This is a genomic window from Vibrio sp. KMM 9700 (genome assembly GCF_058545285.1).
This window is the reverse complement of record NZ_CM178589.1, coordinates 230,687-346,029: the sequence shown is the minus strand read 5'-3', so window position 1 is coordinate 346,029 and position 115,343 is coordinate 230,687. Positions and strand designations below refer to the sequence as shown.

General features: G+C 41.3%; 104 protein-coding genes, 3 tRNA genes, 2 pseudogenes and 1 riboswitch (2 of these 110 running past the window's edge). Of the genes and pseudogenes, 69 read left to right on the top strand and 40 right to left on the bottom strand.

Going from position 1 to position 115,343, the window contains the following annotated elements:
- Nucleotides 1-44, top strand: the 3' portion of a protein-coding gene (gene rplT / locus AC2VOY_RS01540) for a 50S ribosomal protein L20 (protein WP_491831888.1). The gene continues 310 nt to the left of window position 1, outside the view; the window shows 44 of its 354 coding nt (coding positions 311-354); its start codon lies off the left edge, out of view; it ends in the stop codon at nt 42-44.
- 85 nt (nt 45-129) lie between these two features.
- On the opposite strand, the gene AC2VOY_RS01535 is transcribed toward rplT, so the two are convergent.
- Nucleotides 130-1,092, bottom strand: coding sequence for an integron integrase (locus AC2VOY_RS01535; protein ID WP_491831887.1), 963 nt, complete (start codon nt 1,090-1,092; stop codon nt 130-132).
- Between the two features lie 229 nt (nt 1,093-1,321).
- Between AC2VOY_RS01535 and AC2VOY_RS01530 the strand changes: the two genes are divergently transcribed.
- The 4 genes from AC2VOY_RS01530 (at nt 1,322) to AC2VOY_RS01515 (ending at nt 4,325) form a co-directional block, all read left to right on the top strand.
- On the top strand, nt 1,322-1,894 hold the full coding sequence (locus tag AC2VOY_RS01530; protein WP_491831886.1) for a hypothetical protein: 573 nt from the start codon (nt 1,322-1,324) through the stop codon (nt 1,892-1,894).
- A gap of 150 nt (nt 1,895-2,044) precedes the next feature.
- Nucleotides 2,045-2,512: an HNH endonuclease gene (locus tag AC2VOY_RS01525; protein ID WP_491831885.1), complete on the top strand. Its 468-nt coding sequence runs from the start codon at nt 2,045-2,047 to the stop codon at nt 2,510-2,512.
- Nucleotides 2,513-2,589: 77 nt separating this feature from the next.
- Complete coding sequence (locus AC2VOY_RS01520) at nt 2,590-3,099, top strand: hypothetical protein (RefSeq protein WP_491831884.1); 510 nt, start codon at nt 2,590-2,592, stop codon at nt 3,097-3,099.
- Between the two features lie 143 nt (nt 3,100-3,242).
- Nucleotides 3,243-4,325, top strand: a complete 1,083-nt coding sequence (locus AC2VOY_RS01515) for a hypothetical protein (RefSeq protein ID WP_491831873.1) — start codon at nt 3,243-3,245, stop codon at nt 4,323-4,325.
- Nucleotides 4,326-4,438: 113 nt separating this feature from the next.
- Here the strand turns inward: AC2VOY_RS01515 and AC2VOY_RS01510 are convergent, their stop codons facing one another.
- Nucleotides 4,439-4,933 (bottom strand): GNAT family N-acetyltransferase, encoded by a 495-nt coding sequence (locus AC2VOY_RS01510; RefSeq protein ID WP_491831883.1) that lies wholly within the window; start codon nt 4,931-4,933, stop codon nt 4,439-4,441.
- Complete coding sequence (locus tag AC2VOY_RS01505; RefSeq protein ID WP_491831882.1) at nt 4,930-5,205, bottom strand: type II toxin-antitoxin system TacA family antitoxin; 276 nt, start codon at nt 5,203-5,205, stop codon at nt 4,930-4,932. The genes AC2VOY_RS01510 and AC2VOY_RS01505 overlap by 4 nt, the downstream gene beginning before the upstream one ends.
- A 232-nt stretch (nt 5,206-5,437) precedes the next feature.
- Between AC2VOY_RS01505 and AC2VOY_RS01500 the strand changes: the two genes are divergently transcribed.
- From AC2VOY_RS01500 to AC2VOY_RS01435, 14 genes are all read left to right on the top strand, one after another.
- Nucleotides 5,438-6,142 carry a hypothetical protein gene (locus tag AC2VOY_RS01500; protein ID WP_491831881.1) on the top strand — a complete coding sequence of 235 codons (705 nt, stop codon included), beginning with the start codon at nt 5,438-5,440 and terminating at the stop codon, nt 6,140-6,142.
- 857 nt (nt 6,143-6,999) lie between these two features.
- The gene (locus tag AC2VOY_RS01495; protein ID WP_491831880.1) at nt 7,000-8,046 is read left to right on the top strand and encodes a hypothetical protein; all 1,047 of its coding nucleotides are present in this window, start codon (nt 7,000-7,002) and stop codon (nt 8,044-8,046) included.
- A gap of 134 nt (nt 8,047-8,180) precedes the next feature.
- The gene (locus AC2VOY_RS01490; protein ID WP_491831879.1) at nt 8,181-9,278 is read left to right on the top strand and encodes a hypothetical protein; all 1,098 of its coding nucleotides are present in this window, start codon (nt 8,181-8,183) and stop codon (nt 9,276-9,278) included.
- A 158-nt stretch (nt 9,279-9,436) separates the two neighbouring features.
- Nucleotides 9,437-10,000, top strand: a complete 564-nt coding sequence (locus AC2VOY_RS01485) for a sugar O-acetyltransferase (RefSeq protein ID WP_491831878.1) — start codon at nt 9,437-9,439, stop codon at nt 9,998-10,000.
- Nucleotides 10,001-10,203: 203 nt separating this feature from the next.
- A complete protein-coding gene (locus tag AC2VOY_RS01480) occupies nt 10,204-10,980 on the top strand; it encodes a DUF2971 domain-containing protein (protein WP_491831877.1) in 777 nt (258 codons plus the stop codon).
- Between the two features lie 142 nt (nt 10,981-11,122).
- Nucleotides 11,123-11,632, top strand: a complete 510-nt coding sequence (locus AC2VOY_RS01475; RefSeq protein ID WP_491831876.1) for a hypothetical protein — start codon at nt 11,123-11,125, stop codon at nt 11,630-11,632.
- Nucleotides 11,629-11,751 (top strand): hypothetical protein, encoded by a 123-nt coding sequence (locus AC2VOY_RS01470; RefSeq protein WP_491831875.1) that lies wholly within the window; start codon nt 11,629-11,631, stop codon nt 11,749-11,751. Before AC2VOY_RS01475 ends, AC2VOY_RS01470 begins: the two co-directional genes overlap by 4 nt.
- Nucleotides 11,752-11,891: 140 nt before the next feature.
- Nucleotides 11,892-12,281: a hypothetical protein gene (locus tag AC2VOY_RS01465; RefSeq protein ID WP_491831874.1), complete on the top strand. Its 390-nt coding sequence runs from the start codon at nt 11,892-11,894 to the stop codon at nt 12,279-12,281.
- Nucleotides 12,282-13,145: 864 nt separating this feature from the next.
- On the top strand, nt 13,146-14,228 hold the full coding sequence (locus AC2VOY_RS01460; protein WP_491831873.1) for a hypothetical protein: 1,083 nt from the start codon (nt 13,146-13,148) through the stop codon (nt 14,226-14,228).
- A 162-nt stretch (nt 14,229-14,390) separates the two neighbouring features.
- Nucleotides 14,391-15,158, top strand: a complete 768-nt coding sequence (locus AC2VOY_RS01455) for a DUF2971 domain-containing protein (protein ID WP_491831872.1) — start codon at nt 14,391-14,393, stop codon at nt 15,156-15,158.
- Between the two features lie 296 nt (nt 15,159-15,454).
- Nucleotides 15,455-15,742 carry a hypothetical protein gene (locus AC2VOY_RS01450; protein WP_491831871.1) on the top strand — a complete coding sequence of 96 codons (288 nt, stop codon included), beginning with the start codon at nt 15,455-15,457 and terminating at the stop codon, nt 15,740-15,742.
- A gap of 383 nt (nt 15,743-16,125) precedes the next feature.
- The gene (locus tag AC2VOY_RS01445) at nt 16,126-16,944 is read left to right on the top strand and encodes a HipA family kinase (protein ID WP_491831869.1); all 819 of its coding nucleotides are present in this window, start codon (nt 16,126-16,128) and stop codon (nt 16,942-16,944) included.
- Nucleotides 16,945-17,808 (top strand): hypothetical protein, encoded by an 864-nt coding sequence (locus tag AC2VOY_RS01440; RefSeq protein WP_491831868.1) that lies wholly within the window; start codon nt 16,945-16,947, stop codon nt 17,806-17,808.
- Between the two features lie 150 nt (nt 17,809-17,958).
- Complete coding sequence (locus AC2VOY_RS01435) at nt 17,959-18,624, top strand: cold-shock protein (RefSeq protein ID WP_491831866.1); 666 nt, start codon at nt 17,959-17,961, stop codon at nt 18,622-18,624.
- A gap of 22 nt (nt 18,625-18,646) precedes the next feature.
- Here the strand turns inward: AC2VOY_RS01435 and AC2VOY_RS01430 are convergent.
- Nucleotides 18,647-19,322 (bottom strand): annotated as a pseudogene (locus AC2VOY_RS01430) (transposase).
- A gap of 336 nt (nt 19,323-19,658) precedes the next feature.
- Here AC2VOY_RS01430 and AC2VOY_RS01425 point away from each other — a divergent pair.
- From AC2VOY_RS01425 to AC2VOY_RS01355, 15 genes and pseudogenes are all read left to right on the top strand, one after another.
- The gene (locus AC2VOY_RS01425; RefSeq protein WP_491831864.1) at nt 19,659-20,297 is read left to right on the top strand and encodes a hypothetical protein; all 639 of its coding nucleotides are present in this window, start codon (nt 19,659-19,661) and stop codon (nt 20,295-20,297) included.
- A 558-nt stretch (nt 20,298-20,855) separates the two neighbouring features.
- Nucleotides 20,856-21,329 (top strand): GNAT family N-acetyltransferase, encoded by a 474-nt coding sequence (locus tag AC2VOY_RS01420; RefSeq protein WP_491832969.1) that lies wholly within the window; start codon nt 20,856-20,858, stop codon nt 21,327-21,329.
- Nucleotides 21,330-21,609: 280 nt separating this feature from the next.
- The gene (locus AC2VOY_RS01415; protein ID WP_491832967.1) at nt 21,610-22,137 is read left to right on the top strand and encodes a LysE family transporter; all 528 of its coding nucleotides are present in this window, start codon (nt 21,610-21,612) and stop codon (nt 22,135-22,137) included.
- Nucleotides 22,138-22,294: 157 nt separating this feature from the next.
- Nucleotides 22,295-22,672: a VOC family protein gene (locus AC2VOY_RS01410; RefSeq protein ID WP_491831863.1), complete on the top strand. Its 378-nt coding sequence runs from the start codon at nt 22,295-22,297 to the stop codon at nt 22,670-22,672.
- A 104-nt stretch (nt 22,673-22,776) separates the two neighbouring features.
- A complete protein-coding gene (locus AC2VOY_RS01405) occupies nt 22,777-23,256 on the top strand; it encodes an HAD family hydrolase (protein ID WP_491831862.1) in 480 nt (159 codons plus the stop codon).
- 9 nt (nt 23,257-23,265) lie between these two features.
- Nucleotides 23,266-23,370: pseudogene (locus AC2VOY_RS01400) on the top strand (aspartate racemase); the annotation flags it as partial.
- 90 nt (nt 23,371-23,460) lie between these two features.
- Entirely contained in the window at nt 23,461-24,465 is a 1,005-nt protein-coding gene (locus AC2VOY_RS01395; protein ID WP_491831861.1) for a S66 family peptidase, read from the top strand.
- Nucleotides 24,466-24,499: 34 nt separating this feature from the next.
- A complete protein-coding gene (locus AC2VOY_RS01390) occupies nt 24,500-25,105 on the top strand; it encodes a glutathione S-transferase family protein (protein ID WP_491831860.1) in 606 nt (201 codons plus the stop codon).
- A 56-nt stretch (nt 25,106-25,161) separates the two neighbouring features.
- Entirely contained in the window at nt 25,162-25,767 is a 606-nt protein-coding gene (locus AC2VOY_RS01385) for a flavin reductase family protein (protein ID WP_491831858.1), read from the top strand.
- A gap of 19 nt (nt 25,768-25,786) precedes the next feature.
- Complete coding sequence (locus AC2VOY_RS01380; RefSeq protein ID WP_491831857.1) at nt 25,787-26,161, top strand: MazG nucleotide pyrophosphohydrolase domain-containing protein; 375 nt, start codon at nt 25,787-25,789, stop codon at nt 26,159-26,161.
- Between the two features lie 15 nt (nt 26,162-26,176).
- Nucleotides 26,177-26,596, top strand: coding sequence for a GFA family protein (locus tag AC2VOY_RS01375; RefSeq protein ID WP_491831856.1), 420 nt, complete (start codon nt 26,177-26,179; stop codon nt 26,594-26,596).
- A 105-nt stretch (nt 26,597-26,701) separates the two neighbouring features.
- The gene (locus AC2VOY_RS01370) at nt 26,702-26,839 is read left to right on the top strand and encodes a hypothetical protein (protein ID WP_491831855.1); all 138 of its coding nucleotides are present in this window, start codon (nt 26,702-26,704) and stop codon (nt 26,837-26,839) included.
- On the top strand, nt 26,832-27,662 hold the full coding sequence (locus AC2VOY_RS01365) for an HAD-IIB family hydrolase (RefSeq protein ID WP_491831853.1): 831 nt from the start codon (nt 26,832-26,834) through the stop codon (nt 27,660-27,662). The genes AC2VOY_RS01370 and AC2VOY_RS01365 overlap by 8 nt, the downstream gene beginning before the upstream one ends.
- A 78-nt stretch (nt 27,663-27,740) precedes the next feature.
- On the top strand, nt 27,741-28,967 hold the full coding sequence (locus AC2VOY_RS01360; RefSeq protein WP_491831852.1) for a glycosyltransferase family protein: 1,227 nt from the start codon (nt 27,741-27,743) through the stop codon (nt 28,965-28,967).
- Between the two features lie 2 nt (nt 28,968-28,969).
- Nucleotides 28,970-30,727 (top strand): alpha-amylase family glycosyl hydrolase, encoded by a 1,758-nt coding sequence (locus AC2VOY_RS01355; protein ID WP_491831851.1) that lies wholly within the window; start codon nt 28,970-28,972, stop codon nt 30,725-30,727.
- 197 nt (nt 30,728-30,924) lie between these two features.
- Here the strand turns inward: AC2VOY_RS01355 and AC2VOY_RS01350 are convergent, their stop codons facing one another.
- A complete protein-coding gene (locus tag AC2VOY_RS01350; RefSeq protein ID WP_491831850.1) occupies nt 30,925-31,305 on the bottom strand; it encodes a MarR family transcriptional regulator in 381 nt (126 codons plus the stop codon).
- Nucleotides 31,306-31,532: 227 nt separating this feature from the next.
- Here AC2VOY_RS01350 and AC2VOY_RS01345 point away from each other — a divergent pair, with 227 nt between their 5' ends.
- Nucleotides 31,533-32,195 (top strand): DUF2982 domain-containing protein, encoded by a 663-nt coding sequence (locus AC2VOY_RS01345; protein ID WP_491831849.1) that lies wholly within the window; start codon nt 31,533-31,535, stop codon nt 32,193-32,195.
- Nucleotides 32,196-32,267: 72 nt separating this feature from the next.
- On the opposite strand, the gene AC2VOY_RS01340 is transcribed toward AC2VOY_RS01345, so the two are convergent.
- Entirely contained in the window at nt 32,268-32,936 is a 669-nt protein-coding gene (locus tag AC2VOY_RS01340; RefSeq protein ID WP_491831848.1) for an MBL fold metallo-hydrolase, read from the bottom strand.
- A gap of 20 nt (nt 32,937-32,956) precedes the next feature.
- Nucleotides 32,957-33,535, bottom strand: coding sequence for a UPF0149 family protein (locus AC2VOY_RS01335; protein ID WP_491831847.1), 579 nt, complete (start codon nt 33,533-33,535; stop codon nt 32,957-32,959).
- A 214-nt stretch (nt 33,536-33,749) separates the two neighbouring features.
- On the opposite strand from AC2VOY_RS01335, the gene AC2VOY_RS01330 reads away from it, so the two are divergent.
- Both AC2VOY_RS01330 and AC2VOY_RS01325 read left to right on the top strand, forming a co-directional pair.
- Nucleotides 33,750-33,837 (top strand) — tRNA-Ser (locus AC2VOY_RS01330).
- 377 nt (nt 33,838-34,214) lie between these two features.
- Entirely contained in the window at nt 34,215-35,786 is a 1,572-nt protein-coding gene (locus tag AC2VOY_RS01325; RefSeq protein WP_491831846.1) for a BCCT family transporter, read from the top strand.
- A gap of 131 nt (nt 35,787-35,917) precedes the next feature.
- On the opposite strand, the gene AC2VOY_RS01320 is transcribed toward AC2VOY_RS01325, so the two are convergent.
- The 7 genes from AC2VOY_RS01320 to AC2VOY_RS01290 form a co-directional block, all read right to left on the bottom strand.
- Nucleotides 35,918-36,640, bottom strand: a complete 723-nt coding sequence (locus AC2VOY_RS01320) for a 3'-5' exonuclease (protein WP_491831845.1) — start codon at nt 36,638-36,640, stop codon at nt 35,918-35,920.
- 17 nt (nt 36,641-36,657) lie between these two features.
- Nucleotides 36,658-38,586 (bottom strand): DUF294 nucleotidyltransferase-like domain-containing protein, encoded by a 1,929-nt coding sequence (locus tag AC2VOY_RS01315; protein WP_491831844.1) that lies wholly within the window; start codon nt 38,584-38,586, stop codon nt 36,658-36,660.
- A 99-nt stretch (nt 38,587-38,685) separates the two neighbouring features.
- Nucleotides 38,686-39,912 (bottom strand): bifunctional alpha/beta hydrolase/OsmC family protein, encoded by a 1,227-nt coding sequence (locus AC2VOY_RS01310; protein ID WP_491831842.1) that lies wholly within the window; start codon nt 39,910-39,912, stop codon nt 38,686-38,688.
- 80 nt (nt 39,913-39,992) lie between these two features.
- Nucleotides 39,993-42,200, bottom strand: coding sequence for a dihydrolipoyl dehydrogenase family protein (locus AC2VOY_RS01305; protein WP_491831841.1), 2,208 nt, complete (start codon nt 42,198-42,200; stop codon nt 39,993-39,995).
- A 434-nt stretch (nt 42,201-42,634) separates the two neighbouring features.
- Nucleotides 42,635-43,825, bottom strand: a complete 1,191-nt coding sequence (locus AC2VOY_RS01300) for an amino acid aminotransferase (RefSeq protein WP_491831840.1) — start codon at nt 43,823-43,825, stop codon at nt 42,635-42,637.
- 323 nt (nt 43,826-44,148) lie between these two features.
- On the bottom strand, nt 44,149-46,560 hold the full coding sequence (locus AC2VOY_RS01295) for a VolA/Pla-1 family phospholipase (RefSeq protein ID WP_491831839.1): 2,412 nt from the start codon (nt 46,558-46,560) through the stop codon (nt 44,149-44,151).
- Between the two features lie 234 nt (nt 46,561-46,794).
- A complete protein-coding gene (locus tag AC2VOY_RS01290; RefSeq protein ID WP_491831838.1) occupies nt 46,795-48,078 on the bottom strand; it encodes an outer membrane protein transport protein in 1,284 nt (427 codons plus the stop codon).
- A gap of 502 nt (nt 48,079-48,580) precedes the next feature.
- Between AC2VOY_RS01290 and rsuA the strand changes: the two genes are divergently transcribed.
- The 9 genes from rsuA (at nt 48,581) to fabV (ending at nt 60,934) form a co-directional block, all read left to right on the top strand.
- Nucleotides 48,581-49,279, top strand: coding sequence for a 16S rRNA pseudouridine(516) synthase RsuA (gene rsuA, locus AC2VOY_RS01285; RefSeq protein ID WP_491831837.1), 699 nt, complete (start codon nt 48,581-48,583; stop codon nt 49,277-49,279).
- 27 nt (nt 49,280-49,306) lie between these two features.
- The gene (locus AC2VOY_RS01280; protein ID WP_491831835.1) at nt 49,307-50,497 is read left to right on the top strand and encodes a Bcr/CflA family multidrug efflux MFS transporter; all 1,191 of its coding nucleotides are present in this window, start codon (nt 49,307-49,309) and stop codon (nt 50,495-50,497) included.
- A 6-nt stretch (nt 50,498-50,503) separates the two neighbouring features.
- Entirely contained in the window at nt 50,504-51,157 is a 654-nt protein-coding gene (locus tag AC2VOY_RS01275) for a DUF2913 family protein (RefSeq protein ID WP_491831834.1), read from the top strand.
- 130 nt (nt 51,158-51,287) lie between these two features.
- On the top strand, nt 51,288-51,959 hold the full coding sequence (locus AC2VOY_RS01270; protein WP_491831833.1) for an ABC transporter ATP-binding protein: 672 nt from the start codon (nt 51,288-51,290) through the stop codon (nt 51,957-51,959).
- Entirely contained in the window at nt 51,940-54,393 is a 2,454-nt protein-coding gene (locus AC2VOY_RS01265; protein WP_491831831.1) for an ABC transporter permease, read from the top strand. Before AC2VOY_RS01270 ends, AC2VOY_RS01265 begins: the two co-directional genes overlap by 20 nt.
- Before the next feature lie 2 nt (nt 54,394-54,395).
- The gene (locus AC2VOY_RS01260) at nt 54,396-55,490 is read left to right on the top strand and encodes a lipocalin-like domain-containing protein (protein WP_491831830.1); all 1,095 of its coding nucleotides are present in this window, start codon (nt 54,396-54,398) and stop codon (nt 55,488-55,490) included.
- Nucleotides 55,491-55,601: 111 nt separating this feature from the next.
- Nucleotides 55,602-56,798, top strand: a complete 1,197-nt coding sequence (gene nhaA, locus AC2VOY_RS01255; RefSeq protein WP_491831829.1) for a Na+/H+ antiporter NhaA — start codon at nt 55,602-55,604, stop codon at nt 56,796-56,798.
- Between the two features lie 437 nt (nt 56,799-57,235).
- The gene (locus AC2VOY_RS01250; protein WP_491831828.1) at nt 57,236-59,512 is read left to right on the top strand and encodes an acyl-CoA dehydrogenase; all 2,277 of its coding nucleotides are present in this window, start codon (nt 57,236-57,238) and stop codon (nt 59,510-59,512) included.
- 219 nt (nt 59,513-59,731) lie between these two features.
- Nucleotides 59,732-60,934, top strand: coding sequence for an enoyl-ACP reductase FabV (fabV, locus tag AC2VOY_RS01245; RefSeq protein WP_491831827.1), 1,203 nt, complete (start codon nt 59,732-59,734; stop codon nt 60,932-60,934).
- Between the two features lie 84 nt (nt 60,935-61,018).
- Here the strand turns inward: fabV and AC2VOY_RS01240 are convergent, their stop codons facing one another.
- The 4 genes from AC2VOY_RS01240 to AC2VOY_RS01225 all read right to left on the bottom strand — a co-directional run bounded on the left by AC2VOY_RS01240 (nt 61,019) and on the right by AC2VOY_RS01225 (nt 65,034).
- Entirely contained in the window at nt 61,019-61,684 is a 666-nt protein-coding gene (locus tag AC2VOY_RS01240) for an SDR family oxidoreductase (protein WP_491831826.1), read from the bottom strand.
- A 74-nt stretch (nt 61,685-61,758) separates the two neighbouring features.
- The gene (locus tag AC2VOY_RS01235) at nt 61,759-63,441 is read right to left on the bottom strand and encodes an aspartate:alanine antiporter (protein ID WP_491831825.1); all 1,683 of its coding nucleotides are present in this window, start codon (nt 63,439-63,441) and stop codon (nt 61,759-61,761) included.
- A gap of 253 nt (nt 63,442-63,694) precedes the next feature.
- A complete protein-coding gene (locus AC2VOY_RS01230; protein ID WP_491831824.1) occupies nt 63,695-63,958 on the bottom strand; it encodes a GrxA family glutaredoxin in 264 nt (87 codons plus the stop codon).
- Nucleotides 63,959-64,155: 197 nt separating this feature from the next.
- The gene (locus AC2VOY_RS01225; protein WP_491831823.1) at nt 64,156-65,034 is read right to left on the bottom strand and encodes a MurR/RpiR family transcriptional regulator; all 879 of its coding nucleotides are present in this window, start codon (nt 65,032-65,034) and stop codon (nt 64,156-64,158) included.
- Nucleotides 65,035-65,523: 489 nt separating this feature from the next.
- Here AC2VOY_RS01225 and AC2VOY_RS01220 point away from each other — a divergent pair, with 489 nt between their 5' ends.
- A complete protein-coding gene (locus AC2VOY_RS01220; RefSeq protein WP_491831822.1) occupies nt 65,524-67,005 on the top strand; it encodes an FMN-binding glutamate synthase family protein in 1,482 nt (493 codons plus the stop codon).
- Between the two features lie 138 nt (nt 67,006-67,143).
- Here the strand turns inward: AC2VOY_RS01220 and pstB are convergent, their stop codons facing one another.
- The 5 genes from pstB to AC2VOY_RS01195 form a co-directional block, all read right to left on the bottom strand.
- Nucleotides 67,144-67,962, bottom strand: a complete 819-nt coding sequence (gene pstB, locus AC2VOY_RS01215) for a phosphate ABC transporter ATP-binding protein PstB (protein WP_491832965.1) — start codon at nt 67,960-67,962, stop codon at nt 67,144-67,146.
- 59 nt (nt 67,963-68,021) lie between these two features.
- Nucleotides 68,022-68,891, bottom strand: coding sequence for a phosphate ABC transporter permease PstA (gene pstA, locus AC2VOY_RS01210; protein ID WP_491831821.1), 870 nt, complete (start codon nt 68,889-68,891; stop codon nt 68,022-68,024).
- Nucleotides 68,888-69,805, bottom strand: coding sequence for a phosphate ABC transporter permease subunit PstC (gene pstC / locus AC2VOY_RS01205; RefSeq protein WP_491832963.1), 918 nt, complete (start codon nt 69,803-69,805; stop codon nt 68,888-68,890). Before pstC ends, pstA begins: the two co-directional genes overlap by 4 nt.
- A gap of 118 nt (nt 69,806-69,923) precedes the next feature.
- On the bottom strand, nt 69,924-70,964 hold the full coding sequence (gene pstS, locus AC2VOY_RS01200) for a phosphate ABC transporter substrate-binding protein PstS (RefSeq protein ID WP_491831820.1): 1,041 nt from the start codon (nt 70,962-70,964) through the stop codon (nt 69,924-69,926).
- Between the two features lie 138 nt (nt 70,965-71,102).
- Nucleotides 71,103-71,900: a sterol desaturase family protein gene (locus AC2VOY_RS01195; RefSeq protein WP_491831818.1), complete on the bottom strand. Its 798-nt coding sequence runs from the start codon at nt 71,898-71,900 to the stop codon at nt 71,103-71,105.
- Nucleotides 71,901-71,929: 29 nt separating this feature from the next.
- Between AC2VOY_RS01195 and AC2VOY_RS01190 the strand changes: the two genes are divergently transcribed.
- The gene (locus AC2VOY_RS01190) at nt 71,930-72,412 is read left to right on the top strand and encodes a DUF3465 domain-containing protein (RefSeq protein WP_491831817.1); all 483 of its coding nucleotides are present in this window, start codon (nt 71,930-71,932) and stop codon (nt 72,410-72,412) included.
- Between the two features lie 18 nt (nt 72,413-72,430).
- Here the strand turns inward: AC2VOY_RS01190 and AC2VOY_RS01185 are convergent, their stop codons facing one another.
- On the bottom strand, nt 72,431-73,321 hold the full coding sequence (locus AC2VOY_RS01185) for a DMT family transporter (RefSeq protein ID WP_491831816.1): 891 nt from the start codon (nt 73,319-73,321) through the stop codon (nt 72,431-72,433).
- A gap of 137 nt (nt 73,322-73,458) precedes the next feature.
- A complete protein-coding gene (locus AC2VOY_RS01180; protein WP_491831815.1) occupies nt 73,459-74,757 on the bottom strand; it encodes a dicarboxylate/amino acid:cation symporter in 1,299 nt (432 codons plus the stop codon).
- A 496-nt stretch (nt 74,758-75,253) separates the two neighbouring features.
- Between AC2VOY_RS01180 and AC2VOY_RS01175 the strand changes: the two genes are divergently transcribed.
- The 10 genes from AC2VOY_RS01175 (at nt 75,254) to AC2VOY_RS01130 (ending at nt 85,285) form a co-directional block, all read left to right on the top strand.
- Nucleotides 75,254-75,330 (top strand) — tRNA-Val (locus AC2VOY_RS01175).
- 25 nt (nt 75,331-75,355) lie between these two features.
- Nucleotides 75,356-75,432: transfer RNA gene (locus tag AC2VOY_RS01170), tRNA-Val, on the top strand.
- A 251-nt stretch (nt 75,433-75,683) separates the two neighbouring features.
- Complete coding sequence (locus AC2VOY_RS01165; RefSeq protein ID WP_491831814.1) at nt 75,684-76,856, top strand: PcfJ domain-containing protein; 1,173 nt, start codon at nt 75,684-75,686, stop codon at nt 76,854-76,856.
- Between the two features lie 85 nt (nt 76,857-76,941).
- Nucleotides 76,942-77,319: a VOC family protein gene (locus tag AC2VOY_RS01160; RefSeq protein WP_491831813.1), complete on the top strand. Its 378-nt coding sequence runs from the start codon at nt 76,942-76,944 to the stop codon at nt 77,317-77,319.
- A 202-nt stretch (nt 77,320-77,521) separates the two neighbouring features.
- Nucleotides 77,522-78,133 (top strand): MarC family protein, encoded by a 612-nt coding sequence (locus AC2VOY_RS01155; protein WP_491831812.1) that lies wholly within the window; start codon nt 77,522-77,524, stop codon nt 78,131-78,133.
- Between the two features lie 235 nt (nt 78,134-78,368).
- Nucleotides 78,369-79,349: a phenylalanine--tRNA ligase subunit alpha gene (pheS, locus tag AC2VOY_RS01150; protein WP_491831811.1), complete on the top strand. Its 981-nt coding sequence runs from the start codon at nt 78,369-78,371 to the stop codon at nt 79,347-79,349.
- 16 nt (nt 79,350-79,365) lie between these two features.
- Nucleotides 79,366-81,753 carry a phenylalanine--tRNA ligase subunit beta gene (gene pheT / locus AC2VOY_RS01145; protein WP_491831810.1) on the top strand — a complete coding sequence of 796 codons (2,388 nt, stop codon included), beginning with the start codon at nt 79,366-79,368 and terminating at the stop codon, nt 81,751-81,753.
- 235 nt (nt 81,754-81,988) lie between these two features.
- Complete coding sequence (locus AC2VOY_RS01140; RefSeq protein WP_491831808.1) at nt 81,989-83,623, top strand: peptide ABC transporter substrate-binding protein; 1,635 nt, start codon at nt 81,989-81,991, stop codon at nt 83,621-83,623.
- 417 nt (nt 83,624-84,040) lie between these two features.
- Entirely contained in the window at nt 84,041-84,337 is a 297-nt protein-coding gene (locus AC2VOY_RS01135) for an integration host factor subunit alpha (protein WP_491831807.1), read from the top strand.
- A 303-nt stretch (nt 84,338-84,640) separates the two neighbouring features.
- Nucleotides 84,641-85,285 carry a thiopurine S-methyltransferase gene (locus tag AC2VOY_RS01130; protein WP_491831805.1) on the top strand — a complete coding sequence of 215 codons (645 nt, stop codon included), beginning with the start codon at nt 84,641-84,643 and terminating at the stop codon, nt 85,283-85,285.
- Between the two features lie 32 nt (nt 85,286-85,317).
- On the opposite strand, the gene cdd is transcribed toward AC2VOY_RS01130, so the two are convergent.
- Nucleotides 85,318-86,241: a cytidine deaminase gene (gene cdd, locus AC2VOY_RS01125; RefSeq protein ID WP_491831804.1), complete on the bottom strand. Its 924-nt coding sequence runs from the start codon at nt 86,239-86,241 to the stop codon at nt 85,318-85,320.
- A 323-nt stretch (nt 86,242-86,564) separates the two neighbouring features.
- Here cdd and AC2VOY_RS01120 point away from each other — a divergent pair, with 323 nt between their 5' ends.
- The 4 genes from AC2VOY_RS01120 to AC2VOY_RS01105 all read left to right on the top strand — a co-directional run bounded on the left by AC2VOY_RS01120 (nt 86,565) and on the right by AC2VOY_RS01105 (nt 89,679).
- Entirely contained in the window at nt 86,565-87,419 is an 855-nt protein-coding gene (locus tag AC2VOY_RS01120; protein WP_491832961.1) for a transporter substrate-binding domain-containing protein, read from the top strand.
- An 80-nt stretch (nt 87,420-87,499) separates the two neighbouring features.
- Complete coding sequence (locus AC2VOY_RS01115) at nt 87,500-88,141, top strand: amino acid ABC transporter permease (RefSeq protein WP_491831802.1); 642 nt, start codon at nt 87,500-87,502, stop codon at nt 88,139-88,141.
- A gap of 10 nt (nt 88,142-88,151) precedes the next feature.
- The gene (locus tag AC2VOY_RS01110) at nt 88,152-88,817 is read left to right on the top strand and encodes an amino acid ABC transporter permease (protein WP_491831801.1); all 666 of its coding nucleotides are present in this window, start codon (nt 88,152-88,154) and stop codon (nt 88,815-88,817) included.
- Between the two features lie 64 nt (nt 88,818-88,881).
- The gene (locus AC2VOY_RS01105; protein ID WP_491832959.1) at nt 88,882-89,679 is read left to right on the top strand and encodes an amino acid ABC transporter ATP-binding protein; all 798 of its coding nucleotides are present in this window, start codon (nt 88,882-88,884) and stop codon (nt 89,677-89,679) included.
- A 110-nt stretch (nt 89,680-89,789) separates the two neighbouring features.
- On the opposite strand, the gene AC2VOY_RS01100 is transcribed toward AC2VOY_RS01105, so the two are convergent.
- The 4 genes from AC2VOY_RS01100 to AC2VOY_RS01085 all read right to left on the bottom strand — a co-directional run bounded on the left by AC2VOY_RS01100 (nt 89,790) and on the right by AC2VOY_RS01085 (nt 92,890).
- Nucleotides 89,790-90,476, bottom strand: a complete 687-nt coding sequence (locus AC2VOY_RS01100; protein WP_491831800.1) for a CidB/LrgB family autolysis modulator — start codon at nt 90,474-90,476, stop codon at nt 89,790-89,792.
- Between the two features lies 1 nt (nt 90,477).
- The gene (locus AC2VOY_RS01095; protein ID WP_491831799.1) at nt 90,478-90,837 is read right to left on the bottom strand and encodes a CidA/LrgA family protein; all 360 of its coding nucleotides are present in this window, start codon (nt 90,835-90,837) and stop codon (nt 90,478-90,480) included.
- Nucleotides 90,838-90,970: 133 nt separating this feature from the next.
- Nucleotides 90,971-92,392: an exodeoxyribonuclease I gene (gene sbcB, locus AC2VOY_RS01090; protein WP_491831798.1), complete on the bottom strand. Its 1,422-nt coding sequence runs from the start codon at nt 92,390-92,392 to the stop codon at nt 90,971-90,973.
- A gap of 51 nt (nt 92,393-92,443) precedes the next feature.
- Entirely contained in the window at nt 92,444-92,890 is a 447-nt protein-coding gene (locus AC2VOY_RS01085; RefSeq protein WP_491831797.1) for a tellurite resistance TerB family protein, read from the bottom strand.
- A gap of 208 nt (nt 92,891-93,098) precedes the next feature.
- Between AC2VOY_RS01085 and hrpA the strand changes: the two genes are divergently transcribed.
- Together hrpA and AC2VOY_RS01075 are read left to right on the top strand one after the other, a co-directional pair.
- On the top strand, nt 93,099-97,013 hold the full coding sequence (hrpA, locus tag AC2VOY_RS01080) for an ATP-dependent RNA helicase HrpA (protein ID WP_491832957.1): 3,915 nt from the start codon (nt 93,099-93,101) through the stop codon (nt 97,011-97,013).
- A gap of 219 nt (nt 97,014-97,232) precedes the next feature.
- Nucleotides 97,233-97,706 (top strand): outer membrane beta-barrel protein, encoded by a 474-nt coding sequence (locus tag AC2VOY_RS01075; protein WP_491832955.1) that lies wholly within the window; start codon nt 97,233-97,235, stop codon nt 97,704-97,706.
- A 103-nt stretch (nt 97,707-97,809) separates the two neighbouring features.
- Here AC2VOY_RS01075 and AC2VOY_RS01070 read toward each other — a convergent pair whose 3' ends face one another.
- Nucleotides 97,810-99,273: an anion permease gene (locus tag AC2VOY_RS01070; protein WP_491831796.1), complete on the bottom strand. Its 1,464-nt coding sequence runs from the start codon at nt 99,271-99,273 to the stop codon at nt 97,810-97,812.
- Nucleotides 99,274-99,378: 105 nt separating this feature from the next.
- Nucleotides 99,379-100,473, bottom strand: coding sequence for an alkene reductase (locus tag AC2VOY_RS01065; protein ID WP_491831795.1), 1,095 nt, complete (start codon nt 100,471-100,473; stop codon nt 99,379-99,381).
- A gap of 214 nt (nt 100,474-100,687) precedes the next feature.
- On the opposite strand from AC2VOY_RS01065, the gene AC2VOY_RS01060 reads away from it, so the two are divergent.
- A complete protein-coding gene (locus AC2VOY_RS01060) occupies nt 100,688-102,097 on the top strand; it encodes an amidohydrolase (RefSeq protein WP_491831793.1) in 1,410 nt (469 codons plus the stop codon).
- 67 nt (nt 102,098-102,164) lie between these two features.
- On the opposite strand, the gene AC2VOY_RS01055 is transcribed toward AC2VOY_RS01060, so the two are convergent.
- Together AC2VOY_RS01055 and AC2VOY_RS01050 are read right to left on the bottom strand one after the other, a co-directional pair.
- Nucleotides 102,165-103,649: a carboxypeptidase M32 gene (locus AC2VOY_RS01055; RefSeq protein WP_491831792.1), complete on the bottom strand. Its 1,485-nt coding sequence runs from the start codon at nt 103,647-103,649 to the stop codon at nt 102,165-102,167.
- Between the two features lie 42 nt (nt 103,650-103,691).
- Nucleotides 103,692-104,345, bottom strand: a complete 654-nt coding sequence (locus tag AC2VOY_RS01050; RefSeq protein WP_491831790.1) for a hypothetical protein — start codon at nt 104,343-104,345, stop codon at nt 103,692-103,694.
- Between the two features lie 113 nt (nt 104,346-104,458).
- Between AC2VOY_RS01050 and AC2VOY_RS01045 the strand changes: the two genes are divergently transcribed.
- Entirely contained in the window at nt 104,459-105,097 is a 639-nt protein-coding gene (locus tag AC2VOY_RS01045) for a LysE family translocator (RefSeq protein WP_491831789.1), read from the top strand.
- Nucleotides 105,098-105,209: 112 nt separating this feature from the next.
- On the opposite strand, the gene AC2VOY_RS01040 is transcribed toward AC2VOY_RS01045, so the two are convergent.
- A complete protein-coding gene (locus AC2VOY_RS01040) occupies nt 105,210-106,586 on the bottom strand; it encodes an alanine/glycine:cation symporter family protein (protein ID WP_491831787.1) in 1,377 nt (458 codons plus the stop codon).
- A 136-nt stretch (nt 106,587-106,722) separates the two neighbouring features.
- Nucleotides 106,723-106,856, bottom strand: a riboswitch (glycine riboswitch).
- Between the two features lie 448 nt (nt 106,857-107,304).
- Between AC2VOY_RS01040 and AC2VOY_RS01035 the strand changes: the two genes are divergently transcribed.
- Nucleotides 107,305-107,961, top strand: a complete 657-nt coding sequence (locus AC2VOY_RS01035; protein ID WP_491831786.1) for a hypothetical protein — start codon at nt 107,305-107,307, stop codon at nt 107,959-107,961.
- An 86-nt stretch (nt 107,962-108,047) separates the two neighbouring features.
- Here AC2VOY_RS01035 and yiaY read toward each other — a convergent pair whose 3' ends face one another.
- The 3 genes from yiaY to AC2VOY_RS01020 form a co-directional block, all read right to left on the bottom strand.
- Complete coding sequence (yiaY, locus tag AC2VOY_RS01030) at nt 108,048-109,193, bottom strand: L-threonine dehydrogenase (protein ID WP_491831785.1); 1,146 nt, start codon at nt 109,191-109,193, stop codon at nt 108,048-108,050.
- A 333-nt stretch (nt 109,194-109,526) separates the two neighbouring features.
- Complete coding sequence (locus tag AC2VOY_RS01025; RefSeq protein ID WP_491831784.1) at nt 109,527-110,009, bottom strand: YajQ family cyclic di-GMP-binding protein; 483 nt, start codon at nt 110,007-110,009, stop codon at nt 109,527-109,529.
- Between the two features lie 73 nt (nt 110,010-110,082).
- Nucleotides 110,083-111,135: a 3-deoxy-7-phosphoheptulonate synthase gene (locus AC2VOY_RS01020; RefSeq protein ID WP_491831783.1), complete on the bottom strand. Its 1,053-nt coding sequence runs from the start codon at nt 111,133-111,135 to the stop codon at nt 110,083-110,085.
- Nucleotides 111,136-111,498: 363 nt separating this feature from the next.
- Here AC2VOY_RS01020 and AC2VOY_RS01015 point away from each other — a divergent pair, with 363 nt between their 5' ends.
- Nucleotides 111,499-111,984, top strand: coding sequence for a DUF4442 domain-containing protein (locus AC2VOY_RS01015; RefSeq protein ID WP_491831782.1), 486 nt, complete (start codon nt 111,499-111,501; stop codon nt 111,982-111,984).
- Between the two features lie 36 nt (nt 111,985-112,020).
- Nucleotides 112,021-112,854 (top strand): CvfB family protein, encoded by an 834-nt coding sequence (locus AC2VOY_RS01010; RefSeq protein ID WP_491831781.1) that lies wholly within the window; start codon nt 112,021-112,023, stop codon nt 112,852-112,854.
- Between the two features lie 438 nt (nt 112,855-113,292).
- On the opposite strand, the gene rsmF is transcribed toward AC2VOY_RS01010, so the two are convergent.
- Both rsmF and AC2VOY_RS01000 read right to left on the bottom strand, forming a co-directional pair.
- Nucleotides 113,293-114,759 carry a 16S rRNA (cytosine(1407)-C(5))-methyltransferase RsmF gene (gene rsmF / locus AC2VOY_RS01005; protein WP_491831780.1) on the bottom strand — a complete coding sequence of 489 codons (1,467 nt, stop codon included), beginning with the start codon at nt 114,757-114,759 and terminating at the stop codon, nt 113,293-113,295.
- A gap of 162 nt (nt 114,760-114,921) precedes the next feature.
- Nucleotides 114,922-115,343 carry the final stretch of an MlaD family protein gene (locus tag AC2VOY_RS01000; RefSeq protein WP_491831779.1) on the bottom strand. The gene runs 2,230 nt beyond the window's last position, so the window shows 422 of its 2,652 coding nt (coding positions 2,231-2,652); the start codon falls outside the window, past its right edge; its stop codon occupies nt 114,922-114,924.

Sequence of the window (115,343 nt, the reverse complement as noted above, 5' to 3'; positions counted from 1 at the left end):
TTGCATTCGCTGCACTAGTTGAAAAAGCAAAAGCTGCACTTTAATTTAGACTGTCTTTTGACAAATTAAATAAAGCAAAGCATTAAGAAAAGAGGAGGGCAATTGCTCTCCTTTTTTTATACCTTAAATTTAGAGTCGAGATAATGGACTCAAAACACCATTTGCACCACGCTCCAATACATGCGTATATATCTGAGTCGTTTTCACATCCGTATGCCCCAGTTGTTCTTGAACGGTTCGAATATCAGCCCCGGATTCTAATAAATGCGTCGCAAATGAATGGCGTAAGGTATGACAGGTCACTCGCTTATTGAGATTAGCCTTTTCGGCTGCGAGTCGCACTGCACGCTGCAAAGAAGTCTCATGAATATGATGACGGGAAATACGATCAGTATTTTCGACTGTAAATACTTTGTGTGATGCAAACAAATAATGCCAATTAAGTTCATAGGGTGCTTTGGGATATTTAAGATGAAGCGCTGTTGGCAAGTAAACACCATTATAATTTTTCTGCTTCATATCCATCGTATAATATTTACGAGCTATTTCTTTTTGGATTTTTATTAATGGGTAAAGCTCCTTTGCTAATGTCACCACTCTATTTTTATTCCCCTTACCTCGCCATACTTTAATCACGCCATAGTGCATATCAATATCTTGCAATCGAAGCTGAACACATTCCATTAACCTCAGTCCAGATCCATACATTAATTTAATCGGTAATTCATAGCAGGGCTTAATATGCGTAAATAGCTGCAAGATTTCTTCTTGTGTGAGCACAACCGGCAGAGCACGTTCACGATCAGACTTTTTAAACTTCATCGTTAATGACAAAGGCTTATTCAAAATCTCTCGATATAAGAAACTTAATGCGTTCAGCGCTAAGATCTGAGTTTTGACTGCCACTTTCTTCTCTAAAGCTAAGTACGTTAAATAAGCTTCAACTTCCGCCTCAGCCATATCCTTTGGATGACGTTTGTTATGATAAATGATAAAAGACGTGATCCAGTGGATATAAGCATTGATTGTTCGTGGTGAATAATATCGACTAGTCATCAACTGATGAATTGAGTGTAAGAAAGCTGACTTCATCCTGGCCCCCATTTGGTAGTTAACTTGCAATAAGTGTGACTAACAGCTTTCATTTATTCGAGCTTTGCGCTGCTTATTTCGCATTAGATCTTAAAAGTGAGAATTTTGAGGTGGTTAGTCGAAACATATACAGGAAAATAGAGTACAAATTTTGTGCATATTGGGTGAATGGGGTGCAGATTATGTGGTATATTGCGGTATAAAGAGCGTTATAGCGCAGGAGGCTTCTATGACTAAACAAGAGTTTGAACCCTTATTCAAATCGGATAGTGATTGGCATAATAATGCTTGCCTGAACTTTCATCCAGACATGTCACATGGTTATATTAACGGATATAAATTAGCTGCAGATTCGTTGGTGCTACAGGTAAATAATACAGGTAGAGACCAAGATTATTTGGTTTATCCGATAGTGTTTTTATATAGGCAGCATATTGAGTTACTCCTTAAAAAAATTGTTAGTAACGGTAGGCAACTTTTAGGTCAAGAAAGCAGTTACCCAAAGCATCACAAAATCGATGAGCTTTGGAAAATTGTTAAAGGGATTTTGCGTAAAGTCTATGAACCTAACATTGATAAGAAGTTTGCCCGAGTAGAACATGTTGTTAATGAATTGGCTCAAGCTGACCCTGATTCAATGAGCTTTAGGTATTCAACTGATAGAAGTGGCAAGGTGACAATTGACGGGATCTATTACATAAACCTTCGTCATCTTGGGCAAATGATCAATGATATTAGCAGAGACTTAGATTTAGCTGATTCCGTTATAATGCACGATCTCGAAGCTAGAAGTAATATGTAATCGCAGTGAACAGCGCTATAACAAACTGCTCAAGGGGATTCGCAAGTTTGGCATTTGCGGTTTGCATTAAATTCAGTGATTATGGTGTTATGCGGTGAGTGGGTTTATTGCTCACCCCTTAGCAGGGCGTTATGCAATAAGGAAGAATAAATGTTTGAATGTTATTTAACAGGAAAAAAGATAAGAGAGACTAAACATAGTGAAGGTGAAAAAGGTTCTTTAGAGCATATTATACCTAATTCACTTGGTGGGCAGATCAAATCCGAAAAAATTTTAACAGATGAAGCAAATCGATTCTTAAATGAAGATATAGATAAAAGTTTTAATAAAATTTTCAAAACTTGGGTATCTAGATTAGATGTAAAAAGAGACAGGAGAAAAACTCAATCTTTTTCTGCATTTAATAGTGAAAAGGGCATTGAATTTATTTATAGAAATGGTAGGTTTTTTCCAAAAAAACCATATTTTGATAATGAAGAAAAAGTGATATATGCTGATTCACTCAAAACAGGTAATAACTATAAAAAACACTTAATAAAACAAGGGTGTATTGATAAAGATGATAATGTTAAAATTTATGATGATTTAGGGGGGGGTTTAATGCTCCGTTTGAACTAAATAACAAGATTTTCAAAAGAGGGTTAGCTAAAATAGCAGCTGGATATGCGGCAAAGCTTGGTGTTAGTAGAGAAAATATGAAGTGTATTATTGATGCAAGAAATAATAAAATACATGATAATATAGCTATATGTAATTTCTTGCCAACAGTTAAAATAGAAGGCTTCTTTGAAGAAAATAAATATAGAAGTCCACATTATCCAATCCATAGTCTAGTACTTTGTGCAAATAAAGAATTGAAGTTTATTTATTGCTATATTGAGTTGTTTAGTGCCTTTCAGTTTTATGTTCTAATTGATTATGAATATGAGGGAGAGAATATATATGAATCATATATATATGATATTATGGCGGGGAAAGAAATAGAATATCATGAATACGCAAACTCTATTCCTGAAGCAGAGGATATTTTTTATAAACTTCCTCCGTACAGATTAATAAGTGATGATACTTTTCTCAGTTTATCTAATGCCTCAAAAGAAGACATTAAATTTTATTGTCATAGAAATTTTTACACTTTACAATCATATACAAATATGTATTTTTTAAAGAAAAAAACTGAAGATTTAGGCTTAAATATTGCATAACAAAGCATTTAAGATGGACTCACAACGCTCGGCATTTTTGGTTCAATTTGAGTTTAGTGATTACGGTGTTATTTTAAGTTAAGTGGTGTTGTTCGCCACTTAATGCGGCGTTAGGCATTATACGTAGTAAGTGAATAGTAATAATGAAAAATAAAGTGATAGAAAGGTTAACAATTAGCCGGGCAACATTGCTAGAAGTTGTAGTGGCTGCATTTTTATTAGGAATTTGCGCTAGCTTATCAGCTTCGATAATTTACGACTCTTTGAAAAGTAAACCTTACTTTTTACTGCTATTGATAATTGCTCTATCAGTTGTTTGTATGTTGTTTTTGTTTAAAAAACTTTGGTCTGCTCGAAAAGCAAGTATAGATATAGATGGCTTTCTAATTTACTCAGACAAGAGTAATAGCATAGTAAGTGTACCCAGATACGACTTGTCTGAAGAGGTATGTGATTATTTAAGTAGTGCATTCAGTGAAAATGAAGCTCTCAAGCGTCAATGGGACAGTCAACCTATCGCTAATTTATATAAGCGAGACGTAGATAGACCGTATAAAGCATCAATGTCTCTAATACAGGAAGCCATCGAATACTACGTACTTGAATCCTTATCTACTCACCTTACTGATTATTTCAATAAAGAGAAGTACGATGATTCTGAGCTAAAATATTTCCAAAGAAATGATGTTCCCTCAGTTTTATTCACAAATCGGTTCATGGAGCTTTTTTCTTCGCCCATGGAGAATCGTCTGTCCTTCATGGATGGGGAAGGTGTAAGTGAAGGGACTGTTGTTATGTCTGTGGGGAAAAACGGCGAGCGTTATTCAAGATTTGATCTTGTTTTACCTAAAGATGCAAAAATTTTTAGGGATAACGACAGTGTTGTTATTGAAACGTCTAAGTTCAAACTAAAGTTAAGTGCTAGTTTTGACGGTTATGGGTATGTAACTCCCGTTGCTTTTGAAAAACATTACCTAGGAATGGAGTCATTTAGAGATAGTCTTGCATTTAAGGTTGGCTTCCGTGCCGAGGTGGATTTCAAGTGGTTATCAACAGTGAGTCCAACTAAGTGGGATTACCATGAATGGTTGGACGGCTTTTTCGAATCAATTGAAAAAGAAATGTCAGCAGATAAGTTTTTCGAAAAGATAAGCTGGGAGACCGCATCAACAATGATTCAGTGCAAGCAAATTATGCCTAACAAACAATTTAAGAGTGATTCGTAACGCTTGGCATTTTTGCTATGTGTTAATTCGTGTGTTTAAGGTGTGTTACTGTAACATTGGTGTTGCGTTACTCACACCTTAATTGGGCGTTAGTTTGCAAGGGAAAATTTCAGCTACCCGAAACTTGCCCTTATATCAGCAATGGTAATGAATAGTTTATTTTCAGCATCTTGAAAGGATTGAAATCCATATCGTTCATAAAAGTACTTTGCACCATCTTTCGCGTCAACAATAACGATAGGAAATCCAACGCTATCACTAGCGGTCAGCAGTTTTTTGAGTGCATCAATTAGTAACCACTCGCCAAATCCTTGACCCTTGTAGCGTTCATCAATTGCTAAGCGTGCAATCAAGCCTCCAGAAGTAGAGGAGTGATGTTTTCGCTGTAATTTATTGGGCAATGCTCTTATATCAATTGGCGTCATTGTTAAAGTATAGAAACCAATGATTTGCGAGTTATTGTTTTTATCCTCTAAAACAAACGTTCTGGTGTTATCTTTTTTAGCTTGCTGGCTAGCCATAACTTTCAGATAATTGTTTAGTGGTTCGATGCCGCAATTAAATTGGTTTCTGTTGTGCTTAGCTTTATCTAGAAGTACAGTATTCATTCTTGTGTTTTGCTCTCATATTTTTTGAAAGCATCGCTCAATTTTGAGTTCGGCGCAGCAGGGCGGTCAAGTGCTTCCATGAGCAACATTGCATCTTTTTGACTAAGCTTAAGTGCTTGCTCTCGCTCAATCACTTGTTGTGCTTTTTCAATAGCTGCACTTAAAACAAATGAATTAATGCTCGACATGCCAGCAAGTGCAGCGGCTTTTGTTAGCAGGTCTTGCGTATCAATATCTACTCTAGCAGTGATGCGCGGTAAAGTAGTCGCCATAATAATCTCCTAAGGTGTCAAAGTGTCACATTGGTATTATGGACTCAAAATGTGGAATAATCAAATGTTGTGTCATTTTGGCACGCAAACTAACAAACGCTTCAAAACGGATTCGCCCCGTGGCATTTGTGGTTTCAGTAAGTTAGGTGATTAAGATATTAGCTTCAGCTTAGGTGTCGGGGCTCACCGTTTAAGCGGGCGTTATGTAATTTAATAAATTAAAGGAAACTATATGACTTTAAAGCCTAAGGAGCAATTTGATGCCAATATCATAAAAAAATATTATGAAGGGTTTATCACAGAAGGAGAAGATCCACCAGATATTTATCTGGATACGGGATTAAAATCTATAGCAATAGAAATTACAGAGTTGAATATAAATGTTCAGGATAATCGTAAGTCTATAAATATGGGGTATGAAGCTTTAGTTAGGCGATTACTTGTACCTAATTACAAGCTTTATAAAATTACGATTTATCATGCAAATATTAGACTTAATAAAACATTGCGAAAAAATATCTTATATTTTATAAATTCTCTAAAAATGAATGGTAGCACTTGTGTTTCTGGAGTTTTTGTAAAGGTTATTATCGAAGATCAGAATGATAAAGAAGGAAGGTCAGTATGTTTTTGCCAGCCTCTTGACCGTTGCAGTAGAGATGTTGAAACAATTACTAATAATATTGAATTGTTTAAAGTTGATGATGTGTTTAAAAGTATTTTATTCAAATCGATTAATAACAAGATAAACAAGTGTAAAAATATACAAGGTGAAGTTTGGCTCTCTCTCCATGACAGTTATACCTGTAAAATTGGTTTAAGTGATTCTGAATTAAATAATTTATATTGTGAATCCATGAAAGATGTTGAATTTGGTATATTTAGCAAAATATTAATTATTTATAATAATGACAAGTTGCTAGAATTTAAAAAATAATTACATAACAAACGCTTCAAATCGGATTCGCCCCGTTGCAGTTGTGGTTTCAAAAAGTTAAGTGATTAGGGCACAAGCGGACGCTTAGGTGTCGGGGCTCACCGTTTAAGCGGGCGTTATGTGCGTTTGTACGGTGTTCAAAGGTAGCATTTTCCAACTTCTGCATTACTCAGATCTTCCGCCTGAAACATTTCCTCTGGCTTCACAATTAAAGCAGAAAGCGCAATTAGGTTTCGTGTTTGCGTTTCTTACAAGTCCACCGCTTCTGCTTTAATATTCATCATGTTATACGCATGCTGATGCCTTATTTGCTGTTAAAATAACGGCTGTCACGAACTTTCGAGTCGCTGAGACTTCCACCTACAAATTTCCAGATTTCTTGGCTTATGTGCGCTTTACCGCAGAAACCGTTAAAAGTGGCACTTTTGGTCTTTTTGTGGTGATCGCTTTGAGAAAAAAGCGGGCTTTTTGCCGTATAATTCGTTGTAAATACAGCATGAAGCATTTTAATTCTTGGAGCATTAATCAATTTCAGAAACTTGCGAATGATTTATTTGTTCCGCATGAGGCGGCTGGCTGAGTGCCATTGTGCCAGTCCCATTTGGCTAGGGCGGCTAAAGTAGTTTTGCTGATCCAACGTAAACTTTAAATTCGGTGGTTGGGTTTATATGTTGTCAAACGAAAGCGAAGCGTCTTATTATGGTGGCGTGATCGTTTTGCACATAACAAGCGCTTCAAAACGGATTCGCCCCGTTGCAGCAGAGATTTCAGTAAGTTAGGTGATTTAAGTGATAGCCTCGGCTTCGGTGTTGGGGCTCACCGTTTAAGCGGGCGTTAAGTATTTTTATAAGGATTCAGTGAAAGTGGATGTATTTAAAGCATTGGCTAGCTGTAGTTCAACTGGAATGAACAATTACAGCGATCAATATATGGACTCAGTTAGGGAAATAGCATTTTTATCAACTAACCCACGATTACTGACCTCACATATTAAAGCGAAAGAGTATGCAGACGCAGAGTCAATGCTGCGCTTCTCGTTGATATTCAACGATCTCTCCCAGTTTACTTGGGCTGGCGGACGAGAGATAGCGATAGTAATGTTGCAACCCGAATGGTTCGAGAGGCAGTTTGGTGCTAAAGGAGCACTTGTTAATGTCAGTGCTGAAAGGCTTGCTCAACTTGGACTTGATGAACATAACTCTCAAATAATGCCTGGTTTTGTTTTCCCCCATGGAAAACAAGCCGATAAGATTCTTGCTGACTTAAGACCATTTATCGAAAAAGGGAAGTTATTAATACAGCCAGATCGAGCTCTTTTTCATACTAAAGAAGGCTCTAATACTTGGGAATCAATTAATGTTTCTCAGTACTCGACTTTAGATACTTGGCGAATTGAGGAAGAGGCTGTAAGCAGGCCAATACCTATTTGCTTTGAAAGCAATGATCATATTGATCAAGCATCTATGTTTGACATAACTATTCCATATCTTGAAGGTGTCAATTTTCTGGATCTAGCGAAAATACTTGATGATGAAGGAGACCTTATATCTGGCCTCAGAGTGTCAATCAAAGAAGCATTAAGTGAATGTGGTGACGGCGTAGATCCCAGAGTGGTCGCAAAGGATGTCATTGACCCAAAAGTAGATGCATTAAATCGTAAATTCAGGTCGATAAATAATACACATTCATTTCGGGTTGCTGGCGCAGGGGTAGGTACTGTTGCGTTAGCGTACACAGCAGTTTCTACAGGGGGGTTATCTTCAGCTTTGGCAACTGTATGTGGTAGCGGAGGACTTGGCTTACTTGGTAAAGAATACTCAGCGTATAGAGAAAAAGTTAACGAGCTAAAGAATGACCCTTATTATTTTCTGTGGCGCTGTAAAAAGGTCAAAAAAAATACTTAACAAACTGCTCAAGGGGATTCGCAAGTTTGCCATTTGTGGTTTGCATTAAATTCAGTGATTATAGTGTTATGCGATGAGTGGGTTTGCTGCTCACCCCTTAGCAGGGCGTTAGGTTTTTAGAGGTAAAAGGTAAATTGAGCAAAAATAACAAGTTTTGTATCTTTTGTGGTCAAAAACCATCAAATAAGAACAAAGAACACATTTTACCTAAGTGGCTACTTTCAATGACCGGAGATCCAAATTGTGAGGTATCTCTTGGGCGTAATTGGAATTCAAAAGAGCTCGAAGTTCGTAAGTACAACTTCTCTTCTTACACGTTTCCTGCGTGTAAATCGTGTAACGACCAATATGGAGTTATGGAGCGTGAAGTTAAACCTATTATTCAAAGAATAGAAGCTGGTTTTCCTATTAACTTATCAGAAACGGACTTACTTTTAGACTGGTTCGATAAAGTTCGGACGGGGCTATGGCTGGCATCATTTTACCTGAATAAAAACTGGAGGGGCATAGAGCCGTCTTTCTACATAAATCAAAGAGTAGGACAAAAAGACCGTTGCCTTTTCCTCTATAAAAGTGCTGATCCCATTCCGGGTTTAACCATTCTTGGTGTTGATACTCCGTTATTTGATTCTATGCCATCGGTGTTTGGTCTTCGTATAGAGGGGATGTTCTTTATTAGCATATCTACAGATATGTTACTTCATAAGGCGTTCGGCTTACCTGTAATTAAGAATAAGACTGCTGTTGTGGGTAAAGACGGTCACTTCATAAATTTTGAACGCGGGTCAGAACGAATTATAGAGCCTGACCTAATGACGAAGTATTTTCCTCCAACTTCGACAGGTGTATACCAACCAATAATGCGTGTAGAGGTTCGTGCGCCTGAGAGTAGTGATAACGAGTTTTCTAGTGAATATTGCAGGAAGTTGTTTAGCCATGAACAGTATAAAGGTCCTGCCTTTCTTTCTTCACAATTCGAGTCATTTTCTGAATTTAGCCCTAACTATCAACGGTTTTTCTCTCCAAATAGAGTGCTTAGTAATAATTACCTATCCGCTGAATTATCATGTTGTATTGCTGATCTCCAAAGGGATCTTTACAACGAACATGTAACTTTTGATGGTATTGAGGGGGATGACCTAAAATTTTATGAACAACAAAAACGCAGCATGTTGGCTCTTCATAATGTGATCATTGATACATTTAAGCAGCAAGCAATGGAATATTTGTAGAACAAACCTAACAAACAATTTAAGAGTGATTCAGCACGCTTGGCATTTTTGGTCTGGGTTAAGTTCAGTGTTTACAGTGTTCAAATTGAGTGTCGTTGTAGCGTGCTTCACACCTTAATTGGGCGTTATGAGTAAATTGGTATTGGGAGCCAAGTTTAATGTCAGAAAAAGAAAAAATGTTAGCAGGCAAGCTTTATGACCCAAGTGATGAAGAGTTATCAAAGCTAAGATTAAATGCCAGATTATTAACTGAAGAGTTGAATACAACCTCTATTGAGTTTCAACAAAAGCGTGTTGAAATAATTAAGCGCTTGTTCGGCACAGTAGGTGACAATATTCACATTGAATCTTCTTTTAATTGTGACTATGGCTCTAATATTCATGTTGGTGATAATTTCTATGCCAATTTCGGCTGCGTGATTTTGGATGTTTCGGAAGTAAAGTTCGGTAAGAACTGCTTACTAGCACCTCAAGTTGGAATTTATACAGCGACACATCCTTTAGACCCAATCGAAAGGAACAGTGGTTTAGAGTTAGCAAAGGCAATAACCATTGGTGACAATTGCTGGATAGGTGGTCATGCGGTTATCAACCCTGGTGTGACCCTTGGGAACAATGTGGTGGTAGCCTCTGGTGCAGTGGTAACGAAGAGTTTTGGAGACAATGTCGTAATTGGTGGTAATCCAGCGAAAGTGTTAAAAGAAATCAGCATTAAGCCATAGTTTACTCATAACAAACTGCTCAAGGGGATTCGCAAGTTTAGCATTTGCGGTTTGCATTAAATTTAGTGATTATGGTGCTATGCGGTGAGTTGGTTTGCTGCTCACCCCTTAGCAGGGCGTTAGCTTACAAGTGAAAATATCAACCGAGTAGTAATAATACTATGATGCTTTATAAATATATGTCTTTTAACTCCGCAGTCCTCATGCTTAAGAATCTTTCACTCGGTTTCACTAACTTAGAAGACCTTAATGATCCATTTGAGGGCACAAATTTTGGTTTTTCTGATACAGGTAGTATCTCACCACGTAATGCTGTTCGAGCTTTCAAAGGGCATTTTTCACGAAAATATGCTGTTTCATCCTTGACTAGAAATCCTCTCAATTCTCTAATGTGGTCACACTACGGTGATAGTCATAGAGGGGTTGTCATTGGTATTGATGCAGAAAAATGTGGGCTTACTTCAAATGAAGAATTTGTAATCCCAGCTCAATTTGGTGAGATTATCTATGTCAGTACCAAAAATAAAGACTTAAATGGCGTGCCATCTCAAAAGCACTTAGATGAACTAAGAGAATCAACCGCATTCAGCCCGGAGATTAAGAACTTTTTAAAACAAGCATTTCTATATAAATCAATCGAGTGGGGCTATGAAGAAGAAGTTCGTGTCATAAAAAGTCTTAACGACTTCAAATTCGGTTACCATTCTATGGAAGAGCAACGTCTGACGAATGATGGCAGATGGAATAAAGCTAGAAATAGTTATTTAGGTCAACCATTGTTCTGTTACAAAATTCCAGAATCAGGTATTAAAGAAATTTACCTTGGAGCTAACGTATACCGCAATGTTGCTCGCATTGAAGAAGGCGTAAATAAACAACGTACCGAGGATAATCTCGATTTCTTGAAGTCATTTGGTTGTAAGATATTCAGGTGTGAGCCAGACGTACAAAGTTGGGAACTCATGTCTGTAGAATTGTAAGCTAACAAACGCTTGAAAACGGATTCGCCCCGTTGCGGTTGTGGTTTTAATAAGTTAAGTGAATAAGGTGCAGGCTTAGGCTTGGTGATCGGGGCTCACCGTTTAAGCGGGCGTTATAAGCAACGGGAAAAATCGAGTTAGAATGAATAAAGTTGAAATAGCATACAACTACGCAAAAGCTAGTCTCGATAATGAATTCAAAACATTTGACTCATTAGATAACAAAGCGAACAAGTTTTTAGGGTTAATTACATTAGGGATAGGCATTGTTGTCAGCTTATCTGGATGGGGTTTAGATATTTTCCTGCCGCCATCTGATGTAGTCTCATGTTTGTCTGTTTTTATACTATTTCTTGTAGTTTTTTTCCTATCGAATGCTTGGTTTTGTTTGTTCAAATCGATAAAAATATCAAAAGTTCCTACTATTAATCTCAACGAAGAAATTATTGAGACTTTGTTGAACCCAGATACAGACGTCGCAAAAGAGGTTCTCAGTACTTTTGTTAAACTGAATGAAGCTCACCGAACCGTGATGGCAAAAAAGGTTAAACTTGTGGAGTCCGGATATACATATATTATGCTTTCTGCGGTCAGCACATTGTTACTTATATTTGTAATTGTCATAGCCAAATCTGAGGGGCTAATAAGATGAACCAAAAAACTCAAAATGATCAAAAGCAGCCTAAAAGAGTAATTGTTCCCAATAGGGATCTTGGTATTGATTGGCATAAAAAAGGAATCAAGGATACGCCAAAAGACAATAAAAGGTAGTTGCTTATAACAAACTGCTCAAGGGGATTCGCAAGTTTGCCATTTGTGGTTTGCATTAAATTCAGTGATTATGGTGCTATGCGGTGAGTTGGTTTGCTGCCCACCCCTTAGCAGGGCGTTATATGCTTAGAGGAAAATAAATGAAGATACATAAAGGTGATATTGCTCTAGACATGGTTGAAGATGCAATCGATTTGTATAAGTCAGAACGATATTCATCTAGTTTGCACCTTGCTGCAGCCGCATCAGAGTTACTATCAGGTTTGTGCGAGCTAAATGGACTTGAAAGTGTTCATGGTAATTTGAAGTTGATGCTTAAAGATTTTCATGACTCTAATCCAAGTTTTTTTGCTAAACCTAAAGATGCGCTTAAGAGATTTAATTATTCAAAAAATACAATCAAGCATATCAATGGTAAAAATGATCAATTTGCTTATGTTTCTCTAGAAAAACATTCCCTAATGTACATTAACCAATGCCTGAGAATGCTGGAGGAGGGTTTTAAGGTGTGTCTAATCAAACGCATATAACAAACGCTTCAAATCGGATTCGCCCCGTAGCATTTGTGGTTTCAATAAGTTAAATGAATAAGGTGCAAGCGGACGCTTTGGTGTTGGGGCTCACCGTTTAAGCGGGCGTTATGTGCGTTTGTACGGTGTTTCAAGGTAGCATTTTCCAACTTCAGTATTACTCAGATCTTCCGCCTGAAACATTTCCTCTGGCTTCATAATTAAAGCAGAAAGCGCAATTAGGCTTCGTGTTTGCGTTTCTTACAAGTCCGCCGCTTCTGCTTTAATATTCAATTCATCATGTTATACGCATGCTGATGCCTTATTTGCTGTTAAAATAATGGCTGCCACGAACTTTCGAGTCACTGCTACTTCTACCTACAAATTTCCAGATTTCTTGGCTTATGTGCGGTTTACCGCAGAAACACTTAAAAGTGGCACTTTTGGTCTTTTTGTAGTGATCGCTTTGAGAAAAAAGCGGGCTTTTTGCCGTATAATTCGCTGTAAATAAGGCATGAAGCATTTTAATTCTTGGATCATTTATCAATTTCAGAAACTTGCGAATGATTTATTTGTTCCGCATGTGACGGCTAGCTGAGTGCCATTGTGCCAGTTCCATTTGGTGAGGGCGGCTAAATTAGTTTTGCTGATCCAACGTAAACTTTAAATTCGGTGGTTGGGTTTATATGTTGTCAAACGAAAGCGAAGCGTCTTATTATGGTGGCGTGATCGTTTTGCACATAACAAGCGCTTCAAAACGGATTCGCCCCGTTGTAGTTGTGGTTTCAATAAGTTAAGTGAATAAGGCGCAAGCGGATGCTTGGTGATCGGGGCTCACCGTTTAAGCGGGCGTTAGGCATTATACGTAGTAAGTGAATAGTAATAATGAAAAATAAAGTGATAGAAAGGTTAACAATTAGCCGGGCAACATTGCTAGAAGTTGTAGTGGCTGCATTTTTATTAGGAATTTGCGCTAGCTTATCAGCTTCGATAATTTACGACTCTTTGAAAAGTAAACCTTACTTTTTACTGCTATTGATAATTGCTCTATCAGTTGTTTGTATGTTGTTTTTGTTTAAAAAACTTTGGTCTGCTCGAAAAGCAAGTATAGATATAGATGGCTTTCTAATTTACTCAGACAAGAGTAATAGCATAGTAAGTGTACCCAGATACGACTTGTCTGAAGAGGTATGTGATTATTTAAGTAGTGCATTCAGTGAAAATGAAGCTCTCAAGCGTCAATGGGACAGTCAACCTATCGCTAATTTATATAAGCGAGACGTAGATAGACCGTATAAAGCATCAATGTCTCTAATACAGGAAGCCATCGAATACTACGTACTTGAATCCTTATCTACTCACCTTACTGATTATTTCAATAAAGAGAAGTACGATGATTCTGAGCTAAAATATTTCCAAAGAAATGATGTTCCCTCAGTTTTATTCACAAATCGGTTCATGGAGCTTTTTTCTTCGCCCATGGAGAATCGTCTGTCCTTCATGGATGGGGAAGGTGTAAGTGAAGGGACTGTTGTTATGTCTGTGGGGAAAAACGGCGAGCGTTATTCAAGATTTGATCTTGTTTTACCTAAAGATGCAAAAATTTTTAGGGATAACGACAGTGTTGTTATTGAAACGTCTAAGTTCAAACTAAAGTTAAGTGCTAGTTTTGACGGTTATGGGTATGTAACTCCCGTTGCTTTTGAAAAACATTACCTAGGAATGGAGTCATTTAGAGATAGTCTTGCATTTAAGGTTGGCTTCCGTGCCGAGGTGGATTTCAAGTGGTTATCAACAGTGAGTCCAACTAAGTGGGATTACCATGAATGGTTGGACGGCTTTTTCGAATCAATTGAAAAAGAAATGTCAGCAGATAAGTTTTTCGAAAAGATAAGCTGGGAGACCGCATCAACAATGATTCAGTGCAAGCAAATTATGCCTAACAAACAATTTAAGAGTGATTCGTAACGCTTGGCATTTTTGCTATGTGTTAATTCGTGTGTTTAAGGTGTGTTACTGTAACATTGGTGTTGCGTTACTCACACCTTAATTGGGCGTTAGTTGCTTCGAGGAAATAGGTTAATCATGATTCTATATAAATATATGTCATTTCAGTCTGCTTCGAAGGTAATGAAAAATAGCTCCATAGGCTTTTCTTGTTTAGAAGACCTTAATGATCCATTTGAAGGTACAGCTATTTGTTTTGAAGAATCAGATACATTGAGTAGTAAGCTACAGAAAAATCCACACCGCAACCGTCTAAGTCGTAATTATGGGGTGTTGTCGCTTACGCGCAACCCGCTAAATCCTCTTATGTGGTCACATTATGGTGATGACCACAGAGGTGTCGTCATTGGCATTGATATGAAAAAGGCTCACTTGCAAGATGAAAACTCATGCGTAATTCCTGCCCAGTATGGCGAGATAGTTTACACATCAACCATGCCACAAAATATGCTTCCGACTTCAAGCACTGAATCACTAATGTCAGTAGGTACAGAATATAAGTGTTTCAGACATCATAATTACGATCTGTTTAAAAACGCATTTCTCTTGAAAGATTTAACATGGGGGTACGAAGAGGAGGTGAGAGTTGTAAAAAATATTAATGGTTCTCAGAAATCTCGTTACTCAACATGTGAGTTTGAGAATGAAGCAGGAAAATGGAATCAAGTAACAATTCTGGGGCGTCCATTGTATTGCTTATCAATTCCCAAAGAATCAATAGTTGAAGCATATTTAGGTTGTTCTACCTACAGCAATGTTACCCGTTTGGGTATGAAGGAGGATGATTACCTTAATATCCGTAAAGTCTGGCAATCAAATGGAGTAAATGTTCAATTAGTACGCCGTAAGGAAGGAACTTGGAACTTAGAAGTTTCTGACCACAAAATTTAGAACGCAACTAACAAACGCTTCAAATCGGATTCGCCCCGTTGCAGTTGTGCTTTCAGTGAGTAAAGTGAATAAGGTGCAAGCCTAGGCTTGGTGAACGGGGCTCACCGTTTAAGCGGGCGTTATGTGCGTTTGTACGGTGTTTCAAGGTAACATTTTCCAACTTCTGCATTACTCAGATCTTCCGCCTGAAACATTTCCTTTGGCTCCACAATTAAAGCAGAAAGCGCAATGAAGTTTCGTGTTTGCGTTTCTTACATGTTCGCCGCTTCTGCTTTAATATTCATCATGTTATACGCATGATTGATGCCTTATTTGCTGTCAGAATAGCGGCTGCCACGAACTTTCGAGTCGCTGAGACTTCCACCTACAAAGTTCCAGATTTCTTAGCTTATGTGCGGTTTACCGCAGAAACACTTAAAAGTGGCACATTTAGTCTTTTTGTGGCGATCGCTTTGAGAAAAAAGCGGGCTTTTTGCCGTATAATTCGCTGTAAATACGGCATGAAGCATTTTAATTCTTGGAGCATTTATCAATTTCAGAAACTTGCAAATGATTTATTTGTTCCGCATGTGACGGCTGGCTGAGTGCCATTGTGCCAGTTCCATTTGGTGAGAGCGGCTAAAATAGTTTTGCTGATCCAACGTAAACTTTAAATTCAGTGGTTGGGTTTATAGGTTGTCAAACGGAAGCGAAGCGTCTTATTATGGTGGCGTGATCGTTTTGCACATAACAAGCGCTTCAAAACGGATTCGCCCCGTTGCGGTTGTGGTTTCAATAAGTTAAGTGAATAGGGTGCAAGCGGACGCTTTGATGTCGGGGCTCACCGTTTAAGCGGGCGTTATGTTTATTGTCAGATCTACCTCAACCATCTATTACGAAGCAATATTCAACTAAATGGTTCAGTATTAGGATCAGCTTAGATTGTATGGTTCAGGCAGCTATACAATTATGCAAAAGGAAATTATAAATGAGTGATATCGTAAAGATTTTATCGTTTGATAAATATATAGCTCCTCTGGAGAGTACGTCTGATGGTCGAATGGCGGCGACACACTTGGCTAGTGTTAAGTGGATAGATAACAAAGCTGGTCGTTTCTACGTAAAAGTTTATCCCAAATGTCATCCGCGTGGCTTAATCAATGAAATTACTGGCTACCTAGTGGCTCACGCCATAGGTATCCCGCAACCTAAGAAAGTCGCAGTTATACAAATCCCCAAAGAAGTAATAGAAAATAATTTCAAAGGTGACTTTGAATGTTCTGGTGACTACTATTGGGGGTGGGCTACTGAAGAGTCTGGGACGACCCCCAATACATACCTGAAAATGGAAGATATGGTGGCATATAATCAATGTATAGAACTGTTAAAAAAGTGGAAGTCGTTTCCCAATATGCTTGCGTTCGATGACTGGGTTGCAAACCAAGATAGGAATACAGGTAATATTACAATTAAAGGGTACAATGACTTTTACGTCATTGACCATGGTAATGTGCCTGTTTCAGAGAAGTGGACTAAAGATCATTTAGTGGTTGAAGGTGTGTATAAAAACAAGTTACTTGATGGGTTGTACCAAGATAATAACTACCCATTACCTTTATCTGTATCCCTAGTCGAGTCAAGTAAAGATCATCCAAAGGCTTTTAGAAAAGCCCACCAAGAATTAACTAAGTGGTGTGATGCATTACTTGATGAAGATTGCTCGTCACACCTTCAGCACTTCCTTGAAGCTCGTGCACATCTTAGTGAATCAAGAATTAAGAGCAAAACTGGGTTATTGGTGGCTTAAATGAATAATCTTGAAAAACTATTAGGACAAAATACTGAGAGAAGTTTAGTAAAAGGGAAGTGGTTTAAGATCAGGTGGACGCCTGACATAGCTACTGGCGAAAAACTTAACATTGGTGTTGGGTTCGTAGAAAATGGTCGAGTTCATAGCAGGTTGTTGAGCTATTTCGAACGAGTAAAATGCCTGTATGGTGAACGAGGTATTTATCATGCAGAACTCGTTACTTCCATGGTTGGTGAAAGCTTACGGCAAAATAAGAAGTCATCACCGATCCCACAAATTACATACGATAACTCTGGTTATGCTCAAGGTTTCTCTGTTGATGAAGTTTTAAGTAGCCTGTTTGAACAGACAGTTCCTTTGCAGAGAAAAATCCGTGTATCCAGTAATGCAAAGCGCTTTAATTCCGTTAGTACAGATAAACTTTATACTTGTTTAGTTGATGAATTAAAAATAAAAGCAGCATTACAATTTGAAGAATTTGTCCCTGTTGATAGTTCTATTTTTATCGAGGATGATTTAGGCTCACATGAACTTTTTGTACCGTTTCGAGATAATAAAAACCTTGTTGGAGGACTTGCTTCAACTGTTTACTCAAACGTTCAAAGAATAGAGCTAAACCTATTAAAAGCGGCTAGAGATGTTGAGTCGGCTGTTAAGTTAGGTAAAGGAAACAAAGCATCAGTATTTATACTAATGCCTGGAGATGAAGTCGAAAAATTAGATAAAGAACAAGTAATTTCAATTGAGAATACGCTTGATAAATTTGACTGGCATATGAATAAGCAAGGCATTTCTGTAGGTGGGCATACCTCTGTAAGTGGTTTGGCGGACGAAATATGTTCTTGGGCTAACGTAGCATAAACATAACAAAGCATTTAACCCTGATTCGCCCCGTGGCAGCAGTGGTTTCTGTAAATTAAGTGATTATGGTGTTAGCGTTGACTTCAGTATTGGGGCTCACAGGTTAATGCGGCGTTAGGTACCAAAGAAATTTCAGCATAAGGAGTTCTCTTGAAAGGCAAGGTTGTATCTTATATTTCTAGTAAGAAGTATGGTTTTATAAATGGCGATGATGGTGAAAGTTACTTTTTACATTTTTCTGCATTGTTAGATAAATCAGATGAAGCTAAGTTGGTAAAGAATGTAGTTGTAGAGTTCGATCCTACGCCAAATCCTAGGGGATTAGCTGCGAAAAAAGTTAGAGTTCCAACAGTATATTTCAAGAAAGAAATGGTAGATTTCTTCACCACTAGAGCCCCGAAGCCTAAATATGGAACTGTTGAGAAGCAGCACTCGATTGAATGTCGGTTTATTAAAGGTTTAGATGAAGCTCGTGAGCATATCGAAACTCTAGCTAAAGATGCTAGTTGTAATGCGATATTGAATATGAGTTTTGAGAAAGAAACATTCAATTCGGGAAATTATCGATATACCGTACATGCATTTAAAGGTGACTTTGCAATAGTAACTGATCAGGTACCATGTGAATCAGTATCGAAAGCAAATCAGTCTATACAAGATTTACAAAGTAAAATTGATTATTTTGATGCTCTTTTCTTTGGAATAAAGTCGGAAGAAGATAAGGTTAGGGCTAAGCAACTAGAAAAAAGTAATATTGGCTGTTTCATCTTAGGAGGGATTCTTTTGTTTATATTATTGTTGGCGGCAGGTACCTAACAAACGAGTATGGTGTCAATAGTTAATTTTTAGCTATATTTTCATCCCACATGACACCATCTCTCAGCATCGAGTTTAAGATCACAACCATCTTTCTAACGCATGCAATAATTGCCACTTTTTTAGGTTTTCTTGCCTCAACTAAACGTCGATAATGAGCCTTAAAAATAGGGTTCGATTGCATGGCAGACATCATCGCCATAAACAAAACCGTCCGTACTTGAGCTCGGCCTCCTTGGATAACACGCTTACCTTTGTATCGTCCACTTTCTTTGGTGATTGGTGCAATGCCAACCAAAGAGGCTGCTTGTTTATTCGTAATGTACCCAAGCTCAGGAACATTACTAATCAGAGATGCCGCAGCTATTTTTTCTATGCCTGGCATACTTTGCAAAATATAATTTTTCGCTCGTCTACCAATCGCACCCGCAAAGCGTTTAATATGTACAGGGTTAGCAATAACAATAAGGTAAGTTAGCCTTTGCACAAGCTAAAATAAAGGGCATTTCAAGGCGACCAGTGGCTTCAATAACGACTCGTTGAGGCTGATATTTTTTCAGCTTGGTTATGGCTTCTTTAATGCCTTTTTCATTGTTTTCAACAGTGAAAAAGATATAAAGGGGGCGAATATAGATATCTAATTGTGACTTGCCAGTATCAACACCGACATTAATATTTTGATTCTGAATTGTATTCATAATAAGCTAACACATGTTTGCAAATGTGGGTTCAGAGACCCAGTAGACTATTCGAGGTTTATGCTTGGAGTTCTATTTGATGTTCGCTCTTGTTATCGGTCTCTCAACAGAGGAGACACGCTTCAATCGGTCTATCAGATAGAGAGCTTTAGTTGCAGCTAAAGTCTGGGGCTCACTTTACCCTAATTCATAAGTTATTATCCATACAAAGCATCTAACCCTTATTCGCCCCGTGATAGCAGTGGTTTCAGTAGGTTAGGTGATAAAAAGCTTAGTCTTAGCTTGGGTGTCGGGGCTCACCGTTTAAGTGAAAGCTATAAAACAAAAGGAAATTCAGTGGAAAAATCAGAATCATTTATTGTGGATTTTTGGGCTAAAATCTTCGAGATCTTAGGGCAAATCTCATTCTTCAATCTAGTACGAAAAATCTTTCCTAAGGCAAGAACTGGACGTTTTTCAGAAGTATGGGCTTTGAGTCATGTATTCTTATCTATATTGTCTGTTCCTGCTGTTCTGTACATTAACAACCAGATTATTGGGTTCGCTATAGCTCTATATGCGCTACTTCGAGTCTATGAGGTTGTAGTTTATCAGACAAATGTTTTGCTTTTTGATGAATATCGGGCAATAAAAGCAGGAAGAGAGTATGCCTTACATGGATATCGCCGCATAGTTATACTTTTAATGCAAAACTATTTTGAAATCATATTCTGGTTCGCAGCTCAGTATATATTTTTTCACAGTATGTTCTCGTTTGCAGTCGAAGGCTCCCATGAGAGCGTATTAGGAGCGGTTTATACTAGCTTTGTGGTGATGACAAGCTTTGGATTTTATAATGTTACGCCATTAGGCGTTGTTGCTTACTCATTGGTAATTGGTCAAGCAATGATCGGGTTGTTCATGACATTGCTAAGTTTAGCCCGTTTCATTGGGGTAATTCCTACGCCAAAGTCTATGGACATTACAGAACAGTAAAGTTGTTTTATAACAAGCTGCTCAAAGGAATTCGCAAGTTTAGCATTTGCGGTTTGCATTAAATTCAGTGATTATGGTGTTATGTGGTGAGTAGGGTGGTTGCTCACCCCTAAGCTGGGCGTTATGAAGTATAAAGACGTGCTGTGTATTTAAGACAATTTTTAGAGGATGATGCTTCATAACTCTCTAATTGGTCTTCAAGTCGCAAGGTGTCTCTTTTGTGCGGTGGTCGTGTATTTAGTGGCCAATTGAGTGTGTCGGAGTTATCAAACGCAACCACTAAAAGGACGTTGAATTCTTAACGTTATCTAACGGCAGCGACGTGCTTGGTTTCATTGAATTGTAACACGTTAGCATCGATGAAATGCGTTTATGCCGTGTTGCTGTATCTCCTAAGTTTCGAGGTCAAGGTATCGGTAAGCTTTGGCCAGTTTATCACTCGAAGAAATAAAAAGACGTAAGCAGTATCAAGTCGTGACACTAGCCGTTTTCACTAAAAAAGATTACGGAACTCACCGTTTAAGCGGCGTTAGGCGTCAATTAAAGATCGAGGGGAAAATGATCGCAATAGAAAAATATAGTGTAGACAGGGAACATGAGGTGAATTTGCTCAGTGTTAAACCACAGCAGAGTGAATTTACGGTGAGTAACATAAACGACGTTATCTCATCTTTAAAAGAGCATGAACATCCTCATCTAATTATTAATAATGGCGAAGTTGCGGGCTTTTTCATTCTTGATTTGTCATATACAGAAACCTACGGTTTTAACGATTCAAAAGCTTTAGGTGTTAGATCGCTTTTGGTTGACCATCGTTTTCAAGGTCAGGGTGTTGCGACTCAAGCCATTAATTTATTACCTTCTTACGTCGTCAAGCATTATCCAGATTTTCAAGTTCTCCAATTAACGGTTAATTGCCGTAATAAACCAGCTTATAACTGTTACTGCAAATGTGGATTTGAGGATGCAGGGGAGCTGTACCTTGGTGGGCCAGCTGGACCTCAACATATAATGCAGAGAAAAATAGCCTAAGGAAGCGCTAAACGGTACCTCGGCCCGTAGCATTTGTGGTTTCAAAAAGTGAAGCGGACGCTTGGATGTGCAGGACTCACATGTTATCGCAGGTTATGTTTTTGATAAAATTAATTAGTACTTAACACTCTTATTAATAAGGAATAGTTGAATATGGGTATTGGCTTGACAGGTGTTTTTATTACGGTCGCAGTTGCACATTTTCTCGCTTTACTTAGTCCAGGACCGGATTTTGTTTTAGTGGTCAAAAGTGCAATAAAAAAATAAACCTCAAAAGGCTATCGGTGTTGCTGTTGGGATTGCATTAGCGAATGCAGTTTACATTACCTTATGCTTAATTGGTGTAGGTTCAATCCTCGCATCTTCAGTTTCAATCATGATAGCTTTAAAAGTTTTAGGTGGGTTATTTTTACTTTACCTAGCTTTTCAAGCATTAAAAGCTAAAAAATCCTCTTATGATAATTTAGAAGACATTAACTTAGCTGACTCAGCAAAATCAAATAAATCATTTTCCTATGAACTGTTTACGGGCTTTATGTCAGGAATTCTGAACCCTAAATATTTATTATTTTATCTGAGCTTATTTACGGTCGTTTTGACGAATGATGTAAGTTTTAGCTTTAAAGTCTGGCTGGGCCTGTGGATGACTCTTGTTGTCTTTATGTGGGATGCTTCGATTATTTTATTGCTTTCGACGCAAAGTGTTCGTAATCGATTCACCAAGCTCGCATTTTATATCGATAAGGTGACTGGTGCTATTTTAGGATTGATAGGTTTTACAATTGTAAAGTCAGCTCTCATACGTTGAGAAAACATAACAACTAACCCAAAGGAATCGTCAAAATAATTCAATAAATTCAGTGAGTTAAATTTTTTATGTATTGCATTGGCTAGCTTGTCGGGGCTCACCGTTTAAGCGGGCGTTATATGAATAAGGATATTTTATGATACCAAAGGATGCAAAAATGAGAGTGGCCCGTCCGACCGATAATTTGGCAGAAATCACTAAGATGTATGTCAATGGGTTGGGATTTAAATTATTAGGCTCTTTTGAGGGACATAATGGTTTTGACGGATCTATTATTGGGCATGAAAATCATAACTATCACTTAGAATTTACGCATCACAAAGGCACTCATGTTGGACGTTCTCCAACCCAAGATAACCTTTTAGTCTTTTATTTTTCAGAAACCAGTGTCTGGGAAAACTGCTGCCAACAAATGGAAACAGCAGGGTTTAAAGTTGTGACCTCATATAATGATTATTGGGATGCGGTGGGTAAAACATTTGAAGACTTAGATGGTTACCGAGTTGTGCTGCAAAATAGAGAATGGAACACATAGATCTTACTTAATGGATCTTCTTTGTTGTTTCTATTGATGTCAGATAAAAAAGTGTCGTGATGAGTATTTAAATCGGACGTTATCAACAAGGAGGTAATATAAGTATGGTGTACTTGTTTGACTGGGGCGATACGCTTATGGTCGATTTTCCCGAGCAAAGTGGCAAAATGTGTGATTGGGAATATGTTCAAGCGGTTGATGGTGCGCTGCAAATGCTAGAAGCTTTATCGAGAAAGCATCAAATCTATGTGGCGACGAATGCAGCAGATTCAACAGAAAATGAAATCAAACGCGCATTTGAGCGAGTGGGGCTGTCTCAATACATATCTGGTTATTTTTGCAAAGCTAACCTTGGCATAGGTAAAGGCTCACCAGATTTCTTTTATCGAATTCTCGACATTTTAAAGCTTGATCCTAACTCAGTGATTATGCTCGGTGATTCATATGATAAAGATATCAAACCAGCTATAGAAGCAGGTATTCAGGGGATTTGGTTTAATCCTAGCGGGAAGATTATGCCGGTTCAGGCGGACATTAAGGTAAAAGAAATCAATCACTTGCCTGAAGTTTGTCGCATGAATTAGCGGGAAAGTTGTACGGAAATCGCCCTGCTTGTGCAGCAAGAAGATACCCAAGTACCTTTGTATGATACAACTGCCATTCATGCAGAGGCTGCAGTTTTACTTTCACTTACTTAGCACTTAGCACTGTTGTGATTTTCATAAATGGCGCAGTCAACGCCAAAATGTGATTTGATTATTTGCTTAAATTATGGAGGATAAGCATTCGTGATACGCCCAAAAGTTTTACAAAAGGGTGATAAAATTGGATTTTTTTCACCATCAAGCGCGGCAACAGTGTTTGCACCCAATCGCTTTGCGCGCGCGAAAGCTTACCTCAGATCACAAGGGTTTGAGTTGGTTGAGGGAAGCCTAACAGGGCGCTCTGATTCTTACCGTTCAGGTTCTATTATTGATCGTGCAAACGAGCTCAACCAACTGATTCGCGATCCAAGCGTTCGCTGCATTATGTCGACAATTGGGGGCAATAATAGCAATTCTCTTTTGCCCTATATTGATTATGAAGCGCTTAAAAGGGATCCTAAAATCATAATTGGTTATTCTGATGTGACGGCTTTGTTATTGGGGATCTATGCGCAAACTGGCTTGATCACTTTTTATGGCCCAGCACTGGTTGCATCTTTTGGGGAATACCCGCCACTTGTCGACGAAACTTTTCAATCCTTTTTGGACATCTTGGGCTCAGCGTCTGATTCATACCAATATCAGATGCCGGTTGGCTGGACAGATATAAAGTTTGATTGGGAAAGCCAAAGCAGACCAAAACCTACTTACAAAAATGAATGGCAATTCTTAGGCACAGGTAAAGTGAGAGGGCGCATCATAGGGGGCAATCTAAATACCATGGCTGGTATATGGGGGAGTCCGTATATGCCAGAGATAAAATTAGGTGATATATTGCTGATTGAAGATTCGCTAAAAGATATTGCCACTGTTGAACGATCTTTTGCACATTTAATGGCCTGTGGTGTGTTTGATAAACTTGGCGCGATTGTTTTGGGTAAACATGAGTTATTTGATGACAAAGGGACAGGGCGTACGCCGCTTGATGTACTTTATGAAGTTTTAAATGACAAAGAGGTCGCGATATTAAATGGCTTTGATAGTTGCCATACGCATCCTATGTTCACAACGCCTTTAGGGGTGCAAGCTTTAATTGATTTTGATAACCAAATGATTAGCATTGAAAGTCCTTGGCTATCAACTAGATAATGAATCGAATAACCTATAAAAACATGGAGCGTGTATGATTGTTTATGGTGACTTGCAGTCAGGAAACTGTTTTAAAGTAAAATTATTATTATCCTTGCTAGGCATAGCGCATGACTGGCAGCATATCAATATTCTTAACAATGAAACCCAAACTTCAGATTTTTTGAAGTTAAACCCGAATGGAAAAATTCCGACCGTCGTGCTGGATGATAAGCGTGTATTGTGTGAATCCAATGCAATTTTAGGCTATTTTGCCGATGGCACAGACTTCTTACCTGAAGATAAGTATCAAAAAGCAAAAGTATATGAATGGCTTTTCTTTGAGCAATATTCCCATGAGCCATATATTGCTGTCGCACGTTTTATTCAAAAATATCAAAATATGCCAGAAAATCGTCTTGAAGAGTTTCATGCTTTGCAGTCCGGAGGCAATAAAGCGCTTTCAATCATGGAGCAGCAATTATCTCAAACATCGTTTTTAGTCGGTGAGCAAATGACTATTGCAGATATTGCCTTATATGCGTATACGCATGTTGCAGATGAGGGCGGTTTTGATCTCTCACGCTATCCAAATATTTCACGCTGGATAAACGACATCCAATCATTAGATAAATATACGGGAATGGATGGGCTAGCATAACTTCCCCATGAAGATGCAACTGCAACATACATAGATTAAATGAGAAGGTCTGTTTTATGAAATTTTTAACATCTGAGCTGGATGGGCGCGAAAATTATCAATTATTAAATGGTGGCGTCACGCCAAGACCGATTGCATGGATCAGTACTCGCTCAAGCAATCAGATTGATAATTTAGCACCATTCTCATTTTTTACCGTTGCAAGTTGCAACCCACCTGTGCTGCTTTATACACAAATTACCCAAAGAAATGGCTTAGATAAGGACACGCTGCATAACTTGCTCGAAACAAAAGAGTGTGTGGTGAATATTGTTAGTGAAGCGCTGCTAGGAAAAATGAATATGACAAGTGCTAGTATTTCTGCGCAGGAGAGTGAATTTGATTTTGCTCGTGTCCACTCGTGTGCAAGCGCTAGTGTGGCGCCGCTTTCCGTCAAGGATGCACCGGTTCGATATGAATGTACATTAAGAGAAGTGATCCCAGTCAGTGACTTGCCGACAGGTGGCAAATTAATCTTGCTTGATGTTCAGGCTATTTATGTCAGGGATGATCTTTATAGCGATGGCAAAATTGATCAACACAAAATTTCGACAGTGGGTAAAGCTGGCGGTGATTTTTATTGTATAACGCCTGAAAAAATTGAAATCTCTAGACCGAATTAATGAATGCATAGGATGTAACATGCAAGAAATGGATAAATTACTACAAGTTGTGAAACGCAAAGCAGAATTTGATAAAACCAACCCTTGGTATGAAGGCTCTGAAAAGTATTTGTCTGAGATTAAAAATGAAGTTGATGAGGTGCTCGAAGAGCTGCCAAAAGATCGCTTGTGTTATCTTGAAGATGAGCTTGGTGATGTGTTGTGGGATTATTTAAATGCCGTCATGTCACTGGAAAAGGAGAAAGGCGTGCAACTTGAGTCTATTATTCAAAGAGCGAGTAAAAAGTATCAAGAACGCCTCACTGCCATTGAAAATAATATCGCTTGGGATGAGGTGAAGCAAAAGCAGAAAGATGAGCTAAACCAAGAGTATTTAGCAGCACAAAAGGAATAAACCGGAGGCCTGTGGATGGCAAAGTTACACCAAGGTTCTTGTCTTTGCGGGCAGGTGCAGTATGAGTGCATAGGCGAAGCCACTTCTTTTTATTTATGCCACTGCACGCGCTGTCAAAAAGGCACAGGTTCAGCTCATGCCGCTAACATCTTTGTTAAAACAAGCTCTTTTACTTGGCTGCAAGGCGAGCAGGCGGTCAAAACCTATCAACATCTTGACACCTTACACGTTAAAAGCTTTTGTTCTGAATGTGGATCTGCGCTGCCGATAGTCACAGAAAATACAGATATCGTGGTGCTCCCTGCGGGTAGCCTTGATAGCCAATTTTCAGAGAGCCCAAATGCCAACATTTTCGTGACCAAGCGCGCGAGTTGGTTAAAAGATGTTAATCTGTTAGCTAGTTATGATGAGTTGCCAGACGAACCAAAACGCTAACCACTACATTAATATTTAACCAAGTGTTAACATCTTTGGCACGCTTCTTGTATGAATGAATACAGTGCTTCACTAACGAAGTGCACGCATGACAAGGAGTCTAGTATGTGGTTATCATTACTTTTACCGAACCAAACAACTTCGAATAAGCAAAAAGTGCTCACTTATAGTGCAACACCATACGGTGTTTTTGTTGCAGTGCACCAAATTAAAGCAAAAGCTGAAGAGTGTTTTTATGCATAAGACGCATCGTAGGCCACTTATTTTTACTGATTTAGATGGGACTTTGCTTGATCATCATAACTATGATTACGCACCTGTCCTACCTGTTTTATCTGCACTAAAAGTGGCCGAAATTGATGTTATTCCTACCACAAGCAAAACCTTTGCTGAAACCCAAGTCTTAATGCGCGAGTTGCATTTAACGTCACCTTTTATTATTGAAAATGGCGCGGCAGCTTTTTTACCTAAGCATCATTTTATTGACCCAATCGAAGGCTGTGAAAGCTTCAAAGGCTATTGGCGCAAATCTTTTATTCCCACGCGTGAGCACTGGCACTTTTATATTCAAAAAGCCAAAGCAAAATTTGCTGGTCTTTTTGAGTTGATGACAGAAATGTCACCGCAGCGCTTAGCAGATGTGACAGGATTGAACCTTTCACAAGCGAATCTTGCGCTTTTGCGTCAATTTAGTGAGCCTGTGTATTGGAAAGGCACAGCAGAGCAAGCGCAAGGTTTTATTGATTTTCTACGCGCTAATGGGGCAACAGTGGTCAAAGGTGGACGTTTTATTCATCTATCAGGCGCTGCGCATAAAGGCACAGCAATGCATTGGATCCTACAGCGTTACCAAGAGCGCTTTCCAAGTATTGATTTTTATAGCATTGCACTTGGGGATAGTGAAAATGACATCAGTATGTTAGAAGATGCCGATATTGCCGTGAGAGTGCGCTCACCTGTGCATGAATTCCCGCCACTGACGCGCAGTAAAAGCTTAATTGATACAGAAGATTATGGGCCAAAAGGTTGGGCGCAAAGCGTGCAGCAGCTTTGTTTCACGCAATGATAGAATAAAAGAGGGATTGCCGCGACATTCAAAAATAACGAAAATCTACACAAATTTAAGCAAAATGCAGGAGGCATTATGGCTGACTTTTATCAAAACGGTATTATTACCACACTACATAACTTATCAGATCGCGGGATTGATGATCTCGAAAGTGAACTCGTCTCTTTCTCAAAACACCGCCCAATGGGACTTATCCTACCTTCGTTATTTTCTGAGCTAGAAGGGGAAGCCTTACCTAAAATTATCAATCAACTGAAAGAAGTTCCGTACCTTTCTCAGATCGTGATTGGTCTTGATCGCGCCTCACTTAGCCAATATAAATACGCTTTGAATTTTTTTGATGAATTGCCGCAACACCACCGCGTATTATGGAATGACGGACCACGCTTAAAAGCGTTAGATAAAGAGTTAGATGCATTAGGTCTTGCGCCAAAGGAGCTGGGGAAAGGGCGTAATGTTTGGTATTGCATGGGGTATGTATTGGCAACCAATATGGCAGAATCCGTTGCTTTGCATGATTGTGACATTGTCACATATGAGCGCGATCTACTGGCGCGATTAATTTATCCTGTTGCCAACCCTAGATTTAATTATGAATTTTGCAAAGGCTATTATGCACGCGTTGCCAACAACAAAATGAATGGTCGTGTGGCACGTTTGCTGGTCACACCACTACTTAAAGCGCTTAAACAAACTACTTCTCAACATACTTACTTAGATTATATGGATAGCTTTAAATATTCACTGGCTGGCGAGTTCTCGTTCCGTCGTGATGTGTTAAGTGATATTCGTATTCCAAGTGATTGGGGACTGGAGATTGGCGTTTTATCTGAAATGCAGCGCAATTATGCTGCCAATCGCCTTTGCCAAGTTGATATTGCTAAAACCTATGATCATAAGCACCAAGACTTATCTTTAGATAGCACCAATGGCGGTTTATCAAAGATGTCGATTGATATTACCAAGTCTTTTTTCCGTAAACTTGCGACCCAAGGCGAGACCTTTAATAGCGAGAAATTTCGTTCAATTAAAGCCACATATTATCGCATCGCCCTAGATTTTATCGAAGCTTATCATAATGATGCCTTGATGAATGGCTTAGATTTAGACATCCATATGGAAGAAAAAGCGGTCGAAATGTTTGCCAAGAATATCATGATGGCAGGGCAGAGCTTTTTAGAGCACCCAATGGAAACCCCATTTATACCGAGTTGGAACCGAGTTGTGAGCGCTATGCCTGATGTGATGCAAAGATTAAAAGATGCAGTGGAGGCAGATACCGCAGAGTTTGGAGGGAAGTAAGCATGGATAAGCACACAAGTTTAAAAGATAAAATATGTCACCATTTGGCGTGTATTTACCCTGAAACGCTCGATTACCCAGCATTGGCTGATGAACTTGTTGAAATCATGCGCTTATCTGCCAATTTAGATACATCTATCCCAATGAGTGTATCGCAACAATTGTGGTCAGAAAAAGATACCATTTTAATTACTTACGGCGATAGCTTTATTCAAGAAGGCGAGAAGCCGCTGCAATGTTTACAATCCTTTTTGCATCAATATTGCCAAGAGACAGTCTCTAGCGTGCATATTTTGCCTTTTTTCCCTTATAGCTCTGATGATGGATTTTCTGTGATTGACTATTCCAGTGTCAATGAAGGGATGGGCGACTGGTCTGATATTGAGCAGATCGCCAGTGATTTCAAACTCATGTCGGATCTAGTGATTAACCACTGCTCGGCGCGTAGCGCTTGGTTTGAGAACTTTATTAAATGCGAAGGTGTTGGGCATGATTATTTTTATACCGCATCCCCTGAGGATGACTTGTCACAAGTGGTGCGGCCAAGAACATCGGATTTATTAAAAGAGGTGGAAACCGCAGACGGCACTAAATATGTCTGGTGTACGTTTAGTCATGATCAGGTTGATTTTGATTTCTCAAACCCAGAAGTCTTAAAAGCATTTGCATCGATTATTCGTTTTTATCTAGATAAAGGCGTGAGTATTTTTCGTTTTGATGCCGTGGCGTTTTTGTGGAAAGAGATTGGTACGCCTTGCATAAACTTAGAGCAAACCCATGAGATGATCCGCCTTTTGCGCAGCTTGATCGAACAGGCGTGTCCGCAAGCCATGATTATTACCGAAACCAATATTCCAAACCTAGAGAACCTAAGTTATTTTGGTAATGGTAACGAAGCGCATGGGATCTATAACTTTTCGCTGCCGCCGCTACTCATTCATACTTTAATTACTGGCAACTGTGAGGCGCTTAAACGCTGGATGATGGGGATGCCGCCATCGCAACAAGGCACAACGTATTTTAACTTTATTGCCTCGCACGATGGGATTGGCCTAAGGCCGGTAGAAGGCTTGCTCGATGAAGGCGAGATTAATACTATGGTCAACACCTTGCAATCATTCGGCGGTTTAGTTTCGTGGCGCGTCACCCAAACTCAGCGTAAGCCTTATGAAATTAATATTGCTTTGTTTGATGCGCTTCAGGGCAGCGTCCAAGGGGCGGACAAATATGGTCTGGATCGTTTTATTTGCGCCCATGCGATCATGCTTGGAATGGAAGGTTTACCGGGCATTTATGTGCATAGTTTGCTTGGGACGCGTAATGATTATGAGCGGGTGGAAAATACCAACCAAAATCGCTCGATCAACCGCCACAAGTGGGATTTTCCGCAATTACAAGCTGCGCTGAGCGATCCGCAAAACCCACATGCGAAAACCTTTGAACGTTTATCGGCGCTTCTATCGTTACGTCAAAAGCAAGCTGCGTTTCACCCAAATGCGACACAATTTACCTTGCACTTAGGGGATAAACTCTTTGGCTATTGGCGACAAAGTTTAGATCGTCAGCAGAGTATCTTTTGTGTGTATAACATTAGTCTTGAGCCGCAATGTTTAAATCTAGCGGATATGAACTTGATCCAAACGGATACATGGAATGATTTGATTTCAGGGGAGGTGTTTGAGACTTTGCATTCACAAATGGAATTGGCGCCGTATCAGTGTGTCTGGCTTTCAAACATGCGCCATAGCCTGCATATTTAAAACTCTAGCAGCGTTAACTGCGTTGATTCGACCTAGTCACATATTATTATATGCTCCTAGGCTCTCATCACCTTGTTGCCTTGCTAGAATTTCAAATATTTTGGCTATGTAATAAACTTAAAATAATAAAAAATGCGCCGCAGCAAGCTCGTTTAGATAGGAATCTATATGGCTATGCTTGGCGCATTTTTTACAAATTAAGCAATTTTATAGCTGACTTTATTACCAGCAAGTTGCTCTTTAATCACAAGGTTTTCTTCAAGCATCTTGCGTAGGCCACTGCTCGCCCATGCTGCTGCTTTACTATCTTCTTGACCTGCTGCAAGACCAATGTTTTTTGGGCTCATACCGTCAGCATTTGCTTTTAACACATCATAAATACTTTGCTGTTTTGGCGTTAAGTTTAAGCTTTGCGCAGCACTTGCAACCGCTTGCTTAACTTGCGCGCTTGCCGTCGCTGTTTTCACAACACTTGCTTTCGCAGCAGGTTTTGGCATATTCGCTTGGATATTTGCCGAAGCAGCCTTGATGTATTTGTTTAGTTTACGCTGAACATTACGTTTATGTGCCAGTCTCATGGGGTCTCCATTAAGTTAAACCAATCTGATTCTATCCTAAGGCACCTTTTAAGTTGGCTGGGGATAAGCTAGAGTCAGATTGGTATAGAAAAACTTGGTTATTAAAATTAAGCCGTGGTTTATACCAAAAAAAGATCAAAAGTTATAGTTTATTTGTGCTTTTTGGTTGAAACTTAAACGTATTGTTGGTGTTTTATTCATTTTTCAGCCGATAATGGGGAGATATCTTGTTACCGAGTACTCAGCTTTTTCAAACCAAGTTAGGTTTAACCAAAGGGCATTACTTAGGCTTGTGGCTCGCTTTGGCAGTGCTTTGCGTCTTACTGCGGCTGCAATTTAGCGAGACTTTAGCGCTACTGGTTTTTATTATTGCGTCATGTATTGGCTGGGGCTGTTATTGGGTCGACCAACATGCCTTGGGCTTTAGTTTGACTCAAACGCACATGCAGCAGCATTGCATCCGTGGCGGTTGGGTCTTGGCTTGGAAAGATATTGAAAAAATTGATATTTGCTATTATCAGATCCAATCTTGGCAAACGGATATTCCTTGGGTAGGGGTAAAAATTAAAACCCCAACTGTGTTGCTTTCACAAATCAATCAACGTCTGATGGCGCAAATGATCTTGCACCAGCGTCAGCTGTTATATCTTGGCTTAAAGCAAGCAGGGCGCTTGGATGAGTTTCAAGATTTATTATTAAAAGATACGCCAATTACCGAAGCCGGTCAGACATACAAAGGTTTACAGGCTATGTTTTTACATCGAATGCGGATTTTAAGGCAAGTTTGGGGATATGATATTTTTATTTCCGCAGCAGATATTCCGCTTGATAAAGAAAGCTTTGTGGGAACCTGTCGACGTTATTTGGTGGCAAATTATCATGCTCAATAATTGAAACTGCGGCGCACTGTTTACACTAGCGATGTGTTCGCTTGCCGCAATTTCATTTATTATCGAATGCGATTAGATTGGCATTTCATCGGCTACAAATGGGTTGGTGCGGCGCTCATGCCCAAAGGTTGACTCAGGGCCGTGGCCCGGCACAAAACGCATGTCGTTGCCAAGTGGCCAAAGCTTATCTTTGATACTGTTGATAAGGGTGGCAAAGTCACCTTGTGGAAAATCAGTACGACCAATGGCGCCTTGGAATAAAACATCGCCAACAAAGCTTAGTTTTGCATCTTGGTTATAGAAAATTATATGTCCAGGGGTATGACCTGGCGTATGCAAAACGTTTAGGGTTTCGTTACCAAAAGTGACACTGTCGCCATCTTCTAACCAGATATCAGGCTCAAAGCTATCTGTGGGTTCAAACCCAAACATCTGGCTTTGTTGCGCTAAACCTTGTAGCCAGAATAAATCCGCTTTATGTGGGCCAATCACTTCCAGTGGGGTGGATTTAAATTGGCTTAATTTTGCCTGCAGCGCCTCGGTGCCGCCAACGTGATCAAGGTGGCCGTGAGTAAGAAGAATTTTTTCTACTTCAACGCCTTGCTCAGAAATGGCTTGATACAGTCTATCGACATCGCCGCCTGGATCAATCACTGCGCCTTTCATGGTTTCAGAGCACCAAATTAACGAGCAGTTTTGAGCAAAAGCCGTCACCGGAATGGTTTTATATTGCAAACTCATACATGTCTCTCTTGTGGGAATTAATCTTCTTCATTTGCGAGCATTTGGCCACGCATACACAGGCCGCACAGCATATTTGGGATCGCGTTGTAAATTTCTTCAAACTGAGCCAATGCATCAATATCTGCATCTTGCTCTTGCAGAATCGCAAGTGAAGTATCTGGATCATACAGCATGCTGATGGTCAGCATCACGCCGCCAAGTAGGGCATTGTCTTCACTGTCTTCTGGCATTAGGTTTTCCCAATCATCATGGGTAATTTGAATCGCTTGAAGCAGACCTTCACAATATTCACGCGCAAATTCATTGACGATTTCGGCTTCATCTAAGCTCGCCTCTTGTGGCCACTGCCATGTGTTGTTAAGAAGACTTTGACGAGACAAGTTCCACTCTTCAACAATTAAATTGGCATAAGTTTCGAGATCTTCAGCTGATTCAAAAGGGGACTCTTCAACATCACCCCATAAAAATGCCAGCCATTGGCTCGGGTCGATGATATATGGCGCTGCCGCCATGCCGCAAACAAAGCCTTTGGTTTGCGCTGGGGTGAGTAAGTATTCTTCAAGATTTTTTTGTGCGATGAAAGTTTGTAAATTCACAAGGCTATCCTTTAAAGTAAATATACCTAATCATAGCAAGTTCACTTAAAATAATCAGTAGCAAAAAGAATTGTTGCTGATCTAATAGATTTAGGTCGAATTTTTAACCAAACAGACGTTTTTTCCAAATAATTCAACTGAAAAGCTTGACCTCACTAAGACAAATCATTACATTAGCCCACGTCGCCAACAGCGCGGCACTGCAGTACAATACGGTGAGTTGTCCGAGTGGCTGAAGGAGCACGCCTGGAAAGTGTGTATACGGCAACGTATCGAGAGTTCGAATCTCTCACTCACCGCCAAATTCGCTGATTACAGCATCAAGAAGACGTCCTCGGGCGTCTTTTTTTGTGTCTAAAATTCGATGAAAATGTTTCGTACTCAATCTATTTTTATCTCTAGTCTTTTCTTTATTTTGCATGATTAAATATCACAATTGCCTAGAAATTGAGCAGATACCCACAAAAATTGTGTGAATATTAATCATTTATGGGTTTATTTTCAAATCACACTGGTTTTTTTTATTGATCTTGGTAGGATATTTACGCTTTTAATCTATACTCAAAACAGGGATTTTTGATAGATAACGAATCATTTTTATCAAAAATCCTTGAATGTTTTTTGAGTATAGGCAATTTATGTACCAACACTCAAATAACTTGAGTGAAAGAGAGGGATAATGACAAAAGGTATTGATAAATATAGTATCGATAGTACCGACTATACGATAGGCCAAGATAATGTGCAGAAATGGGGCTTTGATGTTCACAACGCCGTGTTTTCAATTAGCGCAGGTCTTATCATTCTATTCTTGCTTGGGATCTTCCTAAGTGACGCAGAAACAGCAAAAAATGCCTTAGATGGCGTTAAAAACTCTATTATTAACAATTTTGATGCGCTGTTTGTATTAGCAGGTAACTTCTTTGTTATCTTCTGTTTATTCTTAATCGTCTCACCATTTGGCAAAATTCGCCTTGGTGGTGATGATGCAAAAGCTGAACACTCTTATCTTTCATGGCTAGCTATGCTGTTTGCTGCGGGTATGGGGATTGGCTTGATGTTCTGGAGTGTGGCTGAGCCTGCTGCATACTTTACTGATTGGTATGGCACGCCGCTAAATGTGGCAGCAAATACACCAGAAGCTGCAGATCTCGCACTTGGCGCAACTATGTACCACTGGGGTCTTCACCCTTGGGCGATTTACGCAGTTGTTGCATTGTCTTTGGCTTTCTTTACCTTTAACAAAGGCTTACCTCTTTCTATCCGTTCTGTGTTTTACCCAATTTTAGGGGACAGAGCTTGGGGTTGGGCTGGACATATCATTGATATTCTTGCTGTGTTGGCGACACTTTTTGGCTTAGCAACATCGCTCGGCTTTGGCGCGCAACAAGCCGCTGCGGGTATCGGGCATGTCTTTGGCATTGAAGCGACTACGGGTCTTCAACTCACTGTTATTGCAGTGGTCACACTTCTTGCAACGCTTTCAGTGCTTCGCGGCATTGATGGTGGTGTGAAGCTGATTAGTAATATCAACATGGTTGTCGCAGTTATCTTGCTTCTATTTGTTGCAGGTGTGAGCTTTAGTATCGTGTCACATACTATTCCACAAACACTTGTGCAATATGTTGAAAATATTATTCCACTGTCAAATCCATTTGGTCGTGAAGATGAAACTTGGATGCATGGTTGGACTGTATTCTATTGGGCATGGTGGATGTCTTGGTCACCATTTGTTGGTATGTTTATCGCACGCGTGTCAAAAGGTCGTACGGTTCGTGAATTTATCACGGCAGTATTACTTGTTCCAACTATCATCACGATTGTTTGGATGGGTACCTTTGGTGGTGTTGGGATCGACCAAATCATTAATAAAGTTGGCATTTTAGGCACACAAGGCTTCAGCGATGTGACTATGGCTATGTTTGATATGTTCGATGCGCTGCCATTTAGCAAAATCATCTCTGTGATTGCGGTTGTCTTGGTATTGGTCTTCTTTGTTAGCTCATCCGATTCAGGCTCATTGGTTATCGATAGCATCACTGCAGGTGGTAAAATGGATGCGCCAGTGCCACAACGTGTGTTCTGGGCAATCATTGAAGGCGCAGTGGCAATGGCACTCCTTTGGGTTGGCGGCACAAACGCAATGGCAGCATTGCAAGCGGCGGCCATTTCAACTGCGTTACCGTTTGTGTTTGTCCTCTTAGTGATGTGTGTCAGCCTTATCTTAGGTATGCGCACGGAAAGACGTTAATTCAAATACTTAGCCTTAAATTTGAAGGCTAAAATGTGCGTTTGAATAGCACATAAAAAATAAAGGTTGCTGCGAATCATTCACAGCAACCTTTTTTATTGGCTTCATTTTTTAATCTATTTAAAAATGATTTACTTCCAAAGCGCTTCAATCGGCGTATCGGGCGTGTAATGGTGCAAGATTTGTGCTTGCAAGAGCTCCGCTGTGGCGATAGCATCGACCAGCGCATGGTGCGGCTGATAGGTTGGCAAGCCATAACGCTCACGGCTTGCGCCCAAACGTACTGAAGGCATCTTGCTGCGAAATAGGCGCTTGAAAAAGCCTTGGTTGGCTTGCTTTTGAATATCATATTCAATTTCAAGCGTGTCTATCATAGGAAATAAAATCCCTTCGCCGATTCGCTCTTTCAAGGCGCGATCAAAAAAGTCTCGTTCAATCGCGCGATAGTGAGCCACGACAACCTTGCCAGCGAGCGCATCCAAAACCTCTTCCAAAATCCGCCTTAGATCTGGCGCATCACTGAGATCGCTATGGGTGATCCCGTGGATCACAACGGATTCTTCTTCCAATGGTTTTTTGGGGTTCACAAGCCAGTGTTTACTTTCACGACAATAGATACGATCTAAAGTAAAAGGGATCAACCCAATACTGATGATGCCATCTTTTTTGCTGTTAAGACCTGTAGTTTCAAAATCAAGCGCAACAAACTCAACCTCTTTAAGCGGCGTGTGAAAATCGACCAAGCCGCCACGATAAAACTTCTGCAAAAGTTCATTTTTTACCTGTGCACTTTGTGCTTGATAAAAAGCATGCCAATTTTTAGGTAGCTGCTTGTCTTTGATTTGTTTACTCATATAAACGACCTTAGTGACTATTTATGCTGATTTGGCACACGTTGGTTGCGTGTTTGGCTACGTGCTTTGACCAAATGGCCTTGGTAGCGATACTTAATAAAGTTTTGCGCATTACTTAAGATCTGGAAGGCATCTTTTAAGTTACGGCGCTCAAAATCAGACATATTTTCAGGTTCGATATTGTTATCCGCTTCAATTTCGTTTTCAACATCAAGCGCTTGGTGAGTGATGCGGACCATAGAGATATACTCCATCGCATCACGCAGATCTTCAGCTTTGCCCTTCGGTAAAATGCCAGCTTCAAGAATATCATCCAGGCGTTCAAAGGAGTTTTGCGAGCGCGAACCAACAGAAAGGGCGTGCACACGAATTAAATCAGCCAGCGGCGCAGTGCCGCGACGTTTGAGGTTAATAGAGTTATTATGACGACCATCTTTTTCCATTACAAAGTTTTGGAAGAAGCCAAGTGGTGGGGTACGGTTAATCGCATTGCGCGCAAGGCAAGCTAAGAAATGTTGGTTTTTACGTGCGCGGCGAACAATAAAGCTATTTAAGGATTCAGCCCATTTGACACGTCCATATACGCCATCAAGATCAAAGAAGATTGAGCTATTTAAAAGCGCTTTCGGGTTTGGATTATCTATCCAGTCAGCAAAGCAAGCTTCCCACTCTTTTCGCGTCATGCGCCACATTGGGTTGGTTGCCATAATATCGCCGGTGCAGAGTTTATATCCGCAGCGAGCAAGTCCTTCACAGACAAATGCTGCCAGTTTCTCAAAGTATTCGCCATGCTCTTTGGGATCATAACTATCATCTAAAATCATTGCATTATCTTGATCGGTGACGATGAGCTGCTCATCACGCGCCATAGAACCAAGAGCTAAGAAGCAATATGGGATAGGCGGCTCACCAAGCTCTTCTTCTGCAAGTTCAATGATGCGCTGCTTAAAGCTACGGCCAATTACAGACATAGCGCTGCCGACCATATGCGAGTTGGCATCTTCATGCACCAAACGTACAAAACAATCTTTAACTTGCGCGGAGACTTCTTCTAAATCTTCAATCGTCGTTTGGTTATAAATTTGATTCACAAGCAAGAGACTGTTTTGCGATTCATAACGAATGATGTCACCGACTTCGATAATGCCTAGCGGCTGTTTGTTCTTTAAAATAGGCAAGTGATGCACGTTATAGCGCAGCATGGTCAGCATGGCTTCATACACATAGGCGTTATGATCAAGTGAGATAAGTTCTGTACTCATCACATTATGCAATTCTGAATTCGGATCCATGCCAGAGGCTAACACCTTGGTACATAAATCTCTGTCTGTGATAATGCCGACCACGTTAGACTCATTGTCTTCATCAATTTCTTGACTTTCATCGATCACAATAAGCGCTGAAATATTTTCATCACACATCACTTGCGCAGCATGTTGAATCGTCACGCTTTGATCAAGAGTGACAACGTCACGCGTAAGGAGTTTTTTCACTTTTGAGGTGGTGAGATCATTCGCTTCTTGGTTTTGAGAAATCGCTTGTTTTAAGCGTGCATTGTCTTCGATATCGACAAAGTCAGCAAAACATTCTTCGCTGTCATAAAGTTCATTGAAAATATCACTTGGAATGCAATAAAGAAGGGTATCACTGATAGCGGTAGCAGGCAGACGCACTTTACCATTCATTAAAAGACCCATTTGCCCAAAAATATCACCTTGATCGAGTCGGTTATAAAGCTCGCCGGTACGACGGTAGATTTCTACCACGCCAGAGCGAATCATATATAAATCATGAATCGTATCGCCGAATTTGATGATCGGTGTATTTTCACGAACGTATGAAATTTCAGTGTTTTGAACGACTTGTTCAAGTTTATCTTCTGGGAGATCTTTAAAAGGTGGGTATTGGATAAGAAAATTTTGGATCTCTTGCAGTTCTGCTTCCATGGGTACTTCCTTGAGCGTTGCGCGTGATGTAATCGATAACATATATATTTTCCTTATTTTAGAGGAAATTGGCGCAATACCCAAGGAGGTAATTGAGTTCTAGTCTTTTAATTTTGTGCGGATCGCGACTTGGTTATGCAAGGTTTTATGCACAGGGCACAGATCAGCAATTTCCAGTAGGCGTTCTCGCTGCTCTTGCGTGAGATCACCTTCCACCACAATTTCACGATAAAAGACATCTTCAAGGCTCTTGCCATCAATGCAAGCCTCGCAGTCTTCCACATGCTCTCTATCATGTGTGACATAGACTTCTAACTTGGTGATATTGAGTTTTTTACGGTTGGCATACATGCGCATCGTCATGGAGGTACAAGCGCCAAGCGCGGCTAATAAAAAGTCATAAGGCGTCGGGCCTAAATTACTCCCGCCCACGTGGATCGGCTCATCGGAGATAAATTCATGTGACGCGGTCACTATGTTACGTAAGAAGGCTTGGTTTTTTTCTTCAACTAGTAATACGCCCGGTTCAACTTTTGAAGCTTTTGTTTCTTGAACGATTTCTGCGTCAGGTAAGTGCCTTAGCGCCCAAGCCACGATAGAAGTTGCGACATAATCCGCATCGGCGCGATTACGTAAAAGGTGATCGGCTTTATCTAATGAAATAAAGCTTTTAGGGTGTTTGGCGGCGTTGTAAATTAAGCCCGCTTGTTTGATGTTGACGGTATCATCAATCGGTGAGTGGAAGATAAGTAAAGGCTTGCGCAGTTTGGCAATGCGCTCGGCAAGGGTATAGCTTTCAAGATCGTCAATAAATTGCTTTTTGATGGTAAAAGGACGTCCCGCAAGGCTGACTTCTTTTTCTCCAGCTGCGCGAATATCATCCGCATGCTCACCAAATTGTTTAATCACATGATTGGGCTCAGCAGGGGAGCCAATAGTAACGACACCTTTGAGCTCAGGAATAAACTCAGCGGCGGCTAAAACGGCGGTACCACCAAGGCTATGACCAATTAAAAAATCAGGTGCTTGGTATTGATCTTTAAGGGTTTGCGCAGCTGCTCTTAAATCATTTAAATTCGCACTAAAATTGGTATTGGCAAAGTCGCCGTCACTGTTTCCAAGCCCTGTAAAATCAAAGCGAAAGACGGCAATATCGTTATTGGCTAAGTTGCGTGCGATGCGTGAGGCGGAGGCAATATCTTTGCCACAGGTAAAACAATGGGCAAAAATAGCAAATGCGATAGGCTTTTCTGGTAGTTCAAGTAAACCGGCAAGTTCGATACCATCTTGATTTTTAAAGGTAAATTTTTTCTTTTGAACGGGCATATGTCTATCCTTTACAAATTGATTCAAAAGGTGGCGGGAAAATTATCTCGCCGCCACATTATTATCTTTTATACTTGCGCTTATTTCTCACTCGGCGCCGTTTCTGGCTTTTTCTCTTCAGATGCTTTTTCATGGCGCATCCAAGTATGATACTTTTCAAGCCAAGCTAAAATGGTTTGTGGAGCATGATTTCGCTTCCACTCACCTGCTGCATATTTGTTCGCTTCTGCCCATGTTGGGTAGGCGTGAATCGTTCCAAGAACTTTGCTTAGACCAAGGTGGTGCTTCATTGCGAGCACAAACTCTGAGATGATTTCTCCAGCTTGCGGCGCAATAATGGTGACGCCCAAGATCTTATCTTTGCCTTTTGGTGTGATCACCTTGATATAACCCTTGGTTTGGCTTTCTGCTATTGCGCGATCAAGCTCTTCCATCTCAAAACGCGTGACTTCATACTCAATCCCTTTGGCTTTAGCATCGGTTTCATTGAGGCCAACACGCGCGACTTCAGGGTCGATAAATGTCGTCCAAGGGATCACGCGATAATCCACTTTAAAGCGTTTGAATTGACCAAATAGAGCGTTGACTGCTGCGTACCAAGCTTGGTGCGCTGCGACATGCGTGAATTGGTACGGCCCAACAATATCACCAGCGGCAAAAATATTTGGATATAAGGTTTCTAAATATTCATTAGTGACAACGGTGCGATTGGTTTCAATGCCAAGCGCTTCAAGGCCATAGCCCTCAAGACGTGCTGAGCGTCCAACAGCGCATAAAAGGTCATCAAATTCAATGCGTTTTTCTTCGTTTTGATGCTCAACTACAATGAATTTTTGCTCGCCTTGTTTTTCAAAGCGCAGCGCTTTATGGCTAGTTAATACATTGACGCCACTTTCCTTTAATGTTTCTAAGGCAAAGTCTGCAACATCTTCATCTTCACGGCCCATAATGCGTTCAGCCATTTCAATTTGAGTGACCTCAGAGCCAAGGCGAGAAAAGCTTTGCGCAAGCTCACAACCAATTGGGCCACCACCTAATACGACTAGACGTTTTGGCGCTTCTTCACGTTTAACTAATTCATCCCACAAGGTATCGCTGGTGAGATAACCCACATCTTCAATCCCTGGTAGTGGCGGCACAAATGGACGCGCGCCGGTTGCAATCACAATATTACGTGTGGTTAAGGTTTCGACTTCACCCGTATTGTGCTTGATTTCAACTGTCCATGGATTAAGGATTTTTGCATAACCTTGCTTCACATCCACACCAAGGCCAGTGTAACGCTCCACACTATCATGTGGTTCAATGTCTTTGATGACTTGATGCACACGTTCCATAACTTTCTTAAATGAGAAGCTAGGGTTTTGATTTTCAAGACCATAATTTTCTGCATGACGCATAGTATGCGCAACTTTGGCACTTTTAATGATGGCTTTACTCGGCACGCAGCCATAATTTAAGCAATCGCCACCCATTTTACCTGCTTCAACTAAGGTAACTTTTGCTTTTACTGTTGCGGCAATATAACTGCTAACTAATCCGCCGGCACCTGCACCAATGACGATCATATTACGATCAAAGCTTTTAGGTTTTTGATCTGCCCATTTTGCATACACGCGGCGTGCTTTAATTTTGTTTAGGATATTTTTAGCAACCAAAGGGAAGACTCCTAATAAAACGAATGAAATAAGTAAGTTAAAAGATAAGATACCTTTTAGACTATCGATTTGTGCAAGTTGGGTCCCTGCGTTTACATACACAACTGTGCCCGCTAACATGCCAAGTTGGCTTACCCAATAGAAAGTGAGTGTCTTGATCTTGGTCAGACCCATCAGCAGGTTTATCAAGAAAAATGGGAAGACAGGCACTAGACGCAGGGTGAAGAGATAAAATGCGCCTTCTTTTTCAATTCCTTGGTTAATTGGGCCAAGGCGCTCGGCGAATTTTTTCTCGACACTTTCACGTAAGATATAGCGTGAAGCAAGAAAGGCTAAGGTTGCGCCTATGCTAGATGCAAACGAGACGAGGATTAAACCTGTGAAGAGGCCAAAAAGGGCGCCTGCTGCGAGGGTTAAGATGGCTGCGCCCGGCAGTGATAACGCCGCGACGAGTATATAAATAAAGAAGAAGCTTAAAGCTACGAGAACAGGTGACTCGGTTTGTATAGATCTAAAATCATCCATACGTGATTTTAAGCCTTCGAGGGTAAGAATATCTTGTAGGTCAAAGGCGAAAAAGAGGCCAATTAAGGCTGCGACACCTGCTAAGATCAATAGTTTGTTTTTCATGCGCTATCCATTTCGAGTTGATATTAAATATCTAATTGATGCTTAAGTGTGCCTACCTGCATTGCTAAGATTAAGTTATCACTTAAATTTTTGGTTATTTTCAAACACATTGCATTAATTTAGATGTGAATGACATCTAGAACTGATGAGATGATAATTTCTTTCAAAAAATCAAACTAGTGGGTAGATCTCAAAGCTAGCGTTAAGTTATCAGAATGTTAAGGGTAATAATGCGAAGCGTGAACTAGTTCAAACTCCTTTTATGTAATGAGGATATGTGTGGGGCTATTTTGTAACGCGTATATTTTAATATCAGAAGGGAAGGTTAACGGTGGATAAACATAAAAAAAGCCACTCCAAAGAATGGCTCCTAAATGAGATTTTAATCTGTAACTAGTGAGTGAAGGGTATAGTTTTCACTCTGGTGGCTATAATTATAAAACAGCTGCAATAGCTTTACATAGTGGTTCCATATTCTCACGTGTCATGCCTGCCACACTGATACGGCCTGATCCGACAATGTAGACTGCAAATTCTTCTTTCAAACGTGCGACTTGATCTTTGTTTAAGCCAGAGAAAGAGAACATACCATTTTGCTGTTCAATAAAGCGAAAGTCTGCTGTTACGCCATGATCTTTTAAGCTTTGTACAAACAGAGTACGCATTTGATGAATACGTTCGCGCATTTCTTTCACTTCAAGCTCCCACGCTTGACGTAATGCTGGGTTATTTAGAATATAAGTTACGACTGCTGCGCCATGTGCAGGTGGGTTGGAATAAATTGAGCGAATAATTTTCTTCACTTGTGAGAAAGCTTGCGCTGCGCTGTCTTTTTCTTTCCCAACTAAAGTGAATGCACCCACGCGTTCATTATATAAACCGAAGTTTTTCGAGAATGAGCTTGCGATTAATATTTCATCACACTGTTTTGCAAAGATGCGTAGACCTTGTGCATCTTCTTCAACGCCTGTTGCAAAGCCTTGATAAGCAAAGTCAAATAGTGGTAGAAGTTGTTTTTCAACACAAAGATCAGCCAGTACTTGCCATTCTTCTGCAGTTGGATCGATACCCGTTGGGTTGTGACAACAACCGTGGAACAATACCACATCGCCTGCGCTGGCTTCATTTAATGATGCAAGCATAGCGTCAAAATCTTTATCGTGGGTTTCAGGGTTGTAATAATTGTATTGCGCAAGCTCTAAACCTGCTGCGCCAAACACGCCCATGTGGTTTGCCCATGTTGGGTTGCTGATCCAGATTTTTTTGCTGTCTAGATGTTGATTGATGAATTCACCTGCAAGGCGAAGCGCACCTGTGCCACCTGGCGCTTGCGCTGTTTGCGCGCGTTTAGTTTTGATGATCTCACTTTCTTTACCAAATAATAGCTGCTGCACGGCAAGGCCATATTCAGCGGCACCTTCAATTGATAGGTAAGATTTTGTTTTTTCAAATTCAATTAAAGCGGCTTCTGCTTGCTTGACGGTCTCAAGTACTGGCGTTTGGCCTTGCTCATTTTTATAGATACCAACGCCTAGGTTAATTTTTTCTTCGCGTGGGTCGTTTTTAAATTCTTCAGTAAGGCCTAAGATAGGATCAGCAGGAGCTGCCGGAACTTTTTCAAACATGGTGGTGATCATCCTTGCATATGAGTTAAATAAAAATTAAGTAAATTATACTTTGGTATAACTAACATTTATACCTAGTTCGATTCTAGCTGACAAGGGCTGAATGAAAGAAATGTACTGTGAATGAAAGAAAATGACTTTATAAGCTTTATCTTGAAGCTAAGGTCATACTACTTTTATACAAAAAAGGTTCAGATTTTCTGTCTTGCCATCATCTATACCTATGATTTTTTTAGTATATATCTATAAAAAATACCCTCAATAGTTACTGAGGGTATTTTTCGATAAAGAGTGTTCTAACTAAATTTGTTGAGAGTTAAGTCTCATTTTAATACGTTAGTGTCAGTAATACCTGTTAGCTGATTATCACTCAAAAAGTCAATAAAATTACTCTGCATTTCAATAAAGTGAGGTTGATCCTGAGTTCCACTTGGGAATATTGCTGTGCTATGACTTGCGTTGTCATTAAAAAAAACAAAGTTTTTATCAGAGGTCACTGGTGAATTAGAGGAATCTATTTGTGTTAAATTAAGCGCGGTAGCTAATGGGATAGTGCCCGCAAAAGGAGCAGTAGCTACAGAGTTTGGAACCACGCTGTCGCCATCCACAGCGGACAGATAAATAGGTAGCTCTTCAAAGCTTGAATTATAAGCGGTATTAATTGGATCTATGCTATCTAATACTGTTTGTGCGGCAAAGCTAAATTGTGCAATTCCATCATTAAGTGTTGCAACCTGATCTTCAGTTGCATTGGCTAAAAATGTATTGAAGCAATCTGCGCCAGATAAATTTGCAGAGATACATGTACTTTGCGCAAAAGCCGCATACTCTGGAGATAATCCTGTTGCAATTTGATTTTTAATTTCCCCACCAAAAGCCCCAGAGTTTAATAAAAGTGGTGCAATTTGACTGCCAGCATTGGCAAAGGCTGCTGAATCAATTTTAAAAAGAGCATCTGCATCGGCGTTGCCTGTGGTTTCATTTGCTGCTGCGATAGCACTTACACCCGCTATTCCACCTAATGAATGACCCAAGAATTTAACTTGGGTTGGGTCGATACTTGTTAATGCATCTGTGAAAAGGCCAGCTTGTGCAGAGAATCCAAGTGCAGCTTTTAATCCCATGATATCTAACATACTTTGACGTAGATTATCCCTTGCGACAGGTAAATAAGATAAATTCACATATGCGGCTAAGTTATTATTGGCTGAAGCCTCGTCACTCAATGCACGATCGCCATGAAGAGGGTGATCAATCGCAATCACAGCGACACCTTGAGCTGCCATTGTCGCCGCAAAGCTATAGGCTGTTTCTTTCACCGAAGTTATCCCATGTTGATAAATAACTACGGGCGTTGCAGCACTTGAATTGGTCGGTGTAAAAAGTATAAATGGTACTTTTTCAAGTGATTTAATTTGGGGGACGGGATTAAAACCTGTGATCACTCGTTCAGAATCAAGTGGTGTACCATCAGCGTTATTTAAACTTAGTCCGATAAGCTTTAGCTGCTCTTGTGGATCGTTAGCAAGTTTACTTGGATCAACACCAGCTGCGGCTAATTGGCTCGCAATTGTGCTTTGATTTGGATTGCCATTGGCTAATGCATTCGAAATAAGTGCAAGGCTTGGCATGCCAGATTCAAAAGGTTGTGTATTCCAGTTTTCACCTGTCTCCAGAAAATAAGGTAGGTTTACAATTCCTTTTGACACCGTCACACTGCCAATGCCTAATCTAGCTTGATATTGCGCTGTTAAGATTTGCTTCAGTCCACTTAAGTCATTTGGGTCAAGGTAAGTGGACACATTTGTGTCAGCCGCAAGAGCATCTGCATAATCTGAAGAACTGATTATTCCAAGTGTATAAGCAGTGCTAAGATCGATATTATTTGGGTTGGCACTACCGGTAAATACTGTATTTAATCCGCCATTTGCTGCATTTGCAAGCCCAGTCGCCACGGCAGCTTTAGTTGCAAATAAGGTGTCACCAACTGATTGAGTCGTAAACCAAGTAGAGTAAATAATGCTCTGACTATCTACACCTGTCTGCGCAAAAATAGCCTCAATTGCATGGGTTACATCTTGCAGTTGGTCAAGTGGTTCTACATTTGCTTCAATAGTCTTTGTTTTTAAAAATGCATAGTCTTCAGATGTACCAAGAGGGTCGCCATTTTCATCGGTTAGTTCTGAAGTTAAGGCAATTAGATAATTTGCCTTTTCATCTAAAGGTTGGTTGAAAATAATGTTAACAGAATCATCTCCAGTACTATTAATTTGGTTAATAACTTGAAAATCTATTCCTTGTTGGAAGACTTGTTCAACACTTGGCGAAGCACCTAACAAACTTTGAGTAAGCTTAATGACATACACACCACTGGTTTGAACTCCTGCCGGTAGGTGGACACCTTTAAAAGGGAAACTAATAGGTTGAGAGGTAGACCATCCATCGGCTTGAGAAAGTGCGACAATAGGATTACTTAAACTTGTATCTCCTGAATTGGGTAACGCAAGGCGGCCAGTTTCGCTATCAACTAAAATAAAGCTAGGAAGAGGAACATTGGCATCTTCACCTTGCAGAGTAAAATCTATACTTGTTGGACGCTCAAGTGCTGTTTCAATAAAGCTTTCCATTACACCAGTTTGATTGCCAGAGGTCCCACTACCACCGCCACAGGCAGTCAAAGTGATTAAACTTGCAAGTAGGGTAAGTTTGAGACTAGGATGTGCGATTGCATTCATTTTTATTATCCTTCTTCCTTGAACATAGGTAGAATATATAACTCAATTGGTTTTGAGTGATTTATATTTATTTGAAAACAGTATTATTGGATTTCGCATTAATATTAAATGTATATCTAGTATGTTGCTGTATACCTTTTGGCTATTTAGTTTATTTTGTGATCTCCTAGATTAATAAATTGCAAGATAAAAAAAGCCACGCAAATTTACGTGGCTTATGTTTATTACTTTTGCTTAGAAAGTATAGTTAACTTGAGTTGCTAGCAAGTAAGCTGGGCCTTTTGATTTATATGGACCGCTCAAAAGAACACCTTCTTCATCAAAGTTTTGCTCATCACTATCGATATATGTGAATGCAAAATCTAGCGATAAGTTTTCTGCCCATTGATAGGTTGAACCAACACTGTACCAATAGCGATCTGTATCAGGGATACTAATAGTTGCAGCACCGGCTTGTTCATCATAAGCAAAACCAGCTCGTAAGGTTAGTTTATCGCTGTAATTATAAGTCGCACCAATCGAATAACGATTTGAGTCATGATAGTTTTCTTTCTTCTGCAGACAGATTCCTTCACCAGCACTGGAATTACAGTCATCATCAGTCGCTAGAATTTGCGTAAAACGGCTCCAGTTAGTCCATTGGTAACTATAATGGACTGCCCAATCATTTGTGACTTGGTGAAAGCCTGCTATTTCAAGATAATCAGGTAGATTTAGCTTAAGATTTGCATCATGTTTGCCGCCGCCTAGACCTGCAGTTCCTGCATAATCATAAACTTTGCCATCATCAAAATTTAGATGGATAGACGAGCGATAAGCGATACCAAAACGGTTATTTTCATCAACTTCAATTAAAGCACCAACATTCCAACCATAGCCAAAATCTTGACCACGAAGTTTAATAAGACGTGAGTCCGAATTTAATGGGCTACCAGGAATCGCACCTAAGATACCTGCACGACGTTCCAGCTCAGCACTTGCATATAAAATATCAAAACCACCACCTAAACTTAGGTGATCATTGACTTTATAAGCAAGGCTTGGGTTGAAAGTAATAGTTGTAATCTCAGAATAACCAGCATTTTGACCAGCAGCAAAATCGTTTGGGAAATCAGTCGCAAATCCATAAGTAGAGAACATACCAAATCCCCAATACCAATCTTCATTGATAGGAGAGACGATATAAGAAGCAGGTACAAATTGGGTCGGCGCTATATCTTTTGCTTTTTGATTATATTGATAATCGGTCACACTAATTTCTGGATTGATATAAGTCAAAGCACCCGAAACTTGCGTACTTTTAATTTTAGTCATACCGGCAGGGTTTTTAGCAAGTACAGAGGCGTTATCAGCGATCGCAGCATCACCTGCAAATGCACGGCCTAGGCCTGTTGCTGAACTTTCACTCACTTGGAAGCCTGCTGCAACAGCATGACCGGTGAAACCCGTCATACCGATTAAAACAGCGAGCGCAACAGGTGAGTGTTTGCGAGCAGAAGTGAAAAACGAAGTTGCCATTATATATCCTTAATCTGTTTAAATGTGTGTGATCCATTTTATTTTTATGGGGTAAACAAAATCTGCGAATTAATTATTTATAAAGGTTAACAAGAAAAACTAAGTGTTAGCTTTGCTTGTTTTGTTTGTATAAAAATTGCTTATTTTGTATATAAAACACACAGTATTTTCATTATTATTTTGGTTTTTTAAAATGGTGTCTAAGTGACATTTCCATGACAGTAATGGTAGCGTTTTATCAGTAAATTGCTTGCTTAAAATTTTACTTTTTTGAAACATTGCAGTGATCTAGTTCACATTTTAAGGTGAAATTTTTTCTCTAAGTTATTATTTTGTATAAAAAACGTACTTATCCGACCAGTAATGGTTATTTTGTGAGCAGGTTCAAGGTTTTTATTTTAAATGTTAAGCGAGATAAAAAATAAACAAATATTTTGGTGAATAAAATATTCAAACTCGTTTAAAACAAGGTATAATTACGCGGTTTAAATATGAGGTTAGTATGCGATTAGATAAGTTTTTATGTGAGTCCCTAGGTGTCACCCGTCGAGAAGCTACCATTTTGTTAAAAAGAGGTGAAGTTTTTGTTGATGGTGATGTAGAAAAGAAAGCTTCGGTTAAAATTGATTCTGGGATGAAAGTTATCTGGCAAGATCGTCTATTACCTATGCCTGGTCCACGCTATTTTATGTTGTTTAAGCCTGATGGCTTTGTTTGTTCACATCAAGATAGTCATAATCCAAGCGCTTTAGTTTTACTCGATGAAGTGAAACTTGATAAACTTCATTTTGCTGGCCGTTTAGATGTGGATACAACCGGCCTTGTGCTTATCACAGATGATGGTCAATGGTCACACAAAATTACCTCTCCTAAGCATGAGTGCCAAAAGGTATATCGTGTTTGGCTTGAAGATGCGATCGAAGATCACTATCAAGCTGAAATTGAAAAGGGCATTGAGCTGCGCAGTGAAAAACAGCCAACACGTCCTGCAAAAATGCAAATTGTAAACATGGATGAAAATGAGTTACTGCTTACCATCAGTGAAGGCAAATATCATCAAGTGAAACGAATGTTTGCGGCACTGGGGAATAAAGTTGAAGCACTACACAGGGAGTCAATTGGTGGGGTGGCATTAGATCCAAACCTAGAACCAGGTGAATATCGCGCCCTGACTGCTGAAGAAATTAAGCAACTTGCTTAATCTTTTGACCCTTTTTAGAGAAAATTCATGACACAAGACCAACCGCCGAAACTCGGCTTTTTATTGTACCTGCTATTAGGCTTAATTGGTGCTTTGACGCCGCTTGCCATTGATATGTATTTGCCGGCTATGCCAACGATAGCAACCGATCTAGGCGTAACCAATAGTGCGGTTCAAGTCACATTAACCGCTTATACTGCAGGCTTTGCGATTGGCCAGCTTTTGCACGGCCCCTTAGCCGACAGTTATGGCCGTCGGCCGATTCTTATTTTAGGTATCATCTTTTTTACCATAGCTTCAATTGTTTGCGCGACTTCATCAGATATCAATTCTCTGCTTTATGTGCGTTTTGCGCAAGGTTTTGCTGGGGCTGCTGCAGCGGTTATCATTCAAGCCGTGGTGCGAGATATGTTCGACAAAGAAGAATTTGCCCGTACCATGTCATTTGTCACCTTAGTGATCACGATTTCACCCCTAATCGCGCCGATGATAGGTGGTAATTTAGCAGTTTGGTTTGGCTGGCGTTGGATTTTTGGTCTACTCGCAATTGTCTCTGTGATTGTTTTAACCTGTGTGTTCTTTTTGATTCCAGAAACGTTAAAACCTGAAAACCGTCAAGAGTTTCGCTTGAAAAATACACTGCAAAATTACATTCGCGTGGGTATGAATCCAAAAGCGCTTGGATTGATTTTATGCAGTGCACTGTCTTTTGCCGGAATGTTTGCATTTTTAACTGCTGGTGCTTTTGTATATATCGATATTTTCGGTGTTCAGCCGGATCACTTTGGTTATCTCTTTGCGCTTAATATTATTGTGATGATCATCATGACGAGTTTGAATGGTCGCCTCGTGCGTCAAAAAGGTTCACACTGGATGATGCGTCTTGGATTAAGCTTGCAATTGATTGCAGGGATCGGGTTATTCTTAGCCTGGTATTTCAATTTAGGCCTGCCTGTCGTGGTGCTGTGCGTCATGTTATTTGTGGGGAATATCTCCCTTATTGGTAGTAATTCAATGGCGCTACTTTTAAGTAGTTATCCGGCAATGGCAGGAACAGCTTCTTCGCTTGCAGGCACTTTACGATTTGGTGCTGGCGCCGTGATTAGTGCGATTATTGCAAGTTTACCGGATACCGAGCTTTGGCCGATGGCTTTAGGTATGTTTACTTGCGCTTTATTATCAGCAAGTTTCTATTTTTTATTAAGTAAAGAGGCGTAATTGAGTATGGAATTTTCAACAGAGATCCATCAAGTAGTTAAAACAGCATTGTCTGAACTTGATGTTGAACATCACTCGGGCAAACTAGCGAATACGCCGATTACGAATACTCACTTTTTAGCGCGCTGGATAGCCAAAGCATTAAAACAGCAAAGGTTTAGTGCACAAGTTAAAAAGAATTTAGAAACTTGGCAAAAACAAGCACGCAGCCAAGGCGCGAAAGCAAACTTAGTCGGCGTATTTCGAGCGATTGATAAATTATACTCACAAATATTAGAGGCTGATTCATTGGCGCCGCTAATAGATAAGCAAATTGAAGCATTTATGGACCAAATGGAAAGCCTTGGTTGGGATGTGGTCAATGAGTATGAGATCACAGAAAAGATACAAATTTTTGCAGATAGCCCTAATTCATTTGTTTTATGTGCGCTAGAGTGTGAAAATTGTTTCGACGGTGAAAAACTTATAAAGCCGATGCATTTTTACGTGCGCGGTAACCATGCCGAGTTTGTTGAACAAGCTGTATTAGCTGGATTTCTTGTCCATAAACAAACCGCATACAAGTCAAAAGTTAAGTACCATGGCGAATATATTATTTTCCCACATAACCAAGGTTCATCGTTAGCAGAAATTCCTCTAAGTTTTCTAGCGGTTCGCTAACTGGCTAGAAAAATACTCAAATTGAAAAACTTAGTCCCTAATCAATAAAATAATGCACATTCTCAACTTAAATCTGATCATTTTATGCGAATTATTTTGATGAATGTGTCGCTAGGATTGAAGACTCAACATGCTTAAAATTAAGAATTTATGTAAAGGGTATTTTGATGGAGGCACGTTTTATTCCGTATTGCATGGAACGCAGTTAGTTTTAGAATCACATAAACAACTTGCTCTGATGGGCGAAAGTGGGAGTGGTAAAAGCACTCTTTTGAATTTAATTGCTGGTATGGATAAACACGAATCAGGTGAGATCTGGATTGATGGCTTTGCCATGCATCAGGCAACGGAAAAAGAAAGAACGTTATTTCGCCGTAAACATGTTGGGCTTATTTTCCAATATTATAATCTTATACCAACCTTGACCATTGCTGATAATGTACGTTTTTGTCGTCAAATTAAAGGCCTAGATGAAAATCAAACCTTATGGCGCCAAATCCTGTCTGCACTTGACTTAATGCCTATTCTTGACCGATATCCCGAAGAAGTTTCCGGTGGTCAACAACAACGCGCTGCAATTGCGCGTGCATTATATATGGAACCTCGCTTGCTGCTTGCGGATGAGCCAACAGGGAGTTTAGATGAAAAAAACGCTGAAGCTGTGATGCGTTTACTAACTGAACTATCTAAGCGTCAAAATTGTGCATTGCTTGTTGTGACGCACAGTGAACAAGTTGCGAGTCATTTATCAGGTACAATCCGCCTACAAGGAGGCGTGATTAATGCTGTTTCCCGTATTTAAAGCATTATTGGGGCACTACCGTCGCCGTCCATTTCAGATCTTACTGGTCTGGATTGGACTGACGCTTGGCACCGCTTTACTTGTTGGCGTGATGGCGGTCAATAATCATGCTGAGCAAAGCTATGCACAGGGCGGAAAAATTTTCTCTAATCCTCTCCCGTACCGTATTCGTGCACGCTATTCTGAGTACAAAATTCCGCAAGGGTTGTATATTCAGCTGCGCCAAGCTGGGTTTAACCAATGTATCCCGTTAGATACGACTGAAAAGCGAATGAGTAACGGTTATCTGTTACGTGTCATTGGTTATGATCCCGTGTCGATTCTGAGTTTTTCTGCAACCGATAACATCAAAAATCAGCGTAGCCTTGATGTAATGCGTCCGCCTTATCCTGTTGTCGTTAGTCTTGAAATTGCCAATCGATTTGATCTAAAAAAAGGGGATTATATCGATTTAGAAGGTGGTGAGAAACTAGGCCCTGTCAAAATAGATAAAAATAATATGGTGAGAGGCTCACGCGTCTTTGTCGATATTGGCAAACTTCAAGATTTTACCCAAGAAACGCGTTTAACTATGATTGCATGCGGTGCAATGCCAGCAAGTAAAGCAGAGAAGCTACGTAATACCTTGCCAAGTGGCTTATTTCTAAGTCGTTACACAGGTATGGAACTGACTTCATTAACCGAAGCTTTCCACATGAATTTAGGCGCATTGGGAATGTTAGCCTTTTTAGTCGGTGTGTTTATTTTTTATCAAGCCCTTGCTTTATCTTTTTCTCAACGTCAGCCGATGGTGGGTCTATTGCGGCTTTTAGGCGTGCCGCGCTTAACCATTGCCACCTGTCTTGGTATCGAGGTAGGGTTGTGGGTATTATTGAGCTGGTTTAGCGGCAATGTCATTGGTGTTTTGCTTGCCAATTATCTTATCCCTGCGGTCGCTCAAACACTGAACCAACTGTACAATATACATGTGAATCTATATATAGATTGGCATTGGAGTTGGAGTATTGAAAGCTTAAAAATGGTCTTTGCAGCATGCTTTGTATCAAGTGTTTGGCCATTTATTCGAATAATGAAAACCGAACCTATCCGCTTGAGTACGCGTCTGTCTTTATCTCGTTTTAGTGGGCGTCAGTTTGGTTGGGAAGCCATGATTGGATGTATCTTCCTTGTGACTTGTGTGGCGCTTTATTTACGTCCTCCCTCGCAAAGTGTTGGCTTTATGCTCATCGCATCATTGCTTCTTAGCGCCGGTTTAATTCTGCCATATCTATTGTGGCGCGTTTTTATTCTGCTTTCCTGTTCTTTAAAAAATCTACGTATGCGTTGGTTTTTCTCTGATTGTGCATCGAGTATGAGTTATCGAAGTGTCGGCGCGATGGCATTTATGCTCGCGATTGCAACAAATATTGGGATCCAAACCGTTGTGGATAGTTTTAATTACACAACTAAAGATTGGCTCACTCAGCGTTTGGCTGCAGATGTCTATATAGTGCCATCGAGTCATCAAGCATCGGAAGTTGTGTCTTGGCTTGAAACTCAGCCCGATGTCCAAGAGATTTGGTGGCGCTGGGAGAAAGAGCTTGCGGTGGATAATGAAACCATTCAAGTGGTCAGCTCCGGCACATCGCTTGGTGAGCAAAAAGCGATCTCGATGAAATCAGCCGTTGCTGATTATTGGCAGCGTTTGCATAGTGGATCAGGGGTTTTAGTCAGTGAATCTATGGCGCTTAAGCATCACTTAAAACCCGGTGATAATGTATTACTACCTGAGCCGTTAGGGAGTAATTGGGAAGTTTTGGGCATATATTACGATTATGGTAATCCTTATAATCAATTGCTCATTTCTGAGAAAAATTGGCGTGCTCAGTTTCAGGTATATGGCGATGTTGGCTTAGGTCTAGTCTTATCTAAAAATGCCTCCATGGTTGAGTTTACTAAAAACATTGAAGATAAGTTTAATATTTCACCGGATCGAATTTTTAATAATAAGGCAATGTATAATAATGCCATGCTGGTCTTTGACCAAGCTTTCAGTATTGCGCAAACCTTGAGTCGTTTTACCTTGTTTATTGCCTTAATGGGACTCTTTTTCTCAACAGTTGCGGGCGAGATGGCGAAGAAAAATCAATTTGCCTTAATGCGTAGTGTGGGATTAACGCCATTGGAGCTTGTCAAACAAGGGGTCGGCCAACTCTTTATTATCGGGATCAGCTGTGTAACAGTTGCCATCCCACTTGGTTTTGTTATTGCTAAAATGCTGATTATATATGTCTTAAAAGGCGCGTTTGGTTGGACAATGGAGCTGCATTTTGACCTTTGGCAATTAGCTTGGACATGCGCCTTGGTCTTTTTGACGCTCTTTATTGCAGCCGCTTGGCCGACTTATTTTATTATCCGTTCGTCACCGGCTAAGTTATTTCATGGGGTTTCTTAACGATGCGTTATGTTCATGTTTTGATATTGATATGCGCTAATCTACTTGCACCGAATTGGGCACTTGCTAACGCTGAAGCCTTCGATTTTCAGTTAAAGACGGATGAATCTAAGCTTCAAATGCGTAACGGGATTATCTGGAAATCTGAAGATAAAGTCAGTGTGAGTAATTTTCAAGAGCATCTCGAATCTCGCTATGAAATATTTAAGTTTCTCTCACGTGTTGAGGGTGAGGATGGGAAAACTTATTATTTGCAATGGCTATTTGCGCGTATCCGACTGGATGAAACCGCCGATCCCTCGCATCAGGGGTGGAAAAATGGTCAAATGTATAGCGCACAAGTGATTATCAGCCAAGGAAATCAAGCTTGGAAGCAGCAGCGTAATGTCCGTGGTGGAATTGGCGAAGCTGGGGTGTTTAATCAGCCGCTACGCTTTTGGGTTGATAACTGGAGCTTTCAAAGCCGCGGCAACTCTAGCTTTCCGGCCGATATTCGCGCGATAACAGACGATTTTTCGATGCATTTAGCGGTTAAACGTAAAGGTAATTATTTCACTAATATTGATTCTAGACGTAAGCTCGATGAGCAAAGTCAAAGTATTATTGCATATGAAATTAATGCGCCATTTATTGATGTAGAAGGGCAGTTAACATTAAATGGTAAACAGATCAAAGTGAAGGGCGGCGGCTGGATAAAAAAACAATGGGGCGATAATATTATTGCAGAGCCCGGGCTCAAAAAAGTCTTCTTTGATTTCAAATTATTTGATGGCAGCATTTTATCTTTTATTCGTTATTCATACAGTGAAGAACTTTCGTTTATTATTGGCACTGTCAGTGATAAACAAGGCAATTTACACACTATAAGCGAAGAAGAAATCACGATACGGCCACTGACTTATACACGCCTCACCAATGGATTTAACTTGCCCCTTTCGTGGTCGGTTCAAGTGCCTGAATATGGTATTAATCTGATCACAAGGCCAATCACAAAAGAAGTTTGGGCACCATTTTGGATTCCGCACTGGCAAGGGCCTTTATACATTGAAGGCTCACATAAAGGACGAGGGTTTATGCAGTTAGGCGGCTACTTTTAAAACTTAAAAATGGATTAAATTAATCTCTAACTTGATGTTATTTGTGCAAAACCTCAATTTCCTGTTAGGCTTAATCATAGGAGTACATGATTAATCGATTAAGGAGAAAGGATGCCAAACTCATCATTAAAAGCATTTTTAAAGAGTGACGCCAGTGTCGGTCTGTTTTTAATTACAGCCGCAGCGCTTGCCATTATGGTTGCGAATTCTAATTGGCAAAGTTTTTATCAGTTTTTACTCCATACAAAAGTTTTTGGTGTCACATTAGCGCATTTGGTTAATGATGGCTTAATGGCTATTTTCTTTTTAAGCATTGGTCTTGAAGTCAAAGAAGAATTGATTGAAGGAAGCTTGAAAAGTAAGCAAGCGGCAATTTTTCCTTTTATCGCCGCAGTTGGTGGGATGCTTGCACCAGCTTTAATTTATCTGCTTCTAAATTTAGATGATCCGCTCACACTACAGGGTTGGGCAATTCCTGCGGCAACGGATATCGCCTTTGCATTGGGCATTTTAGCCTTGGTGGGAAGCGCTGTACCGACAGGTTTAAAAGCCTTTTTACTTGCCCTAGCTATTATCGATGATCTCGGCGTAATTGTGATCATCGCGTTATTTTATACCAATTCTCTCTCCACCATTGCGCTACTGATTGCACTTTGCATGACGCTTATTTTATGTTTCCTAAATTATAAAAATGTCGATAAGTTGTGGCCGTATTTAGTCGTAGGCTTTGTCTTATGGGCAAGTGTGCTGCAATCGGGTGTGCATGCGACACTGGCTGGTGTGGTACTTGGTTTTGCCATTCCACTTTATGCTTTACCTGCTCATAAACGCAAGTCATCGCAACAAAAAACGTCTGAATCAGATCCATCTGATAAGCCTTACTCACCGTTAAAGACCTTACATCATCGCTTAACGCCTTGGGTTAACTTCTGCATTTTACCTTTATTTGCTTTCGCCAATGCAGGGGTTGTATTGGAAGGCTTATCCTTTAGTGATGTGTTTGCGCCAGTGCCGCTTGGGGTTGCCCTTGGACTTATCTTAGGGAAGCCGTTAGGCGTGGTCAGTTTTAGTTTATTGGCGGTTAAACTTGGCGTTGCAAATCTACCTAAGGGTGTGTCATTTAAACATATTTTTGCGATTTCGGGTTTATGTGGGATCGGCTTTACGATGTCGATCTTTATTGCTTCACTGGCTTTTAGTGGCCAGGAAAATGACTATGAGAACTTAGCCCGTTTGGGAATTTTATCTGGCTCTATTCTCTCTGCTATTTTCGGTTATATTGCGTTGAAGTGGAGTTTGAAAAAATAATCTTCGAATGTGTTCAAGCCTGTCTTTTTACGGGTAAAAAAAAGCCCAAACACATAGGTTTGGGCGAACATATAGAGGAGTTCAAATATGAAAAAAGCAGTGTAGGAGAAGTTGATGATGAATAAACAAAAAACTGTTTAAGCATATCATTACTTGCTACATAATATATGACTTGGAGATCGCCAATTGGTTCCACAATTCATTCGTTTTTTAGACATATTTTTTATCTGACCTGATGTTTTGGATTTATCTCTGGTTTCACTTACATCAAGCACAAATATATCCCTGCTTTGGCAGATAATTGCTTAAAAATATAAAGTGCCTCCCAGTTTGTAAGTATTTGTCATTATTAAGATTGTTTCAAATTGGCGGATCTTTAAATCCTTTCTATGCTTTAGGTGATGGCTCACAGAGCAACTAATAAAAAGGATGTAGATATGACAAGCTTGAGAAAAAAATGGATTTCACAACCTGCATTTAAGTGGTTTAAACAAGTCTTGCCGCCACTTTCAGTCACCGAACGCGAAGCCATGGAGTCAGGTAGTGTATGGTGGGACGGGGCACTTTTCTCAGGTTCACCAGATTGGCAGGCACTGCATGAATACCCTAAACCAAGCCTATCTCAAGAAGAGCAAGACTTCATTAATAACGAACTTCAAACTTTGCTCGGTATGTTAGATGATTTCGATATCGTTAATCATCAGCGCAAACTACCTGATGAAGTGTGGCAATATATTCGCGAGCACAAATTCTTATCTTTAATCATCGGTAAGCAATATGGCGGACGTGATTTTTCTGCGCTTGCTAATTCAACCATAGTATCTCAAATCGCAACCAAAAGTATGAGCGCAGCAGTTAGCGTCATGGTGCCCAATTCACTCGGCCCAGGTGAGCTCTTAACATTGTATGGCACGCCAGAACAAAAAGAGTATTGGTTACCGCGCTTAGCTGATGGCACAGATGTGCCTTGCTTTGCGTTAACTGGGCCAGAAGCAGGCTCGGATGCAGGCGCTATCCCAGATACGGGCACAGTGTGTTATGGCGAACATCAAGGTGAGAAAGTTTTAGGCATCAAACTAAGTTGGAATAAGCGCTATATTACATTGGCGCCAATTGCTACCGTACTTGGTTTGGCTTTTAAGCTAAAAGATCCTGATCATCTGATTGGTGAGATAGAAGATATCGGCATTACTTGCGCCTTGATCCCGACTTCGCATCCTGGGGTTGAAGTTGGCGACCGTCATGATCCGCTTGGACTGGCCTTTATGAATGGGCCAACCCGTGGCAAGGATGTGTTTATTCCGCTTGATTTCTTAATTGGTGGGGTGGACTATGCCGGCAAAGGTTGGCGCATGTTGGTGGAGTGCTTATCCGCGGGACGCGGCATTTCATTGCCAGCTTTAGGCGTTGCAACGGCGCAACTTAGTGCACGCACCACAGGCGCATATGCGTATGTCAGACGTCAATTTGGCTTATCTATTGGTAAGTTTGAAGGCGTCGCAGAAGCCATGGCGCGAATTGCTGGGTTTACTTATATGATGGAAGCCACGCGCACCTTGACCACAACTGCGCTTGATTTAGGCGAAAAGCCGGGCATTGTGACCGCTATGACTAAATATCATATGACTGAAATGGCAAGGCAAGTATTAAACGATGCGATGGATATTCATGCGGGGCGCGCGATTCAAACTGGGCCAATGAATTATCTTGCCAATCATTATGCGGGCGTTCCAGTGGCGATCACGGTTGAAGGAGCCAATATTTTAACCCGAAACTTGATGATTTTTGGTCAAGGCGCAACCCGTTGTCACCCATATGTGTTAGCAGAAATGCAAGCTGCAGCACATCCAGATCATGATAAAGGCGCTGAAGCGTTTGATAAATTACTCTTTAAACACACTGCTTATAGCATTAAAAATGCGTTGGGCAGTTTGGGTATGGCATTGACGGGATCTCGCTTTGCGCATGCTTATCCAAATTCTAAAACCAAAGCTTACTATCAAGATTTAACCCGTTTAAGTAAAGCGTTAGCGCTAAGTAGTGACTTTGCCATGTTGACCATGGGAGGAGATTTAAAACGTAAAGAAATGATTTCGGCGCGCTTGGGCGATGTGCTTAGTTATCTTTTTATCGGCAGTGCAATATTAAAGCGTTATCAAGATGATGGGGCGCTATCAGAAGATTTGCCTTTGGTTGATTATGGCATGCAATACTGTCTAAGCCGTGCTGCAGATGCTTTGCAGCAAGTGTATCGAAATTTCCCGAATCGTTTTGCTGCCTTTATCTTGCGCACACTTGTGTTTCCAGTCGGTAACCATTTTCAAACTAGTCTTGATGCGTCAAAAATTGACTTGGCAAATCTATTAATGGTTCCGGGGGCGCAGCGCGATCGCTTAACTCATCTTTGCTATATTGGAGATGAAAATAGCAATATTGGTTTGATTGAAGCTGCTTTCTTAGCCATGTATGCGATTCGTGATTTAGAAGCAAAATTAGTCAAAGGAGCCAAAGATGGCAACATTGACAGAAAAGCACCGCTTGAGATAAAACTTGCTCAAGCACTCGAAGCGAACATTTTGACCCAAAATGAAGCGGATAAAATTAAGCAAGCTGAAAAATTACGCATTCGTGCCATTCAAGTGGACCATTTTAGTCATGATTTTAGTCAAGTCTTGACCCAAGTGAGTCAAACAAAGCTCAGATCGATTGCATAACAAAGTGAAAGTTATCGCTTAAATGGGTTTAAAACTTCCTCGCAGCGCATCCATCAATTAATAACTAATGCGTTAATTTGATGTGATGCGCTTGTTTTTGTCTAAAAAACACTCGAAAGAGGTCAAACCTCTCTTATTTTTTACTAAAAAAGGCAGAAACTAGGTGCGAAATCTTAGATAACCTTTTATTCTAGCTAGGTTAATTAGAGGAAGGTCTTTATGATTATCAAACCAAGAATTCGTGGATTTATTTGTACAACGACACACCCAGTTGGCTGTGAAGCCAATGTGAAAGAACAAATTGAATATACCAAAGCACAAGGCAAGATTGCCAATGCTCCAAAAAAAGTGCTCGTGATCGGCGCCTCAAGTGGTTATGGCTTGTCATCACGCATTGCAGCAGCTTTTGGCGGTGACGCGGCAACAATTGGTGTATTTTTTGAAAAACAAGGTACAGAGAAAAAGCCGGGAACAGCAGGTTGGTATAACTCGGCAGCTTTTGACAAATTCGCAAAAGAAGCAGGGCTTTACTCAAAAAGCTTAAATGGCGATGCGTTTTCTGATGAAGCAAAACAAAAGACAATTGAGCTGATCAAACAAGATTTAGGTCAAGTGGATATGGTTGTCTATTCACTCGCATCACCTGTACGTAAAATGCCAAAAACAGGCGAAGTGATTCGTTCATCACTAAAACCTATTGGTGAAACTTATACGGCTACAGCGGTTGACACTAACAAAGATCAAATCATCGAAGCAAGTGTTGAGCCTGCCACTGAGCAAGAAATCAAAGACACTGTCACAGTCATGGGCGGTGAAGATTGGGAACTTTGGATGCAAGCGCTTTCTGAAGCCGGCGTTCTAGCGCAAGGTTGTAAAACTGTCGCTTATAGCTACATCGGCACAGAGCTAACATGGCCAATCTATTGGGATGGCGCACTTGGTCAAGCGAAGATGGACCTTGATCGCGCAGCCAGCGCTTTAAATGCTGAACTAGCAAAAATTGATGGCAGCGCAAATGTTGCGGTACTGAAAAGTGTTGTGACCCAAGCAAGTTCTGCTATTCCTGTGATGCCGCTTTATATCGCGATGGTGTTTAAGAAAATGCGTGAAGAAGGCGTGCACGAAGGTTGCATGGAACAAATCTATCGCATGTTTAGCCAACGTTTATATAAAGACGATCAAAGCGCGCCAGAAGTGGATGAGAAAAACCGTCTGCGTTTGGATGACTGGGAGTTGCGTGAAGACATTCAGCAGCATTGTCGCGACCTATGGCCACAAGTGACCACTGAAAACTTGAAAGAGTTAACCGACTATGTTGAATACAAAGAAGAATTCTTGAAACTCTTTGGTTTTGGCGTAGAAGGCGTCGATTATGATGCGGACGTTTCAACGATTGTTGAGTTTGATGTTGAAGAAATCTAATTTCTGATTTTAACCGCAATACATCTTAAAATGGGCAGTTTGATGATAAATCAGCAGCCCATTTTTTATTCTGCTTTAATCTTTTTATTCGACTTCTACCAAAGGCCTGAAGGTCATTTCATGCATGACTACATCTGCAGGTAAATGGACTAAGCTATCAATTACTTTGGCCACGCTTTGCGCTGACATATATTCCGGGCGATCGGCAATTCTAAAATTCGTATCTGCGCCGCCAGGGTACAAGGTAGAGACCTTGATCCCATGAGGTTGCGCTTCTTTCATTAATATCCCACTAAAGCCAGCAAGCCCTTGCTTCATCGCTGTATACACGCTCATGGTTTCGTTTGAGCGTTTGGCACAGGTACTGACTAAATTTATAATCATGCCTTGCTTAGCAGGTTTCATGACTTTTAATGCTTCACGGCTGAGCAAAATAGGTGCACGTAAGTTCACTGCATACTGCAAATCAAGCTCTTCAAGGCTTATCTCTTCTATCGGGCATTTACGTGTATTTAAGCCGGCATTATTAATCAGTAAGTCAAGTCCACCAAGGTGAGTGACAGCCTCTTCAAACATACTCACGCACGCTTGTGAATTACTGAGATCGGCTACAATGGGATGACACTGGGTGAGCTTAAGAAGCTTATCTTGGCTACGCGCCGTGACGACGACTTGATGATCTTGTTGGGAGAGGAGCTCGGCAAGGGCATAACCTATGCCACTGCTTGCGCCTGTGATTAATATTTTCATCTGATTATCCTTTAAAATGAATGAAAACCATATGTTTTTATTATGCCACAAGGCGCAAGTTGTGATGTTAAATTTTAACTAATAATGATTAAAAGTGTGCCCGCAAGCGTCATTAAAATATTCGATATCGCATAAGTGCCGGCATAACCTAATGCTGGAATGGTTGATTTTGCATAGTCATTTACGATATCCATCGCTGGTGCACAAGTGCGCGCACCAATGATAGCGCCAAATAACAATGCACGGTTCATCTTTAAGATATAAGCACCAAAAAGATAAGCGAGCACAACAGGCACCACACTGATAATAAAGCTTACGCCGATAATCTTAACGCCAAACTGGGTTAAATATTCAAACATATTGCTTCCCGCGCTTAGACCAATCCCGACCATGAAGATCATCAGACCCAAGTCCTTGACCATATTTAATGCCCCTTGTGGCACATAACCAAAGGTTGGGTGGTTGGCACGTAAGAAACCAAGCGTGATCCCTGATAGCAATAAACCTACCGCATTACCAAGGCCAAAGGTCACTTGACCAAACGTCATGGTAACAAGACCAAAGAGCAGGCCAAGGATAAAGAAGCAGCAAAATGCGAGTAAGTCGGCAATTTGGCTATGAACCGAGATGAAACCGATTCGCTCAGCAAGCCCAAGGACGCGGCTTTTCTCACCACTGACTTGTAAAATATCACCTTTAGCGAGGACAATATTTAGATCCATCGGCATTTCAATTTGCGCACGCACCACACGGCTTAAGAAACAGCCGTATTCTGCGATATTCAAATCGGAAAGCTTTTTACCTGCGATACTATCACTCTTGACCACGATTTCTTCTTCAGTGATACGTAAATCAAGTAAGTTTCGGTCAAATACTTCTTTGCCGTTACGAAAGCTAGGATCCAAACGCGCGTGGCTGTCTGGATACCCCACCAAGGCAATTTCATCTCCGAGTTGCAAAATAGCATCGCCATCAGGATGGGCAATAATGCCATTTCGACGCACACGTTCGATATAGCAACCGGTCTGACGATAAATACCCAGCTCGCGCAGGTTTTTACCATCTGTCCAGTCAATTAGCTCTTGACCCACACGATAGGCGCGGATGATCGGCAAATACACTTTACGTTGACCGGCGCCGCCAAGGCCACGCTCCGCTGCAATGCGCTGCGCAGAATCACTTAAGTTCTCTTTTTGCAGTTTAGGCAAAAGTTTGGCAAACATGATCATACTGGTTAAGCCAATCAAATAAGAGATGGCATAACCAACAGAGAGGTTATTTAACACATTCGCAATCGGAAAATCATCCGGCACAGTTGCAAGGCCTGAGTTTAAGGCATCTTGCGCTGCCACCAAGATAGGCGTCGAGGTCATCGCACCGGCCATGATCCCAGCGTTTAAGCCAAAATCAAGATCAATCGCATGAGTCAACAAGTAAGTTAAAATCAATGCAGAAGCGAGCACAATAAAGCTTAGGAAGAAATAGTGCTTGCCGTCGCGTAAGAAAATACCAAAAAAGTTTGGACCCGCTTCGATGCCAACACAATAGATAAACATCATAAAGCCAAAGGTTAACGCCTCAGCACTAAATTCAAAGCCAAGGTGACCCATCAGCAAAGAGGTCACAAGAACCCCAATAGAATTGCCCAATTGGAAGCTACCAAAGCGTATTTTGCCTATGGATAGGCCTATTGCCAGGACGACAAATAAAAGTAAGATAGGGTTTTGATTTAGGAGCGCAGCGACATCTATGTTCACAAATAACTCAACAGATAAAAAAGCCAAATAGTGACGCAAGTTTAACGAATAAATGCGTGTTCGATAAGTAAAATTTTAGACTTTTTAATTCACGCGATAAGAAAGGGTGGATCGCCGCTCACACTCGGGTAAATTTTGTGATGAGATAGGGCCTATTTATTCAGCTTATGGATAAATGGTATAAAAAAAGCCCTCAAAAATGAGAGCTTAATTTGAATATTTAAAACGAATCATTCGCACAGATGGCGGGTGATTAGTTATATACGCCTAAGTTTTCTTTTGCGTATGCTTCGAATTCTGTGTAACCGCCAACATGGTCTTGATCAACAAAAATTTGTGGCACTGTTTCAACAGGCTTGCCGACAGTTTTTTCTAGGTCAGCTTTGCTGATGCCTTCTGCGTGGATATCAACGTAACGATAGTTAAAATCTTCACGATCTGCTTTTAGTTTTTCAGCAAGATCTTTTGCACGCACACAAAACGGGCAACCAGGGCGACCAAAAATTACAACAAACATATATCTCTCCTTTGTTTCGATATACTCAGTATGCCCAAAGCCTCTTAGAAATAAAAGCCTAAATTGCCACTTGGACCGATAGATAAAAGCAATGGCTTATAAAGTAATCGCCTATTGTTTGTTAAAACTACAGTTAAAGCAAAAGCTTGGACATTACTTTAAAAGCCATAGGCATTCATGTGCTGGTATAGATCGAATTATTCTAAGTCATCATCGGTTAGATAAAGCTGATTAAACTTATCATAACGTGAATCCTTGAGGCTATCTTTCACGCGTTTTAAATTTTCTCTAAACCCAGTACCGCGGCGAAGCGTAAAGCCGGTTGCCAAGACATCGACCACCGTCATTTGTACGATGCGGCTCGCCATTGGCATATACACATCTGTATCTTCTGGTGTATCGACCGTAATAGAAAGACTTGCTGCGCGATCAAGTGGGGTATCTTTTGCCGTAATCGCAATAACCGTTGCACCATTTTCTTTAGCGAGATACGCAATGTCCACTTGGCTCTTGGTACGGCCTGTGTGCGAAATCAGTACCACTACGTCGTTTTCAGTGGTGTTAATGCAGCTCATGCGTTGCATTACTGTATCTTCAAAATAAGTGATTGGAATATTAAAACGAATAAACTTATTTTGCGCATCTTTGGCAACCGCTGATGATGCGCCCACACCAAAGAAAGAAATGTGTTTCGCTTGGATAAGTAAATCGACTGCACGGTTAATTTGCTTTGGATCTAAGCTGTTTTTGGCAACATCCAAGCAAGCCATGGTTGATTCGAAAATCTTGTGTGTATAGGCATCAGGCCCATCTGATTCATCCACGTTGCGGTTGACATAAGGCGTGCCATTGGCAAGGCTTTGCGCAAGATGAAGTTTAAAATCAGGGAAGCCTTTCGTGTCTAAACGACGACAAAATCGATTGACTGTTGGCTCACTCACATCTGCAAGTTTTGCAAGTGTCGCAATGCTTGAATGAATGGCCGTCTCAGGCGATTCAATAATCACTTCAGCAACCTTCCTTTCTGATTTACTGAAGATATTTAGATTCTTTTGAATTTTCTCTAAGGTATTCATAAATGCTGTACTTCCTTCCAACGACAGGCCATTTGTTTATTGCCCGCGACATTTGCGCGTTCACTACCCTTTATTTTTATTCTGGGTATAAAATGAGTAAATTAATAACAAGTTAGTTTTTATCAAAAAATGCCTAAAAATACAAAATAATTTCAGTTTTGAAAGTACTTTTCTTTCATTTTTGTGCTTTTGATGAATTTTTGATTTATTTTAGTAACAAAAAGAAATTATTTTTCAATAAAAGCTTGTGATTTTTCCCCTCTGTACAGATAAGCAACAAAGCATAGATCAAGCTAACGTTTTAGGTGTAACCGATTGCTGTCAAGTGCAGCGCTTTCAACCTTAATCACAGACTATAGATTTCATGCCCTAAGCCTTTCGCAGAGCGCCACACTTTGAGACTTATGACTTTGAAAATAAAAGCTTAGCTTGTTACAAATGATAACGATGGAAAATTTTATCACGACTAAGTGAGTAAGGAGTAATACTGTGGATAATGGATTTTTAGTTGTTATTGATATTTTAGCGAGTTTATTTTTGTTGGTGTTGGGGCTTGGTGTTTTAGTTGTTGTTTACTTCTATATTGTTGATAAAAAACAACATACTCATGCGATTCGACATAACTATCCGGTGATTGGCCGTCTGCGTTACTTCTTTGAAAAACAAGGTGAATTTTTTAGGCAGTACTTCTTTGCAATGGATAGGGAGGAGATGCCTTTTAACCGAGCTGAACGCAGTTGGGTGTATCGCGCGGCAAAAAATGAAGATCATACGATTGCATTTGGTTCAACGCGTAGCTTAGACCCAACAGGCTCTGTGATGTTTATGAACTGCCCATTTCCGACGTTAGATGAAGATGCAACCGCACCGGATGCTGTGACAATTGGTCCTTATGCATCAAAACCTTATACCACTGAGTCCGTGTTTAATATTTCAGGGATGAGTTATGGCGCGATCTCAAAGCCTGCTGTGCGCGCTTTATCCCAAGGGGCAAAAAAAGCTGGCTGCTGGATGAATACAGGTGAAGGTGGTTTGACGCCTTATCATCTTGAAAGTGGCGCGGATATTGTGGTGCAAATCGGGACGGCGAAATATGGTGTGCGCGATGAAGACGGTAAATTATCTGATGAAAAGCTGAAAGCTGCGGCGGCGCATGAACAAGTGCGGATGTTTGAGATCAAAATGAGCCAAGGGGCAAAGCCGGGAAAAGGTGGGATCTTACCTGGCGCAAAAGTGACGGCAGAAATAGCGCAAATTCGCGGCATTCCAGAGGGACAAGACTCCATCAGTCCAAATGGGCACCCAGATATTCAAAGTAATGCTGAACTGCTTGATATGATTGAGCGTGTGCGTAGCGTGACAGGTAAGCCAGTTGGGTTTAAAGCTGTGATCGGGGCTTATGGTTGGATTGAAGGTTTCTTTGAAGAAATTAAAGCTCGTGGTATCGAGTCTGCGCCAGATTTCATTACGATTGATAGCGCAGATGGCGGCACGGGGGCAGCGCCACAGCCTTTAATGGATTATGTCGGGATGCCACTTAAAGAAAGTTTACCACTTGTTGTTAGTTTACTCGAAAAACATGGCCTGCGTGAGCGAATCAAAGTGATCGCTTCAGGCAAGCTTATTACACCATCTAAAGTCGCATGGGCCATTGCACTTGGCGCAGATTTTGTTACCTCTGCGCGTGGATACATGTTTGCTTTAGGTTGCATCCAATCACTGCAATGTAATAAAGATACATGCCCAACAGGTATTGCAACGCAAAATATAAAGCGTCAACAAGGCCTAGATGTCACCAATAAAACCGAGCGTGTGGCGTATTACAACAAATATATTCACTATGGCTTGGGCATTTTGGCGCACTCATGTGGGGTGTCGAATATCCGTGGGATCCAGCCAAAACATGTGCGTGTGGTAACCGAAAGTGGGATTTCAGTCTCGCTAGATAAACTCTATCAGAATTACCAATAAGCGCTTTGCTTGTTAGGCAAATAAGCAAATATAAGTAAGATAGGCAATAAAAAGGCCAATTCATTCCCTAGGAACTTGGGGAGTGAATTGGCTTTTTGTGTTTAGCAAAAGAGATTGTACTTAGTAGAAAGTTTAAGCTTAACCAAATTCGCCGCTAATGTATTCACCCGTCATGCCTTTTTTCGGCTGTTCAAAGATTTGAACCGTCTTACCAAACTCAATTAGCTCACCCAAGTGCATGAAGGCTGTGTAGTCTGAGATACGTCTTGCTTGTTGCATATTGTGCGTCACAATCACGATAGTGTAAGACTTACGTAATTTAGAGATCAACTTTTCGATCCCTTGTGTTGCAATCGGATCTAGCGCTGAAGTTGGTTCATCCATCAAGATGACTTCAGGTTTTAATGCGACGGTACGTGCAATACATAAACGTTGCTGCTGACCACCGGAAAGCCCCATCGCATCAGTATGTAACTTATCTTTCACTTCTTTCCATAAGCGGCCTTGCTCCAACGCATCTTGGACGCGTGCATCCATCTCTTCTTTAGAAAGTTTCTCGTTTAGACGGATCCCAAAGGCAATGTTTTCATAAATTGTCATAGGGAAAGGCGTTGGTTTTTGGAAGATCATGCCAATTTTGCTACGCAAATTATAGATGTCGACACCCGAGGCTAAAATATCATTGCCATCTAGGTGGATCTCTCCTTCAGCATAATGCTCATCATACAAGTTATAGATGCGGTTCATGGTACGCAACAGCGTTGATTTACCGCAACCTGAAGCACCAATGATAGCTGTCACTTTATTCTTATAAATCGGCAAGTTGATATTAAATAAAGCTTGTTTGCCATGGCCTTTGCCATAAAAAAAGTTCAAGTCTTTAATTTTCATTCTTTCTTTTAACGGTTGGCTTTGTGTCATATCGCTTGCTTGATTAATAGGTGTAGTCGGTGCCATTTTATTTGATGGCGTTAGTGAGCTTGCCATTTCTGACGCTGTAAATTGTAAGTTAGTCATCATGCTGTTTCCTTAGTTGCTTTTTTATGGCTACGGTTTGCAAGCCATGTTGGCAGCATTCGTGAAGTCATGTTTAAAAATAATATGGCCAAAGTAATGATCAAAGCGCCAGTCCATGCTAGATCATTCCAAGAGTCATATGGACTAAGTGCAAGGTTATAGATAGTTACAGGTAAATTCGCCATTGGACCGCTCATATCAAATGACATAAAGCTGTTGTTTAGCGAAGTAAAGAGTAACGGTGCAGTTTCACCTGAGATACGCGCAAAAGAGAGTAGAATCCCAGTTAAGATCCCAGCGCCCACACTGCGATAACTCAGTGACAGGGTCACTCGCCATTTCGGCAAGCCTATCCCCGCGCCTGCTTCGCGAATACTAGTTGGCACTAATTTGAGCATTTCTTCTGTCGTTGAGACGATCATCGGCAGCGCAATCACAGCCAAGGCAATCGACCCAGCCCAACCAGAGAAGCTTCCCGTTGGACGGACAACAATTTCATATACAAAAAGGCCAATCAAAATAGATGGTGAGCTCATCAGCATGCCGTTTAAGAAACGAATGGTATCCGCAAGTTTTGAATCTTTGCCGTATTCAGATAACCAAGTACCGGCTAAAAGACCAACTGGAATGGCAATTAATATACCGACAATGCTTATCATCAAACTCCCGACGATGGCATTGGCAAGGCCACCTTCACCGCCAGGGCTTGGCATAGATTCAGTAAAGGTTGCCCATGTTAGACCTTTTAAACCTTTAGCTAATAAACTGTATATGATGACCGCTAAGATGACTAAACCAAGTGTCGTGGCAAGGTAGCAAAAATAGCGAAATGAGCGACTCTTAAACGTACGCCATTGAGCTCGTGTCATGAGAGTTTTCCTTTTCTAAGTTGGATACGTGCGTAACCCATCACAATGAAGGTGATCACAAATAAAACCAGACCAAGTGCAAGCAATGCCGAAAGGTGCATTGGGTTGGTGGCTTCGTTAAATTGCTCAGCGATGGTTGCTGAAATCGATGTCGCAGGCATAAATAGCGAAGCATTGATATCTTGCGAACCACCAACAACGAATGTGATCGCCATGGTTTCGCCTAATGCGCGGCCAAGGGAAAGAATAAAGGCGCCAAGAATCGAACTTTTAATCGATGGCAATAAAACCTTTAAAATGACTTCAGATGAGTGCGCACCAATACCATAAGAAGACTCACGTAGTACGTTTGGTACAGTCGCTAACGCATCTTTAATTAAAGAGGTTAAGATCGGCAAAATCATAAACGAGAGGATAATCCCAGAAGTCAGTAGACCTAAGCCAATCGGCGGTCCCGAAAATAATGTGCCAATAAATGGTAGTGGGGCAACATTTTCAAGAAACCACATTTGAATATTTTCAGAAAACCAAGGCGCGAAGACAAACAGGCCCCACATCCCATAGATAATACTTGGGACAGCCGCGAGCAGTTCGATCGCAAGGCTAATGGGCTTGGATAACCAATTTGGCATGAGCTCAGAGAGTGAGATAGCAATGGCAATCCCGATTGGCGTGGCAAGCAATACAGCAATAAATGCTGAAACTAATGTGCCGTATAAGGCATTGGCTGCGCCAAATAAAGATTGCACAGGATCCCAGTCTTGGCTAGTAAGAAAACCGATACCAAACTCTGAGATAGCAGGCATTGCGCCACCAACTAAGGATGCAAAAATAGCAATCATTAGAAGGGTGATTAATGATGCACTCACAAAGCTCACACGTAAGAAAACGCGATCTGCGCTTTGGTGAGACATGCGGTGTATTGTATTCGAGGTGAGATCTGACTGGCTCAATGGAAATCCTCAACGTAATAGAAACGACAAAGGGCACACCTATAATAGGCATGCCATTTCATATTAAAAACGGGTCAGCTTATTTGCTGTAAATTGCTTTGCCATCGGCTTTAATATTTTGTGACCACATGTCTTCAACCATGTCGATAACATTTTCAGGCATAGGTACATAACCTAGGTCTGTTGCGATATCGTCATGCTCATAACCCCATTGGAAGAATTTCAATACTTCTTTCGCGGTGTCAGCATTTGCTTGATCTTTATACATCAAGATGAAGGTTGCAGCAGTCATTGGCCAAGAATCTGCGCCAGGTTGGTCATTTAGCATAAGTCTAAAGCCAGGTGCATTTGCCCAATCAGCATTTGCCGCCGCAGCTTGGAAAGCTTTTAGAGAAGGTGTTACAAAGTTGCCATCTTTATTCTTCATTTGAGTGAAGACAAGGTTGTTTTGCTCAGCATAGGCAAACTCAACATAACCGATAGCACCAGGGGTACGTTTAACTAGGTTTGCAACGCCAGCGTTACCTTTACCACCTAAGTTTGTTGCAGCTTTTGGCCATGCCACTTCTTTGCCTACACCAACTTGTGTTGACCAGTCTTTGCTTGCGCGGTCAAGATAATCTGTGTAGTTGTAAGTTGTGCCAGAACCGTCTGAGCGGTGGACTGTGATGATCATTTGTTTAGGAAGGTCAAGATCAGGGTTTAGTGCTTTGATTGCTGCGTCATCCCAAGATTTGATTTTGCCAAGATAAATATCTGCAAGCACTTCACCAGACAGTTTAAGCTCACCTGCATCAATACCTTTCACATTGATAACTGGAACGATAGAACCCATCACTGCTGGGAACTGAACAAGACCATCTTTATCAAGTTCTTCTTTTGAAAGTGGCGCATCCGATGCACCGAAATCTACGGTTTTAGCTTGGATTTGCTTAATCCCGCCGCCTGAGCCAATTGCTTGATAATTAAGTTGAACGCCTGTTTCTTTGTTATAAGCTTTTGCCCAATCTGCATAAACAGGATAAGGGAACGTTGCACCTGCGCCGTTAATTGTTGTTGCCGCAAATGTTGGTGCTGCAATTAAACCTAATGTCGCTAAAATCAAAGAATACTTCTTCATTGTCTTGTCCTAAAAAAGAGTAAGGTCATGTGATGAGTCTCTATAATAGGAATGAAAAATGTCACTTTGATGACAGTTTTTTAATATTTTAAATTCAATTTGATTTTCGTCGCATTTTTAGCCGTTAAAATAAGCTGTCTAAGATCTAAATGGTTGAGTTAACATAGAAAAAAACTTTTGCTCTTTTATACTACGAAAGTTTGGTAAGCCGATTTGCATGGCATCATGGCCAAGTTTTGGTTGATCTTGGTAGGATTTAAAGATCCGATCCCAGATAGAAAGTGAAAAGCCAAAGTTATGGTGCATTTCTGTGGCAAGTGAAGAATGATGAACTCTGTGCATATCAGGAGTAACAAAAAATGGGCGGATCCTTGCATCCCATTTTTGACTTAAGCGGACATTGGAGTGATTAAACATGGCGCAGGCATTTAAAATAATCTCAAAAGTAAGCACAGCTTGCCAAGGCACGCCCAGTAGCAAGATTGCAGCCATTTTTATCAGCATAGATAAAAGAATTTCAATAAAATGAAAGCGAGCGCCTGTCGAGAGATCAATATCTTGGTCTGCATGATGTAAACGATGCAAGCGCCATAAAATTGGTACGCGATGGAAAATTCGATGCTGCCAATAAATTAACCCATCAAGAATTAACAAGGATAAGATAAAAATGAGGGGGAAAGGGAGCGCTTGAAAAAGCGAAAAATGAAATAAACCTAAACCTTTGGACTCGGCAATCAAGGCGCTATCTATAGCAAGAATGGGTAAAATCCAAGCTAAAAGGAATGAATTACTAAAAACCAATGCAAAATTATTTGCCCATCGCATACTTTTGTTTAAAGTAAGCTTTTTCTTTGGCGCTTTGATTTCCCATAACGCCATTAAAATTAAAATAGTAAAAAAGCACAACGGACGTAACCAGCTTAGTTCATGTTCCATATATAACCTAAATCATTAAAGGGATTAAAATGCAAAACAGCCCGATAGTTAAAAAACTTATTGCTGCCATCATCATAGTATTGATTGGTTTATACCAAGCTTTCTTTCAAGATGGGACAACTAATCATTCAACTGCCACACCATCAAGCACTCCGTCTGAGTCTACTCAGTTTCGTGCGCAGGATAAACCAATCCAAGATGCCATTGCGCAAAAGCGTGGGGATGTTCAAGTATTCGGAGAAGGTGTTGTGGTCGCAACACTAAAAGATGATACCAAAGGCAGCCAGCATCAGAAGTTTATCTTAAAACTTGCATCAGGCGATACTGTGCTGGTGGCGCATAATATCGATCTTTCTCCGCGTTTAAATGGCTTGCAAAAAGGGGACACAGTGGCTTTTTATGGCGAGTATGAAACTAACGATAAAGGCGGCGTTGTGCACTGGACGCATAAAGATCCCGGCAAACGCCACGTTGATGGTTGGTTGAAGTGGCAAGGAAAAACCTATCAATAAGCTTAGGGTTTAACTCACTTAGCTTTGATTGCGGCGGTTTGCATAGTTTTCGATAAGCCTTGCACCGCCGCGATATATAAATAAAGAGGCTAGAATAAATAAACAACCAATGATTTTTAAACTCGAGAGTGATTCATGATACCAAATCACACTCATAATACTCGCCCAAACTGGCTCTAAGATCATGATAATTGCAGCGTTGCCCGGCGTTGTAAGCTTTTGCCCTAAGGTTTGCATCACATAACGAATTGAGGTTGCAAGCAAGACACTTAATCCAAACCATACCCATATATCTGTACTGATCTGCGCAGGCCAAGATTCGATAAATAAAGATAAGATAGTTGCCAATGTGCCGGCGCTTACCATTTGAATGCAGACTAAGGCAAGGCTTGGGATCTGCGCAGCAAACTTCGCATTTAAATTAAAGTGAATCGCCATGCACACAGCAGAGGCTAAAAACCAAAGTTGGCTGACTTCAGGCTTAAATCCATTACTTGATGCGAGCAAAAAGAGCCCGATCACGGCAATAGGTAAAGATACCCAAAACATATAACTTGGCTTTTGTTTGAACATGATCCAAGCAACAATCGGCACCATCAACATAGAAAGACTGGCAATAAACGCACCTTCAGCAAGTGAAGTGGCAATTGAAATTGCATAAACCCAAAGCATCACGGCGCTGCCAAGCATCCCACCAACAAGCGCGGCACTGCGAATTTGCTGCCATGCTAGCTTTCTTAAATCTTTTAGACAAAAGGGCAATAAGATAAGCGCTGCGAGTAAAAAACGCACGCCGAGAAATCCCACAGGCGGCATACCGGCAATGGCTTCTTTAGAAAATATCCAACCCAGACCGGCAAGAAAAGTGGTCAGGACGAGGATCAAGCTAGCTTTGGTTTCTTGTTGCATAGGGGGCTCAAAAAGGCTGGTAAAGAAGGGGCTATCATAGCAGAGCAAAAATTTGTGATCACTATAAAAAAAGCCTTACTTCCGAGATTGGAAATAAGGCTTACGTACTTTGATTCGATCAATCAGTGTGTTTTAGATTAGAGGACGCGGTGCGCTTCTTCTAGCTCTTTTACACCAGCATTTTCATCAATATAGATGCTTTCATCTAACGCTTGCTCAGATTTAGCAACCGCACAAGTTACGGCGCTATCACCTGTAATGTTAACGGCTGTACGGATCATATCAAGCAAACGGTCAACACCCATGATTAAGGCAATACCTTCTAGTGGTAGACCGACTTGGTTTAATACCATTGCAAGCATAATCAAACCAACACCTGGTACACCAGCTGTTCCGATTGATGCAAGGGTAGCGGTTAAGATCACGCTGATGTAATCACCCATAGTCAAATCGATGTTGAACGCTTGTGCGATAAAGGCAGTCGCCACACCTTGCATGATAGCTGTACCATCCATGTTGATGGTTGCACCAAGTGGAATTGTAAATGAAGCCACTTTGTTGCTTACACCTAAACGATGAGTAGCCGTTTCCATTGTAATTGGTAGCGTTGCATTTGAAGAGGCAGTTGAAAACGCAAACATGATTGCATCTTTAATTTTACGCCAGAAGTGGATAGGGTTTAGACCCGCACCAAATTTCAAAATTGCACTGTAGCTTACAAATGCATGCAGTAGTAATGTACCGGTTAGCACAAAGAAATAAGCAGCAAGGTTGCCGATTGCGCTAAGACCCAGTGTCGTGAATAGTTTAGCCATCAAGAAGAAGATACCAATTGGCGCCACTTCCATTAATAGCGTCACAAGCTTCATGATTACTTCGTTGATATCACTAAAGAAGTTCGCTACACGTTCACCAGCTTTGCCAGCAAGGCTGATAGCAATACCGAATAATACTGCAAACACAATGATCTGTAGTGTATTACCATTAGTCATTGCTGCGATCGGGTTGGATGGGAACATGCCCACAATCACATCGCCTAAAGATGGCGCTTCAGTCGCTTTAAAGCTAGCCGCACTGGTTAAGTCTGCGCCAGAACCAGGTTGGAAAACTGTACCCATAACTAAAGCAAGTGTGATTGCAACCGCTGTCGTTAACACATAAAGGCCTAAGGTTTTTCCACCAAGGCGGCCAAGCGTTGAAATATCTTTTAATGAGCTAGTGCCGCAAACCAGTGATACAAATACCAATGGCACAACGAGCATTTTTAAACTCGCGACAAAAATCTTACCGATAACGTCAAACAAGCCGTTGACTAAATATTCGTGAACAAAATGGTTGGTCGCGAAAAAGTATTGAATAAATAGACCACATGCGATACCAGCAAACATGCTGATAATAATGCGGCGGGTGAGGGAACTTTTATTGTCCTTGGTCATGCAATTTCTCCATAAAAACTTTGTACAACTTTTCAAAGTAAGTTGAGAATAGCAGAGGAATGAACGGATTAGCTTTTTTAATCTATTAATTAGATTTACTTATGTGATAATGATCACACTTATTGACATAAATGGATACATTTAGGCGGAATTTGAAATTATTTATTGTTCAAATATCCTGCTAAAAGTGGGTAAGTTGTGATGTTTGTACCAAATAAGTGCCACTTACACGAGATTATATGTTGCATATGTGTAAAGTTCAGCATAACAGGAAGCTAACATATTTTTACAATAGAATAAACTAGCTAGGGCTATCCGCACTTTTATCAGTGCACTTGTGTTTGCGTATAAAAGTCTAATTGGCGAGTGATTTTTATTCATATTTGCGAAATAATCTCCCTTTTGTTTGAAAACTAAGCAAACAAATCAAAGTCTTGTAATTTTTTCTTGCAAGCTTTGATTGGAGTCGCTATTATCCATCTCGTTCCAAGGTAATGGGTCCGTAGCTCAGTTGGTTAGAGTACTACCTTGACATGGTAGGGGTCGGCGATTCGAGTTCGCCCGGACCCACCATTACCTAGGAGCAAAAATAAAATTTGGGTCCGTAGCTCAGTTGGTTAGAGTACTACCTTGACATGGTAGGGGTCGGCGATTCGAGTTCGCCCGGACCCACCAAATTTTCTATCATTGATAGACATTAAACCTGCACTTCGTTGCAGGTTTTTTTGTATCTTTTACTTTTTCCTGCCTCTTCCTTTTCCTTAAACAAACTGTATTATCTTCTTTATCGTTGCTTAATCTTGTTTTCAAAGCTTCATCTTTATTATGGATGAAATTTTTGTAAGGGCATGTTTGAATGCAGTACAGTTTGTCGGATAGTGTATTATCATAGCCATCAATTGCCACTCTATTTATAAGGATTATAAATGTCAGAAATTGTTGTCCCTACTGCGCAGCTCGGCTTAGGTTATGATTTAGTCATACTTTATACACAAGGTCAGCTCAAGTCTTATCGTGTCTATGATGATGCGGTTGAAGCTGTTGAGGGTGGAATAGGGATGAGTCTTGAGACATTAAGTTTGTATGATAAAGAGGGCTTAGTCGCGAGCTTACCGCAAGAACTGGTCGCGCAATCTCGTGTTGGTTTCGAATATCAATATCAAATGATTTGTCTTGCGATGCAGCAAAAAGAAGCCTATGACATACTCATGTCACGCCCAATTCTCTTAGCATTAATCTGTCATCATTATTCTTATGATAATGAAACTGCGCTTAAATTATGCCGTCTTGGTCAAAAACAAATCTTAGCAGAGCTGGGGTTTGAGTCGAGTAAATCGGTATTAAAGTTTTTAAGTAAGCTTGATCTGAAAGACAGTAGCACCAATCGCTTCACGCTTATTTGTCAGCGAATCACCCAAGGCGATCCACGCTATTTAACATTTAGACATTATTCTGTGATCACTTATGCTGCGCTCAAGCTTGATCAATGGTTCCCTATGTTAACTGGTTCGCGTTTAGGTAAAGAAATTTCATTGCAGCCATTGCGCGCGGTGCGTGATCGATGGCCTGAATTTTTTGATACCGTGGAAATGGGCCGCCGCTTAGGAGTGCATAATCCGCTCGCTGTGATGAAAGATTTACGCTCGCTCGAAGCGATAGAGCAGCTGCATGATAGATGGACTGGACGATTAAACGCACATTACAACCAAACAAGGTTGCGCCCTGCGAATGCAGACATGCCTTATCCCTTGAAACTCAAAGGTCTTCAAAATAAGCATACTAATTGTGTGATTGAGCCGATTTTAAACTTCGATGAAATCGTGAAGGAAGGCCGGGAACTTGCCCATTGTATTGCGAGTTATCATAATCGCGCTTTGCAGGGGAGGTATTGTGTTTTTCGCATGCTTTCGCCAGAGCGGGTCACGATTGGGGTTCAGGTGCGCATAGGTCAGAAGCCTAAATTTACTATCGATCAAATTAGGGGCTATAAAAATAGTTCCGTAAGCTATGAGACGCGTCAACTCGTCATCAAATGGTTTCGCAAAGTCGTTGGCTATGCATCACGTGAGATTCAATTTGAGCGACGTGAAGCGTCTTAAGCTTGAGTCAAAATAGCTTGAACTCTTTGGCTGATGGCGTATCTTAGTTAACGAATTAATTTTTATGTAATAAAAGGAAGATCAAATGTTTAGTCATGTAATGCTTGGCGCGAATGATATCGACGAGTCAAAAAAATTCTATGATGCGATTATGGCTGTTTTAGGCTATGAAGCAGGCGTGATAGATCCACTTGGTCGCTGCTTTTATAAAAGTGACAAAGATGTGTTTGCCCTCACCAAACCTATCAATGGTGAAGCGGCCACACACGGCAATGGTTTTACGCTTGGTTTTTCAGCAACCAGCCCTGAGCAAATTAACACATGGCATGAAGTTGGTTTAGCCAACGGTGGTCGCGCAGTGGAAAATCCACCGGGTGTGCGTCAAAGTCCTAATGGTGATTTATACCTTGCGTACTTGCTTGATCCAGCAGGCAATAAGATTTGTACTTTGTATCGTATGTAATCAGCCTGACGCTTAAGTTTTATAGATAAATAAAAGCATACTTGCGCGCTTGGAAAACTTCTAAGCCTGTTGAGTATGCTTTTTTGTTTAACAAATGTTTCCAAACTGCTAATTTTTATATCAAAAAATAGATAAATGTGATATTGATCGAGTTAAAGTAATAAAAATAACAAGAATCAGGCTTTATCGGAGACATCTATCTATGCATGACTTACTTGCCACCTTTATCTTCTTCTTTGCCGTTATCGACCCGATTGGTACGATTCCCGTCTTTATTGCCGTCACGCGTGGTTATGATGAAAAAGTTAAGCGTAAAATTGCGCTCAAAGCGACATTCATTTCAGCGCTGATTTTACTATTCTTCCTCGTCGCAGGGGAGCGCATCTTAACCGCAATCAATACGCCATTATCAGCTTTCCAAATCGCCGGCGGCATTGTGCTTTTTATCTTCGCTTTATCGATGATTTTTGGAGACAGTAAGCCAGATCAAGAAATGAAGCTTGTCAGCGCAACGGATGTGGCAATCTTTCCCTTAGCTGTGCCTTCAATTGCTAGTCCTGGCGCCATGCTTGCCGCAGTACTTTTAACTGAAAATAGTGAATATACTTGGGTCGAACAGTCCTTTACCGCATTAACTATGCTTGGCGTACTATTAGTGGTGCTGGTTTTGCTGCTATGCGCGTCATATATTCATCGTTTTATTGGTAATAGTGGCGCAAGTATTATCAGTAAGGTGATGGGACTTATCCTTGCTTCAGTTGCCGTTTCAAGTGTGCTTGGCGGGATCACTGAATATTTCCAGCTGCATTTATAAGCCATTAAAATGTCAGTGAATTGAATATATGTGTTAAAAATTAATCACTTTCTAGAAAAATAAGCCAAATTCGCCATAGACCTTGATTTAAGTTTGGCTTTTTTCCTTGGTTTCATTAGTATATACGGATAACTGATTTTTGCCGCTGATCGCACGCTTAACCCGTGAAGTCAGCTGCTAATTATTATCACGGCAATTGCCGAATGGAACTGCCCTTGGGGTAGGTGAGGAAAGAATGCAACTAGAACAGATTATTGCGAATGCAACCGCAGCAATTGAAGGCGCACAATCCGTGAATACACTGGATGATGTTCGTGTTCAATTTTTAGGTAAAAAAGGTGAACTAACGTCTTTACTGCAAAGCTTAGGTAAATTACCGCCAGAAGAACGCCGCAGTGCCGGTCAAGAAATCAACAAAGCCAAAGGTTTAGTCCAGCAAGCAATCGCTGCGCGTAAAACTGAACTTGAAAAAGCTGAGCTTGAAGCCAAACTTGCTGCGGAGACGATTGATGTCACGCTTCCTGGACGCCGCATTGAAAACGGTGGTCTTCACCCAGTCACGCGTACTATTGAGCGTATCGAAACCTTCTTTGGTGAGCTTGGTTTTGCAGTTGAATCTGGTCCTGAAGTTGAAGATGCATTCCATAACTTTGATGCATTGAACATCGCCGATGATCACCCAGCACGTACCGATCATGATACGTTCTTCTTTAATCCTGATCTGATGCTCCGCACCCACACCTCTGGTGTTCAAATCCGTACCATGGAAGCAGGCAAACCGCCGTTTCGCTTCATTGCACCGGGTCGTGTGTATCGTAATGACTATGATCAAACGCATACCCCAATGTTCCACCAAGTGGAAGGTATGCTGGTTGATGAAAACGTCAACTTCGCGCAACTTAAAGGCATTTTAAGCGATTTTCTACGCAGCTTCTTCGAAGAAGATTTAGAAGTGCGCTTCCGTCCATCTTACTTCCCATTTACAGAGCCTTCAGCTGAAGTGGACGTAAAAGGTAAAAATGGTAAATGGCTTGAAGTTCTAGGCTGCGGGATGGTGCATCCAAATGTGCTACGCAGCGTTGGCATCGATCCTGAAAAATATTCAGGTTTTGCCTTCGGAATGGGTGTGGAGCGTTTAACTATGCTTCGTTATGGCGTAAACGATTTACGCGCATTCTTCGAAAATGATCTTCGTTTCCTAAAGCAGTTTAAGTAAGTAGAGGCTAGTACACATGAAATTTTCCGAATCTTGGCTTCGTGAGTGGGTCAACCCAAACAATGATACCGAGGCACTAGCGCATCAAATTACTATGGCTGGCCTTGAAGTCGACGACGTTTTACCTGTTGCCGGTTCTTTTTGCGGCGTAAAAATTGGTCAAGTGGTTGAGTGTGAGCAACACCCTGACGCTGACAAACTTCGCGTGACGAAAGTAGATATCGGCGCAGAAGAGTTGCTTGATATCGTTTGTGGCGCGCCAAACTGCCGTAAAGGCTTAAAAGTTGCCGTTGCAACCGTTGGCGCTACACTGCCAGGCGATTTTAAAATCAAAAAAGCAAAACTGCGTGGTCAACCTTCACACGGTATGCTGTGTTCATTCTCAGAGCTTGGCATTGATGTGGAGTCAGACGGCATTTTAGAGTTGCCTGAAGATGCGCCGCTTGGTAAATGCTTTAAGTCATACCTTTCTTTGAAAGATAAAATGATCGATGTGGACTTAACGGCAAACCGCGCGGATTGCTTTAGCCTACGTGGTCTTGGTCGTGAAGTGGGTGTATTGAATCGTCTTGACGTGACTTACCCAGAAATCACACCGGTTGCAAGCAGCATCGAAGACACAGTATCTATCGATCTTCAAGCAGACAACGCTTGCCCACGTTACCTTTCACGCGTGATCCGTGGCGTAAATGTCAATGCAACGACACCACTTTGGATGCAAGAAAAACTGCGTCGCAGTGGTATTCGCTCGATCGATCCTGTTGTCGATATCACAAACTTTGTGATGTTAGAGCAAGGCCAACCAATGCACGCATTTGACTTGTCAAAAGTTGAAGGTGGCATTGTGGTTCGTATGGCAAATCAAGACGAAACCTTAACCCTCCTTGATGGCAACGAAGCCAAACTTAATGCTGACACACTTGTGATTGCCGATCAAAACAAAGCACTTGCGATTGCAGGTATCTTTGGTGGTCAAGACTCAGGCGTGACGCTTGAAACGCAAGATATTTTACTTGAATCAGCATTCTTTGCACCGGACGCAATCCGTGGCCGTGCGCGTAGCTATGGTCTACACACAGATTCATCACTACGTTTTGAGCGTGGTGTGGATTATACACTGCAAGAAGCGGCTATTGAGCGCGCAACTGCGTTACTGGTTGAAATTTGTGGTGGCGACGTTGCGCCAATCGCACGCGCTGAAAACACTGCAAATCTACCAACAGCAAACAAAGTTGAACTGCGCCGCAGCAAACTTGACTCGCTCCTTGGTCACCATATCGAAGATGCGGATGTGTTAGATATCCTTACTCGTCTTGGCTGTGAAGTGAGCACAACCGATACAGGTTGGTCAGCCGTTTCACCAAGCTGGCGTTTTGATATTGCGATTGAGCAAGATTTGATTGAAGAAGTTGGCCGTATCTATGGTTATGACAATATTCCAAATCAAGCGCCAGTTGCCGCGTTAACTATGAATACACACAAAGAAGCAAACTTGCCGCTAAAACGCGTGCGTGATTTGTTTGTTGATCGTGGTTATCACGAAGCTGTGACCTATAGCTTTGTTGAGCCTGAGCAGCAAAAACTAATCGTGCCAGAAGTGGATGCATTAATCTTGCCATTCCCAATTTCTGCCGATATGTCTGCCATGCGTTTAAGCCTAATGACAGGTCTTTTAAATACAGTTGCTTATAACCAAAAACGTCAGCAGCCGCGTGTTCGTCTGTTTGAGTCAGGCCTACGTTTCACTCCTGATGCATCAGCGGAAAATGGCATTCGTCAAGAAATGATGTTAGCCGGCGTGATTGCAGGCACTAAATCTGAAGAGCATTGGTCACTAGAAACGAATACAGTTGATTTCTTTGATCTAAAAGGTGATTTAGAAGCTGCGCTTGAGCTAACGGCAAATGCAGGCGCATATCAATTTAGCGCAACCAAGCACCCAGCACTGCACCCAGGGCAAGCAGCAGCAATCATCCTTGATGGCAAAGAAGTGGGCGTGATCGGTACGGTTCACCCAGAGCTTGAGCGTAAGTTTGGCTTAAACGGTCGCACAATTATCTTTGAAATCCAATGGGATGCAATTAATACACGCGAATTGCCAGAAGCTGTGACTGTGTCTAAGTTCCCTGCAAACCGTCGTGATATCGCATTGGTTGTGGATGAGTCATTAGCAAGTGGTGATGTCGTTGCTGCGTGTCTAAGCGCTGAAACGCCACTTCTTAAAGATGCCAAACTCTTTGATGTTTACCAAGGTAAAGGCGTTGAAGAAGGCAAGAAGAGCCTTGCGATTGCACTTGTGCTTCAGTCTGATGAGCGCACGCTTGAAGATGCAGACATTAGCGGCTGTGTCGACGCTGTGCTTGCAAAAGTGACATCAACTTATGATGCGCAATTACGCGATTAATATAACTTGGTTATAGTTGAATCACTCACAATATTCGCATTATTTTGGAACGCTTGTGAGTGACTCAAGTCTATAAGAGTTATATATAATATTTTTAACGCTGCTTCAATTTGGGGCAGCGTTTTTTTATGTCTAAAAAATGTCGAATTGATTGAAAAACTTGTGTTTTAACTGAGACTTAGGGTATCTTGAAATATAGAAGGATTTTTTATATGGAAAAGGAGCTAAGGATAGTATGAAATTGAAAAACCTAAATAAAACACTTTTGGCAGCAAGCATTGCATTGGCTGCGCCGTTATTTGCAGGCGTAAGCGTTGCCGCAGAAGTGCCAGCCGGAGTGACCTTGGCTGAAAATCAAGATCTAGTGCGCGGCATAGGAACTGAAGTCCCAACGCTTGATCCAACCAAAACTTCCGATACTTCAAGCTCGGCGGCGATCAGTGACATGTTTGATGGCCTAGTGACGGAAGACTTAAAAGGGGATGTGATCCCAGCCTTGGCAGAGTCTTGGACAGTGTCGGATGATGGCCTTGTGTATACCTTTAAAGTGCGTGATGCGCAGTGGTCCAATGGCTCGCCAATTACAGCCCAAGATTTTGTCTACAGCATGCGCCGCTTGGTTGATCCAAATACTGGCTCAAGTTATTCATGGTATCTAGAAACTGCTGGGGTGAAGGGCGCAGCTGCCGTTACTAAAGGCGAGGCGAAACCAGAAACGCTTGCAGTCAAAGCCATTGATGACAAAACCCTTGAAGTCACGCTCGAAAGCCCGCGTCCATATTTTCTTAAAACCTTAACCCACCCATCAACCTTTGCTGTGCCAAAAGCTGTGATTGATAAGTTCGGTGATGCGTGGACCAAACCTGAAAATATTGTTGTGAGTGGTGCTTACACTTTAAGTGATTGGGTGGTCAATGAAAAACTTGAGATGGTGCGCAATGAGAAATATTGGAACAATGCGAAAACTGTGATTAACAAGGTCACATATTTACCCATTGATGATCAAAACGCTGAGTATAACCGCTTCCGCACTGGCGAAATTGATATCACTTGGACCTTCCCGCTTGAGCAATATAAGCAAATCAAAAAAGATTACCCAGATGAGCTCTTAACCATGCCATCGCTTGGCACATATTATTATTTGTTTAACTTGCAGCAAAAACCATTTGATGATGTGCGTGTACGTAAAGCCTTAAGCTATGCGATTGACCGTGACATTATCGCGCAGCGCATTTTAGGTCAAGGTCAGTTGCCAGCGTATAGCAACACACCACCAGCGGTTGCAGGCTTTGATGTTCCAGAATTAGCTTGGAGTAAACTGACTCAAGCAGAGCGTAACGAGCAGGCGACTAAACTTCTTGAAGAAGCAGGTTTTAATGCCGACAACCCACTTGAGTTTGAACTCATCTATAACACGAGTGAGTCACATAAGAAAATTGCAGTCGCGGTTTCTTCTATGTGGAAAAAAGCACTCGGCTCACATATTAAGGTGAAAATTGCCAACCAAGAGTGGAAGACTTTCTTGCAAACTCTTGGCAATAAAAACTTTAGCGTCGCGCGTTATGCATGGGTGGGAGATTACAATGAAGCTTCAACATTCTTGAGCTACTTCGCGTCTAATGGCCTAAACTATGGCGGTTGGTCAAGCCCTGAATATGACAAAGCCTTAACCGATGCCGCGATTGAAAAAGACGAAACCAAGCGTATGCAATACTACCAACAGGCTGAGCAAATTTTTGCAGATAATATGCCAGCAGCGCCAGTATATTTCTATACACGCTCTGTGTTGAAGTCACAAAAAGTCGGTGGTTACCCAGTCGATAATGCATCAGACAACAGATATACCCGAGATTTATACTTGGTGAAATAAACATCAGTTGTAATAAAAGTGTAAATGAGGTGGATTTCCTACCTCATTTTTCGTTTAACCTCACAAAAATAAATTCTCAATCATTTCAATTACTTTAAATTGACGTATTTTGCTTTATTTTTTCACTTTTAGATTGGTATATTAAAAAAATAGTGCTAACTTTATGTAAAGCTAGATATTTTTTTAATAGCTTGAACGTGGTATGATTGGTACTACATTTTGTTAACATTTTTATCCTTTTGATTAAGGTTTACTAGCCAGAATTAATCAATAAAAATAAGAAATTGGCTAAAATCAAATAGTTGGCGTACAATCTAAATGTTGGTTGTTTTTTATCCACATTTAAGGTGTTTTATCCAAAGATGATGCATTGGCATTGTATGTTGCAGTGAAGTAATTAACTTGAGGGACGTGTATATGGCGCTCACTAAGGCTGATTTAGCAGAAAGCCTATCTGAAAAACTTGGGTTTACCAAACGTGATGCTAAAGAAACAGTAGAAGTCTTTTTCGAAGAAATTCGTAAAGCTTTAGAAGACGGAGAGCAAGTAAAACTCTCTGGATTTGGTAACTTTGATCTTCGCGATAAAAGTGAAAGACCGGGTCGTAATCCGAAAACAGGGGAAGATATCCCTATTTCAGCGCGCCGGGTGGTTACTTTCCGTCCAGGCCAAAAATTAAAAGCCCGGGTTGAATTATTAAAAAAAGAAGATTAATTTCGAATTTTTGATTCAATCTAAGCAATACTAAGACTGCATTTTTGTGCGGTCTTTTTTGTTTATATGACTTATGGTTTTGGGATGATAACTAAACTTACTGTTTTTATGCATGCTGAAAGCTGAAGTGGTCATGACTGGACGAGTGGAGGGGATTGTGCTGATATCAATGGAGCAAAGATTACTTGCATAGGGATATGCAAGTCATAGCGACCAAGGATGGCTTGAGCGTCTTTGCGTAATGATATCAGTATAAGCGCCGTTGCATCCTAGTTTGATGCAAACTAATAATGAGGTAACACGATGCAAGACCAAGAAATTTGGCATAATAAATGGGCCAATAACCAAATCGGATTTCACCTATCAGATGTCAATCCACTGCTGAGTCAATTTTGGCAAACTCTCAAGCCAAAGCCAGAAGATAAAGTCTTAGTGCCATTGTGCGGAAAGAGTGAAGATTTAATTTATCTTGCAGAGCGTCACCAAAGCGTAACAGGGGTCGAACTGAGCCAAGTAGCAGTGCGCGCTTTTTTTGCTGAGCACTTATATACCCCGCAAGAGATTATTTTAAATAATCAACATACCTTGTATGAATTTGATGAACTGGCGATTTACACGGGTGATTTTTTTACTGCGCCACTCGATAGCTATGAACTTGTCTATGATCGCGCCGCATTAATTGCCTTGCCGCAAGCGATCCGCGTTCAATATGCCCAGCGTCTGCAATCAGTATTAAAACCCGGTGGCAAGATCTTACTGATTAGCCTTGATTACCCACAAGAGCAGTTGCAAGGCCCTCCGTATAGCGTGCCACAAGCTGAAATCGAAGAATTATTTAAAGGCATGAAAATAACGCGTTTGCATCAAGATATTGCGGATCAAAATCACCGTCGCATTCAGCAAGGCTTAAGCCACTTCCATGAAGAAGTTTGGTTGATTGAAGCTTAAACCTAGTGCTGTTTTGTGGAGAAGCTTAGCGATTAAATGCTTACCGCATCATCTGCTTCATGGGCTTTGGATAGGCTCACATACTCCAGTGGAATATCTGGGTCTATCATTTCAAGCACCGCTTGAGTTGCTGCTAAATGACTGACTTGCGCTTTGGCAGCTTCGGCAAGTGCAGCGTGCGCGATTTCTTCAAACCTAAAACCAGCTAAACGCGTCATATTCAGCGCAACTTGAAGTGGTGGCAGGCTTGGGTTGTAGGCTGCGTTTTCGGCATAGCTGCCTTGGGCAATCCAACCATCTTTCATTCGCAGAGCAACCCCAGAATAGTTTTGGCTATAAGGTGCATGACTCATATTTAAAGCTTCAATGGCAAGCGCAATATCTGTTGAGACCCCTTCAAGAGAGCAATTAATACGTTGGTTGTCCATCAAACGTTTCGCAATATCGAGATCTTTAGGCCCAAAAGATTCAGGCAAGAGCTGGCTAAGTGACATCGCATCACGTTCAGGTAACTGAATCTTTAAGTTATCAGCATGAATGAGTTCATTCATAAACTGGCGACAATGTCCGCAAGGGGTGTAGTTAATCGTGATGTCTGTGATCCCAAGTTCACCGCACATCCACGCATGGCTAATCGCAGACTGCTCTGCATGAATAGTTTGACCAAGCTGCACGCCTGTAAACTCCATATTTGCGCCAAAATAAACATTACCTGAGACGCCTTGCACGATAGCGCCAACATTAAACTTTGAAATCGGGGTAAATGCGAAGCTTGCCGCGAGCGGCAGGAGGGCTAATTTAAACTCGGAGTCAGTTAAGCCTGACTTCTCTCGCAAGGTTTGATATTGATCGGCAGTAAGGTGCGCTGAAATGCCTTTTTGCATCAAGATTGTATTTAAATCATCTTGAATTGCCGTTGGGAGTTGAGTAATGGCTTGTTCGACACTTTTATACATAATAAGTCCTTGGCTATGCAGCTTTATTGTTATTAATAATAATGGGATAGCGCAAATATTGATATGAAAATATAAGAATAATTCCCATATAATGTGATACCAATCGATTGCCTTTATAAACATCTTTTTATTTTAAATCAGTCGTTTTGATTGTTATGCCTTAAACTATGTAATTTTTTCAGGCTGAGAATTTAATCCAATGACCACAAAAATGACTGTCACACTTTTGAGTTATAACTGGCTCTATGGCAGTGAACAAGTCCGACATATGATGGTTCACACAACAATCATAGAAGGAACTTGTGATGAACAAATCAAAATTAATGACGCGTTGGATTTTAGGTGCCACCCTGACTGTGTGTGCGAGTGTCGCAAGCTTTACTCAAGCGCAAGACTTACCCGATATAGAATCGAGTGGTGTGCTAAAAGTCGCGACGGAAGATAACTATGCACCCTTTAACTTTATTGATAAAGGTCAGCCTTCAGGGATTAACAAAGATTTACTCGATGAATTAAAAACTTATAGCGGCGAAAAGTTTAAAGTCGAGCAAGATATTCTACCTTGGACGGGCTTGCTTGCATCCGTTTCCGCCGGTCAATATGACTTAGCTTTAACCGGCGCCATTATTACTCCCGCACGTTTAAATATTTTCAATTTCACCCCACCAATTGCTTCTGCGCAACATTTTTTTGTCGCTCGCGCAGATGATGACAGCATTAACTCACTTGAAGACTTAGATAACAAAGTCGTTGGTTTGCAAGCAGGCAGTGCCTTGTTAGAGCGTCTACCTGAACTCAAAACCATGTTAGAAGCAAAAGGTAAATCTTTAGGCAAAGTTGTTGAATATCAATCTTATCCTGAAGCCTATGCTGATCTTGCAAATGGCCGCCTTGACTATGTGATTAACAGTATCATTTCTGTCAATGATGTCGTGAAAGCCAAACCTGATCTATTTAAAAAAGGTTTTGCAGTCAGTGGTCCAGGCTTTGTGTCTTGGCCGGTTCCAAAAAACAATCCTGAATTACTGGCTTATCTAACTGAGTTTTTTAATCACTTAAAAGAGACTGGGCGCTTGGCTGAGCTACAAGAAAAATGGTTTGGTGAGTCTTTTGAGACGCTACCAAGCGAAGCAATTACCTCTGAAAGCCAATATAAAGAATTAACCATGGTGAAATAACGACAGCTTAGGCTATGGCAATAGCGCTTTGTTGTCATAGCCTTAGTGAGGAAGCAGGAAGCAGGAAGCAGGAGGCACGTATGGATGAGTACGCATGGCAACAATTATTCCAAGGTGCTTGGACGACGACTTGGATATGTTTGATTTCAATTATCATTGGTGTGATTGCAGGATTAATCATTGCATTAATTCGAATGCTCAAAATACCAATTATTGACCAAATTTTAGCTATTTATATTAGTGGTACTCGTGCGACACCACTTATCACATTAGCTCTATTTATCTTTCTTACCTTTCCAAGCTTTGGGATTAACCTAGATAAAGAATATACAGCTATTTTAGCGCTGACTTTAAACACAGCAGCCTTTAATGCAGAAATCTGGCGCAATGCATTAGAAAACTTCTCAACAGGGCAAATTGAAGCCGCGCAAACCTTAGGCATGAGTCGCTTAACATATTTTCGCCGCATCATGTTCCCGCAAATGTGGATTTTAAGCCTGCCAGCTTTAGTCAATGAAATGTCTTTTTTAATCAAAGGCAGCCCCGCGATTGCTGTCTTAGGTGTGGTCGATTTAACCCGTGTGACCAATCGGATTTCAGCCGTGACCTATGATGCGTTAACGCCTATCTTATGGGCTGGTCTCATTTATATGCTGATCATTAGCTTGTTTGTAAAACTGCAAGCCATCGCAGAGAAACGCGCAAGTTATATATCGAGCTAAGGAGAATATCATGAGCCAATGGGAAACGATTTGGGGACAAAGAGAGATCTTTATTGATGGGTTTTTGACGACCTTAGTACTTTTTGTCGTTGCATCAATCATCAGTTTTATTATCGGATTTGTGCTCTTGTATCGCCTAGAGCGGGCAAGGCCTGTTTTTAAATATCTGATCCAAGGAATGATTAACATCATCCGTACCATTCCTTTTTTAATCTTGGTTTATCTGTTTTATTACGGCTTGCCACAAGTTGGCGTGCGTATGGATGCATTTGAAGCTGGGTTACTTTCATTGTGTCTCTATCACAGCATGTATTTTTGTGAGATTTTCCGTGGGGTTCGAAAAAGTTTAGACCCAGGTTATATCGAAGCGGCGCATGCGTGCGGATTTAGCCAATACAAAATATTTTTGCGGATTATCTTGCCCAATGTGTGTTTACGTTCACTCCCTTTAATCGCCAACCAATTGATTATTTGTTTAAAAGATACGGCTTTTTTGAGCATCATCACAGTGGCTGAAATCACAGCAGCAGCCAACAGTGTGCAATCGACTTACTTTATCCCAATGAAAGCCTTTGTTGTGGCGATTGCTTTATATTGGTTAATAAGTTTAGCGGTTGAATTAGTCATTAAACGTATCAGCATCAAAGCGCAGCAAAAAGGACTTAATTATGCTTAATTCATCTAGTATTCAAAAGCCAGCAACAAATGCTCAAGACTTAGCAATGGAAGCCGAGCTTGATATGGCGACAGTGACCCCATTTTCGCCCGCACCTGTTAAGGAAACAGCGCAAGCGCCAATTTTGTCGATACAAAAGCTCTCTAAGCAATTTGATGGGATTGAAGTGCTACGTGATATCAACTTAGATATTTATTCTGGCGAAGTCGTGAGTATCTTAGGATCTTCGGGCTCGGGTAAATCAACCTTATTACGTTGTATGAACTGGTTAGAGCAACCTGAACGTGGCAAAATCATGTTAGGGGACTCGCGAATTGGTGTCGATGATAAGACTAAAAAGCCAATGAAATATAAGCAATTAGCACAAATTCGACAACGCATTGGGATGGTTTTTCAAAGCTTTAACTTATGGCCACATTTAACCGTTAAGCAAAATGTGATGGAAGCGCTTATCCACGTTCGAAAAATGTCGCGTCAAGAGGCGCAATCTATGGCAGAAGTGCAGCTTGAAAAAGTGGGCATGTCGCATAAACTTGAGAGCTACCCAAGTATGCTCTCTGGCGGTCAAAAGCAGCGCGTTGCAATTGCGAGAGCTTTGGCAATGGAGCCAGAAGTACTTTTATTTGATGAGCCAACGTCAGCGCTTGACCCAGAACTTGTCGAAGAGGTATTGCAAGTGATGAAGCAGCTGTCACAAGAGGGCTATACCATGGTTGTGGTAACCCATGAAATGGAGTTTGCACGTCAAGTCTCAAGCCAAGTTGTATTTCTGGATAAAGGGATTTTGATTGAAAAGTGCGGCCCAAGTAAATTCTTTACAGATCCCGACTCACAGCGCGTACGTGATTTTTTAAAATTATAAGCTCAATAATAGCTGACGTCGTACTTATATTGATAAAAATTAAAAAGCAGATCCTGTCATCTTGAGGATCTGCTTTTTTGTGTTGAAACCATTTCTGCTGGAATAGAAAATTAACCTAAGATGCTTTGTAAAAACTGACAATAAGCATACATAAATGGCGCAAGGATTGAAGTGATAATACCGCACATCACCAGCGCCAATGAGCTAAATGCAGCATCTTGCGGATTTTTCTCTGCGCAAGTTGCGGTGCCAAGTGCGTGTGAGACAGTGCCCATGGTTAGGCCGCGGGCAATCGGGTGTTTGATTTTTAGCATATCAAAAATAGGGTAGGCGCAGACCGCGCCAAACACGCCCACAATCAAGACTAAAATCGCCGCAATCGCAGGCTCGCCGCCAAGACCTTTAGCCACTTCCATCGCAATCGGTGTGGTCACAGATTTTCCTAATAAACTTGCCACCAAGTGCGGTTCAGCATGGAGCACAACCGCAATGGTGCCGGCGGTAAACATAGATAAAAAGCTGCCCACACCACATGCGAGTAAAATAATCTGCCAATTGGATTTGACTTGTGGCCATTGCTCATACAAAGGGTAGGCAAGTGCGACCACCGCAGGTTGAAGTAAGAAAGTCATCCAATCATTTTGCGCATAATAGGTTTCATATGGCACATCGAGCGCCATCAAAAAAGGGATGATAATTAAAATGCTAAGCAATAACGGGTTTGCCAGCGGGTGCTTGAGTTTTTGAGCCAAGGCGCGTACGGCAAAAAAGACCACAAATGTTAATACAACCCACATCTTACTTCTCCTTTAACACGCGATCTAAAATTAAAGCCAAAACGACTAAGACGATAATGCTTGCGCCGACAGAGGCGGCAAAAATAGGGACTGCATTATCGATTAAGGTACCAAAATGGGTCATCAGGCCAACACTTATTGGCACAAAGAGGATGATCATATAGCGGATCAACAGCTGCGAAGAAGCTTCTACCCATTGGACTTTGACAATCCCTGTGGCGAGTAAAAGAAAGAGTAAAATCATGCCAAAGACGCTGCCTGGAACCGATAATCCGAAGAAGTGTTGGATACCATTGCCTGCCCATAAGCAGAGCATGATCAGAGCAGCGGAAATGAGGTAATTGAGAAGTTTAGCTAACATAATGAACGCCTTGTCACGGATTCAAAAAATGACGGTAATTATCAAAAATTGTGATCATTATGCGCTTTTTGGCGATAAACTTCGAGATCTAAATCAAATATAAATCTGAAATTTACCGCCAATAGGTTTCAGTTTAAGAAGCAATGCTGACGACATAATCATACATGGCTTTGAGAAGTTTCATATTGCGCTCATCTGATTCATGTTCATGCACAAGGTTTTCTAAATTGAGCATGTATGAATCTAAGTGCGAGGCGTAATAATCTTGACAATGAGCTTGCCACTTTTGCATCTCGCTCTCGCTTAATGTGTGCGGGAAATTACGCGCACGGTAGCGAAATAAAAGTGGGGCAATTCGCTCATCTGCGACATTTGGCTCAAAAATCGCTAGTTTTTCTGGCGACATTTCACGGATAAGATCCATAGTCTTGCGATCGCTTGGATTAAAGAAACCCTCATACAGCTGGGTATCGACATCAGTATTTTCGCCAAAATCACGCTCTTGTAAAAATACATCAGCCAAGGTTTCACGTATTTGCGGATTGGCTTTGATAAGCTTTAAGTTTGCTAGGCAAGCTTCTCGGTCCACATTTAAGTTGGCTGCATTTTCAGCGGTTAAAGTTTTCGCTGGCGCCAACACTGGACATTTATTTAAATGCACTAATTTGACAGGGATAGGCAACTCATCTGGCGCGAGATCCTCATGCTTGGTATATAAACGCTGTTGAATTTGCTCGCTAGTTAGCTCAAATAGAGGACGTGGATCTTTGGCTAGATCAATCACAATCACTGCATTTTTATTGGTTGGGTGCCAGGCAATCGGCACAATCCAGCTAATATTTGAGCGCGCCACACCAAACATGCCTGAAACATGCACTAGCGGCGTGAGATTGACAATGTCAATCAGCTCAGCGAGCTTTTTCTTATCACGCATGCTAAGTAAGTAGTTGAACAGTTTTGGCTGCGCGGCTTTGAGTTTTTTCGCCATTTCAATGGTTGCAATCACATCTGCCATCGCATCATGGGCATTTTCATGCGCAATCCCATTGGCTTTGGAGAGGTGTTCAAGTTTAAAACTTGGCATACCATCTTGGTTTTCAGGCCAGTTGACACCATCTGGGCGCAGCGCATAGCAGGTGCGCATCACATCGAGTAAATCCCAACGTGAGTTGCCATTTTGCCATGCCCAAGCGTAAGGATCATAGAAATTACGATACAAGGTATAACGGGTCACTTCGTCATCAAAACGAATATTGTTATAACCAAGGGTGATGGTGTTTGGCATTGCCATTTGCGCATGAATTTTGGCGATAAACTCATATTCCGGCAAGCCTTCTTGATTGGCTTTTTGCGGCGTAATGCCCGTAATCAATGAGGCTTCTGGATTGGGTAAATAGTCCGTTGGCACTTGGCAATAGAAGACTTGCGGCTCACCTATGATATTAAAATCCATATCGGTGCGAATGCCAGCAAATTGGCAGGGTCTATCCTTGGCTGGGCTCACGCCCCAAGTTTCGTAATCAAAAAAGAAAAAGCTTGGCTGTGATTGGGTCATAGGTGTTGTCTTTGGCCTAAAAATAAATAAAGTCTTAAAAAAGGGCGCGTCTTATTGCCCTGTAACCTTTAGTTTAGCACGAATAAAGTCATGATGATCAACATATAAAAGCTCAGCGGCTTTACGGATCACAGCTTCTTCAATCGGGTCTAATTCATTGTCGGCAAAGGCAACTTGCCACATGGATTCAATCAAATCAAAGCGCAGTTCGTAAGACAAATCGCGCAGCTCATCGGTAAACTGATACACAGATGTGGCTTGCTCCGCTTCAACTAATGCCGTGTCAATAAGGGCTTGGGCTTCTGGCGCTTCAATTGAGAGTAGGCCACATAGCTGATGCACCATGGCGCTTTTTTCAGCGTCTTCAACCTTGTGATCGGCTTGGGTGACTTGGCATAAGAGCGCAGCAATCGCAGGTTTAGGATCCATCGCAGGTTTCGCATCTTGGCTCAGTTGCTCTGAGACAGAATCGAAAAAGGTTTTAATTTTGCTAAACATAAGTGCACTCCTAAGTATATGGAAACAAGCATTAGGGTACCATTAGAAGAGGGGAATATGCTATTCTATGGGCAATTTACTTTTATATTTAGATTTGACAGGACACACTTTGACGCATTCATCATCCCCTAAGCAGTCATCTCATCCCAAACCAGATACGCAAGTGCCATCGCAGCAGCAAGGCGACTCTCAAGCGCAATCGAAAGATATGCCTCAAGCACAACAAAATACGCCGCAAAGTCTACGCAAAGCGCTCAAAGATTGCATGCAGCGTGATCGCTTTCGCCTCAGCAAGCGTATCTCTGGCGCCGCAAAAATTAAAAAGCCAGCCGCAAGACAAGCGGTGTTTGATGAAATTGCCTTTGATATGGCAAAATCTATGATGACGCTGCAAAATCGCATTCAAAAGCCGATTCATATTGAATACCCAGAAGATCTGCCGGTATCGCAAAAGCGTGATGAAATTAAAGAAGCGATTGCCAATCACCAAGTAGTGATTATTGCGGGTGAAACGGGCTCGGGTAAAACTACTCAGTTGCCAAAAATTTGTAGCGAACTTGGCCGCGGTAAAGCTGGTTTAATTGGCCATACCCAGCCAAGACGTTTAGCTGCGCGTTCGGTGGCCAGCCGTATTGCAAGTGAAATGCAAACCGAACTTGGTTCGATTGTCGGTTATAAAGTCCGCTTTAACGATCAAATCAGCGATGATACTCAAATCAAACTCATGACAGACGGTATCTTATTGGCAGAAATCGGTCATGATCGCTATTTAAATCAATATGATACAATTATTATCGATGAAGCGCACGAACGCAGCTTAAATATTGACTTCATCATGGGTTATTTAAAAGAGCTGCTGCCAAAACGTCCTGATTTAAAAGTTATTATTACCTCAGCAACAATCGATCCAGAGCGTTTTGCCAAGCATTTTAGCGATGTCAAAACCAAGCAAATGGCGCCGATGATAGAAGTCTCTGGGCGCACATACCCAGTGGATACCCGCTATCGTCCACTTGGCGGGGAGGATGACAGCGCTGAAAAAGATCAAATCGAAGGCATTCTAGATGCGGTGGATGAGCTTGCCGATGAAGGCCCTGGTGATATCTTGATCTTTATGAATGGTGAGCGCGAAATTCGTGATACCCATGATGCTTTGGTTAAGCATAAGCTGCGTGATACGGAAGTTGTACCCTTGTATGCCAGATTGTCTGCTGGTGAGCAAAACAAAATCTTCCAGCCGCATTCTGGGCGCAGAATTGTGCTCGCAACTAACGTCGCGGAAACCTCATTGACGGTACCGGGGATCAAATATGTGATCGATCCGGGGACAGCGCGTATTAGCCGTTATAGTTACCGCACCAAGGTGCAGCGTCTGCCGATTGAGCCAATCTCCCAAGCCAGCGCCAACCAGCGTAAAGGCCGTTGTGGTCGTGTTGCCGCAGGTATCTGTATTCGCCTTTATTCTGAGGATGATTTTAACGCGCGTCCTGAGTTTACCGATCCTGAAATTTTGCGCACCAACTTAGCGTCAGTTATTTTGCAAATGACGGCGCTCGGGCTTGGTGATATTGGTGCGTTCCCATTTGTTGAAGCCCCAGATAAACGCAATATTCAAGATGGCGTGCGTCTGTTAGAAGAGCTTGGCGCGATTAATCCAAATGCCAAAGATCCGAAAAAACGCCTTACTAAGATGGGACGTGAATTGTCACGTTTACCAATCGATCCAAGACTTGCGCGTATGGTGCTCGAAGGCGCAAAAATTGGCTGCTTGCATGAGATAATGGTGATCACCTCAGCGTTATCGATTCAAGATCCGCGTGAGCGTCCATCGGATAAAAAGCAAAGCAGTGATGATAAGCATCGCCGTTTCTTCCATGAAGACTCTGACTTTTTAACTTTTGTAAATCTTTGGAATTACATTAAAAAGCAGCAAAAAGAGCTCTCTGGCAATCAGTTTAGAAAACAGTGCAAGCAAGAGTATTTAAACTATTTGCGTATTCGTGAATGGCAGGATGTGTATTTTCAAGTCCATCAAGTGATGCGTGAGTTGGACTATAAACTCAATAGCCAAGAAGCCAATTATAATCAAGTGCATACGGCGCTTTTATCTGGTTTGCTGTCGCACATCGGGATCAAAGATCAAGAGAAGAATGATTATCAAGGCGCGCGTAATGCTCGCTTTCATATCTTCCCAGCATCAGGTTTATTTAAAAAGCAGCCGAAATTGATTATCAGCGCCGAGTTGGTTGAAACCTCCAAACTTTGGGGACGCATTGTCGCTAAAATTCAACCAGAATGGATTGAGCCGCTTGCTGCGCACTTAGTTAAACGCAGTTACAGTGAGCCGCATTGGTCACGTAAACGCGCTGCTGTCATGGCATATGAAAAAGTGGCCTTATATGGTTTGCCGATCGTGCCAAAACGCTTGGTTAACTATGGCGCCATCGATCCGAGCGTGAGTCGTGAACTCTTTATTCGCAGCGCCTTGGTCGAAGGGCAATGGGAAACCAAGCATAGCTTCTTCAAACAAAACCGTCAGCTGCTCAAAGAGGTTGAAGATCTGGAGCATAAATCCCGTCGCCGCGATATTTTGGTAGATGATGATGATTTGTTTGATTTTTATGATCAACGGGTGGGCACTGAAGTGGTGTCTGGCCGTCATTTTGACTCTTGGTGGAAGAAAGCCAGCAGCGAAAACCCAGATCTGCTTAACTTTGAAAAAGACATGCTGTTTAAAGGCGATGCTAGCCATGTCACGGATCTCGATTATCCAAACTTTTGGCACCAAGATAAGCTTAAACTCAAATTAAGCTATCAATTTGAGCCGGGTGAAGATAACGATGGTGTGACTGTGCATCTGCCGCTGCCAGTGCTTAACCAAGTTGAGCCGGTTGGCTTTGATTGGCAAATTCCGGGGCTGCGCCATGAGCTAGTTGTCGCTTTAATTAAGTCATTGCCAAAGAGTTTGCGTCGTAACTTTGTGCCAGCGCCAAACTACGCCGATGCATTTTTAGCACGCGTCACCCCGTTGGAAGCACCGCTGCTTGATAGCCTAGAAAAAGAGCTGCGCCGCATGACGGGTGTAGAAGTGCTGCGTGAAGATTGGCAGCTTGAGCAAGTCCCAGAGCATTTAAAAATTACCTTTAGAGCAGTCGATCATCGAAACCGTAAACTTAAAGAAAACAAAGATTTATATGAGCTCAAAGATTCGCTTAAAGACAAGGTGCAAGAGACCTTATCTCAAGTCGCGGATGATGATATCGAGCAAAAAGATCTGCATACTTGGAGCTTTGGCGAACTGCCACAAGTTTATACCCAAAAGCGTGGCGGGTTTGAAGTCAAAGCATATCCTGCCATTGTCGATAATAAAGACAGTGTCGGGATTGAGCTCTTTGATAATGAAGTCGCGCAACAAGATGCGATGCGCGCAGGGCAACGCCGTTTAATTTTGCTCAATGTGCCATCGCCAGTGAAATACTTGCATGCAAATCTGCCGAACAAATCAAAGCTTGGGTTATATTTTAACCCTTATGGTCGCGTCTTAGATCTGATTGATGATTGCATCGCATGCGGGATTGATAAACTTATCGGCGAGCAAGGTGGTTTGGTTTGGGAAGCGGAGAAATTCGAAGCCCTGAAAGAGCATGTGCGCGCTGAATTAGGGGACACGGTTGTCGAAATCGCTAAACAAGTGGAAGCGATTTTAACCACGGCCTTTAATATCAGCAAAAAGCTTAAAGGCAAGGTTGATTTTACCATGGCGTTTGCACTCTCAGACATCAAAGCGCAGATGGAAGGGCTCATTTATAAAGGCTTTGCGACCGACTGCGGTTGGCAAAAACTGCCTGATATCTTGCGTTATATGAAAGCGATTGAACGTCGTATGGAGAAGCTGCCAATCGACCCAAATAAAGATAGATTACAAATGCTTAAAATTGAAAGCGTCACCGAAAGCTATAAGGGACTGTTAAATAAAGTGCCAAAAGGCGCGGTGGTGCCTGATGAAGTGAAAGCGATTCGCTGGATGATTGAAGAGCTGCGCGTCAGTTACTTTGCGCAGCAATTGGGCACACCGTATCCTGTGTCCGATAAACGTATTTTGCAGGCGATTGATGCTGTTTAATCACTTTGAAAATGAAGGTGATTATAAATAAAACAATGTTTGATTAAGCTTTGTGCGTAAATCAGATATAATGTTTTTGTTTGTAAAATTTTGATAAATAAAAGTAAATTGGCTTGATTTTTGGCTAGTATTAGGCAAATATCAAGCCCACATTTTGATGAACTGTGCTTAAGATTACAATGGTATGTAATAAATTGGGCAAAAAGGACTAAACACATGTTGAAAAAAACTCTTCTTGCAGTCGCGCTTCTTGGTGCAAGCCATGTTGCAATGGCGGATTCTTGGTTATATGCCGGTGGTAACATCGGTATCGCTGATTCGGATCAAAAGCATGGCGATAGCGAAACTGCGTATGGTTTCCATATTGGTACAGGTATTCTGCCTATTATCGGTCTAGAAGCTGGTTTCTGGGATCTTGGCGATGCAAATGGTGGCGACTTAACGACGGTTTACGCTGCGATGAAACCGAGCATTGATCTTGGCCCGGTTCACCTTTACGGTAAAGTTGGCGTCAACAAGTATGATATCGACGGTGGTCAGGACGATGATGATGGTTATGACTTGATGTATGGCGCAGGTGTTGAGTGGTTCCTACTTGATAACCTTTCACTTGGTGTTGCGTACACAAACTTTGGCTTTGATCACCACGACGTTGATAACTACAGCGCAAGTGCGACATTCCACTTCTTATAAAGATATTCTTTATATTTGAATATTCTTTATAATATAAGTATTAAAAAGCCCAATATGTATGAATTCGCATATTGGGCTTTATTACATTTAAGGGGTAAGGCGCTTACCAATAGCCAAGTACTTTCCACCAAAGACTGCCGACCACGCCCCAGATCGCAAGGTTGACAATACTCATGATAAAGCCTGCTTTCCACCAAGTGCCTAATGGAACATAACCACTACCATAAACAATCGGCGCTGTGCCAGTTGCATAGTGGGTCAATGACATCATGAGCGAAGAGGCGCCAGCTAAAATTAATGCTAAATAAAGCGGCGGAATATTTAAAGCAATCCCTGCTGCTAAAAAGGCGCCAAACATGGCTGTGATATGCGCTGTGGTGCTGGCAAAGAAATAGTGACTATAAAAATAAACCGCGACAAGTAAGGCACACGCGCTCAGCCAACTTAAACCTAAATGACTGATAGAGGTTTGAATCACATCGGAAAACCAACCCACCACACCAAGTTTGCCTAAGAAACTTGCCATCATTACAAGCGCAGCAAACCAGACGATGGTATCCCATGCGGCTTTCTCTTTTAAGATGTCATCCCAAGTTAAAACGCCAGTAATAAGCAAAATACTTAAACCTAAAAAGGCGACTGCGGTGGAATCAACAGCAAATGCGTCTCCTAATATGAGAGCAGGGATCCCAGCCCAAAGTAGTAGCAATAAACCAAACACACACAGCATGATCTTTTCATCTCGGCTGATGGCGCCTAATTCTGTAAGCCTTTCTTTCGCGTACGACTTTGCATTAGGGGTTTGCTTTAGCTCTGGTGGGAAAAGCCAGTAGAGCACTAGGGGCATAACAATTAACGCAACCATACCGGGGACAAATGCAGCCAATGCCCACATCATCCAAGAAATTTCAATGCTAGGATCAATGCCTTTAGCGACTAAACTGACGATTAAAGGGTTAGGGGCCGTCGCCGTGATAAACATAGCTGAGGTAATGGGGTTGGCATTGTAATTCACAAGGGCTAGGTATTCGCCAAGCTTTTTGCGGCTCGGATCATCACCTTTTGAATCAAAACTATCGGCAATTGAGCGCATAATAGGGTGCATAATGCCGCCGCCACGCGCTGTATTACTTGGCGTGATGGGCGCAATGGTGAGCTCTGAAAATGCAAGTGAGTAGCCAATGCCGAGGGTTTTTTTACCAAATAGAGAAATAAACAAATAGCCGATGCGATTCCCAAGACCAGTTTTAGAAAGACCTTTAGAGATTAAAATCGAGATCCCGATAAGCCAAATCAAAGAGTTGGAAAAGCCGCTGATCGCATCATTCATTGCAGCCTTTGGGCTATCTGGATTGGTCACACCTGTGAGCGCAACTAAAGTGATGGCAAGAATAGAAATAGCGCCAATGGGCATAGCTTTGCCGATAATCGCAGCAATTGTGCCAACAAAAAGGGCGAGCAGGTGCCAAGCGTGTGGTTCAAGTCCTGCAGGTGCGGGGATTAAAAACCAGAGGATGAGGGTGAGCGTAATAGCAATAAGCGTGGGTTTTAAATTGAGTCCATGCATGAATTTACCTTTAATATAAATGATCAAGGCTAAATTTAACATAGACTCAAAAAGCCTCAAAATCTAATCTTTCAAGGCTTAAAATAAATATTGCAAAAACTGTGGTTATTTTTGATACACAGGGTAATCAATCAAACCTTTTTCTTGACCGCCGAATAGGGTGTCAGGATCGTGCGCAGCAAGCGGATAACCATTTTGAATACGACTAGGTAAGTCTGGATTTGCCACAAACGGACGACCAAAGCCAATCATATCTGCATAGTTTGCATCAAGTGCGGCTTGGGCTTTTTCTGCGTCATATTTACCTGCGTAAATTAAAACATTATCAAATGACTCACGCACTTGTTGCTTAAATTCAACGGGCGTATCTGGCGCATCTTCCCAATCGACTTCTGCAATATGCAGGTAAGCAATATTGTGTTTATTCAAGGCTTTGGCTGCGCCAACATAAGTTTCGAGTGGCGTCGCATCCACTGTGCCGTTAAGTGTGGTAAATGGCGCTAAACGTACACCAACTTTGTCTGCGCCCACAGCGTCAACTAGGGTTGCAACCACTTCGTTTAAAAAACGTAAGCGGTTTTCAAGGCAGCCGCCATATTCGTCGGTACGGTTATTTGCCTCTGAGTCAATAAATTGATTGACTAAATAGCCATTGGCAGCGTGCAGTTCAACCCCATCAAAGCCTGCTTCGATGGCATTTTTCGCCGCTTGATGATATTCGCCAAGCACTTGTTTGATATCGTCATGGGTCATTTCACGTGGCAGCGCAGTTTGCACGAAATCAGTCACGCCATTGTTATCAACAAAGACGTTGACACCTTTTGCTTGAATGCTTGATGATGAAATAGGCTGCTTGCCACCAATGTTGTCAGGGTGGGTGACGCGACCAACGTGCCAAAGCTGAGCAAAGATCACGCCATTTTCTTGATGCACGGCGTCCGTTACTTTTTTCCAACCTGCGATTTGCGCAGGGCTATAGATGCCCGGTGTCCACGCATAACCTTGACCCATTTCACTGATTTGGGTGCCTTCTGCCACAATCAGGCCAGCGCTTGCACGTTGTGCGTAGTAAGTCGCCATGATATCTGTTGCTGCTTTTTCAGGGTTGCTTGCACGTGAGCGCGTCATTGGCGGCATCACGATGCGGTTAGAAAGTTCACGTTGACCAAGTTTAATCGGCGTAAATAAATTTTTGCTCATAAGTTTCTCGCTCTAGTAAATCGTACAATTGTGAGTCGTGGAATTGAGCTTAGTTTATCCAATCTTAAAAATTAGGTCTAATGATGAAATTTAATGATCTTGATAATGAAACGTTATGATTTTTTAACAAGAAGTGAGTTTGTCTCTCGTGTTCAGTTTTATGCTATCCTCGAATCAAGACTGTGATTTAAATACATTTAAATAAGGACTGTTTATGCGCTTTAAGAACACTTTACTGGCTGCGGCAATTTCAAGCCTTGGTTTATTTACTTCCTCTGCTTTTGCAATTGAAAACGTAGATTTAATGATCACGGATGCTTTAGTGCTGACGATGGATAAAGATAAGCATATTTATGAGGAAGGCACAGTGGTGATAAAAGACAATAAAATTGTCGCTGTCGGTGATAAAGCATTGGAAAAACAATATCAGGCGAAGAAAGTCTTAGATGTTGATGGTGATATTGTCATGCCGGGTCTGATCAATACACATACCCATGTTTCAATGACAGTGTTTCGCTCTTTAGGCGATGATGTGCCTGATCGCTTACATCGTTATATTTTCCCATTAGAATCTAAATTGGTCTCACGGGATATGGTTCGAATTGGGGCAAACCTTGGAAATGTCGAGATGGTGAAAGGTGGTGTAACGACTTATGCCGATATGTATTATTTTGAAGATGAAGTGGCTAAAACTGTCGATAAGATTGGAATGCGTGCCATTTTAGGGGAAAGCGTAATTAAATTTCCCGTAGCAGATGCAAAAAATGCTGATGAAGGCATTCAATATGCGCTTAATTTTATTGAAGAATATAAAGATCACCCTCGAATCACACCAGCTTTTGCTCCGCATGCACCTTATACCAACACGACAGAAACCTTACAAAAAGTAGCTAAGCTTTCAGTTGAACAGGACGTGCCAGTGATGATCCACCTTGCTGAGTCACATCGTGAAGAAGAAGATATCGCCAAACGCGCAGATGGTTTATCACCGGTTGCCTACATGGATAGTATCGGAGCATTAAATAATAAGCTGATTGGCGCACATATGATATTAGTCGATGACAAGGATATTGAACGAGTTAAAAAATCCGATATGGGTGTAGCACATAACATGAGCGCAAACATTAAGTCAGCCAAAGGCGTCTCTCCAGCATTGAAAATGTATGATCAAGGCGTACGTATAGGGTTAGGGACGGATGGCCCTATGTCAGGGAATTCTCTTAGTATTATCGATGAGTTTAATCAAGTGGCAAAAGTACATAAGCTAGTCAATAACGATCGCGCAGCGATGCCACCGATGAAAGTTATTGATATGGCGACAATGGGTGGTGCGCGTGCATTGCATATGGAAGATAAGATTGGCTCACTTGAAGCCGGTAAACTAGCGGATATTATCATTATTGATACGAAAGCGCCGAATATGGTGCCTATTTATAACCCATATTCTGCTTTGGTGTATTCAGCCAATGCTGGCAATGTGCGTACCACCATTGTGGATGGTAAGATTCTGATGCAAGAACGTAAGATGCTAACTGTTGATGAAGATGCGATTCGTAATGAGGCGATTGAATTTACAAAAAAAGTACGAGAAACCGTGCTCGATTCTGGCGAAGAAATTTTATAAATAATTTTATTTAACGCCCAATGACAAGTTGTATTGGGCGTTCGTTTGCGTTTAGGAAGCTGTCAAATTAGCCTAGATAACGCGCAATGAGGTGGGCTTTAAAATACTCAGGATTGAGCGCCTCACCGGTTGCCTTCGTAACTAAATCATTGGTTGAATATAGACTTGCCTGCTGCCAAACCTTTTCCCCTAGCCAATCAAAAATCGGGGTTAATGTTCCGCTTTTTATCACAGCGTTTACATCCAAGGTTTGCTTCATTGCTGCCATAAATTGCGCCGCATACATAGCGCCAAGGGTATAACTTGGGAAATAACCAAAACTTCCGTCTGTCCAGTGGATATCCTGCATGCAGCCGTCACGATAATTCCCCTTGGTGGAAAGGTTTAGATACTGCTGCATTTTTTGCTCCCAAAGCTCCGGCACATCGGCTGGCGTAATTTTCTTATTCATCAAATCACGTTCGATTTCATAACGTAAAATTACATGCATTGGATAGGTGACTTCATCCGCATCGACGCGAATAAAGCCCGGCTCAACCTTGTTGTAAAGCTTGTTAAGGTTTTCAATGTCAAAGATCTTTGGATCGGCATCGGGGAAATGCTTCAGTAGCTTTGGCGCAAGCAATTGGATAAACTCAGGGCTGCGGCCAAGTTGCATCTCACAAAAGAGTGATTGAGACTCATGGATCCCCATTGAGCGGGCTTGCCCAACAGGTAATCCTGCCAACTCTGACGGTAAGCCTTGCTCATAACGTGCGTGGCCGGTTTCATGGATGATCCCCATCAGCGCTTTTTCAAAGTCTGACTCATCATAACGTGTGGTTAAACGCACATCGGTTGGCACGCCGCCGCAAAATGGGTGTGAACTCACATCCAAGCGCCCATTATCAAAGTTAAATTCAAGCAACTTCATCACTTCAAGGCCAAGAGCCTTTTGCGCTTCAATGGAATATGTTTGCACTGGTAAATAAGGGCGGCTTGTGGCTTGTTTGGCGCTGATCTCTTGGATAAGGCTAGGCAAGCTTTCTTTTAACGGCTGAAAGATGCTATCAATTTGCGCGCTTTGCATGCCCGGCTCATATAAGTTCATCATGGCATCATACGGGCTGCATTGGGCAAGATCGGCTCGAATTTGCGCTTCTTCTTGTGACAGTGCCACTACTTCTTGCCAGTTTTTTAAGAAACCTTGCCAGTCATTTTCAGCGCGCTGAGTACGCCAAGCATGTTCGCACTTCGAGCCGGCAAGAGATTTTGCTTCGACAAGGGTTTCAGGGACAACCGTTGCTTGCTGCCAAGTGCGCTGCATTTCAAAAAGGCTTGCATTTTCAACGCTGTTTAAGTCTTCATCTTGCGCTTTAGCAAATAATTCACCAAGCTCTGGCGCAGTGCTAAGTTTATGCACATGTAGGGCAAGAGTCGCAAGGGCTTGGCTGCGCGCGTCATTGCCGCCATTTGGCATCATGGTCGCTTGATCCCAGCCTGTGATTGCGCCAAGGTGCTCAAAATGGGAGATGGTTTTAAAATGTTTGCTTAAATCTTGATAGGCTGACATAGCTGTCCTTATGTTTGTGGTCCATAGTTTGTACGGATGGTATTAGCTTTTTACCATAGGGTAAATCGGCTCGCCCCAAAGTGTGTTTGGGTGATCCATCATAATGCTTATCATTGCAGGAACCAATGTTTCCAAAATGCTGGTGCAATCTCGTAGTTGATTGCGATTGGCGGAGCTAGCATAGGTTGCGCCGCCATGAATCAGTTGGTTGCGCAGAACATATAAACGAGAGAAGACAATCGTTAATACAGAGAGAGTGTTATTTTGCCCTAGTGCTGTGTTGGCTGCAATCTTAGCTTGGCTGCGGGCATGTTTCCATGCATCTTCGTTGATTTGGTCGCGTTGGTAATCCCAATAGTCTTTAAGGATAAACTCATTATCTAAGATCATTCGGATTGCGCCTGAATAATGTTGCCAGACAATTTGATCAAAATATTTGTTTTGGTCCAAATGAATTAGCTTAGATAGAAAGTGTTTAAATAATTGGCTCTCAGCAAAGTTGTGTTTTTCATCAAACTCTTGTGCATAGGCTGCGTTAAATGAAATCCAGAGGAATAAAAATTTAGAATCATCATCATTTGATTGCTCAGATTTATCCAGCCAACTTAATGCGCGGTGCACTCGCATCGATAAATTCTCTGGATAATTTTCTCGCTCGGCGCGGTGACGCGTTTTCAGTGTTTGGTGGCTAAACATAAGTCTTTGATCCCTTGTGTGACTATTGTTATTTTACTGAAAGAAAATCATAGCAAAATTAATAGTATTGGGGCTATGATAAGGAATAATTAATTTTATCTTTTGAGTGGCATATGGACTTTTATATTTTAAATATGGGCGCATTCTTAGTTGCGATCACTATATTGACCTTAACCCCTGGACTTGATACAGCGCTGGTGCTGCGCAATACCACACGTGGTGGCACTTGGGATGGTTCGATCACAAGCCTTGGAATTTGTTGCGGTTTGTTTATTCACGCATTTTTATCAGCGGTTGGGATCTCGGCGATTTTAGTCCAATCTGCGCAACTGTTTATGGTGGTGAAACTTATTGGCGCTGGGTATTTAATTTATCTTGGGGTAACGAGTTTAATTGCTTTATATAAGCAAAAAGGCGGCGCAATTGAAGTTAAAGAGGCGCAGAGTCATGAGTTAAATACCGTTCGTTCGTTTAAGGAAGGTTTTTTATCCAATGTATTAAACCCGAAAACAGCTGTGTTTTATTTGGCGTTTTTACCTCAGTTTATTAATCCTGAGCATTCTGCAATGAGCCAATCTATGTTGATGGCGTCGATTCACTTTGTGATTGCTATGGTGTGGCAATGCGGCCTTGCGGCGATGTTAAATGTGGCGAAAAACTTTTTAGCCAATGGCAAAGCCATGCGTTGGATGGAAGGCACAACCGGTGCTGTGCTAGTGATTTTAGGCGTGAAATTAGCGCTGACTCGATAATCAGATCGAACTAAGTTTAAAAGCATAGATATAAAAATACCCAAGGGTGCGCCTTAACAGGTGAACAAGCTTGGGTATTTTTTTGTATATCGGATTTAGCTTTTAAGCCGTGTTACGCATTTGCAAGCTTCTTTTGTTTTAATTCTTGAAAGTAGTTTTGGGTTTCAAGAATGATTTCACGACGAAGGAGAACCAAGCCAATTAAGTTTGGCACTGCCATCAAGCCATTCACTATGTCAGCTAGCGTCCAAATAAGCTCAAGTTTTAGGAAGGCGCCAGCGGCTACTAAACAAATAAAGATAATTTTATAGCTATAAATCGCTGTTTTGCCATAGGCTTTGTTATCAAACAAATACACCATGCAGCGCTCGCCATAATAGTTCCAACCTAGAATGGTTGTAAAGGCAAAGAAGATGAGGCCAATTGAGACAATCAAAGGCCCAAGAAATGGCGCGTTTAAGCCTTGGGCAAAACCTGCGGTTGTCATCGCCGCGCCTTGCGCATCCCCTTGCCAAACTTGGGTAATGACTAAGGTTAAACCTGTCATGGTGCAGATCACAAGCGTATCAAAGAAGGTGCCTGTCATCGCAATTAAGCCTTGGCGCGCACTTGAGTTGGTTTGCGCTGCTGCGGCTGCAATCGGCGCGCTTCCAAGACCAGCTTCATTAGAGAAAACGCCACGCGCAATCCCTGATTTTAACGCAAGCATCATGGTCGCACCTAAGAAACCGCCAGATGCTGCGGTTGGATTAAAGGCTGAGTGGATAATCAGCTCAAAAGCTGCGCCAATTTTGTCATAGTTTAAAATAAGCAAACAAAAACACGTCACAATGTATAAAAGCGCCATGCTTGGAACGATTTTTTGTACGACTTTAGCGATGCTTTGTACGCCGCCTAAAGTGATCACTGCCACTAATAGGGTTAAGGCTGCTGCGGTAAGAATTTTTGGCGCGTCAAACGCAAGGGCGCTGGCATCGACAATCGCATTGACTTGGGCAAAAGTGCCGATCCCAAGGCAAGCCACCAAGATGGCAAACACGGCAAACATCTTGGCTAAGAATTTAGAGCCTGCGCCATGTTCAAGGTAGTACATTGGCCCGCCAACCATCTGTCCTTTGCTATCTTTGCGGCGATATTTAACCGCTAATAAACATTCTGAATATTTAGTTGCCATGCCGACAAAGGCTGCGACCCACATCCAAAACAGTGCGCCAGGACCGCCAATGGCAATCGCAGTGGCAACGCCGACAATATTACCCGTTCCGATCGTTGCAGACAGAGCTACACACAGCGCTGCAAAGCTTGAGATATCACCAGCTTTGGCATCTTTTTGTGGTTTACTAAAGACTAGTTTCAAGGCATAGAAAAGGTGGCGCTGAATTTGCAGCCTAATGGTGAAATAAACACCAGTACCAACGAGTAGAATAAGAAGTGGTAAGCCCCAAACAAGGCCATTGATTTGATTAAGTATTTCGTGAAAAGTATTCATAACATCCTAACATGAATCGAAAAATAAACGATAAATGAAAAGGAAGAGTGCGCAGGGGGAAGAACATTATATGGTCAAACAATTATTCTTAAAAATTTGCTGTCAAAACATCAAGGGATAGACAGCGCAATACAGCCTTTGCATCTCTGTCCTTTTGCCTGAGAGTTTGATCTCATGTCACTAACATCAAAGATGAAGTGTCAATGAGACTTGCTCCTTCGGCGGTCAATATATGCTTAAACATACTTGACTCTCTCCAGAGTTTCCTCCAGCAACAGTCCTTAATAAGAAATTTAATTCTTATCACCTGAAAGATTTACTTCTTCGGTGGGCGGTGTTCGCCACTCTCCAGCTGCCTTCAACGGATAATTTGTTTGTTGACTAAAATAAATCAACAAGCGCGCAGATAATAACGAAATCAACGAGATGTGTCACGCCTTTTTAGATGCTTTAATGTTTTTTGCTCAAAAACTGATATGCTTATGACTCTTAGATTGGTTTTGAATAGGGTGGATAGGTTATGGTTCATATTTTTGTTATCGTTTTACTCTGTATTGTTTGTTATTTCTTAGTACGTTTTTCGACCACTAAGAAACAAAAAAAGTCCTTAGTCCTCTTTGGCTTAGGTTTATTTGTTTTGTATTTATTAAGCATAGTTATTTTGGAGTTATTTCGTTAAAATATATGTGTTCATACATATTCAAGAGATCGGCATTTCATGACACAAATTAAAACTAGGCTGTTAGTCACGTTTATTCTTGGCGCATTATGTGGCGTTGGTGGGCATTATGCCTGGACACAAAATCATCTAAGCGAATTAAATGCACAGTCCCAAGCCCAATTGACGCAACTCTCACAAGAAAACGACGCATTAAAAACTGAAAATAAACAGCTTTCCACTGATTATCAAAATTTAGTGTCGCTTGAGCAACAGCATAATGAAGAATTGATAGCGCTTAATGCAAAAATTGAAGCACTTTCTACGAAAGCAAAAACGGCGCAAAAAACATTAACCAAACAAAAAGAAGTGACGAAAAAAGCAGTCAAGGCAGCAGAAGTAGCTGAGGTGAAGATCGTCCAGACGCAAAAAAATAAAGCCCAATTGATTGAAAACTCAAAAGAGCTACTTGCTGAGCAAGCCAAAATTCAAGCAGAAGTGAAGCAATTATCTGAAACTCAAACACGTTTAACCAAACGTCTGCAAGAGCTTGCCAAAGAGTGCCAAGAGTTTCAAGATGGCAATTCATGGGATGCAAATTCTGATGCATGCGCCAAAGTCAAAGCAGGCTCAATCGAAGCTGAAAAAATCAAAAATAAAATCATTGAGAAAAATCAGCTAATGCAACGCCTTAAAGAGCAGATGCAGGCGTTATAAATTTTATATTTAGAATTTACCGATGACAAAGGCTCTCAAATCTTAAATCAGATCGAGAGCCTTTGTTTTATTACGCCTTTATCTTATTACATTGCAGCAGCAAAGATAGCCACAATTTCTTCATGCGTCGCTTGTTTTGGGTTTGTAAACCCACATGCATCTTTTAATGCGTTATCTGCAAGCGTATCAAAGTCTTCTTTTTTTACGCCTAAGTCAGTTAAGCCCGCAGGAATATTCACATCCTGAGATAAAGTTTGAATCAATTCAATCGCTTTATCTGCGCCTTGCTCAGGTGTTAGGGCGCTCACATCCGCGCCAAGGGCTTGCGCCACATCGCGTAGACGTTCAGGGCAAACTTGCGCGTTATAACGCTGAACATGTGGCAACAAGACGGCATTACACACACCGTGTGGTAAGTCATAAAAACCGCCAAGTTGGTGCGCCATGGCGTGTACATAACCAAGGGATGCGTTATTAAATGCCATGCCAGCTAAAAATTGTGCATAGGCCATTTGCTCACGTGCTTCTAGATCTTCACCATTTGCGACCACTTTGCGTAGGTTATCGCGGATAATTTCAATCGCTTTAATTGCCGTACAGTCAGTCACTGGCGTTGCTGCGCTTGAGACATAAGCTTCAACCGCGTGAGTCAATGCGTCCATACCTGTTGCTGCTGTGAGGGATGCAGGCATGGCTAACATTAGTTTTGGGTCATTGACAGATAAAATAGGCGTTGTGTTTTTATCTACTATCGCCATTTTGATGTGACGCTCTTCATCTGTAATGATGCAAAAACGTGTCATTTCAGAAGCTGTGCCGGCTGTGGTGTTGATTGCAACCACAGGCATTTGTGGTTTTGGTGATTGATCAAGGCCTTCATAATCAGAAATATGGCCGCCGTTTGCGGCAACTAGAGCAATCCCTTTGGCGCAGTCGTGTGGCGAGCCGCCGCCTAAAGAGATAACAAAGTCACATTGATTTTGATTAAGCAGTTCAAGACCTTCTGCCACGTTTTTTGTGGTTGGGTTTGGCTGTGTACCATCATAGATAATAGCTTCAACTTGGCTTGCTTTAAGTTTGTTTGCGACTTGAGACACCATCCCAATTTGGTTTAAAACTTTATCAGTAACGATCAAAGCTTTTTTAAACCCATAGCCTTGAATATGTGTCATGGCTTCGTCTAAACAATCCGTACCCATTAGGTTCACTTGTGGAATAAAAAATGCGCTCATTTGCTTTCTCCCTAGAGATTTATAATTCTTTTGAGGTATAAACTAAATTCATCATATGCCTCTAAAGGGGTGGAGATATTGATTTATCTCAAAGTTTTGCACTGTGTTTTGTTAAATCTATTGGCTTTTAAATGGATTCTGGAGTGGGGAAAAATAGCAAAGGTTTGCGCAAATTTTTACAGCTTAAATGTGAGGTGAAAGAGGAGTAGGGCTAACAAGCTGAGGGGGAGAAAATGTTGTCGAAGAATGGTCGATACAAAAATGCCAAGGTCAGATAAAAGGGTATCTCCCCATCCGTAAACCTTGGCATAGATTTGCGTTTTAAAGCGAGAATTAGTCTCTGAAGTTCTCAAACTGGAATGGCAAGCCAAGTTCTGCGCCACGCACCAGCGCCATCACTTGTTGCAAGTCATCGCGCTTTTTACCTTGCACGCGGATCTTTTCGCCTTGAATCGAAGCTTGAACTTTTAGCTTAGAGTCTTTGATTAGTTTGACGATTTTCTTCGCTGTTGCTGCGTCGACACCTTGCTGAAAATGTGCTTCTTGTGAGCAAGTTTTACCAGAGTATTGCACATCTTTGGTTTGCATCGCTTGCGCATCCACATTATGGCGTGCCAGTGAGCCGCGAAGCATGGTTGCCATTTGACGCAGTTGAGGCTCAGCTTCTGCTTTTAGTTTGACGATTTCTTTTTGAAATTCAAAGCTTGCTTCCACGCCGCGAAAGTCAAAGCGTGTTGCCAGTTCGCGGTTCGCATTTTCTGTTGCATGGCGTACTTCAACCAAATCAACTTCAGAAACAATATCAAATTGTGGCATGAGATTTTCCTATTTTGTTTAATTTTGCGCTATTTTATCATAAAGATACGAAATGTTCTGCTTACAGTCTGACTTATAAAACGCTGCGCATGGTTTGCGAAAGCATTTCGATCAAGCTTTGCGTATCTTCCCAACCTAAACAAGGATCAGTGATCGACTTGCCATAAGTTAGAGCATCAAGATCTGTCATGGGTTGGTTACCTTCTTCGATAAAACTCTCAGCCATGATGCCGGCTATGTGCTGGCTGCCTTGGCGGATTTGCTCACAAATATTTTCAGCTACGTCAAGTTGCTTGCGGTGCTGCTTTTGACAGTTGGCATGGCTAAAGTCAACCACAAGACGTGGCGTTAAGCCGACATGCTCGAGTTGCTTTGCGGCCTCTGAGATCGAAGTTGAATCATAGTTGGTACCAGAGTCGCCACCACGTAAGATCACATGCCCATACGGGTTGCCTTGAGTGCGGTAAACCGTCATGCGGCCTGCTTTATCTGGTGAGTAAAAATAATGTTGTGCATGGGCGGCGCGAACCGCGTCACAGGCAATTTTGATACTGCCATTGGTGCCGTTTTTAAACCCGACAGGGCAAGAGAGCGCCGATGCCATTTCACGGTGAATTTGTGACTCGGTGGTACGCGCACCAATTGCGCCCCAGCTGATTAAATCACTAATATACTGGCCGGTGATCATATCTAAAAATTCAGTCGCCGTCGGCATTCCAAGGTTATTGACTTCAACCAGCAATTGGCGCGCTTTGTGCAATCCTTCTTCAAGCGCATAACTGCCGTCTAGGTTAGGATCTGTGATAAGTCCTTTCCAACCAATAATGGTACGCGGTTTTTCAAAATAGGTACGCATCACGATGCACAGGCTGTCTTGATTTTTTTCACGTAACACTTGCAGACGTTTTGCATAATCAAGCGCAGCGTTCGGATCATGAATCGAGCATGGGCCAACAATCACAAGTAGGCGTTTGTCTTGACCGGTTAGAATCGCTTCAATTTCTGCGCGCGCCGCTTGAATATGCTGAGCCATCGCATCTGTTAATGGAAAGGCTTGCGCCAACTCGCTTGGAGTGGGCATAGGACCAAGCGCTTGAGTTCTTAATTCATCAGTTTTTATTGTCATTTGCTACTTCTTATTCATTTTTATTGCATCGCAGTTGTCGTTCAAAAAGCGTTCAAGCGACATGATTAAAATAGCTGCGTGTGCGATTAAATTTAGTTGGTGTATCAGTTAACTATTACACCGTATGAGGCTAAGATAACTGAATTTAACTAAAGAATAAATACAGTTTTTGATAAAACTCGCAAAAAATGCAAGATAAGGTTTATATTTTGCTTATTTTGCAATGCCTTAACTGGATCTGGCAATCTTATGCAGTCACTTGAGCTAGACTTATCCATATGTCTTAGATATCTATCTTGTCTTAGATATCTATCTTGTCTTTGATAAAAAATGTAGCGGATAATCACCAAGAAGGATACAAGGATGAAAGAAGAAAACAATGCCCACCTTGAACAAGCCAACCTGTATTTAAATGCTTTTGCAGAAAAATATATTCCCTTAATTGCCTTTTGCAAACCACAAATAATTGCCTTAGATGCAACACAAGTCCAGATTAAAATGCCGCTGATTCGTGAAACTCAAAATCATTTACATAGCATGTACTTTGGCGCCTTGGCAATTGGCGCAGACCTTGCTGGTGGCTTTTTAGCGATGCAATATGCCAATGATTTAGGAATACAAATATCACTCGCGTTTAAGGGGGTCACGGGGGAGTTTTTTATGCGCCCAGAAGCAGATGTTGTCTTTGTTTGCAACCAAGGTGAAATGATTTATAAGCAGCTGCAAAGCGCTGAGCAAAACAAGCAGCGAATCAATCAAAAAGTCAAAGTAGATGTGTTTTGCCCGAGCCTCAATCAAGATGAAATCATGGCAAGCTTTATTTTAGATTTATCGATTAAAGTGCTATGATGCGGCATTATTGGATAATGAAAAATAAGAGAACTCATGATTAAAATTGGTCAACTCAATCGCCTGCAAGTTGTTAAAGAAGCAGATTTTGGTGTGTTTTTAGATGCAAAAGACTATGGCAGTGTTTTGCTTTCAAATAAGTTTTTACCAGAAACTGTTTCAGTTGGGGATGAATTAGATGTCTTTTTGTATTTTGATTCAGACAATCAATTGACTGCAACAACTGAAAAAGTGATTGCAGGGGTTGGTCAATGGGGACTCATGCATGTGGTTGGCGTGAACAATGTCGGCGCATTTGTGGACTGGGGAATCGAGAAAAAAGATCTTTTAGTACCATTTTCAAACCAACGTGTGCCACTGCGTGATGGGATGCAAGTCTTGGTTTATGTCTATTCAGACAAGGCATCAGGGCGCATTGTTGGCACAACGAAATTTAATAAGTTTTTAGATAAAACGCCAGCTAACTATGAAATCAACCAACAAGTTGAACTTATCATCGCAGAGCGTAGTGATCTTGGCTTTAAAGCTGTGGTCAATGAAGAACATTGGGGCATGATTTTTAAATCTGATGTTTTCGGTAAATTATTTGTTGGCAAGCGTTTAAAAGGCTATGTAAAAGAAATACGCGAAGATGGTCGAATTAACTTGTCGCTGCAAAAAGTTGGCGTGGCCAAGATGGATGACTTGAGTGAGAAAATCCTTGCAACGCTAGAGCAAAAAGGTGGCTTCTTGCCGCTTAGTGATAAGTCTACACCTGAATCAATTTTTACGGTTTTTCGCACCAGTAAGGGTACTTTCAAAAAGAGTATCGGTGTTTTATATAAGCAAGGTAAGATCCGTATTGAGAAAGATGGGATTTATCTAGTCTAAGGTATTTCTAAACCTAGGCGCATAGATTATCTATATTCTAAGTTGGATTTTTCAAGATAATTGGCGTGAGTATAAGGCAAGGCTTGAGTGAACCCCTATGAGCACAGTTGACTATGTGATTAGGGTGAATGAAAGCATTAACGCAGTAATCGCGTCAATTATGAAGAAAAAAGAACAAAAAAAAGGCTTATACCATGGGGGATATAAGCCGAGGGGAATGACTCACTCCTTGAGTCAGAGCTAATCGTAGAGCATGGAATATAAATGCCTTTGATATAAATAAGCTTAGTTTAGGATCTCAAAAATGCAAATTATTGAGATATAAATCACAGAAAATTCTGTAACGTATGGAATTAATTAGTGATTTTTCTCATTTTTGATACCAATCCAGTCTATTTCCCCTGTTTTAGTTATCTTGATAAAACAATTCGTCAGTGCTTAAAACAAATGCTGATCGCGGACTAACTCGCGTGGAAGCGTATTTTTGAGTCGATTACTTACCCATTTTGCCGCGCCAATACAGGTTTCTTGATAAAAGAGCAAAGCCTCTGGACTCTCTGTTTTCTCTTGTCCATCTTCTAAACGTATATCACGCCCCATATACCAATCACGCGCTTGCTCGGTTGAGAGTTCAACGGATTTCAGGCTTGGCTTAATTTGGTTAGACAGGGCGATGATCCCTTGATGCTGCCAACGATACGGACTTTGGTTTTTCTTTGGCTTACGGTTTGGCGCAAGAATACTTTCGGCCAGTTTTAAGCCAATACGACTAAAGCGCATTTCGCCAATAAAACCTTCCAAGGCCTTAGGGAAAAGCCAAACTTCTTTGTCACGTTGCCACAGACTTAAATCTTCTGGAATTGAGAGATCAAAACTTTGCGTGAGTGCATCGGCAAGGGCGTTTGCATCGACTTTTGACATTGGCGTAAACGGGAATTTACCCAAACGCTTTTTAATCGGCTCTTTCGTGACGCTGTCACGTTTTATCATCTTGGCAATAAAGAAACCTTCACTGTCAAATACCTGCGGATAAACATGCAAGAAGCCTTCTTTGGTCATGGCTTTGTCTGCACCATCAAACAAATCGCCTAAAGGTACAAATTCAATTGCATCAGCAAATTTATCTTTTAAGTGTTGGCACACCGCTTGGTTCTCATCTGCGTTAAGCGTACATGTAGAATAGACCAAACTGCCACCAGGTTTTAAAGCATGAAACGCACTTTCGATGAGTTCGCACTGTTTATTGGCAATCTCTAAGGTTGATTCAATGCTCCAGTTTTTCATCGCATCGGCATCTTTGCGAATGGTGCCTTCGCCTGAGCATGGCGCATCAAGCAAAATGCTATCAAAAGATTCAGGTAGCCAGTCTCCAAAGACATTGGCATCAAAATGAGTGAGCGCCGCATTGGTCACGCCGCAACGCTGTACGTTGGCGCTTAGCACTTTCACGCGACTGGCTGCATATTCATTTGCCACTAGGCCACCATGATTATTCATCAAGGCGGCAATTTGTGTGGTTTTAGAGCCAGGCGCTGCCGCCATATCTAAGACTAATTTGGGTGAGCTGTTGTTATCAAATAAAGCCGTTGGGGGCAGCATAGAGCTTGCTTCTTGAATATAAAAAAGGCCGCTTAAATGCGCAGGGGTATTGCCCAAAGGCGTGGTTTCATCTTCTCGTTCAATCCAAAAGCCATCTTCACACCAAGGGATTTGACTCAATGTCCAGTTTTGCGTCTTGGCATAAGCTAAGAAATTTTCACGGCTTATTTTTAACGTATTGACGCGAATACTGCGGCGCAAGGGACGTTGACAGGCGGCAATGAAGTCTTGCATATCAAGATGAGCTGGCATGGTTTGTTCAACCATATCTAAGAAAGTTTGGGGGATAAATACATTTGGATGCACAAGGAAACCTTTGAGCTGATAAATAATGGGGTGATTTTAAGTTTTGCGTGGAAGGGGCGCAACTGTTAAATGATAAATAAAAAATCCTCTCAATCTATTTTCAACTATACAACTGAAAATGATGAGAGGATTTTAAATCAACACAATTTTATTCGTTGTGCCTTATTTTGGAATCGGCGTTTGCCAACTTAACCACTCAGCTTGCGGCTCGTCATTTAAGAGGAACGTTTTCTTCGCCGGCGCTGGTGATTTTAAGCCATCATCTGGGGTAGCAAAACTCACGCCACCTCGGACGATGCTATCAACCGTGCCAGCTTTTAAATCTGCGCCAGCTAAGCTAATCGAAAGATTTACGCCAGATGCATTCCAGAACACCGTATTATTACGGATCAAATGTGCAAATTCAGGTTTGATCTGAATCGTGCTGATCACGCGATCAGAGAGTTTGCCTAATTCCACACTACGTACGCTACCGACTTCAAACCCGCGATAGAGCACAGGCGCACCGGCTTTGAGCGAGTTTTTGTAGAGGCTTTGTAAGTAGAAAATTTTGCCAGATTCGATTGGCGGCACATTGGATAAGC

Excerpts from the sequence above, each read along its gene's own strand:
- AC2VOY_RS01535 (WP_491831887.1), bottom strand. The coding sequence starts at position 1,092 with ATGAAGTCAGCTTTCTTACACTCAATTCATCAGTTGATGACTAGTCGA.
- AC2VOY_RS01530 (WP_491831886.1), top strand. The coding sequence starts at position 1,322 with ATGACTAAACAAGAGTTTGAACCCTTATTCAAATCGGATAGTGATTGG.
- AC2VOY_RS01525 (WP_491831885.1), top strand. The coding sequence starts at position 2,045 with ATGTTTGAATGTTATTTAACAGGAAAAAAGATAAGAGAGACTAAACAT.
- AC2VOY_RS01520 (WP_491831884.1), top strand. The coding sequence starts at position 2,590 with ATGAAGTGTATTATTGATGCAAGAAATAATAAAATACATGATAATATA.
- AC2VOY_RS01515 (WP_491831873.1), top strand. The coding sequence starts at position 3,243 with ATGAAAAATAAAGTGATAGAAAGGTTAACAATTAGCCGGGCAACATTG.
- AC2VOY_RS01510 (WP_491831883.1), bottom strand. The coding sequence starts at position 4,933 with ATGAATACTGTACTTCTAGATAAAGCTAAGCACAACAGAAACCAATTT.
- AC2VOY_RS01505 (WP_491831882.1), bottom strand. The coding sequence starts at position 5,205 with ATGGCGACTACTTTACCGCGCATCACTGCTAGAGTAGATATTGATACG.
- AC2VOY_RS01500 (WP_491831881.1), top strand. The coding sequence starts at position 5,438 with ATGACTTTAAAGCCTAAGGAGCAATTTGATGCCAATATCATAAAAAAA.
- AC2VOY_RS01485 (WP_491831878.1), top strand. The coding sequence starts at position 9,437 with ATGTCAGAAAAAGAAAAAATGTTAGCAGGCAAGCTTTATGACCCAAGT.
- AC2VOY_RS01480 (WP_491831877.1), top strand. The coding sequence starts at position 10,204 with ATGCTTAAGAATCTTTCACTCGGTTTCACTAACTTAGAAGACCTTAAT.
- AC2VOY_RS01475 (WP_491831876.1), top strand. The coding sequence starts at position 11,123 with ATGAATAAAGTTGAAATAGCATACAACTACGCAAAAGCTAGTCTCGAT.
- AC2VOY_RS01470 (WP_491831875.1), top strand. The coding sequence starts at position 11,629 with ATGAACCAAAAAACTCAAAATGATCAAAAGCAGCCTAAAAGAGTAATT.
- AC2VOY_RS01465 (WP_491831874.1), top strand. The coding sequence starts at position 11,892 with ATGAAGATACATAAAGGTGATATTGCTCTAGACATGGTTGAAGATGCA.
- AC2VOY_RS01460 (WP_491831873.1), top strand. The coding sequence starts at position 13,146 with ATGAAAAATAAAGTGATAGAAAGGTTAACAATTAGCCGGGCAACATTG.
- AC2VOY_RS01455 (WP_491831872.1), top strand. The coding sequence starts at position 14,391 with ATGAAAAATAGCTCCATAGGCTTTTCTTGTTTAGAAGACCTTAATGAT.
- AC2VOY_RS01450 (WP_491831871.1), top strand. The coding sequence starts at position 15,455 with ATGATTGATGCCTTATTTGCTGTCAGAATAGCGGCTGCCACGAACTTT.
- AC2VOY_RS01445 (WP_491831869.1), top strand. The coding sequence starts at position 16,126 with ATGAGTGATATCGTAAAGATTTTATCGTTTGATAAATATATAGCTCCT.
- AC2VOY_RS01440 (WP_491831868.1), top strand. The coding sequence starts at position 16,945 with ATGAATAATCTTGAAAAACTATTAGGACAAAATACTGAGAGAAGTTTA.
- AC2VOY_RS01420 (WP_491832969.1), top strand. The coding sequence starts at position 20,856 with ATGATCGCAATAGAAAAATATAGTGTAGACAGGGAACATGAGGTGAAT.
- AC2VOY_RS01410 (WP_491831863.1), top strand. The coding sequence starts at position 22,295 with ATGAGAGTGGCCCGTCCGACCGATAATTTGGCAGAAATCACTAAGATG.
- AC2VOY_RS01405 (WP_491831862.1), top strand. The coding sequence starts at position 22,777 with ATGGTGTACTTGTTTGACTGGGGCGATACGCTTATGGTCGATTTTCCC.
- AC2VOY_RS01390 (WP_491831860.1), top strand. The coding sequence starts at position 24,500 with ATGATTGTTTATGGTGACTTGCAGTCAGGAAACTGTTTTAAAGTAAAA.
- AC2VOY_RS01385 (WP_491831858.1), top strand. The coding sequence starts at position 25,162 with ATGAAATTTTTAACATCTGAGCTGGATGGGCGCGAAAATTATCAATTA.
- AC2VOY_RS01380 (WP_491831857.1), top strand. The coding sequence starts at position 25,787 with ATGCAAGAAATGGATAAATTACTACAAGTTGTGAAACGCAAAGCAGAA.
- AC2VOY_RS01375 (WP_491831856.1), top strand. The coding sequence starts at position 26,177 with ATGGCAAAGTTACACCAAGGTTCTTGTCTTTGCGGGCAGGTGCAGTAT.
- AC2VOY_RS01370 (WP_491831855.1), top strand. The coding sequence starts at position 26,702 with ATGTGGTTATCATTACTTTTACCGAACCAAACAACTTCGAATAAGCAA.
- AC2VOY_RS01365 (WP_491831853.1), top strand. The coding sequence starts at position 26,832 with ATGCATAAGACGCATCGTAGGCCACTTATTTTTACTGATTTAGATGGG.
- AC2VOY_RS01360 (WP_491831852.1), top strand. The coding sequence starts at position 27,741 with ATGGCTGACTTTTATCAAAACGGTATTATTACCACACTACATAACTTA.
- AC2VOY_RS01355 (WP_491831851.1), top strand. The coding sequence starts at position 28,970 with ATGGATAAGCACACAAGTTTAAAAGATAAAATATGTCACCATTTGGCG.
- AC2VOY_RS01350 (WP_491831850.1), bottom strand. The coding sequence starts at position 31,305 with ATGAGACTGGCACATAAACGTAATGTTCAGCGTAAACTAAACAAATAC.
- AC2VOY_RS01340 (WP_491831848.1), bottom strand. The coding sequence starts at position 32,936 with ATGAGTTTGCAATATAAAACCATTCCGGTGACGGCTTTTGCTCAAAAC.
- AC2VOY_RS01325 (WP_491831846.1), top strand. The coding sequence starts at position 34,215 with ATGACAAAAGGTATTGATAAATATAGTATCGATAGTACCGACTATACG.
- AC2VOY_RS01320 (WP_491831845.1), bottom strand. The coding sequence starts at position 36,640 with ATGAGTAAACAAATCAAAGACAAGCAGCTACCTAAAAATTGGCATGCT.
- AC2VOY_RS01315 (WP_491831844.1), bottom strand. The coding sequence starts at position 38,586 with ATGGAAGCAGAACTGCAAGAGATCCAAAATTTTCTTATCCAATACCCA.
- AC2VOY_RS01310 (WP_491831842.1), bottom strand. The coding sequence starts at position 39,912 with ATGCCCGTTCAAAAGAAAAAATTTACCTTTAAAAATCAAGATGGTATC.
- AC2VOY_RS01305 (WP_491831841.1), bottom strand. The coding sequence starts at position 42,200 with ATGAAAAACAAACTATTGATCTTAGCAGGTGTCGCAGCCTTAATTGGC.
- AC2VOY_RS01300 (WP_491831840.1), bottom strand. The coding sequence starts at position 43,825 with ATGTTTGAAAAAGTTCCGGCAGCTCCTGCTGATCCTATCTTAGGCCTT.
- AC2VOY_RS01295 (WP_491831839.1), bottom strand. The coding sequence starts at position 46,560 with ATGAATGCAATCGCACATCCTAGTCTCAAACTTACCCTACTTGCAAGT.
- AC2VOY_RS01290 (WP_491831838.1), bottom strand. The coding sequence starts at position 48,078 with ATGGCAACTTCGTTTTTCACTTCTGCTCGCAAACACTCACCTGTTGCG.
- rsuA (WP_491831837.1), top strand. The coding sequence starts at position 48,581 with ATGCGATTAGATAAGTTTTTATGTGAGTCCCTAGGTGTCACCCGTCGA.
- AC2VOY_RS01280 (WP_491831835.1), top strand. The coding sequence starts at position 49,307 with ATGACACAAGACCAACCGCCGAAACTCGGCTTTTTATTGTACCTGCTA.
- AC2VOY_RS01275 (WP_491831834.1), top strand. The coding sequence starts at position 50,504 with ATGGAATTTTCAACAGAGATCCATCAAGTAGTTAAAACAGCATTGTCT.
- AC2VOY_RS01270 (WP_491831833.1), top strand. The coding sequence starts at position 51,288 with ATGCTTAAAATTAAGAATTTATGTAAAGGGTATTTTGATGGAGGCACG.
- AC2VOY_RS01265 (WP_491831831.1), top strand. The coding sequence starts at position 51,940 with ATGCTGTTTCCCGTATTTAAAGCATTATTGGGGCACTACCGTCGCCGT.
- AC2VOY_RS01260 (WP_491831830.1), top strand. The coding sequence starts at position 54,396 with ATGCGTTATGTTCATGTTTTGATATTGATATGCGCTAATCTACTTGCA.
- nhaA (WP_491831829.1), top strand. The coding sequence starts at position 55,602 with ATGCCAAACTCATCATTAAAAGCATTTTTAAAGAGTGACGCCAGTGTC.
- AC2VOY_RS01250 (WP_491831828.1), top strand. The coding sequence starts at position 57,236 with ATGACAAGCTTGAGAAAAAAATGGATTTCACAACCTGCATTTAAGTGG.
- fabV (WP_491831827.1), top strand. The coding sequence starts at position 59,732 with ATGATTATCAAACCAAGAATTCGTGGATTTATTTGTACAACGACACAC.
- AC2VOY_RS01240 (WP_491831826.1), bottom strand. The coding sequence starts at position 61,684 with ATGAAAATATTAATCACAGGCGCAAGCAGTGGCATAGGTTATGCCCTT.
- AC2VOY_RS01230 (WP_491831824.1), bottom strand. The coding sequence starts at position 63,958 with ATGTTTGTTGTAATTTTTGGTCGCCCTGGTTGCCCGTTTTGTGTGCGT.
- AC2VOY_RS01225 (WP_491831823.1), bottom strand. The coding sequence starts at position 65,034 with ATGAATACCTTAGAGAAAATTCAAAAGAATCTAAATATCTTCAGTAAA.
- pstB (WP_491832965.1), bottom strand. The coding sequence starts at position 67,962 with ATGGCACCGACTACACCTATTAATCAAGCAAGCGATATGACACAAAGC.
- pstA (WP_491831821.1), bottom strand. The coding sequence starts at position 68,891 with ATGACACGAGCTCAATGGCGTACGTTTAAGAGTCGCTCATTTCGCTAT.
- pstC (WP_491832963.1), bottom strand. The coding sequence starts at position 69,805 with ATGTCTCACCAAAGCGCAGATCGCGTTTTCTTACGTGTGAGCTTTGTG.
- pstS (WP_491831820.1), bottom strand. The coding sequence starts at position 70,964 with ATGAAGAAGTATTCTTTGATTTTAGCGACATTAGGTTTAATTGCAGCA.
- AC2VOY_RS01195 (WP_491831818.1), bottom strand. The coding sequence starts at position 71,900 with ATGGAACATGAACTAAGCTGGTTACGTCCGTTGTGCTTTTTTACTATT.
- AC2VOY_RS01190 (WP_491831817.1), top strand. The coding sequence starts at position 71,930 with ATGCAAAACAGCCCGATAGTTAAAAAACTTATTGCTGCCATCATCATA.
- AC2VOY_RS01185 (WP_491831816.1), bottom strand. The coding sequence starts at position 73,321 with ATGCAACAAGAAACCAAAGCTAGCTTGATCCTCGTCCTGACCACTTTT.
- AC2VOY_RS01180 (WP_491831815.1), bottom strand. The coding sequence starts at position 74,757 with ATGACCAAGGACAATAAAAGTTCCCTCACCCGCCGCATTATTATCAGC.
- AC2VOY_RS01165 (WP_491831814.1), top strand. The coding sequence starts at position 75,684 with ATGTCAGAAATTGTTGTCCCTACTGCGCAGCTCGGCTTAGGTTATGAT.
- AC2VOY_RS01160 (WP_491831813.1), top strand. The coding sequence starts at position 76,942 with ATGTTTAGTCATGTAATGCTTGGCGCGAATGATATCGACGAGTCAAAA.
- AC2VOY_RS01155 (WP_491831812.1), top strand. The coding sequence starts at position 77,522 with ATGCATGACTTACTTGCCACCTTTATCTTCTTCTTTGCCGTTATCGAC.
- pheS (WP_491831811.1), top strand. The coding sequence starts at position 78,369 with ATGCAACTAGAACAGATTATTGCGAATGCAACCGCAGCAATTGAAGGC.
- pheT (WP_491831810.1), top strand. The coding sequence starts at position 79,366 with ATGAAATTTTCCGAATCTTGGCTTCGTGAGTGGGTCAACCCAAACAAT.
- AC2VOY_RS01140 (WP_491831808.1), top strand. The coding sequence starts at position 81,989 with ATGAAATTGAAAAACCTAAATAAAACACTTTTGGCAGCAAGCATTGCA.
- AC2VOY_RS01135 (WP_491831807.1), top strand. The coding sequence starts at position 84,041 with ATGGCGCTCACTAAGGCTGATTTAGCAGAAAGCCTATCTGAAAAACTT.
- AC2VOY_RS01130 (WP_491831805.1), top strand. The coding sequence starts at position 84,641 with ATGCAAGACCAAGAAATTTGGCATAATAAATGGGCCAATAACCAAATC.
- cdd (WP_491831804.1), bottom strand. The coding sequence starts at position 86,241 with ATGTATAAAAGTGTCGAACAAGCCATTACTCAACTCCCAACGGCAATT.
- AC2VOY_RS01120 (WP_491832961.1), top strand. The coding sequence starts at position 86,565 with ATGACGCGTTGGATTTTAGGTGCCACCCTGACTGTGTGTGCGAGTGTC.
- AC2VOY_RS01115 (WP_491831802.1), top strand. The coding sequence starts at position 87,500 with ATGGATGAGTACGCATGGCAACAATTATTCCAAGGTGCTTGGACGACG.
- AC2VOY_RS01110 (WP_491831801.1), top strand. The coding sequence starts at position 88,152 with ATGAGCCAATGGGAAACGATTTGGGGACAAAGAGAGATCTTTATTGAT.
- AC2VOY_RS01105 (WP_491832959.1), top strand. The coding sequence starts at position 88,882 with ATGGCGACAGTGACCCCATTTTCGCCCGCACCTGTTAAGGAAACAGCG.
- AC2VOY_RS01100 (WP_491831800.1), bottom strand. The coding sequence starts at position 90,476 with ATGTGGGTTGTATTAACATTTGTGGTCTTTTTTGCCGTACGCGCCTTG.
- AC2VOY_RS01095 (WP_491831799.1), bottom strand. The coding sequence starts at position 90,837 with ATGTTAGCTAAACTTCTCAATTACCTCATTTCCGCTGCTCTGATCATG.
- sbcB (WP_491831798.1), bottom strand. The coding sequence starts at position 92,392 with ATGACCCAATCACAGCCAAGCTTTTTCTTTTTTGATTACGAAACTTGG.
- AC2VOY_RS01085 (WP_491831797.1), bottom strand. The coding sequence starts at position 92,890 with ATGTTTAGCAAAATTAAAACCTTTTTCGATTCTGTCTCAGAGCAACTG.
- hrpA (WP_491832957.1), top strand. The coding sequence starts at position 93,099 with ATGCCTCAAGCACAACAAAATACGCCGCAAAGTCTACGCAAAGCGCTC.
- AC2VOY_RS01070 (WP_491831796.1), bottom strand. The coding sequence starts at position 99,273 with ATGCATGGACTCAATTTAAAACCCACGCTTATTGCTATTACGCTCACC.
- AC2VOY_RS01065 (WP_491831795.1), bottom strand. The coding sequence starts at position 100,473 with ATGAGCAAAAATTTATTTACGCCGATTAAACTTGGTCAACGTGAACTT.
- AC2VOY_RS01060 (WP_491831793.1), top strand. The coding sequence starts at position 100,688 with ATGCGCTTTAAGAACACTTTACTGGCTGCGGCAATTTCAAGCCTTGGT.
- AC2VOY_RS01055 (WP_491831792.1), bottom strand. The coding sequence starts at position 103,649 with ATGTCAGCCTATCAAGATTTAAGCAAACATTTTAAAACCATCTCCCAT.
- AC2VOY_RS01050 (WP_491831790.1), bottom strand. The coding sequence starts at position 104,345 with ATGTTTAGCCACCAAACACTGAAAACGCGTCACCGCGCCGAGCGAGAA.
- AC2VOY_RS01045 (WP_491831789.1), top strand. The coding sequence starts at position 104,459 with ATGGACTTTTATATTTTAAATATGGGCGCATTCTTAGTTGCGATCACT.
- AC2VOY_RS01040 (WP_491831787.1), bottom strand. The coding sequence starts at position 106,586 with ATGAATACTTTTCACGAAATACTTAATCAAATCAATGGCCTTGTTTGG.
- AC2VOY_RS01035 (WP_491831786.1), top strand. The coding sequence starts at position 107,305 with ATGACACAAATTAAAACTAGGCTGTTAGTCACGTTTATTCTTGGCGCA.
- yiaY (WP_491831785.1), bottom strand. The coding sequence starts at position 109,193 with ATGAGCGCATTTTTTATTCCACAAGTGAACCTAATGGGTACGGATTGT.
- AC2VOY_RS01025 (WP_491831784.1), bottom strand. The coding sequence starts at position 110,009 with ATGCCACAATTTGATATTGTTTCTGAAGTTGATTTGGTTGAAGTACGC.
- AC2VOY_RS01020 (WP_491831783.1), bottom strand. The coding sequence starts at position 111,135 with ATGACAATAAAAACTGATGAATTAAGAACTCAAGCGCTTGGTCCTATG.
- AC2VOY_RS01015 (WP_491831782.1), top strand. The coding sequence starts at position 111,499 with ATGAAAGAAGAAAACAATGCCCACCTTGAACAAGCCAACCTGTATTTA.
- AC2VOY_RS01010 (WP_491831781.1), top strand. The coding sequence starts at position 112,021 with ATGATTAAAATTGGTCAACTCAATCGCCTGCAAGTTGTTAAAGAAGCA.